The sequence below is a fragment of the Bacillus sp. BPN334 genome, assembly GCF_008368885.1.
GTDB lineage: Bacteria > Bacillota > Bacilli > Bacillales > Bacillaceae_G > Bacillus_A > Bacillus_A wiedmannii.
In genome coordinates this window covers 115,344-230,686 of the sequence record NZ_QOZW01000008.1, presented here as the reverse complement: position 1 = coordinate 230,686, position 115,343 = coordinate 115,344, and the positions used below count along the sequence as shown (strand labels likewise).

Genomic DNA, 115,343 nt, shown 5'->3' with positions numbered 1-115,343 from the left:
TTGTGAAAGAAGTTTTTTGTCCATAATTAAGATTGCTAATAGCCTGGGCAAAAACTCTTCGGTTGACCAAAGTTCCATAGCTATTACGTGATCTTTTTTAATGTCCTTCGCGATTTTTCGTAAGTCGCCTAGCTTAGTTTTACTATTGATCTGAGATAGAATGTTTTCTGCTTTTGAAGAGCGTTTTATTTCTGTATCTTTTTTTTCATTCATTTTATACAACTCCTTTATTTAAGCACTGTTTCATAATATATCCTTGACGGGATATATCAAGAACTTAATTTCATCATAAGTCTTATTGCAAACGTTTTTTCATTTTGATGGAAATTCGTCTCCTTAACTTGATTGCGATGTATGGTGACCCCTAATAATTAAGAAAAAGCTGATTTTATACATGGAAATAAATAAAAGTCTATGACCTATTTTCACACGTATCTCGGCTGTACCCCAATTATACTCATCATATCTCGCCCACTTTGTCAACTAAATATTTCAAACACTCTTCCTTTTTATCTTTTTTATATAAATTTCGCCATTTAAATCAATTGTTTTCAATTAACATAACCATCTTATCTGTAGTCAACGATGCATATTTTTATGGGAGTAATTAAAAATATTAGCTTGATGGGTATGTCGTGCTACCCCAAATAAAAAAGATTAGGAGCGAATCCTAATCTTTTTTATTATTCAATTGCGCCCGCAACGTCATAATCGTTTAAATCTAATTCTATTGTTTGGCCAAGTGCTAGTTTAGCTAATTCTGATCCTAAATATGGGCCGGCAGTTAAACCTGAAGCGCCTAATCCGTTCGCAACGAGAATACCTTCGAAGTTAGGTAGTGGCCCAATAACAGGTAAGAATCCTGGTGTAAATGGTCTAAACCCAACTCTCGTTTCAAGCATAGTACTATCTTCTAAACTAGGTGCAACTGCTAATGCTTTATGGAATACTTCATGTAAACCACCTGCCGTTACACGATGATCGAAGCCCGTTTCGTTTTCATGGGTAGCACCAATTACGACATGACCATTGTCAAACGTTAAAATGTATTGATCGTTTGGCGGCATAACAACTGGCATATTTTCTGTTGCTGTATTTTCCGTTTGCAGGTGAACAATTTGTCCTTTTTGGAATGTAACTAAGAAATTGATACCTAATGGATTCAATATTTCATTCGCCCATGCGCCTGCGGTTACAATCACCTTTTCTGCTACCATTGTTTCATCATGTACTTTAACTCCAGTAATATGATTACCTTCACGGACTAATACTGCATCTCCTTTTATAAAAGTTGCACCATGTTTTTTTGCAGCACTTATTAATGCGTTACGTAATGATCTTCCATTTACTCGTGCAGCGCCACTAATATGAACAGAACTATATTCTTCTGATAATGCTGGGAATAATTTTTTTGTTTCTTCAGCTGATAAGCGAGTGATTTCACCAATCTCTGGTGCATCTTCACGTCGTTTATAAGCGCGCTCTTCCATTTTATCTAACTTTTTCTCATCAGTATGTAAACTAATTGCACCTACACGTTTGTATCCTGTATCCGTTTCACCGTCTGCTTCTAATTGCTGAATTAAAGAAGAATAGTAACGTGCACCGCCTTTAGCAATTTTATACCATGCTTTATTACGACGCTGTGAAAGCCATGGACATACAATACCAGCCGCTGCATCAGTTGCTTGACCTAGTTGTTGACGATCCACGATAGTAACATTCGCACCTGCTTTAGCGAGATGATAAGCAGTAGACGCTCCTAAAATACCAGCTCCAACTACAATATACGATTTCATTTCAAACACCTTTTCTCTTTTGCTAATTATTTAAATATAAGAACATACTTTAGTATACTGAAAGTAATCCTTTTTTCAATGTGCTAAGCATAATTAATTGTTGCATCATTGTGACTTTCCTAACCATTATTTTTTCTTCTTACGGAATAATTCAATTGTTTTATAGCCTTGTGATAGGATTTCAATCATTTTCTCAAGACGTTTATCGCGTGTTTTTTCTTGTTTTACAGAAAATAAATTACGTGCCCAGTCTTTTTGATATCCAGGTGTTAAACTTTGATAAAACTTAAGTTCATTCGGATGATTAGCCAATAATGCTTCAACATCTTGAATACGATCTGCATAATCGGCAACACATTGACTCATAGCAGGCGTTTTCTTCTCTTTTTTCTTTTCACGCTTTAAACCTACAACAGTAAAGACATCGTCCATACTTACCATACGAGCAAATTTAATAGCGCTTTGCTCTACATACCCATCTTCGCCAACGTTTAATGCTGGAAACATTTCATCACGGTGAATAAACGTACTATATCGACAATTACCTTTTTTCGGATACGCGAAGAATATATAGCCTTTTTCAATTAATAATTCTTCATTACTAATAATAAAATTCGTTTGTTTCACCATTTCATCAAGTGTTTCTACAAAAATAAAAATGGCATCATGATCTTTGGAAAATACGGTTTCTTTCCCTGCAAAAATGTCATAATCACTTGGTTCATTAATCACGACCATGTTTGTATACTTATTAAGTTTCAATTTATCAATAATTGACATAAAAATCTTCCTTTACATTCAAAATCATTATTTATAATTTTCCATACTGTTCTAGTGTATTATATCTAATTAGAAAATCAAACTTTAATAGTAGTTTTAAAATAAAGTTAATAAAATAGCCGATTCTGTGTAAGAACCGGCTAGCTATTCGTTTCATGACAACTGAATAGCAAATAAAGTATTTAATAGCCCTCTATATTGTTCTTCTGTAATTTCACGTTTCGTTTTTTCCCCATGAATCATTTCAGTTAAACTAGTATTCGTTAAAGAAACATGGCCAAAGTCCGTCAATTTAACTGCAATTGGTCCTTTATTGAAAATAGATTTCTCATCTTCTATTACTCTTCTTTGAACCTCATTTACTACTACCTCATCAATGATACAATTATAAAAAGCATGACAAACTTTCCACTCTCTGTTCGTATCTTTTCTTTCTAGAATGTAATTTCCTTTACTCGTATCTTTTTGTCTCACTCGATACGTACCATTTTTAGAGGAAATAGACTCACCGGTAAAAGGTACAGGGACCAGAGGTACTAAAGAAGCAATACCTACATCAATTAAGTATCGTTCGTTAGCATACTTTAGAATAATCGTTATATGTCCATCCTCAAGTGCCCATGCGTTGATTTCATTTTTATATACGGTTCCAAGTGCAAGTTGTACATCATAACCACAATCTTTTAAAAAGTAGTAAAACAGAGTATTTAATTCATAACAAAGCCCGCCGCGGGATGTAGTTAAAATTTTATTCTGTAAATTTTCCATAGTAATTGTATTCGCATTACGTGCTATAACATCTAAATTCTCAAATGGTATAGTGTGTGCAAATGCAAAGAGAATTTTATTTAATTCTTCAAACTTTACTTCCGCACGTTTTTCAAGGTTCAATCTTGTAAAAAGCTGATCTTGTAATCTTGTCATATTCAGCACCCCTAAATAAGTTATAAGTTAAAATAGTATATGCTGATTGTAATTTTGATGGGGTACTGAAACAATGTACATTTCGTTTAACTGTACCGGTACAAAAAAAATCATAAGATAACTGAATATGAGAATTCAAATAAAAGACATCATACTTTGGGATACGGCAACAAATTCACATACAAAACTAAAAGCTACGAATACAAAGTTAATAGTTTGTCTATAGGTAAATTATTAGGATTGCTTAAATCAACAAAATATTGAAGTTGCCACATTTGGCTCTTTTTCGCTTGATTGCTAACAGGAGTATCCCAAAGCGGATAAATCCTCATAGCCATCTTTCCTTTTTGACTTTGCGTTTTCAATATTTTTTCTTTAAGTAGAATTTCTTTAGGGAAAATAAATTGCCCTAGTTTATTATCATTAATACAAGTGATAACTAATAAGTCAGGAGCAGCGTCATAAGAGAACGCTTGATTTTGCATATTTGCATCTTTTTCCCAAAAAGAAACAAATTGACCAATTTTATTAGGCGTAATTTTTGATACTCTAAAACGGATAGTTTTCTTATTTAAGTGAAATAAACATCCTACATATTCTGCGTTTTGCTTTTCTTCTATTAGATCCGTAATCATTAAATTGTTAGGTTTGTAAACTAAATTGTTTAAATTTCGGATTGTGTCATTAAAATTGTTCAAGAAAATTCCCCCTTTATTCACCTCTTAGTTTATCACAAACATCAGTTCTTATATGCTGTAGATAATATGTGACGTGAAAAAGAGGGATATTTTACTGAGGTATTATTGCTTTAATGTACTTAGTTTTTCAATTGCTTGTTGTTCAGTTGCTAAGTAAAAAATATCTTTACCTTTATTACATTCATAAATAAAATCCTTTAAGCTTTTACTAGTATACATAGAGAAATCTCCAATGATAGCAATCTTTACCTTGTAGTTTATAAACTTTTGAAGAATATCACCCGCAAGCCGTGTTTTTAAGTCAAAGAAGCTTTCGCTTATTAATGATTTGTCGATAATAATATGTTTCGCATCGACCTCATATTGAACTGTTGCCATAAAATCCAATGCCGTTTGAACATCGGATATTAGTACTTTTTCATTTCTTATGACCGCAATGTTTATTCCGTCAATTACTACTTTCTTTATTTCCATAGTATCACTCCTCCATAATTTTCATATCATGCTTTGTTAGTTCATTTGAAAATACTAATATTGGTAGCGGAAAGAGATTTAAGTGTCTGTGTCTGTTTATTTTTATTTTTTATATTACGGTGAATGAAATCCTTTTAATGATCACTCCATAGCATTTTCACTTATTATAAAAATATTGTGGAGTAATGTAACTTAATAAACTATCAAAAGTATCAATCTCAGAATACGGTTTTATTTCAGTCCTATTTGTGATTCTATGAGGATTAAACCATATTCCATTTATATTTGCATTTTGACAACCAGCAATATCCTTTTCTAAGTCATCCCCAACAAATAAAGTATTTTTCGGCTGTACATTTAGCTTATTTAACGCTAGTTCGAATATACGTTTATCAGGTTTACTCAATCCTACTTCTTCAGAAATAATAATCGTATCAAAGTAATTGTTTAAATTCGTGTTAATTATTTTAGCTTTTTGTCTATGCGTTGAGCCGTTTGTTATAATTCCAATTTTAAAGTGACTCTTTATATGATTTAAGAAATGAATAGTATTTTGGTCTATTGAAAAACATGTAGGGAAATTTTCATTCCAAAAATCTTGGATATAATTGTGTGGCAATCTATATATCGGCGCGAATTCATCAAATAATGATTCTAAAACTATCGTTTTATTACTAATGCCGTATTCCCTTTTATCGTATTCTTTGAATTTCTGTAACATATTGTTTTTGACTGTATCACTAACATTCTCATAACACTTTTCTAAAACTAATAAAAACAAGTTATCTACTGCCTTATCCCTATCAAGTAACGTATCATCTAAATCAAACAGCATCGCTTTATAACTCCTCAAATAATTTCACAACCTTTCTCACATGATTTAAATAATCCCTTGTTCGCACCTTGGGCCTTTACTAAATTAGCAAAAAAACTACAAAGTTTGTGGCGTACGCTCTAGAATTTCGCTGGCTTCTTTTATATTTAAATTCATCTCCCTTTCTCCTTCTAGTAAAGTATCGAAAGTATATTTTCAAACAGTTAAAAAACTACATACAATTTACATTATTATACATTAGTTTTTTTGTAAATATTATCGTTCAGCTTTTTATATGATAAGTTTTTTCAAGCACGCAAATATTTCTCCATAAAAAAGGAATATGGGTAATAATACTTTTTTATGGAGAATACAGAATCTTGAAAATGGAGTTAATACGTTAAACGTCCTATGAAGTTTCCTACTGTATCTCCACATAAACTACAGATAGTACGGCTATAATGACTACCAGAGGTGATATTATGAAAAACTATCATATCCTCGTGGTTGAGGACGATCAAGAAATTCAGGAATTAATTAAACAATTTTTAATGACACAACAGTATACAGTGGTAGTTGCTTCAGATGGACTAAAGGGTATGACACAATTTAATAAGCAATCCTTTGATTTAGTTCTTCTAGATGTAATGATGCCCAATCTTAATGGATTTGAAGTTGCTAAAATGATTCGAAGTCAGTCAAACATACCAATTATTATGCTAACTGCGTTAGAAGAAGAGGAAGATCAAATGAAAGGGTTCGATCTTGGGATTGATGATTATATAACAAAACCCTTTTCGTTTCATGTTTTGATTAGACGAGTCGAAGCTGTACTTAGAAGAAGTTATGATAAAAATGTAAATAATCATTTGGTATTTAAAGAAGTGCGCATTGATGTTGATGCATATAGAGTATATGTAACTGATGTTGAAATTTTGTTAACGACAAAAGAGTTCGAAATTCTACAACTACTATTTCAAAATGAAAGAAAAGTACTTACAAGAGAAAATATCGTAGAAAAAGTTTGGGGATACGATTATTTTGGAGAAACACGAATAATAGATACGCATATTAAAAATCTACGTAAAAAACTAGCCATCCCCTATATTAAAACAATAAAGGGTATTGGGTATAAAATTGATGAATAGCATTGTAAAAATCATGAAGATGAAGCAAATTACTTATAAACTCTTTATGACTACATCTCTCATTTTGTTATCCTTTGCAGTGTTGATTTATTTAACTTTATATTTCTTTCTCCCTACGTTTTATGAGCAATACAAAACAGATCAACTTCAAACAGGGATAAAAGAAATAATTGATAAGTCCAAAGATCTTACGTTTCAAGATGCGATACCACTTTTTGATGAATACGCAAAAAAAAATAACGCGATGCTTTCGCTTCAAAATAAAGAAGGAATAATTATTTACTCGCCTTCATTTTCTTTTATTCAAAGTGGTACACAAACAACAGTAGTTACTAAAGCAGCACGATTTGAGAATGCAGGTACCATTAGCAATTCATATAATGTTACGGAACCAATTCAATTCCAAGATGGTAGTTTAACGCTTGTAGTGTTCGCAACATTTCAACCGATTGATGAAGCTTCGCAAGTATTAGTGCGTTTTCTCCCCTATATTAGTATCATTGTGATCGTAATTGGTATAGGGAGTGCTTATTTCTATTCCAGGTTTATTACAAAGCCACTTATTTATATTAATGAGGGTGCACAAAAGATGGCAAATTTAGATTTCTCCGAAAAAATTGAGGTTCGTTCTACAGATGAGTTAGGAGAATTATCTAATAGTTTGAATGACATGTCTATTAACTTACAACAAGCTATGTTTGATTTAAAAAAAGCAAATGAACAATTAAAAAATGATATTGAAAAAGAAAGAGAAATAGAAACAAAACGCAGAGAGTTTTTTGCAATTGTAGCACATGAATTAAAGTCCCCTCTTACTGTAATGAAAGGATACTTAGAAGGGATGATATACAATATTGGCCCTTATCAAAATCGTGATCAATATTTAAAGAAAAATCATCAAATTATTGAAAGTATGGAACAACTAGTTCGTGAAATTTTAAGTATGTCAAAGTTAGAACAACACACTTTTAAACTAAAAATAGAAGAAATTAATCTTTCAAAGTTAATAGGTACAATCACAAAAGATCTCGAATTTTTCGCTTCTCAAAAAAGCATCCAAATAATAAAAGAAATTGACTCTGACCTTTCTGTTTATACAGATCGTGTTCTTTTTGAAAAAGCATGTAAAAATATTATCCATAATGCAGTTATGTATTCACCACATAATGAAAAAGTCTATATAAAGTTAAGTAAGGATTCTAAACAAGGTCAAATTAAAATGCAAATTATAAATACAGGTATTAATATTAAAGATGAAGATATACAACAAATTTTCAAACCATTTTATCGAATTGAAAAATCTCGGAATCGAAATACCGGAGGAAGTGGTTTAGGTCTATATATTGTTAAACAAATTCTTGAAAGACTAGATATAAAGTATTCTATAAAAAATATGGAACATAGTGTGCAATTTAGCATGCGTATTCCATTATCTAAACACAAAAACAAACAAACTCGTCCTATTTAAAGGAGAGTTTGTTTGTTTTTGTAGTAAGTATAAACTTATTAACAGGCTTTTCATTTAATGATATATGCTACTTCTTAAATTGCGATTGTCATAAGTAGTGACAAACTGTATCCAACTTAAATATTCACCTTCTACTATAACAGCAAAAAAACAAAATTCCGCTTAGCAGCAAATTAGATTCTCTTATTTGAGATGCATTTCATCTATGCAACTGAAAAGGAAGATGAAAAATGCATATTTGCCTCCATTTTTCAGATTAATTTGGAATTCTTTTATGATAAGCTATATGTAAAGATTAAATATAAAACATAAAGGATGCTTCGTATGCAAATAAGACCAAAGGTAAGTGAATATAACTCCTATTATGCAACGTATACCAACTTGGTATCAGACGGAAATATCATACATATTCTAGAACAACAAATGAAGGAAACGAATCTTTTATTAAAGAGAATTTCTAATAGTGAGGGACTTTTCCGGTATGCTCCTACTAAATGGAGTATAAAAGAAGTAATCGGTCATATAGCGGACACAGAACGTATTATGGCGTATCGATTGCTATCTATTGCTCGAGGCGAGACAGCAGAACTTCCAGGCTATAACGATGATATGTATGTTCTTAGAGCTGCTTTTGATAAGCAATCTATGCAAGATCTTCTTGAGAATTTAATAGTTGTTCGCCAATCTACCGTGTATTTACTTAGAAGCTTAGATAAAGAAGCTTGGTCACAAAGAGGAAATGCGAATAATTCTGAAGTTACAGTTCGTGCATTAGCATACATCATTGCTGGTCATGAGCTTCATCATCTTCAAATTATAAAAGAACGCTATCTTGGTTCTAATGCATATCCAGCAAGTTAATACTTGAAGAAACATAATCTTATTTATGTAGGGCTCTTTTTCAGTATTTATAAAATTCACCACATAATATTAAGTTATCCCCTTGTATTCTGTACATAATTTTCTTCAGGCTGATATACTATAAACACAATAGTTCTGGAAAGGTTATGATGTTATGTATGAACAATAAAATAATAGAGATAGAGATCAAAAAATGATGTTTTCTATGCAGGGAGTTCCCTCAAATAAAATTAACATGAATCAATTACCTAAATGGATTAGAATTTTTGGCTATTGTGCGTTTGGTTGGATAATAGTATTTAGTTTAATTATGATTGTAGGTTTAATTCTGCAATAACTATACAGATACACAGTTAAACGGGACAGCATTTAGATTATATATCTAGGTAATGTCCCGTTTTTTATGTGTGATTATCCCATGATATAGGTAACCAATTATAAGAAAAAGAACTTGTAGAATATCCTACAAGTTCTTTTTCAAATATTATTAAAAAGGGAACAACAAACTATTTTAACATTCAGTACAGGGAGACCATTTTGATTATGGCTTGATTTTATTATAAATCAAATATAAGCTTTTGAACGGGCTAAATTTTGAAAATTATGTGAATTGAACAGCTACGATGTTTATATTAGATTTCATTTACGACCAACTTCTTCTTACTTAAATACACTGCACGATCTGATTTTTTAGCAACTTCCTGTGAGTGCGTCACAACAATAATGCATTTATTCTCTTTATGTGCAAGTTCTTGAAACAGTTCTATTATATCCATTGTGGTTTCCTCGTCGAGGTTTCCTGTCGGCTCATCTGCAATTAGTAAATCAACATTACAAGATAGTGCTCGAGCAATTGCTACACGCTGTTGTTGCCCACCACTTAGTTGCAGGACATTTCGTTTCGCTTCAGCTTCTGTGAGTCCTACTTTCTCTAATAACTCTAATGCCCTTACCGTCTTATTTTTCACTTTAACACCTGTAATTTCCATTGCTGTTAAGACGTTTTGAAGAGCTGTCATATAGGTAATTAAGTTATAAGATTGGAAAATTACAGATACATTTTGATTACGGTATCGATCCAAACCAATTTTTCTAATATCTTTGCCATTATACAGTACATAACCATTTTTAGGGACATCTAGTCCACAACCTAAACTTAGCGTTGTGGTTTTACCAGATCCAGATGGTCCTAAAATCGTGTAGAAATGCCCTTTTTGAAAAGAAAAGTTAACATTCTCTAGTATCGCTACATTTTTTCCATTACTTTCATAATAATAATCCAAATTTTTAAATTGTAAAATCGTTTCCATATTATGCCTCCTTATTCATCTTTTAAAAGAATTTGTTTTGGATTTAAACGTAGAATTGATAATGCTGGAAGAAGCGTTGCTATTATAGCAATAGCTAGTCCAACCCCCCCCATTTTCCCTACATCTTCTCCTGTTACACTTACATCAATTTTATCAATTGGATCTTCTTTTTGATTTTGTAGCGTACCACCAGGTCCAGACATCATTACAGTACTATTATTTCGCATGGTGTCCGTTTCTTCGCTTGTTGTAGCGATTTCACTCGAAAGTAAATTATCCCCGATATATTGAGAAACCTTAGCTCCTGTTGTTATGGATAATCCAAATGCTAAAATAGCGACACATACTACTTCTACTACGAACTGCGCCATCAGTTTCCATTTTTTCTCTCCAATAGATAACAGTATTCCCATTTCCTTACGACGTCCTTTAATTGATAGCATAATGATTAACCCTAATATAATCGCACCTGCAATTGATACAATATAAATAATCATTTGAGAAGTAGAAGAAATATTTTCGATAGGACCAATCATTTGTTTGTACAATGAATCATGTGCATCTAATTTATAATAATTAAAATCAATATTAGATTTTTTTGCTTCTTTTTTAAATGCATCAATATATTTTGGATCATTCAAGAAATACACGACTTGAACACTACTTATACCTTGGTCTACTTCTAATTTTTTCATAGTTGAATGCGGCATATATAGTTTATTAGCTGGATCCATAATAGGAGGAGCCTGTTGACCCATTGCTTGCTCATTCGTTTCGTAAATACCGATAATTTCAATCTCGAGGGTTTCCTTCTTATCCCCTGATTGCACTTTAACTTTGTCTCCTACTTTCAAATTGTTTAATTCCGCTAATCGTTTTTCCATTAAAGCTACATTCTGATCCTTCATTTGCTCTGTAATTGGTTTTCCATCAATGATTTTACTTTTTCCGTTTTTAAAGCTTTCTTGTAATGCAGTCTTGCGGACCCCCTCAATCATAAAAGAAGCATTCATATCTATTTCTGTACCAGAGCTTGAACCGCCTCGCACAGCCGCCATTCCCACTTTACCTTTTCCTTCTTCTTCTCCTTCTGAAGCTCCTACTAGTTTAAGTCCATCAGAAATACCGAAAGTGTTAGCTATGTAATTATAGTCTTTTACATACTTGGATTTCGCTAATTGATCTGTTTCTTTTGTTTTAAGCTTCGGTGGATTAGGCATCTCTCCAGTTTCTCGAGCTTGTTGACCTAATTTGTCAAAATCAAGACTTAAAGTAACATCTGCACCTAGTTTTTTTCTTGCTGCATCCGCAGCTTTTTTTGATGCATTTTGGATTGTGAACCCTGAAAGAACCAAATTTGTAACAATCAGAAAAACTGCCATCAAAATTAATGATGTTCCTATCCTTTTTTTCATACTGAGAATTGCACGTTTCATAAAATTCATTTTTTCTTACCTCCTTGATAACTTGTATTCTATATAGGTTATCTAGAGTCTATATGGAGCTAATCGGTAGTTTATCTAGAGATATAAGGAGTTTATGTGTAGTTATTCAATGACCTGGTCAAGAAAAACCGGAACACGAATCCAAAAACGTAATCGTTTTTGAATATTGGCAAGGAGGTTTTGGCCTTAGCTAGCATTGAATGAAAGCATACAAATCCATGCTTGAATCTACTCCTTTTTTAGCCAAATAAAAGGATTTTTTTAAAACAGTTATTTTAATTTGTACTGTTCTCCTATATTAATGCCTGCCCATGAGTATTTCCCTGAATTATATATTAAGGAATGAAAATGTATTAATTCATTCCGAGTATGAATTCAAATAGGTATCACTTGCAATATGTCATTAAAATAAAAGGATTATCACTTGGTTTAATTAGAAAACTAAGTGTACATAAATACAACGACATGAAAACACTTTGCTCCTAGATCCACTACTTGTATTATTGGTTACTTGAAACTCCTTCTTGAGAAAGGTTTTAATTTCCGAATATTCTGTTGACTGTTATCACATATCCAATTTACAATTTAATTGTGATGTTCTTTCACAATTAAACTACTTAGAACACACTTCATTTATTTGAAAACAATTACAAATAGAGGTGTTAAAATGAAAACAAGAGTAAATCCAGAGTTATTACAAGGGTTAGAGATGTTTCCAGATCTCGATTTACGCCCGGAAAACTTGCAAGCAATCAGAGAAGGAATAGCTCAAATGAGACCACCTACCGTTGTTGATGACTCCCTTTCGTTAACAGATGAAGTCATTGTTGGACCAGATGCTAATTCGTTACCATTAAGAATTTATCGCCCAAAATCAAATCATGAATCTTTACCTGTCTTATTATGGATACATGGTGGTGGTTATATCTTAGGGTCTATAGATGATAACGATGATACTTGTATGAGGTTTGCAAAAGAAGCTGGCTGTGTGGTCGTATCTGTAGACTACCGCTTAGCTCCTGAACATCCTTACCCAGCACCAATTGAAGATTGTTATTCAGCTTTAAAATGGATTGCTGATAATGCAGAGTCATTAAACATTGATTCGAATCGAATTGGGGTTGCAGGAGTAAGCGCTGGAGGTGGACTAACAGCAGCATTATCATTATTAGCCCGAGATCGAAAATATCCTTCGATTTGTTTACAAATGCCACTCTATCCAATGATTGATGATCGAAATAATACACCTTCAGCCAATGAAATTAAAGAGGGATTTGTTTGGAATCAGAAGGCAAATGAAGCTGGTTGGAAAATGTATTTAGGAGAAATGTATGGAGCGGATCATATCCCTGCCTATGCAGCACCTTCTCGAGCAGAGGATTATAGTGATTTGCCATATACTTATACATTTGTTGGTCAATTAGATCCATTCCGTAGTGAAACATTGACCTATGTAAGCAAACTAGCGCAAGCTGGTGTTGATGTCGAATTTCATTTATATCCAAATTCTTATCACTGGTTTGAAGGATTAAATCCAAATGCCGATGTATCTATTTACGCTGTGAACGAAATGGTACAAGCAGTAAGGACTGGTTTCAAAAGAGTATCTAAGGTTGAGGCCTAATCCCTTTACAAGAAAAACACTCCGTAAATATAATAGCCGATTCTCATTTAGAATCGGCTATTAATATGTAAAATTCACCTAATATATCAAGGTTGAGAAACAGATATAAGATGTTTAGGCGATGTGTTTATTTCCTCTGCCAACGCCTTAATGCTCATCATGATTTGAAGTATTTCTTCTAATGTTGTCCTCGGGTTGATAGAGCAAAGTCGAATTACTACTTTTTCTTTTAATTTAGTCGTACTTAGCATAGCAAATCCTCTTTGATTAATTTCTTCCACCAGTTTTTTGTTTATTTCATGAATTGTTTCTGTAGACGTTCGCTTACAAGGAATATAACGAAAAGTAACAATTCCTAATTGGGCAGGTGTTACTACTTCCCAATCTTTTTCTTTCCTTAAAAACTCTTCAACTTGTTCAGCCAACATAATACCATGATCAATTGCCTCACGAAAAGCTGTGACTCCAAATGCTTTAAAAGAAAGCCATACCTTTAATGCCCTAAATCTACGAGAAAGTTCAATTCCACGCTCCCCAAAATTCACTTTTTCTTCTATATTAGTTTCCGTATCCTTAATATACTCTGGGATCATACGGAACGTTTCACTTAAATATTGGCTATTTCGAATAAGTACACAACCAACATCATAAGGCTGAAAAAGCCATTTATGCGGGTCTAATGTCAAAGAATCAGCACGATGAATTCCTCTTAATAACTCCCTTCCTTTTTCACTGAGAATTGCTGCAGCCCCATAAGCACCATCCGCGTGTAGCCATACATCTTCATCACCACATAGATCAGCCAATTCATCGAGGGAGTCCACCGCTCCGCAATTCGTTGTCCCTGCATTAGCAATAACACAAAATGGTTTTTTCCCTTTTAATCGATCTTCTTTTATTTGCTTTCTTAAAGTACTAACTGAAATTCTTAAATCTTCATCTGTTTCAATTCGGCAAATTTGATGATGTTTAAAACCTAATACTTTAAGTGCTCGATCTACAGAAAAATGAGTTTGGTTAGAAAAATACACAATGGCATTTTCTATGTCATTATTCAGCTTGACCTGTCTCGCTACAGTAAGTGCAGTCAAATTAGCCATGGAACCGCCACTGACAAATAGCCCTTCAGCTGAATCAGGGAATCCTAGCATTGATTTTAACCAGTTGATTGTCGTTAATTCAATTTGTTCAGCACCTGCACCTACTATCCAAGCTGTAGGAAATACATTAAACCCACTTGCTAAAAAATCTGCTACTACACCAACATAATTATTAGGACCTGGCACAAAAGCCATAAAATGAGGATGATCCACATGAGTAATTTGATTAAACACATTGTTATTAAGAAAATGAAGTAACTCTTTTGGATTGGATCCGTTTTCTGGAATCGTTTCAATTAGCTTGTCTCTAAAAATATTACTATCAATCGTTTCCGAAACTGGTTTACTTTTTAAATGATTCATATGATCAACAATCAAGTCCACCGCTTGATATCCTAACTGACGCATCTCTTCGGCTGATAACTGCAAGTTTTTTGTCATTTGGTTTACTCCTATTCTATTTAAAAAGGCGAGTTCTTGCTCGCCTTTTCATTTTTTATAATTTGTAATCACCGATTGCCTGTATTGGATTTTGAAGAATCCTATTGATTAACTGATGGATGTGATTCAATATTTCCTGTATTTTCTCCGCTTCATATACGGATTGATCATATCCAAACTTTATTGTAAGTTTCTCTTCAGGGAAGCACATAATTCCATACTTTACATGAGGCTCATCAACAACTTCGTAATCTGTGATGGCAAAATTTCTGTTTTCATTTGAAGAAAAGATAGCTGAGTTAGTCGGATAGTTTTCAAAAACCCAAAGATGGTCAGTCAACTCAGTTTTTAATTCACTTTGTTTTTGTATATCAACATATGAATAGTATGCATACTCATTACATTTCAATGTTTCTAGTTGTACTTTTTGCAGGAAGTCCACAAAAGATTGCGTTTCTGTCCATGCTAGTCGGATAGGCAAAACATTTGTGAACAGACCGAACATATTTTCAATCCCTTCTACTTCGGGAGGTCTGACTGATACTAGATTAGGTAATACTACTTCTCTCATTCCGTTGTATTTGCCAAGCAATATTCCCCATACAGCTAGTAATGCCGAATTCATAGTTATATTGTTTTTAGTTACAAATGTCTGTAACTGATTAGTCAAATCCTTATCTAATATTAAATCCATAAATGTGAAATTTAACCCTTCACTTTGAGTTGATACTTTCTTTTTAGGAATACTAATTTTTCGATTGTATCCTGATAAATAATCCCGCCAAAAATGACGTGCTTTCTCATGATCTCGTGCTACAGTCCAATCTATGAATGTCTCAAAAGGTTTCACCATAGGTAACTCTGCCGTAGTTCCCGCATTTATTAATTCATAGAGCTGGAATAATTCGTCTATCAAAATGCTGACGCTCCAACCATCACATAATAGATGATGGGAACTCCAAACCACCTTATGCTCGTTATTTCCTAGCTGGAATATACAGAGACGGGTCATGAGTTCATCTTTTTTGAATCCTTGACTTGAATTTTCATTCATCCACTGGTCTAGGAATTCTTGCTGTTCTTGTTTCGTCATCTCAATCAAGTTTTTTATCTCTGAAATCATTTGAACATCGTGTAAAACAGCTTGCCAAGGTTGTGCTTGTTCATCTTGCACAATTATCGTCCTTAAAGAATCATGACGATCAACTAATTGTTGGAAACACTGAATAAAGAGATTAATATCCAGCTCCCCCTCAAGCGCCCAAATTGTTTGTTCGAAATATGCATTTGTATCAGGTTCAGTCGCAGCATGTTCATAAATAACTTCCTGGAAAGGTGCCAATGGGTAAATACGTTCTATTTTTATTTCTGGCATTTTTTCTTGTATTTTGATAAGTGTATGTTGATTAAGTTGTTTGTTTTTAACATTTAGTGATGTAATTTTATTATCATTCATTTTGTTTACATCACTTGTTTGCGAATTTGGAAGATGATCAAGCTTTTTAACAAATTGAACCATGTCTCCTAATATAGGAAATGAAAATAAATTTTTTGGCTCTAGCTCAAATCCTTGTCTATACAGTCTGACGGAAACTTGAATCGCTTTTATCGAATCTCCACCTAAGGAAAAGAAATGATCATTTACTCCAATCCGATCTACTTTGAGTACTTCTTGCCAAACACTAGTTAATATTTTTTCCATTTCAGTTTTTGGAGCAATAAATACTTCATTTGTTTGTTTCTCCGGAGTAGGGAGCGCTTTTCTATCTAATTTCCCGTTTGGAGTCAAGGGCAATTGTTCCAAATAAACAAAATAAGAAGGAATCATGTAATCTGGCAAGTGATCTCGCAAATGCTTTCGTAGTTCTGTTGTGCTAATATTTTGCTCAGTTACCACATATGCGACTAAAAATTTTATACCATACTCATCTGTCTGATCAATCACTGCTGCATGTTCGACTTGTTTGTAAGTGAGAAGACAATGTGCGATTTCTTCTAACTCTACTCGATATCCTTGAATTTTAACTTGATAATCTTGGCGGCCTAAAAATTCAATATATCCCTCAGGATGCATTTTTCCACAGTCTCCTGTCTTATAAATAAGACCAAAATCAGAATGTGATACAAATGCTTCATTTGTTTTCTGTTCATCATTTAAATATCCTTTAGCAAGGCCCACTCCCCCAATATATAAATCTCCAATTACACCAACAGGGCACATTTTCTTTTCATAGTTCAACACATAATACGTTTGGTTTGCCAAAGGTATCCCGTATGGAATACTCTTCCAATTCGATTCCACCTGTTTGACCGGATAATAAATTGACCAAATCGATGCTTCTGTTGCTCCTCCGAGTGAAACTACTTCCGCAATCGGAAAATGTCGTTTTATTTTTTCTGGTAAAGAAAGTGGAATCCAATCTCCACTATGTAAAACTAAACGCAAGGAAGAATGTTCAAAATGAGAACCTACTTGATCTAATGCCAAATCCATAATTGCAGGTACTGTATTCCAAATTGTAATTCCTCTACGTTCGACAGTACGGATTAATTCTTGCATGTCTCTTGGGTCACGAATCATTACCAACATTGCACCTGTGCTTAACGTTCCGAAAATATCGTATACAGATAAGTCAAAACACATAGAAGAAATACCAATAATACGATCATCTTCATTTACCTGATATTTTTGATTAATATCTTGAATGGTATTTGTAACCGCTTGGTGAGTAATAATTACTCCTTTCGGTTTTCCTGTACTTCCTGAAGTGTAGATAATATAGGCAAGATCTTCCGGACCAGCAATAGCAGGCATATCTTCTGTTGTATATAATGACAAGCGGTTTTCTGCATAAAGACTAGATTCTAATAAAAGTTTGCATGAGCTATTTTCTAAAATATATGTTTGGCGATCTGAAGGATGGTCGGGATCAATTGGAACATAAGCGGCACCTGCTTTTAAAATACCTATCATATTAGCAATTGTGTCAACTCGTCTTAGTGCTAAAAGACCAACTTTGTCACCTAGACCAATTCCTTGTTCTTTTAAAAAGTGCGCAACTTGATTGGAGCGCTTATGAAGCTCGGAGTATGTTAAGTAGTCCTGTTCAAAAACTACTGCTACTTCATCCGGTGTACGTTTTACTTGGTCTGTAAATAATTGATATAAAGTAGTCGACGGTATTTTTTCTGTTGTCTCATTGTATTGCTCAATTAAAGCATGGTCTGACTCTTTCATCTGCAAAGATGTTACGTCACTTTGTTTCACTAATTGTTCCAATAAGTCAACAAATTGGTGAAACATCGCTTCTATCACATCAACATCAAACAATTCTTCAACATAGTTCCAGCTAATTAATAACTCTCCATTTTTTTCAATTACCACATTATCCAAATACACTTGTGGAGTCCGAGCATGAATATGGCGAAGTGAACCAAGCTGTTCCCAAGCAAAAGCCCCCGCACCTGCTAACATCGAGGTGAAAACAATTGGCATAACTGCTTTTGGCGTCATTTGATGATATCGAGTAAAATCTCGAATGAAATTAACTCCATCGTAATGGCGATGTTCGAGACCATTTAATAAAGTAGATTGCGTTTCTTTTACTCTAGTAAAGAAAGATTGATCTGGATTCACATCAACATCCAACAAGATGAGTGAAGTGAAATCTCCCACAATTTGCTCTACTTCTTCATGAACAGGATAACGGTTAAATACAGTCAAATTAATTGCCAATCGACGTTGATTACTCCAATATGCCAATACATCACCATATATTGTACAAAGCAGAGCCGAAGGAGTTACTTCTTTCTCTTGTGCTAACTTTCGTAGCTTTTTCCATATTTCATTGTCCAGGATCTTAGTAAGTGATTGGAACTTAGGAGTAGCAATCTCTGCCGGATCCTTTTTTAACAGCAAAGAAGGCGCAAACGGAAAGGCAGGAAGCTTACTTGTCCAATAATCTTTTGCTGTTTTATATTCTGTACTTTGTTCCAGTTCATCATAGATAAACATGTAATCTTGAAAATCAAAAGATAGAGGTTCTAACCTTTGCTCTGGTTTATAATAATAATGAAACAAATCCTGTCCAACAATGTTCATACTAGCTCCATCCATTAATAAAGCATCGTATCGAAAACATAATAAATACGTGTCTTCTTTTACAAGAAAGGCTTTTAATTCAAACAAAGGCCATTGCCCCAAAGGGAATACATGGTTAGTCATTCGAGAACGTTCTTCTCGCAAGCGAGCATTTTGTTTCCCATCATCTAAATCTATGAGGCTCACTATTTCAATCTCGTAATCAGGAATATTTTCTAATATTTGCTGTTTTCCCTCTGGTAAAATTACAGCTCGCAACATTGGATGACGATAAATTACCTTTTGAAGACTTTTTGAAAGACGATTGATATCCAATTCTGTTTCATATTCAAAATATGTTTGAGGTGAAATACCACTTAATTCAAACTGTGAATTCCTTCCTAACATATACGCTGTCTGAACTTCTGTTAAGGGAAATGGCTTAGACAAATTTTTAACATGAGTTGGTCTATTTTCAAACCTTTCCTCTTTATGCTCTACCTCTATACAAGAACTAAGTTGAGCAATCGTAGGGTGCTTAAAAAAATCTGTTGTACTTATTTTCAAACAGTCTTTTCTTAATAAATTTATTACCTGTAATGCTTTAATCGATTCTCCTTTTAGTGCGAAAAAATTATCATGAATACCAATTCCCTCAATCTCCATAACTTTTTCCCATGCATGCACCAATTTTTGTTCAATTTCATTGCGCGGGGCAACGTATGGAATTGATACATAATCTGTTTGTGTTATATCTAATAACCTTTTCCTATCTACTTTCCCATTTGGATTCAACGGAATCTCTTCCACCTGAATCATTTTTTCAGGAATCATAAACTCAGGTAATTTATCACTTAAATATTTTCTGATTTCATCAAAAGAGACCTTATTATCCGATACATAGTACGCAGCTAATAATTTCCTATTTCCATATACTTGATCAACAACGATAGCTTGGTTTATTTCTGGATATTCCCTTAACTGGCTTTCGATTTCTCTTAATTCAATCCGATATCCCCGAATTTTTACTTGATGATCCATTCGACCTAGATATTCAAGTTCTCCATTAGGCAACCAACGAACGAGATCACCCGTATGATACATCATTTCTCCTGCTGTAAAAGGACTCGGTACAAACTTTTCATCTGTCAGTTTAGATTTCCCAAGATACCCTCGTGCTACCGCCACGCCACCAATGCAGAGTTCACCCGGAATTCCAAATGGTTTTAATTGACCATACTTATTCAATATATAGGAATGATAATTCGGGTTGGGACTTCCAATCGTAACTTCTTTGGCAGAGCTCAAATCCTTTACTGTTGCACAAATGGTTGTTTCTGTAGGACCATAAATATTTAAAATTGTCGCTTCACTGATGCATCGGATTTTTTCAACCAAATCAATGGAAAATGCTTCTCCTGCTAACAAAATAGATTTTAAATCTTTTAGAAAACTTGCCCCTTCTGGATCACTCAAAATCACTTCCATTCGCGATGGCGTTGATTCCCATAAATCCACCTTATGTTCTTTGACCAAATAAGCTAATTCTTTTGTTGCGAACTGATCCTCTGTAGCAATAACTACTTTCGAACCTTGTGTTAAAGGCAGACATATTTCTAACAAGGAGATATCAAAAGATACACTAGCAAGAAACAAGAATGACTGATTATCTTTTACTTTTTCTCTCATTACACTTAAAAAATGGACAAGCGATTTCTGTTCCACCATTACTCCTTTTGGATTTCCTGTCGATCCTGATGTGTAAATAACATAAGCCAAATCATTAGGATGACTTTCTCGAACTAAATTACTTTCTTCACCTTGGAAGAAATGCCCCTCATCAAGATACAGCACTTCACCCGCAAATTGTGGCAATTCTACTTCTGTTCGCTTGCTCAGTAAACATTTTGCTTGACTATCTTGTAACATATATTCAATTCGTTCAGTTGGATAGTTAGGATCGATAGGTAAGTAAGCTGCTCCTGCTTTTAAAATCCCCACCATGCCAATGATCATTTCCAATGAACGATCTACCATAACCCCAATAATACTTTCTTTCGAAACACCTTTACTTTGAAGAATAGAAGCCAATTGATTTGCTTTCTTATTCAATTCTCTATATGTCAAAGATTGATTATTACAAACAACAGCAATTTGATCTGGGGTTTTTAACACTTGCTCCTCAAACAAATCTTGAAATGATTGAGACAATTCTATGTCCGCCTGACCTTGATTCAATTCTTCTAGCAATTCTTTCTCTTCTTCTGAAATGATACAAATATCTTTCACAGCCAAATTCGAATTTGTTGACACTTGCTTTAAAACATAAAGATATGAATTTGCAAACTGTTGCAAAGAAGAAAATGAATGAGACTTGAAAGAAATTTGAATTTCAAATTCATTATGTATTTCATTCCATTTTCTTTGTATCCAGATGGCTAAATTATTCTCTGCATATTCTTCTAGCAAATTTTCGTTATGTAATCCTTCCATCCCAATAACAATTTGAAAAGGAGTTAAATTGTGTTTAATTAATAATTCAGAGAGCGGATACTCCTGATTTTCATACCCGAATAAAGTCTTTTGTTCAATCTGATTTACTACTTGTTTAAAGCTGTGATGCGGATGGATTTCATTTCCTAAAGGAATCAATTTATTAAGATTCTCGCTTTGTTCAATATTCTTTTCAATTACAGGAATACCAATAGTAATCCTTTCTTGATCTGTATAGTGTGCCAAACAAATCCTTAACGCGGCCTGTAACCAGCTAAATAATAATAAATCTTGAGACTTAATTATTTTTTGTATACTTTTACTAAACTCTACATTCATTATGACTTGAACGTGCTCGCAAGGATTTTCTTTATTTAGTTGGTAACCGCTATTAAATACAGAAAAATCGAGAACCTCGGAAGATAACTGCTCCTTCCAAAACGCCTCTACCCCTTTATTTTCATGAATCGAACTTCGATCTTTAATGTGCATTTTTATCTTTATCCCCCTAATATTCATTTCATCTATTCGTTAATCTTCAGACCAATTTCAAGCCCATGGAGAAATACTTGATGATTATCCAAACATAAAAACTGCTGAATCTCTTCAAATTTCATATGACCAACTGAACAAACGCCTAAATTCAATGTCTCAGCCACCATATTTAAGGTAGCAGTGATAATACCAGACTCAATACAAGCAAATAAATATCCATCTGAACCGTATTTCGGGATGGAAGCGTTCGCATTATAGACCAAATAAACTGAAAAGGCAGACTGAGTAAATAAATCTTGGTTAATTAACTCATGATCACTTTTGATTACTTGATCAATATTATTTACAATCACAAGACAGTTTTTTGATGGGTTATAATAATAAAACCCAGCTTTCATACCTTCTATACGTTTGGGTTTTATATAAACAAAGATATCAATAGGGTAGAGTCCGCCTGCACTTGCGTAATGATAGTATATATTTTCTTTCCTAACCTGTTTTAGAGTTGATATGAATTGGGAAAATTCTAAAAAACTAATATGTTTTTTCATATCAAATTGGCGACAAGACCTACGTTCCTTGATTATAGTGGGTAGATCATTTGTTGTTTCAAGTTGAATTTCGGTTGACCGCACAGCATGGTGCGTTCGATTCAATTGTTCACTCATATACTTATCTAAATCTTCTTTAGAAAAGCGAATCTGGTTGCTATATGGATTTGGAAAAATCTTTTCTTGTGTGGAAAATACTTCTCTTGGCGGTAATATGTTACTTACTAACACACGATTTTTTATCATAAGCTCTATTGTTTTTTGTGTCTCTTCTACATTTCCTAAAGAAAAGCGTTCTACTAGTTCACTAATTTTCACACCTTTTTGAGTCAAAAAATAAAACTCAGGAAACCACTCAGACAGAACGCCTGTAAATCTCATTTCCCCTATCAAAACTTCATTATGCAACTTCTCCCAATGTTTAATAGGAGACCAATAATAAATTTTCTCGCTCATATAACCCTCCATAAACTTTTAACTTAATTTTTAAATACACTTTTCTAATCTACAAAAATAATTTTTAGATTCTTCCTCTTGTCTCGAAGTGATTATAAATACATGTACTTCAATAAAGCTTGAGAATAATAAAATAACTTTTTCTTCATTAAAATTTTTTATTTCATCATAAAAAATATTTTTTTATTAGACATTTCACATCCTTTCCCATAGTAATCCTATAAGGTATAAACCATTTAGAACATTGGGAATATTCGTGTATTTCCAATGTGAAATTATTGTAATGGATTGGAAAGCAGATGGATATAGTTATTAAACACAATAATATTGAGAAAGTTTTATTTGTTATAGCGATAAAATTTTCTAATGAGATTTATTACATATAGATTAAGAAAAGAATTTAATATTTTTCTTTTGAAGTTAGTGTGAAAATGCAACTTACTTTTACATACAAGTTAATTACTAACATATCGTATTTAAAATAGAGAAAAGACACCTTAAATGGTGTCTTTTCTCTATTTTAATTCCATATACTTTTTCATCTTTGCTATTTTTTAAACGATTTGTAGGAATTAATACAAAGATATCTTCTCCTCCTACTGTTACAATAGAAATAATTTCTTGTCTATTTCCTTTATTAAATTGTAATATAATTACAGTATGTGAAATTATATTAATTTAATTTTAAAAGCGAAGTGAAAATAACCGTCACTTCGCTTTTTGCATGTACAATCCTTATTACATGTACTCAATTCAGTATATACTTCCACATGACTTGCTTTTATTTAATCGGTTTCGCTGTTTTTAAAACGAATGAACTTAATGCAGGAACTTTAATTTTATTATTATGGACAACATAAAGTGTTTTACTATCTGCCTGCTTACCATCTACTAGTACTTTCCAAGGACCTTTCGATGGCAAAGTTATGTCAACGGATTCTCTATTTGCATTGTGAGCCACCATAAAGTTTTCATTTTTATTCCCATTCCCCTTTCCATCTATTGAATAAGCTATAACATTTTTGGGAGCATCTATAAATGATATATGCTTTTTAATTTGCTCAGTAGATGTCATTCGAAAAGCTGAGTACTTTGTGCGTAAATCTATTAAGCCCTTCATATATTCTACCTCATTATTAAATGCTGCACGGCGTAACCAGTCCATCTGGTTAATTGAATCAGGAGATTTGTAACTATTATGATCACCATACTTTGTGCGCATAAACTCTTGTCCTGCATGTAAGAATGGAATACCTTGTGATGTTAGTAAAATCGAAGAAGACAATTTGTGCATTTGTTTTCGCACTTCTTCGCTGTCACCTGGATTAGTCAACTCAAGTTTGTCCCACAATGTATGATTATCATGTGCTTCCACATAAGTTAGCACCTGCTCCGGATCTTTATAAGTAGACGAATTTGTATCGTAGTAAATGCCTGCCGTAATCCCTTTTTTAATGCGGTCTTCCATGTTGTCCTTTCCATTTACAAATCCATTTTCCTTCTCCTCAAATACACTACCTTTCAATCCATCACGTATATTATCGTTAAAATGAGCAATCCCTTTCATTTTCTCCGCATTTTTTTGACTTGCTTTCAACTCAGCTGCAAGAGGTGTATTTAAATCCCAACCTTCTCCATGCAGCATAATAGAAGGATCAATTTGATTAACAGCATTACGTATTTCATTCATTGTTTCATAATCATGGATACCCATTAAATCAAAACGGAATCCGTCTAAATTATATTCTTTTGCCCAGTATGTGACCGAATCCACCATAAATTTTCTCATCATTTTTCGTTCTGAAGCTGTATCATTTCCTACTCCGGTTCCATTTGCAAATGTTCCATCTTCATTGTAACGGTAATAATAACCTGGAACTAACTTATGAAAATTAGATTCAGCAGCATTATACATGTGGTTATATACTACATCCATTACAACACGAAGATTATTATCATGCAGTGTTTGAATCATTTGCTTTAATTCAGTTATTCGAACAGTTGGCTCATATGGATTTGTAGAATAGGATCCTTCTGGAACGTTGAAATTTTTCGGATCATATCCCCAGTTATATTGTGGTTCATTTAAATTCTCTTCATTTACTGATGCATAATCAAATATCGGTAAAAGCTGCACGTGCGTAACACCAAGATCTTTCATATGATCAAGGCCTGTTTTCACACCTTCAGGCCCTTTTGTTCCTTTTTCTGTTACCCCTAAATATTTTCCTTTCTGTTTAATACCGCTTTCGGGCTGAATAGAAAGATCACGTACATGCAATTCATAAATAATAGCATCTTCCGGATTTTTAAATTTTGGTTTTTTGTTTGCTTTCCATTTTTTCGGATTTGTTTCTTCTAAATCAACAACTGCACCTTTATCTCCATTTACTGCAGCAGCACGTGCATACGGATCAACTGCTTCAGTCCACTTATTACCAATTTTCACCTTATACGTATAATAGAGCCCTTTTTGGTTCCCTTTAAGTTCTGCTTTCCAAGTTCCTTTTTCACCTTGTTTCATGTTTATTTCAGTACCTATTTTATCGTTCCATTTTTTATATGTAACTAACTTCGCTTCACTCGCAGTAGGAGCCCATACACGGAACTTAGTGTGTTGCGGTGTATATATATTACCTAAATCGTTACCAGCATAATAAAATGAATGATCAAATTCCTCACTACGAATGACTTTACCGATTTCAGTATTCGTATCAGCTACGTTTTCGATTTTAACTTTGTATGATTGTTTTAAATCAATTTTCTGCTCCGTAATTATTTTAACCTTATTAGTAACATTTCCACTGTTTATATCATAAGGACTAATATCCTTAATTTTGATGCCTTCAATTTCAATATTCCGTTCCTTAATATGAAACGGCACATTAGTCGTTACAGTAATTTCATTGAAACTATCAATAGTTGCTTTTTGAATGGATAGATCCGAAGAAGGCTTAGAGTTATATATTTTTTCATCACCAGAAAGAATCCATACTTCAGCACGACCGTCCTTTATATTTTCAATCCAACGATCGCCACCATCTTTTTCCCACTCATTCGTACGAATGATAAATCCTACACGTTCATAGTCATCATCCATATTAATCTTAGCGTACTTTCCAAATTCATCTTCACCAGTAAATTCATATGATTTACCATTCGCATTTTCTCCCCATAACCAAAGGTTCCAATCCTTTGTATTTCCAGACTGTTCTTTGTAATGAATGATAACTTCAGTTGTTTTCGAATTTGAAACTGCCTTTACACTTTGAAAAGAGAAAACAGAGGATAACATAACGATTATAGTAAGTAATAAAACTGATTTGTTAATTAATTTTTTTAACATTTGCACCACATACACCCTTTCTTTAAATAGTACACACGATTTAATATGTTCGTACTAAATTACACTACTTAAATTAATCTAGAAATCTCTTTTATTTCACCCCCCATATTGGCAATTTTCACATATGGATTTCCATGATCTTTTTAATACGAAAACGTTTGCATTAATGTTCAAAAAAATAGATTTATTTATGTCTGCATATATGTATAAATACTAAAAGATCAGAGAAATCATTTTAAAGCAATCGTTTGTTATCGCTTTCATTCTATAGTACTTCCTATCAAGAGGTCAATATATTATTAATTTTCAGTTTTTATATATTTTAAACCTTTTATATTTGTCGTAACTATTGAAGATATACAGTGTAATTATTGCTTTATAAGTTTATTTTCACTCATACATTGCTGTATAAAAAACAGCTACTATCTTTAAAATGACAGTAGCTGTTTTTTCATAATGTAATAATATATGAATGAAAACTATATTTCTAACTTACTTAATTTTCGCTGCATCAAATGCCTTTTGAACTGCTTGAACTTCAGCAGTATTTGCTCCATATTTATTAGTTGCCACTCGAATACATGCTGATCTCAATTCTTTGAAATTAGAAGTCATGTTTAACTCATCTGTATTTGCATAATAGAAGATATCAAACATTTTATCTTCACCAATTCCTTTAACGGTTACACCGTTATGAGTTCCACCTTTTGCAATGAGATACGCCACTTTATTAATAATACTTGAATTAAAATGAACGCCACCTTGATCCCATCCATTAAAATCGTTAAATTCACTGTAATCATCTGGATAAGGTACTCCAAGTGAAAATGGAACAGAAGCCGGGTTTTCCATATCACGGAAAACAGATCCAGTTTGTTCTCCCATCGTCCAGTTAAAGCTTCCATTATTTACGTATTTCTCAATAGATGTTCCCATAATATCAGAAAGCGCCTCATTAATCGCACCAGATTCACCGTAATATTCAAGATTAGATTCGCTAGAAGTAACTGCATGTGTAAATTCATGGCCAGCTACGTCGTATGCCTTGACGATAGGATCTCCGTATACAAGCATACTTCCATTATTCGCACTTAATGCATTCTGCCAATTTTTCGGATCATTCGTATCTCCAGAATCCCAAGCATGTACAACTGAAACTACCTTTTGTCCCTTATTATCAAAGCTATTACGCTTGTATTTATCTTTATAAAAATCAAATACTTTTGTTGCTAAGTAATGAGCACTTACTGCTTTTGGATCGTTAAATGTTGTTGAAGTACTAGTTGCTAATGTACCAGGATAATAGCTTTCTTCTTTAGTAATGTCTCTATAATTCACATCATATGTTTCAATTCCTTGCCCTCTTGTATAATCAGCAAGAGCATATTTTCCATTACCTTGTTGAGAGATTCCAAATGTACGTGATATACCTAAATCATCTTTTCCTGTTCCAGTTAATGATGTAAGATTGCTTTTTTTACTCTTCTTTAATGCTCCAACTAGTTTTTCACTTGCTTTTAAGTTAGATTCTTGTACCATATTTTTTAACATATCACCATTTTGTGCATTTACTAAATAAGTTCCAGAAACATATTTTGGTGTTGCAGCTTCAAATGTAACCTGGTATGCATTGCTAGCTTGTCCATTATTTTCATCAACAAAAATAACTTCTTTAACTTCTGGCTCAGAAATAAAATTGATATCGTTCCCGTACTTCGTATAAATATATTGTTTTGCTTCATCTTTTGATAGATTAATAGTTTTTTTCAATTCTTCTTGTTTTAAATTTTGCGCACTATCGCCTGAAATACTTTTAATAACACCGTTATTATCTACGTGTGCAGTTAATTGATGGCCATATACTTCTTTTCCTTCGTATGTTTGCTGAATACGTACAAGTGTAGTCCCATCATATGAACCACGTTTTTGAAGAACTTTATAATCTACTCCAGTTTCTCCATTTACTTGCTTTGGAGAAAGAGCTTGTTCTGTTTTCTCCTTAAGAGCATCTTTTACTACATTTTCGGGTGCCTTTTGTGACGGTTGTGTAAGTTCACCCGAACGGAACGATTCTTCCTGAATTTGAACTTGTAGTTGGTCTGTTTCCTCTGCATAACCTACTCCGTATGGTGCTACAGCTGTTAAAGCTAAGCCTGTTGTTAATGCTACCTTAGTTAATGTCTTTTTGTTTTTCATTTTTTTCACCTCGTATAATTTTTGAAATAGAAAGCTTGTACAAAGTATACTGTCTATTTCTGTCGGAAAAAAGAGAAAATACAAAATTCATGTAACATTATGCAAAATTACATATATGTGGTCGATGATATAAATAAAGAACGACACATATATGTATATTAATTTCAATAAAAAAGAGCTCTTTTAGGCGCTCATCCAATTGATTAGTTGTCAATTATCTATATTCATTCTAATCAAAGTACCCTTACATCTAAATAACAACATAAAAACCCACTCTTTACTATTTTAAGAGTAGGTTTAATGCTATTAAAATAACAATTATTATAGGACATCTTATAATTTATATTACTTATTTAAACTTATATTTCGGACATGAAGTTGATTTAGGATAAAGATGGATCAAATGAATACTAATGACCTTGATAAACAAGAAGAAGAAAGTGCGTGTTTTGTTTTATGATATATATAGTATATAAATACTTTAGTGAGGCAGCGCATCTACAATTTAGATTTTTTAATATAATGTTGTTATGTATGTCTATAGCTGCATGGATTGTAACATTATGAGATAGCTGAAGTCTCATATGAGTTTCAGGCTTTTTTATTTTGTCAAAAATATCTTTAATTTGTCTCCCATTAAAATATAGTAAAGGACACATCTATTGCATGTTATTAGCTCAAGGTATGTTCTTTTAAAGCATATTATAAATATGCATAGTAAGAAATAAAACCAAAATTATTCAAATAAAAAATCCCCCGGATTTGTTTAATAATCCAGAGGATTTTTTATCGTTGATTCTTTATATTTCCATACCAATCACAAACTTTTTTTAGGATAATGGTATGTCCAAGTTTAATAGTTTTTTGCACGAAAGCTATCTATTTTATATTTATTTAATTATCCTACTAAGTTTTTTGTAAAATTCTCCTTTTCTTTTTACATGATTAAACTGATTTGGATTAATATTAGCTTTTTGTGAGAGTGCTACAATCTCTTCTTTTGTAATTGAATCTTTAGTATTTATAGATGCTATATTTGTATATTTTCCATCTTCAGTTTTTGGAATTTCTAAAATCCCTTTATTTACAAGATCCACTACAGCCCTATGCTCTGAAGAATGTGTATTCACACCAGTAATTTTCCAATTATGCATAACTTTTGGTGTGTATACACCATTCTTTACCTCTTTTAAATATGTAATAGCAAGGTTACGAATGGTTCCACCAGTTTCTCCGAATGCATTCTCTTGTTTAGATGACCAAGTTTGTTCAAATTTCCGTCCCTCTAAAGCTCCCCCTTTTGCCTGAAGAGCCTCCATTCTATACGCATTCATTCCTAGCGTCATAACATCACTCATTTTGATTGGTTTATTTGTACGAATAGAACGTAAATTTGTAATTCTACTTCCATATGGTTTTGTTAAGTCAATTTCATATTTTACGCCTCCAAAGAAATCATTCGTACTGTATTTAGAAGCACGACGGGTTTTATCAAAACTAACTGTTACATCTCCGGCACGAGATGAGTTAAAGTACCCTGCCGCCCATTCCATATAGTCTTTTAAGTCTTTCCCAGTTACCTTATAGACCGTAATTTCTCCCAAAGCATATTGATAATTATACGCAATATCTTTTTTCTTAATAGGACCTACATCCAAACGAGCATTATCGTTATCAATTTGATGGGCTACTACATCTGCTTTGCTGTAGTAGAGCATGACTTCATGAAAGAAATCTGATAAAGGTGTCTCTTGAATCTGCACACTTGGAATACCCTTTATTTCATTTTCAGGAACAAGGTTTCTACCCTTTAATTGAGCGACAACAACATTTGCATCTCCTCTCGCATACTCGTGAAAAGGTGTCAGTGTGTCTTCAAGTGTGGGATCAGATACTATTGTTGTTCCATCAGTATTTTTTACAGGTATAGCGGTAGCATTTTTATTTTTTAGAACCATCTTTCCATCTTGCTTTGTAAAAGTAAGATCAATACGTGAAATATGTGTTCCATATTTATCTGGTTCTGTAATAATAACGCCATTTACAACTTCTTTTTTAACAAGTTTATGCATATGAGCTGCAAAAATAGCACTTAGTTCCGGACAAGCATTCGCAATATCTTGAACACCAGTACCTGGGATTCCATTCTCATTTTCTAGTCCCATATGCATAACCCCTACCATTACATCTACTTTACCTTCTAATTCTTTAATTGCCTTTTTTGTCTCTTCTACTGGATTTTTCACTACCAATCCATCCAAATGATCTGTCCCTTTTTCGAAATCACTAATCATTGGTGTATTCATACCAATTATCCCGACTTTAATTCCACCTTTTTCAACAATCGTATATGCAGGAAGAAAACGCTCTCCATTTTCCTTATAAATATTTCCTGCTAACGTCTTTCCCTTATATTGCTCACTAACTTTTTTCAATGTATCTAATCCAAAGTTGAATTCATGATTTCCAAATGCCCAGGCGTCATATCCCATTGTATTCATCGCTACCATCATTGGCGATTGTGGCTTATCATTGAATAATTCTACTGAGTTTCCTTGAATTGTATCCCCAGCATCTACTAATATGGTATTTGGATTTTCTTGACGTACCTTCTTTATAACCGTATAAAGCTGTGTTAAACTTCCGCTCGTATTTGCTCCATCAAGTGCATAATCCCAAGGCATAAATCTACCATGAATATCTGCAGTACCTAACAATGTAATATTAACATCAGATTCCTCAGCTTTTGAGATAGATGGCTTGACTATTACTGCTGTTCCAAGAAGTATAAAAATAACAAAATAACATAAATAGGTCTTCCATTTCATTTTTTGCATAATAACAATATTTCTCCCCTTTTTGTACTGCTATAAAGTTGCTTGAACTTTAAAAATGTAACTTATTATTCGGAAAAATTCAACTGCAAAAGATAATTTTGGAGGTGGTTCTGCTGTGAAAATATAGAGAATAAAATACATATCCCCCCTAGCAGAATCGTATTTTCTTCTTCCTCTAACGTGTGAAGAGCGCTAAACCAACGGTAGATGTATATGTACGGTCAAAATTATGGACATATAACTCATTTCCGGAAATCATTATAACTTAAAGATATAGTGTGTAATGCTGGTTACATTTTCGGATTTCATTGCTAATTTATTTCCTTCTAAATAAAAATGCTGAGATCACTTCCAAAAATAATAACCCCGTTCTTCATTTAAGACGGGGTTACACTTATACAGCAATTCGGATTCAGTTTTTTTGAATGTTCGTTTCCTATTCAAGAGAAAGATCTGCTAGTTTCGTATTTTCTTCTGCTTATTGGTTGCTTTCAACTAAATTCATCATAATTTTAATCAAGACTTGTATTTTATCACTCAAACCCTTGATGCTATCCTAAATCGCTCAATAAATAGATAATAATTTTTACTTTTCAACTTCACAAAGCAATTTGACCTCTTTGATTTGTTCTATATGACGCTGTTCATGCAAATAGATTAATTCTATCCACTGATCAAGAAATAATTCTCCAAGAGCTGGATGCATCACTGATTTTTTTACCAATTTAGATTCATCTTCTATTGTACTCAGAAAACGCATCAATTCTTTTCTAGAGTCGTTTAACAAATCAACCATTTGCAGCACTTCAAATGGTTCTATACTTGGTTCAATCATTTCTGGTGCTATAAATTTTATCGATCTATCTAATACAATAGTATGAATTTCTTTACGCTCATTTTGGAAACTATCCATCTTTTTTAATCCTGACGAAATAACCGTTATAACTCTCTCATCTAATAAAACTAAGTGATGACAAATTTGTGCTATACTCCATTTATCCTTATCTGATTTTCTATTAAATTGAGCATCACTTAACAAAGTAATTTCCTCAAATAATTGATTTCTCGTTTCATAAAACTTGTCCTTTACAAATGTATTCATGTGAATTCTCCTTTCATTAGAACCTATATACTTAGATTCCTGCGTTAGAAATATTCTCTATAGAAGAAAGATTTTCCTTCACTACTATTTCATTCAAATCTTTTCTTGCTTTAATAGTTTCTCTAATTCACGACTAAATATATGAGTTTTCTCAATATCCTTGAAGATTTCCTTGAGATTATCATGTGCTACAGCTACACCATAATACTTTCCACGGAATCCTTTCAATACAACTACATAAAACGTTCCTAATTATCAATCTAGCATTACATAAATGTAAAAAATGCCCCTATTCATTCATTTTTCATGCGTATGTATGTACATTTGTTAATTTATTCGATATATTATGTGTATTGAATGATTACGAAAAGCTTATTGGTCGCTAAAAAACACCTTATATTTTTATATCCGAGAAAACTACAAAATGTATAAAATTCCATTTGTCAAATGAATTTAATGCGGAAGGAGGTTTGTGGTTACTTCATCGGGATATAATAATCAGTTTTGAACTGATAAAAATATAGGAGGCGACATAATGTTTCGTACGATTTCAAATTTCATGAGAGTAGCTGAGATAAGAAACAAAATTCTTTTTACACTAGCGATGCTAATTGTTTTTCGAATTGGCACGTTTATTCCAGTTCCTCATACTAACGCAGAGGTATTAAAAGTACAAGATCAAGCTAACGTTTTAGGTATGCTAAACGTATTTGGCGGAGGAGCATTGCAACACTTCTCAATCTTTGCTGTAGGTATTACACCATATATTACAGCTTCCATCATAGTACAATTACTACAAATGGACGTTATACCTAAATTTTCGGAATGGGCAAAGCAAGGAGAAATGGGCCGTAAGAAATCAGCTCAATTCACTCGATACTTTACAATCATTCTCGCATTCATACAAGCCATTGGGATGTCTTATGGTTTTAATAATATAGCAGGTGGACAATTAATTACAGATCAAAGCTGGACTACATACTTATTTATTGCGACAGTTTTAACTGCAGGTACTGCATTTTTACTTTGGTTAGGTGAACAAATTACCGCTAATGGCGTTGGTAATGGTATTTCGATGATTATCTTCGCAGGACTTGTTGCGGCAATTCCAAATGTTGCGAACCAAATTTATTTGCAACAATTTCAAAATGCAGGCGATCAATTATTCATGCACATCATAAAGATGATCTTAATTGGTCTCGTAATTTTAGCGATAGTTGTTGGCGTTATTTACATTCAACAAGCTGTACGTAAAATACCGATTCAATATGCAAAAGCTGTTTCAGGAAACAATCAATACCAAGGAGCAAAAAACACTCATTTACCTCTTAAAGTAAATAGTGCTGGTGTAATTCCAGTTATCTTTGCTTCCGCATTTTTAATGACGCCGCGTACAATCGCGCAGCTCTTCCCTGATTCAAGCGTATCGCAATGGTTAGTTGCAAATCTTGATTTCGCACATCCAATTGGAATGACGCTTTATGTCGGTCTGATCGTTACTTTCACATACTTCTACGCATTTATTCAAGTAAACCCTGAACAAATGGCTGAGAATTTGAAAAAGCAAAATGGCTATGTGCCTGGTATTCGTCCTGGTAAATCAACAGAACAATATGTAACTAAAATTTTATACCGTTTAACATTTATCGGGGCAATTTTCTTAGGGGCGATTTCAATTTTACCGCTCTTATTCACGAAAATTGCTACATTACCACCTTCTGCACAAATCGGTGGTACAAGCTTACTTATCATCGTCGGTGTAGCGCTTGAAACAATGAAGACTTTAGAAAGTCAGCTTGTAAAACGTCATTATAAAGGGTTTATCAATAAAGCGAATTAAGTAAAAAACACAGTTGGTTATTTTTCCAACTGTGTTTTTAATTCTACTACCTCTAATTTTCCCACTAATGTATCTATTACATTTTCCAACTTCACTATTTTTCCTTCTAAAGCTTGAATACGTTTATCGCTATCTTCTATATCATTACTTTTTAAATTATCAGTAGTGACTTTGAGGTGCTTCTCTAATTTGGAAATAATATTATCAATAGTTGATTTTGATTTTTCACCATTATTGCTTGCAATTGTATTTGATTTTAATTCAAATTGAAGCTCATATGTATTTTCAGTTAACTCTTTTGCTATATGCAAAATTAAATCTTTATAAGACTTTTCAACCCACTCTTGTTGGAATTCGTTTTTAAAATAAATAGTCAATGAATTTTCATTTAAACTGGCTGTAGTTTCTTTGATCCATGTTTCATATGAAGGTCTTGAAATTGTTACTTGTACTTTATCTTTTATTTGATTCCAAATTATTTTTGATTCCTCTTGTCCGTAAGTGAGTTGCTTATTTTGCATATGATGAATTTGTGCTATTGAAGCGGCGTTTGATCCTATTTCGAACCAAATTTGATATTCTTCATTAGTAATTTTCTGTACGGTACTTGAAATTATATTTTTATACTCCCCTTCAAGTAAATCACGATGAAACGCATTTTCACAAAAAATTATTAATTTATTATCTTCTATAGTAGCATTTGTATTTCTAATCCATGTCATAAATGTGTTCTCTGCTAATTTTGGCCTTAACGCTTTCTTTACTTCATCCCAGCTATTACGTTTTTCTTTTTGAACATCTTTCCACTTAGATGGTTCGCCATTACTAGGATGGTTTTGAAATTTGCGGTCGAATTTTTTCCTTTACTTCAGTCCAGTTTATTTTCATAATAACTCCCCCTCTTTTTGTGGTTCTCTTTCATATAGCTTAATAATATTACGACTTTCCAATAAATAAAGTCAATCCGTATCATGAATAAAATTCAAGCATCCCTGTTATATACAGGGCTGCTTCTTTATACAACTACATTTCCTTCTCAAATAATTTCCCTTGTTTGAAATAGCTCCGGAGTGTGGATCGATTAGCTAAAAATACACCAACCAAAATAAAACAAGCACCTATTCCCATTGTAGGGTTTAAAGGTTCTCCTAATATGATATATCCTACAATAATAGCAATTAACGGTGATACATATAACCACGTTGACGGGAATACAGGATTCGTTTTTGATAAGAGCCAGTAATATAATCCGTGCCCACCAATTGATCCGATAAAGATGAGATATAAAATAGGCCACTGTACACTCCATGAAGCTAATACAGTTACATTCGGTTGTTCTACTATGACGGATACGATTAGTAATAAAACTCCTCCGTAAAACATTTGAATACCATTAATGAGAAATGGTGATACACTTTGTAAATCCGAAAGTATTTCTTTTGAGCGGATAGAGCCTATTCCGTAAAATAACTCTCCTATTATTAAAACAAAACAAGCGATACTCCATATGAAACTTACTTCTTGTTGCATTCCTGGTAAAGAAACAAAAACAACACCTATTAGTGCAATAATTAATGCTACGAGTTGCTCTTTTTGTAATTTTGCCTTATTTCTCTTTGCCTGTAATAATAAAATCATCATCGGCCCCGTAGCAGAAAGTACAGCAGCTAACCCTGAAGAAATATATTGTTCCGCCCAGTACAAAGTTGCGAATGTCATAAACGTTAAGCAAAAACCAGCATATATAATACGTTTTGAAAATACATGTGGCATAATTTCTTTTCGCTTTAACTTAAATATAATCATCAGAATTACGCCTGCTAACAAGAAACGAATTCCTGCTGAAAATAATGGGGGCGCTCCTGCTTCAATTCCGATTTTTATCGTTAAAAATGTTGTTCCGAAAATAATACATACTAAAATATAATTGAAAATGACCATTTTTCTTCCTCCTTTTTACTCTTAACATGAGTATAGAAGGTATGGTGTATAACAGTGTATCTATGTATATAACAGTTACTTAAAATTGTAGTTGATTCCCTTTATATTTTTCGCTTTAATAAAATAAAAACGAAAAAGGTGAAACCATGAAAATTGTCCTTCGTAAAGAATCCAACATACCGTATTACCAGCAAATATATATGCAAATCGTTGAAAGAGTACAAAGTGGCATGCTTTCACATGGTGACTCACTTCCATCTTTACGCTCTATGGCCGAAGATTTGCAGATTAGCCTATTAACTGTTCGTAAGGCATATAAGCAATTAGAAAAGAAAGAATATATACGCATTGAGCAAGGAAAAGGTGCTTATATACATAAACATGTAAAGAAAGATTTCAAACCAATTCCGTACAAATGGCAACAAACGAAAACGATTAATGTTATGCGATCTCAATATGCAATGAATCAGCACCGAAAATATTACGATTTTTCACAAGCGATTTTGTATCCACGTTTATTGCCAAATCCATTCTTAGCAGACGAAATGCATAAAATACTCAATAAAGACCAGATGATCCTAGCAACTTATGGGCCAGTACAGGGTGATTATGAACTGCGAGTTGAAATAGCAAATTACTTAAGTGAACACCAGAATTTAGTGACCGATCCATCTCAATTATTAATTACAAGCGGCGCACAACAAGGAATTGATTTAATTGCTCAAACATTATTAAAGCCTGGTGATATTGTATTAGTGGAAAGTCCTTGTTATAGTGCTGCGCTTGATATTTTCATCAATAAAGGTGCTCAAATTATACCTATTTCTCTTGATAATCATGGAGTTCGCTCCGACTTAATCGATGATATTTGTCAAAGTAAAAATCCTGTTTTATTGTATACGAATCCAACTTTCCAGAATCCAACAGGTACAGTAATGAGTAAAGAACGGAGAATGGAACTTATAGAACTAGCAGAGTTATATGAGTTTTTTATAATTGAAGATGATTCTTTCGGAGAAATATATTTTGAGGGTGCGACTGTTCCCCCTCCTATCAAAAATTTTGATATAAACGGCCACGTAATATATATAAAAGGATTTAGTAAAACGTTAGCACCAGGATTGCGTATCGCATCTCTTATTGCCGATGGGCCTATTTTTGAATGGTTATATGCTGTAAAAGGTTCAATGGATATCGGTAGTCCTTTATTAACGCAAAAAGCACTCCTTCCTTTTTTACGTGCAGAACGTATGAAAAACCATTTAGAAAAATTACGTACTGCTTTACAAATTAGACGTGATATAACGATTGACTTGTTATCACCACTTAAAGAATTACGATTTGAAATACCAAATGGTGGCTTTAATTTATGGATTACACTTCCGGATTCGATAGATCCCTTTACCTTATTACAAAAAGCAAATGAAGTAGATGTCTCTTTTTTACCAGGAACAGCTTGTCTATTAAATACCGATATAAATAATAACAAATTACGGATTAGCTATTCAATGTTAAATGAAAAAGATATGTTGATTGGTTTAGAGAAATTACATGATACAATACGAAACTGTATATTATAGAGATAACATTACATGTCCAATAATAAATACTATCCCAAAATGAAAATGTGAATTTTGGGATAGTATTTATTTCTAAGTTTTTTTCTGGTTCAAATTCACTTTCTCTACAAGCCACTATCTTCATTATCATCCGACTTTCATTACAATCTTACCTCTAACATGTTGACCTTCACTCAAAATATGAGCTTCTCTAGCCCCCTCTTCATTAAATGGCACAACTTTACTTATAATTGGTTTTATTTTTCCGTGTACAATTAAACCTGATAATTGTTCTAGTTGTTTTCCGTTTGGTTTTAGCCATAGAAATCCTGATTTTATCCCTTTTACTTTTTGAATTGGCTCATGAACAATCGAAACTAAAACACCACCAGATTTTATAATTTGAAAGCTTTTTTCTTGTACTTCGCCACCTATTGTATCTAATACAATATCGAAATCTGATAGTAATTCTTCAAATTTATCTTTTTTATAATCAATAACGAGATCTGCTCCTAAAGACTTTAAAAACTCTTCATTCTTACTACTTGCAGTTGTCGCAACAAAAGCTCCAAATGATTTTGCGATTTGGATTGCCAAACTTCCAACTCCACCAGCTCCAGCATGAATGAGTACTCGGTCATGTTCTTTTATTTTTGCGTAATCTACAAGACTTTGCCACGCTGTAAGTCCTGCCAGAGGAATAGAAGCTGCCTCTTCATAACTTAGACTAGTAGGCATATAGGATACTAAATCCGATTTTACTGTAATGAATTCAGCATAAGAGCCCTTCCCTATATTTTCAGGTTTCGTAAATACTTTATCTCCTACTTTGAAGCACTCTACCTCTTCCCCAACTTCTTCAATAACACCAGCTACATCTAACCCTAAAATAATTGGAAATGAAAATCGTAACTGTTCTTGTAAGTCTCCTTTTCTTATTTTCCAATCAACAGGATTAATAGATGTTGCGAGAATGCGTATTAATACCTCGTTATCTTTAACAACCGGTTTTAAAACTTGTCTTTCTTTTAATTCTTCAACATTACCATATTGATCTATAACAATTGCTTTCATTTCCATTCCTCCTTGCTATTTATTTTAATAACATACAAATATTTCTCAAAATTTTTTGCCTTGAATGGCTATATACTTATTTTTAGGGGTTATTGCACTATTAATTCCAAAACGAAACTTACATACACCTTAGAATCACTCAACATTGTATTTTTAATGAAATTCAAAAGAAATGGGGAGAACTCTATGACTGAAAAGATATTTAAAATAAACGGGATTGATATATGTACAGAAAGCTTTGGGAACCCTAAAAACCCAGCTATTTTATTAATTATGGGTGCTACGTGTTCAATGGTGTATTGGGATGAAGAGTTTTGTGAACAGTTGGCTAACACAGGGAAATTTGTTATTCGTTTTGATAACCGGGATGTGGGACGCTCTGTTACATATGAACCTGGAACTTCCAATTATACAGTTACAAATATGGCTGAAGATGCAATTGGGGTACTAGATGCTTATCAAATTGATAAAGCACATCTATTTGGTATGTCTTTAGGTGGTATGATAGCTCAAATTGCTGCTGTAAAATATCCTGAAAGAATATCGTCGTTAACATTACTAGCTACAAGTGTAATAGGCTCTGACGATAACACGCGCGATTTACCCCCGATGGATGAAAGGATTTTAACACATCACGCAAATGGCACGCATTTAGATTGGACAAATGATAAAGTTGTAGCAGAATATTTAGTTTCCGGATCTCGCCTATTATGTGGATCCAAACGAACATTTGATAAAAAAAGAGTCTATACTCAAGTAAAACAAGAAATAGAACGCGCAAACAATCTATTAAGTATGTTTAATCACGCTTTACTTCAAGGTGATGATGCTTATGAAGGTGTGCTTCACTCCATACAAGCACCTACATTAGTTATTCACGGAACAGACGATACAGCGCTCCCTTTTGAACATGGTCTCGCACTTATTGATGAAATTCCTAACTCAGTCCTACTAACCCTTGATGGCGCAGGACATGAAAATCATCCTGATGACTGGGCAGACATCATTCATGCAGTTACTGAACATACATCTAAAATATAGATAAATAACGAATAGAAGGGGCACACCACAATTTGTGCCCCTTCTATTCGTTACATGTAAAAAAGCCCATCACTGTATCAGTATGTATAGTGATGGGCAATACTTATTTTTTCTATGTTTAAAAAAACGGACAATCTAATTGATCAACAGATTCCCATGATTTTTTTTTTATATTATCGGTGGATTTATTAGCTTCTAGTGGCACGTTTTTAAAGGGATTTACTTCGACCTTTAATAAAGATGATGGCTCCACGTATAATGAGAAAACATGGCTACTAGGTATAGCTTTTGACACATCAATATCTCCTACTTGTTTAAAGAGTTGCTGCGCTGCAAAGAAAAAGAAATTGGTTGGGTTTGATTGTTTATTCAGCCATGCAATCATTTCAGGTGATACTGATTTATGAATATTGATTTTTACTCGATCACCATGTTTATATCGCCTAGATCGCATACTTCCACCAACTAACTTATCGTTAAGTTTGTAAATCCTAACTCTTTTTGCTTATGCTCTCTATATTTTGGCGAACAAGTGTAGACTAATAATCCACGTGCATTTGTAAATAACGGATTATCTACAAAGATTACATTTGTTAGTCGTCCTTTTTGTTTTAAAATCATTTTTAAACTGTTTTTAATAATTACTGCGCCCCCACCATAAATAAATACGTATGGATCGTCTTTCATATCATCAATTTTGTTTATGATATCCGTTGCGACACGCGCTGCTAAACCTAATAATGCTGGCTGTGATTCTTCAACTAGTAACGCATTTCTTGGGTGCTTTTCATTTAAATAAATTTGGTTAAATTCTGTAATACTATCAATCGTCTTTGTTGGATACTTCCGGTTCCATCTTGTAATAATTTGTAGTAACGTTTCTTTCACACCGTATGATAAGCCCTTACTTAGTTGTGGTCTAAAGTTCACACCTAGTGAAACTACTTCTTCTGTCGTCCCTGCACCAATATCAAAAGACAATAAAGTTTTATCAACAAAATCAATTTCTGAAACTTGATTTTGTTCACATTCTATTTTATGTTTCACAACATTTCCTTCTTCATCATATACAATGCCCCACGTCCCAGAAGCGCCCTCAGGTAGGCATTTACAATATTCGATTGAAATATTAATTGTCACATCACGTCCGTTTGGATAATGGAACACAACTTTATGATTGCCCATATAACGTTTCGCATTTTCCGCAGCTATTTCTTGTGTAATAAGTTGCATAGGAAGAGCCACAGATAAATCATAACGAATATTAATATGACTAGAAGTTGGGCTTTGACGCATAGCACTTACCGCTAAACCAGATAGAATTGTAATAACCATTAACTCATCAGTTGACTTATTTGATTTCTTCTCAACCTCAGTACCTTTTAATTGATCTTGAATGACTTTTTCCCCAACGATATACCGCACGTTATTTAACATTAGCGATGGAGAACTAATGGTCACATCAATGTGATTTTCTAATTCAGATAATGAAACATCACTCTCATCTAACAATCCTGTAGGCTCTCCTATATATAAAGAATATATACTCGGAATAAAAATAGGGTCTTGCCCTTTCACCATTAACTTCAAACCGTTATTTCCTGCATCAGCACCAGCTTTTAATAGAATAGACATAACTACCCCCTAAATTAATCTGACATCCCTTCCAAATATATGCGAGCCCATTCTTTTACATTCAAATGTAATGTAATTTTTTATAAATCGTAAAAACAAAATACCATATTATTGCACCATTTATGTAAAAAGTATTTGACATTAAACTTTTCCAATTTTATACTATGGATGTAAAGAGTTTTTTACATCACTGGAGGTGTCATTTCTAAATTGAATCATAAAAAATTTATTTTCATAATTATCGTTTTATCATTAATTGGAGTCCTCATACATGGCGCATATAAATATGTAACGGAAGGTTCGATTTTTGGAGGGACAATATTCGCTTTTTCGTTAATACTTGGTAATTTAATTAATCAAATTACTTGGGGAGATCCAAACGGAGTATCGGAAGAAAGCAAAGATGAAATGGGACAACAAATTAAATATAAAAGCTTTAAAATTGCTTATTTTGCACTTATATGCCTTATGTTTTTTATTGTAATATTATCAGAAGGATTTTCATTCCTATTACTCGATGAAATAAAGAATCTTCCTCTTTTTATCGCACTTTGTTCTTCGTTCTTTATTTATCCTATCGTCGAACTTATAGTCGCAAAACAATATAAATAAAAAGATGAGATTTTGTAAAGTGATAATAATGTTATTTAATTTTGATTAAAAAATATAAGAGCCTCGCTACAAATCATATTGTAGTAAGGCTCTTTAAAGTTGTTTAATTTCTAACCTTTTAAATGAGTTTGTAGACAAATTATTGGGATTCTTCTTCTAGAAAATTAAAATCACCATTAATAAGATTCTGTAAATACTCATCAAAGCTGTTTGCAATCACTTCATATTCATCAGGGTCGTGCAAAAAACGAATGATTTGACCACATACACCTTCATCAGAAGGGTTAAAATCAATATAGAGTCTTGATGTTCCACCATTGTTCATACAGTCTGAAAAATGAATATAAGTGCCAGGGAGAAGTCCTTTTGGATTTATCTTAGAATCAACAGCATCCTCGTCATCTTGGTATTCTAAAAGATAGGATACGTCTTCTTCTTCTTTTGAACTTTCGAGCATCTGCTGTGTAGAAAGCAAATAATATGGATACTCTTCAACATCTGAGCCTAAAATACATACCGCAACTTTGTTTTCTCCATATTTCCGCCAATATGTACCATCAATATTTTCAAGAAAAGAGATTAGTGATTCTGGACAATTTGGATATTCTAGCCTTAATGTATCAATATCCTCTTTTGTAGCACCGCACGCTTTATTTAGTGTTTCGAGATCATCTGTTGATAATGCTGCTCTCAAGCCGTTTAAAAATTTGTTTACCAAATCCATTACTTCGTCCTCCCAATAATAAAATATAAAAATTTTTTATTAATCTATATACCTAACATAAATAAGATTTGACTTTTAACTGTTTTCACATCTAATTTAATTTGTACCATTACACTCTATTCCTTCTCGATTAAAGTATTGTTCTAGTAATTCTTTACCTGTTTTGATTGTAGTATAGTACTCTCCACCATACAGTTTCCCTTCTGATGGATTGTGAAAATCTTCGTATTTCTTGAAGTCTTCATTTTCTTCAAATGATTTCTTTGCAAGTTCCATGTCTGTTGTTTCAATCGCACCAAAAACTCTACCAATATCAAAAACCCCTTCTTCATCAAAACTCTCTTCTAAAAAATAGTGTTTATCCTCTTCCATAGACGTTATCTTACCTTTTGTAACTGAGTATAGGTGCTTCGTTTCTTCTACTTGTACCATGATAAAAATCCAACCAACTCTTATAACTGTACATGGTGCTACCCCCTCTAATGTAAATGCAACTACCTTTTGGTCTTTCACAAATTTCCCCATCTTACCTACCTCTTAATTCGTTTTATTTTATACTATAACCATTGTCTCTTAAACATTTATCTACCCTAAGTAATACGTCTCTAAGAGTTTTCTTTTCTGTAGATGTTAATCTATTGTCAATCGTATTCCAATATACTTTACCGTATTTCTTTACATCCCCTCAACTATCGCTTTTAATTTATTCACAGTCCGCCAATTTCTTACTGTAGCTGGTGTCTGTAACTTCTGAAACTGGTTCATTAATTTAGAATTTCGAATGCTATTTTTGAAAAATAAATACACAAATTTTTCATGAATATAGCAATCTTCAGTCTCATTTTTTTGCATAAGCAGCTGATCTTTTTCTTTTTCAGAAAGTTCATTTGCTAAGAAAGTAACATGTATACTCTCACCTTCTAGCAATGAATCAGCTTCATAGGGGCATCTTTTTATCATATTTATAAATTCATCATGTGTACTTAACATGACAGAAACATCAAAATCAAAAACGTTTTTAATTTCAAATTGTATTCGTTCCTTTAGAAATATTATATCTTCCTCAGATTGGAACACAATATTACCGCTTTGAATATATGTTTTTACTTGTTTTAACCCTATGGATTCAAACATTTCTTTTAAATCTGCCATTTTCATTACCTTATGCCCGCCTACATTGATTCCTCTTAGTAATGCAATATAAATTGTCATATCATTTCTCCTCGTTTAAATGTGTTTCAAAGTTGATGTAAAGATATTTAAATAAAAAGTGCTTTTGTTATAGAGCCATTGACTTTTTAAACAAAGGTATGTACCCTCCACTAGGCCCATAAGCAACTCCAATTTTTTCCCATCCATATTTTTCATAATAGTCTTTAAGATCTGAAGTAAGATAAAGAAATTGGTACCCTCTCTTCGCAGCTTCTAGCAGTCCATGATTCAACAATTTTGCTCCTACAGAATTACCCCTAAATTTTTCGTTTACAAACAAACATGCTAGCCAAGGGCTCAAATCTTGACGACTATTTAAATCATTACGAATTAATGCATACGTTCCGATGATCTCATCATCTACTTTTGCAATGTAAAAACTCGGTATGCCATTTGGATCAGTTAAAGCATTAATCATACAATCTTCATAGAATTCACGCCCACCTTCCTCACCCCATTCTTTCCAAAAAACATCTATGGCCTTATTAAATAAGTCATCCTTCTTTAGCAATTGAATGATTTCCATAAAGCTACGCCTCCCAAAAGTATGAATTAATGATTGTATAACTATAAAGAATAAATGTACTTCAAGTATCTATATTTTTTATGTAACTATCTATAATTTCTTTACTCTTAAATTTAGCCTATTAATATGTATTCTTTGATTGTCTACATAAAAAAACTTACTACTTTGTTATGCAAGAGTAAGTTTTTTTCTCGTTATTTCATGATAGGTAAATGCATAATAATTTGTTGACCAATTGGTCCCATTTTTCTAAAGCCTTTATTTTGGAAGCCGACTTTTTCATATAAATTTTGTGCCGGAATATTTTTTTCATTCACTGCAAGTACAACTTCATTTTTTATCGGAAAATAACGTTTTACAAACTCTTGTAATAAAGCCAATGACTTTTTAGCATATCCTTTTTTTTGTCTATCTTGATTTATAGAAAACGAAGTTAAAAGTAAAGCGTTTTCATTATTTGTGAATTCCTGTACTCTATCTCCCGTTTGCAATGCGAAAAGACCAACAGGTACCCCATTGTAATCTAAAATAACAATGACATTTTTTGTTCGATCACTTTTTGCTTTCTCCAGTAATTCACCTGGGTCTGATGTGAATTGAACTTGTTCACTTGGTAAAGTAAATGTTTGTATAATTTCTTTATATTTCTCTTTATACGGAACTAATTGAATTTCCCCTGTATGTATGTTCATGCGAAACTCTCCCATTTTTCAACATATTAACTTAAACCTTGCTGCGCTTTTGAATGCACTTTTCCATCTAAAAAGGTAATTTCAACTAATGAAGTTGGATCGCTTCCCTTCCAAGAAAAAATTTGTTTAATTTGTGTAGAATCTTCTACACCTTCTTCTATAAGTAAATTACCATCAAAACCAATTACATCTTTCACTTCTGTATAAGTCATTCCTTCATTTATGTTCGAGAAATGATTTAAATTGATAGAATCTTTCTTCTCACTTTCCAACACAGTAGAAGAAGTCGCTGTTTGTTTTTTCATTTCCTTCTTCTGTTCACACGCTGTCATACTGAAACCTAAGCATAAACTACATACTATTAATGCGCTTTTTTTCATCATAACAGTTGTCCCTCCCATCATAATTAAACCATATATTCCCTTAAAAATAAACTGAATATTAAATATTATATTGAAAATCCCCGTACATTTTAGTACGGGGTTCGTTTTATTTATTCAAATGATTATTTGATTGGTCATTCTGTTCTTTTCTTAGTTCTTGTTCTTCATCGTTTGGTAATTGTTTATCATTATCTTTAATTGGATTCGTTTCTCGATTTTCAATCATGTCATTTGGAACTTGTGGCATTACTCGGCCAACAATTGCTGCTAACTCATCAAGTATACCTTCACCTGTTTTTCCTTTTTTAATTTGCTTTCCAATTTGTTTGAGTCGTTCATACGTATCAACATCCGCTACAACGACTGCATTTGCACCATCCGGATCGTTTTTTAAACTTTCTGCTACAGAGTATTTAATGGACTCCACGCGAGTTCGATCGAGTTTCGCTTTTACATCAATACCTACAATAGCATATTTGCCGACTACTACGGCTGTTGCATCATTCACACCTGGCACACTTGCGGCTAAAGATGCTAAATGGTCCGCCGCTTTTTCATTTGGCTTATTTGATTTGTTCGTATAATTAACATTTTTCGTCGAAACATTTTTTTGCTCTGGTTTTTCGTTTGGATTGTCCTTTTTTCCAATACTGCATCCAGTTATAAACAAGCAAAGCATTAACATATATATTAGGATTTTCATTATTCTCACCACTTTACTATTAAAGTTTAATCATAAATTTTTTCAACAGCTTGCATTTTCTTCACTTTTTCCTCTGCTCCACTATTTGCATTAATGAAAATTTGGTACGTATCTTTCCCTAAAGTACCTACAAATTCATAGCAAAGTACTTCATTATGCAAATCATTTACTACGACAGCTTTGCGCTCTTCCATAACTTTAACATCTGGATTGATTTTCTTTCTTGCTTCTGCTGCAGTTAGCTTTGCTGATGGAACTGTTCGTTTTTGGTGTGATGCTAAATATTCTTTTGCGGAAAATCCAACGATGGAACCGTCATCTAAAGCGATTTTCATTTGGATTGCCTCTGGGTAAATTCGTACGCCGTTCTCATTTACTACATACGTAAATATTCCAACGTTATCATATTGTGAGCTATCATAAAGCTCCATATTATTAAACTTATGGTCCTTTAAGAATGTCAAACCTTTATTTCCTGCATCGTTTAAACTAATTTTCTGTTCCTTGATTTCTCGATTATTCATAACCCAAATTGGATATCCGCCTTTTCCGGTAATATCCATATAAAACTCATTATTCGTTGCGGAATCTTTAATTTTCACACTATAGAAAGATTCTTTTGCACCTTTTCCGCTTTTCTCAACATCTACTTTTTCATTTCCTTTTAAATTTAAAAATGATTTTGCAATTTTTGCCGCTTCATCTTTAGAAATTGCTTTTCCTTCTGCTTCAAATCCGCCTTTTTTATTTTTTTGCGCACTTGTAAAGGTCGGTCCGAAGTTTGTAGACGAATACGATGTTACGTTTTTCTCCACTGTTTTTAATCCGTCAATAATTGTATTGTCTGCAGGATCACGATTTGATGCAAGTGCCATCTCAACATCCATCCAGCGTAAATTATTTTTCAAAACAAGATGTTGTACTTTTCGTAGTTCATCTTGAATGTTACCTGCGTTTGAATATAACGTTTGCAATGTTTTATATTCTTGATCATTTAGCGGCTCTTTTTCTAAATCACGAATGGCCGCACGGTAACTAAAATCACCGATATTTGCTAAGAATTCTTCCGTTTTATTAAATGGCATCAACGTTAATGGTAATTGCCCTACATCCGATCGCGCTTCTGATGTTAATCGCCATACATCTGCTAATGCTGGTGATAAAGATGCACGTGAATTCATCGCCAGCGTTGTTCCAATTTTATCGTGCAATAAATCAACTTCGTATGCTAAATCATGAAACGCACGTTGATAACTATTTTCCGCTCGAATTAATACAGCATTCTTCTCTTGGTGCTCTTTATAGCCCCAGTATCCAGTTCCAACTACACCGACTGTTAATAATACGATTATAATACCTCGTAACATAGTTCCACCTCCGCTCTATTTACAGAAAATATGTTTCCCAATCTTTTTAATTTGTGGACGAGTCCAAATCCATTTACTCGTTGCAGTATCTGGATTGAAATAATACAATGCATTTCCTGTTGGATCCCATCCATTAATTGCATCTAATACAGCTTTTTTCGCTGTTTCATTTGGCGTTAAATATATTTGTCCGTCTGCTACCGCTGTAAATGCTCTTGGCTCAAAGATGACACCCGAAACGGTATTTGGGAACGATGCACTTGTAACCCGATTTAAAATAACTGCAGCTACTGCAACTTGCCCTAAGTACGGTTCACCACGAGATTCTCCATATACTGCGTTTGCCATAAGCTGAATGTCATTTTGAGAATAACCGTTTGGAACATTTGTCCCTTTATTTTGAGATGGTTTATTTCCTTGTGCAGTACCACCACTATTTCCTTTATTAGCAGTTGACTTGTCATACTTCGTTGCCTTTACGAGCATTTGCTTCGTTTTAGCTCCCGCTAAACCATCAACAGGTAGTCCGAATTTCTCTTGAAAATTTCGAAGTGCCCAGTATGTACCCCATCCGAAAACACCATCCACTTTTCCCGTATAAAATCCGTTATATTTCAAACGAGATTGTAGTTCAATGACATCTTCACCAGATGCTCCTCTTTGAATGACTTGATTAGAAAAAGCTTCTACATTCTTTAGTTGTATACTACTGACCATCAAAGATAGTCCTATGAACACAAGTAAAACTGCTATTTTAAAAATAGCTTTTTGACGCATAATTTTCCCTCCTTAATTACGGAAATGATTTCTTGGTTATGTTTTGTAAAAGCCTCGCTTTTATGTAAAGAAGACAAAAAAATCCAAACTCATATCGTTGAAAAAATATGTAAACAATATGAAAAAAGATAAAAGGAGTTCATCATGAAGAAATTGTTAAAGCGTATCGTACTCGTCATTCTGTTCATAACAACATGTTCAAATGTATATACTGGCCCATCAATTGTTCATGCGCAGCCACCGTATGCCAAATGGGGGAAACTTGCTGTAGAAAAGACGAAAGAACAATACCCAAAAGCGGAAATTATTGATTACCTTCATATAGGTAGAAAACCGAAAACCGTTCAAATAACAGTTGAAAAATTTAAATTGTGGCTACGTGAAAATGGAAAAGAATATGGTGTTTTTGTTGATGTAGAATTTGAAACGAAGACAGATAAATTTATAAAAATGTCGTTTCAGAAGACGAGTAGATAAAATGAAAACCCCACTGTTAAAATGTTAACAGTGGGGTTTTCATTTCTAAAATTCTTTCCTAAAATCTCGGTTCCCTAAAAATCTTACCAATATACAAATAGCACCAATTACAACTGCTATCCCTATACTGTATATAAGTACTCTACCATATCCACCTATTCTCGGATCTAAAAACGGATATGGATACCAATTTACGATTGGACCACGAATTAAGCTGTACACAACGTAAAAAAACGGGAATAAGAGCCAACTTGCAGCTTGTTTCCAAGTGATTTTCTTACTAGGTGGATTTAAAATCCAATCTAAAAGCATGGCAATTGGCATGATATAATGTAGCACCGTATTCACCCATGGTATTGCGGTTTGAAGTGATTCTTCTAATCCTCTTAATAGCAAAAAATAAATGAGTCCTGTCGTAAGTATATATACAGTTGCGGCACCACGAAGTATACTAAACTGCTCTGATCGACCGAATGTAGCTGTTCCAATGCTACTTAAAAGGAGAATACATGCAACTAAGATGTTACTTTCAATCGTAAAGAAACTAAAAAAGTTAACTGGATTGAACGGTTTCACTTGTGCCCTTATTATAAATTGCGTAATAATGGCGCTACATGCTAGAAGACTTAAACATAGTCTAAATAAAGCTAATGTTTTTACACCTCTCATACATTCTCTCCTCTTCTTATATCAACTTATCATTCTCTTGTACATGCTCAATAAATAATTTCAATGGAACGAGTCCGCGTTTTGGCATATGGCTACTAATAACTGCTACCAGTTCTAACTGTGGAATGATAACGATGTATTGTCCGCCGTATCCCATAGCAAAATACATACAATACGGTATGTGAAATCTTTCGTTATTCAATACCCACCAGTGATATCCATATGCCCCGACATGTTCATACGTTTCAAATAGAGGTGTACTTGATTCTTCTAACCATTTCGAGGATACAATTTCATTACCCTGCCAATATCCATTCTGCAAACATAATATTCCGATTTTTAATAAATCTTTAGATTTCATTTTCATACCAAATCCACCAACATATATGCTTTGAGGATCTTGCCGCCACTCATATTCGGTAATTTCTAACGGATCAAATAAATATCTTTTTGCAAATTGTTCTGTCGACATTCCAGTAGCTTCTTGAATAATATAACTAAGCAAATGCGAAGACCCTGAGTTATAATTCATTTTTGTAACGGGTTCTTCAATTATTGGTTTTTCTAATATGTATTGCACCCAGTTTTCTGATTCTACAAAATCATTTGGGAACACTACTCCATTTCCGAACTCTTTCCAATCTTCACCTGTAGTCATCGTTAATAGATGATAAATTGTTAATTCGTTTTTTTCTTCTGGTATATTTGGAATCCATTTTGTAATCGGTGTATGTATATCATTTATATAGCCTTTATCGATTGCAATACCAATTAATATAGATACAATGCTTTTTGTAATCGAATTTATTTTAAATAGATTATTTTCACACTCTAACGTTTTATAATACTCACTTGTTAACTCACCTTTTTGATAAACGAGAAATGTATTTACTTTTTTCTTTTCAAATTTATTTTCTAGTGGCTTGAAATCCAAAACTTTACCTCCAATTAATTCATTACCTAATTTATTATATCTTGTAACTTTCATTAAAACATAATTGCGTTCAAATAAAAAACAAACCTGCCAGTAATGAACTGACAGGTTTGTTTTTTATAATTTCGTGCGAACATTCCAAAGCTCTGGGAAGAAACATTGATCAAGTACCCTTTTCAAATAAGATACGCCAGAAGATCCACCTGTTCCCATTTTATGACCAATAATTCGTTCTACCGTTTTCATATGACGGAAACGCCATTGTTGTAGCCAGTCTTCAATATCGATTAATTTCTCTGCAAGCTGATATAAATCCCAATATTTCTGCACGTCCGCATATACTTCTATCCAAGCCGCTTCTACAGTTGCATCCTCTTCGTAAGGCTGCGTAATATCACGATTTAACACATCTTTATGAATTGGGAATCCTTCTTTAACAAGCGCTTGTATCGCCACATCATATAAACTTGGTGTATGAAGTGCTTTATGAAGACGAGCATGTAATTCTGGGTCCTTTTCATAAATCTTTAATGCATGTGGTGTTTTATAACCAAGTGCATATTCAATCATTCGATATTGATACGATTGAAAACCTGAAGCCTGACCAAGTGAATCACGAAACTCAATATATTCTGATGGTGTTAATGTCGCAAGAATATCCCAAGATTGAATAATTTGCGACTGAATTTTTGATACACGTGCTAACATTTTAAAAGCTGGTGGTAATTTACCTTGTTTAATAGATTCAATTGCAGCATTCAATTCATGTAAAATTAGTTTCATCCAAAGCTCACTCGCTTGGTGGATAACGATAAATAACATTTCATCATGATGATCTGATAATCTTTGTTGACTAGATAATAAGCTATCTAGCTGTAAATACTCTCCATACGTCATATTCTCCTTAAAATCCGTATGAATCCCTTTTTCCATAATTACCTTTTCATTTTCTTTCATATTAGCCAAACGCCCCTTTGTGTTCATTTCTACTTATATTGGTCTAATAACAGCTCGAACTGGACTTCCATCTGCATCTGTTAAGGCAAGTGGTAATGCTATTAATTCATAATCACCGTCTGCTACATGATCTAGTACGACATTTTCTAAAATGTGTATGCCATGTTTAAACAATTGATGGTGCGCCGCTAATTCTTTATCATCTAATGGATCAACTGATGGTACATCCACGCCAATTAAACGAATTCCCTTTTCAGAAAGAAAGGCTGCAATATCTGCGCGTAAATGCGGGATTACATCTGGGAATTCATTTGCTTTACCATGTGAAGATGTACGTAATAACAATCGTTCTACACCTTCTAAATGAAAGTTTTCTAATTCCTTTTTCCCGATGCTTTCAAGATTAGAAACGTCAATGATTCGCGCTGGGCCAACATAAACTTGAATATCTAAATCCAACACCTTCTTACCGTCATTATCAAAATGAAAAGGTGCATCAATATGAGTACCTGTATGGATACTCATCGTTAACTTTCCGACATTTACTGAACCACTGTTTTCTTTTGACCATGAAACTTCATACGAGAACGGTGTATCCCCTGGCCATGTCGCGATATCATTATTTAGCGGTTGTGAAATATCAATCCACTGCGATGTTTTCATGCTTACGCCACAACCTCTCGCTTATTTTCAAAGTTTTTATATTCTTCATTTTTCATAATTTTCTTTAAAATTTGTACAGAGTTCCATACTTCCTCATACGTATTGTATAAAGCAACAGGCGCAAGTCTAACTCCATTAGGTGCACGGAAATCAGGGATAACTCCATTTGCTTTTAGCGCTTTACATATGCGTGCTGCTTCTGCATGTTCTAAATAAATGTGCCCGCCTCGTTTTTCATCCTCTAATGGATTTCCAATTATAAATCCGAAATCTTTTAATTCATGATCAATTAAATCCAGCATGTATCTTGTAATATGTAGCGATTTTTCACGTAAACGTTCTATACCAGCATCTTTAAATATTTCAAGAGAACCAATTAAAGGTGCAGTACTTAATACGTGCGGTGTACCAATTTGATAAGCACCTGCATGATCAGCAGCTGTTAATATATGTTCCATATCGAACTGCTTATCTTTTCTAGAACTAAACCAACCTGATAATCCTGGAATTCTATTAAAATGCTTTTTATTTATATAAAGACCCCCAACTCCACCTGGTCCTGCATTTAAATATTTATAATTACACCAAATAGCGAAATCAACATCCCATTCTTTGAAATGATGCGGAATAGAACCGATTGAATGACATGAATCGAATCCGATATGAATACCACGCTTATGTGCTTCGGCTGTTAAACGTTTCATATCAAGAATTTGGCCACTTCTATATAGTACAGAAGGTAATAAAATTAACGCGATATCATCTGTCATTTCCCGAATAATATCATCTTCAAAAAGTGTTCTACCATCTCGGCTCTTCACTCGTACTAAATGCTCATCTGGATCTAATCCTTTTAAACGAATTTGACTTTGAAGTGCATATATATCTGACGGGAATGTTAATTCATCCGCAAGAATTTTTGTACGTATTCCTTTCGGCTCATAAAATGTCGCAATCACTTGGTGTATATTAGTCGTTGTAGAACCGGTTACAATAACTTCTTCCGGTAAAGCTCCAATAAGAGGTGCTGTCAATTCACCTAATTTCTCCGAAAGGAAAAACCACGGATGCTCTCCTTCAGTCCAGCCGTCAATTCCATACTCCTTCCATGAATCGAGCAACGTAAGTAACGATTTCTCTGCTCTTTTTGAAAGTAGTCCTAATGAGTTTCCATCTAAATATATTGTTCCTTCTTTTTTATAGAATTCAGTTTGAAAATCTTTCAGTTCATCATGTTTATCACATTCAAGCGCATATTCATAAGTTGATTGAAATGGTTCTTTATGCATGGTGTCACCTTCTTTTAATTTTCTTTTTATTCTAACTAATTGAAATATATCACCATAGTTGATATAACGTCAATGATATTATGTCAGTTGACTTTATATATGAATTTCTTTTACAATACAGTTATATTTTCAGATATTTCAGTATAAAGAGGTGATTCTTTGAAAAACAATACTCTTTCATCAAGAAAACACCGCTCCATAGAGACAAAGAAGAAACTATTACATGCTGGTTACACTATTTTTATACAGAACGGATTTCAAAAAACGACAATTACACAAATTATTAAACATGCAGAAACCGGTTATGGAACGGCATATGTATACTTTAAAAACAAAGATGATCTCCTCATCGTTTTAATGGAAGATGTTATGAATCAATTTTATGATATTGCTGAGCGCTCCTTTTCGCCTCAAACGAAAGAAGAAGCACATAAAATGATTCAAAATCAAGTTAGAGCATTCCTACAACTAGCAGAAAAAGAACGAGCTATATTGCAAGTTGTTCAAGAAGCTATAGGATTATCAAAAGAGATACGTCAAAAATGGGACGAGATACGGGAACGCTTTATAAACAGTATTGCGCAGGATATTACATACTCTCAAGAAGGTGGCTTAGCACAGCCTGAATTAAATAAAGAAATTGTAGCTAGTGCTTGGTTCGCGATGAATGAGATGTTTCTTTGGACAATTGTGAAAAATGATAAAAAATTAGAATTAGAAGTGATAGTACATACATTGACGGAAATGTATACGACTGGGCTATATAAATAGCACACTCATTTATATAAGTGTGCTATTATATGGTCTATATGTGGGTATGGTTATGCTAAAAGTGTTGTTTTAAATAACAGGAATGTTTTAGTAATATTTCCAAGGTAAGAAAAAAGAATGTATTCTCACCTCTTTTGAACTTACTTATTGGATAACAGAAAGATTTTGTATTGTTAAAAAAATGTGCAAAACAGCTACTAGAATTTTAATGAGAAAACTTAAAAAAATAAACTGTTACTCGATATGTTGAGTAACAGTTTATTTTAAATATTTTATTAAAGATACAATGATACAAAATAACGATGTAAGTAAAAGCAACAGTCCCATATTCTTATTCTTTTTTTCATCCTTCTTAACATTTTGTATCCCCATACTAGCAAGCATAAAACCTAATAATAATTGCAAAATAAGCATGCTTTGCTTCGAATCATCATTCCAACTGTAAATAGAATAGCCCATTACAATAAAAGCGAGTATGAATGTGGTAATTCTAATCATAAAAACACCCCTATTTAATTCTATTGTTTTAACCTACTTACGATTCCAACAATAAACTTATATTCAGCTCTACTTTTTCTTGCGTTCTTAAACCCTTCTTTCGTATCAAAGATAAAACACGTTTTCCGAAACCAAATTCGTACATATAAAGACTCAAAATAAATAGGTTTTATAATTCCTTGTTCCTCAAATTCAGTTCCATCTTTATTTTCAGTTTCCGTTCGAACGAACCACCTATTTCCGATGCCAATTTCAATATACTTCACATATTCCACCTTCCGAAAATTATTTTCTAACTATTCTATTATTTCCCCGGCAAGCGCACATTCCGACAGAACATGAGCCCACAAAGAAAAAGTAGATTACAAAAATCTACTTTATAGCTTATATTTTTGCATTCGCTTATAAAATGTACTTCGAGGTACATCTAACAATTTTGCAGCTAATGAAACATTTCCGTTCGTCTTTTCTAGCGCTTCAATCATGCTATCACGCTGTATTTTTTCACGGAAATTTAATGTATGCTCCGTTTTATTTTCTACTTGCAATGCAAGTTGATGTTGATTTCCCATCATGGTTTGTAATAAAAAAGAAATTTGTTTTTCGCATATTTCCTGACCTTGCGACAAAATGTAAATACGTTCTAATACATTTAATAACTCTCGAATATTTCCGGGCCATGTATGCTGAGAAAATTGATTACAAATACTTTTTGGAAATACAACCTTCCAATCTTTTTGTTCACAAAAATGTTGTATGAAGTATGGAATATCCTCTTTTCTTTCCATTAACGATGGAACATATAGCGGATATACATGTAAACGATAATATAAATCTTGACGGAATTTCCCTTCTTCTACTAATCTCAGTAAATCTTTATGTGTCGCAGTAATAATACGAATATTTACTGGTACCTCTTTTGAACTACCAATTGGGGTTACTGTTCGTTCTTGTAAAACACGCAATAATGCGACTTGCATCTCTGGCGGTACTTCACCAATTTCGTCTAAAAATATTGTCCCTCCGTCTGCTTGTTCGAATTTCCCTTTATATCCTTGGCGCCGTGCACCTGTAAACGCTCCTTCAACATAACCGAACAATTCACTTTCCATTAATTCTTTCGGCAATGAACCACAGTTAACAGCTATAAAAGGACCATTTTTTCTTGGACTATTTTCATGAATCGCTCTCGCTACATATTCTTTCCCTACACCTGTTTCACCACAAACATATACACTAGCGTCAGTTGGAGATACAAGCTTAATTTCTTCTAAAGTATGTTGAAATGCATTGCTTGTCCCAATAACTCCAGGGAAAGTAATTCCGTTTATAAATGGAGAAGTTGAAAATACATTTCCTTGTTTATTTTCCTTTACATAAATACATTTCCCGATCATTCTTTCATTACTATATACTGGTACTTCTAATTTAGATTTCAATCCATATTGCATTAAAACTTCAAGTTTCATTCGTGACCAATTAGAAACACGTTCCCGAATCCTCTTACTAGCAGAAACGATAACATCACGATGATTACATATAACAACCTGTTCATCACTGTCAATTACATCTAAAAAACGATGGATTAAGTGTAGTTCGTTTTGATGCACTCGAATACTACATTCACGTTCAATCGCATGTGCAATCGAAGTTACCATCCCTAGCATATATGGATGTGAAAATTCAATTGGACAGGAGAAATCTAGAACTCCAATTAATTTCCCATCATCATTATGAATGGGAGCGGCCGCACAGCTCCAGCTATGAGATGCGATAGAATAATGCTCTGTACCACTTATCATAATAGCCTCTTCAATCTGTAACGCGGTTCCTATCGCATTTGTACCAACAGCTGCTTCCGTCCATTTCACACCTTCAATGAAATTAATATGTTTCGCTCGTTTTAACGTTTGTTGATTTCCACTTAACGATAGAACGTAACCGTTTGGATCAATTAATAATGCCATCATTTGCAGCTCATCAATGGTTTTCCTCATATTTTGTAATTGAGGTATTGCTATATCAAGGAAGATTTCACTCTTTTTCTTTTGATCTTGAAAAACATTAGAAGACAAAATTTTCTGACCTTTATTCATATGAGGATTCACATTTGCTTGTTTACATCGATGCCATGACTCTGAAATTCTTTCGTTCATACGGTTCGAATCAAGGATTCCTTCATCAACAAACTTTTTCCATGTATGTAAGTAAAACGGTGAAGCTAACATTGTATCATCTCCCTATTCATTATTTTGGAGATTTGTAAAAACATACTTTTATTATAAAACTGAATAAAAGCGTTTTCAATAAAACTAGAAAGACGACACAAATATGTTAATAATTTGAATATCTTAATGCACTTCTTTATTCTTTTTTAGTAAAACTATATTTTGTATAATAGACGCAAAGAAAATACATAACCAAAACCACTTTTGTGGAGTATCATTTATAAAGAAAACTATGACCGTTATTGCAAATAAAATGGTAGAAGCTAAACTAAAATATAATTTTGTTTTAATTCTCATAATCTCTCACTCCTCTATCACTTTACAGTACATACTAACTCTTCATTTTTTAACTCTAATATGTACTTCTGAAAAACATATTCTCTTCCGCCATGTTTTTCATACCAATCATGTATTCTTTTAATATGCATCTCGTCGCTTCTAATTTTCGATTCAATTTCTTTATACTGTTTATAACTATCATATTCCCATATGGCGAATATTTCAGTTGTACCATCATTATTATCTTTCATCCAGCGTCCTATTAGCCTGGAACCATGCTTTAACTGGTTAGGTAAGTTTGTGTTAGTAAAATGCTCATTAAATATTTCTACAAATTCATTTTTTACTATATAGTACTTTCTTCTGTAAAACATCCCACTACACCTCTTTTATGAATCTTCCCATTACAACCGTATTATAATACTTCCCATCCGACAGCTTTTTGTCATTTTTCAAAATACCTTCTACTTCAAAACCTAATTTTTTATAAAGTTGAATAGCTTTTTCATTTGTCTCTAGCACTTGTAATGATATCTTTTTCACTTCATTTTCATCAGCCCACTGAATAGATTGTTGCAAGAGACTTTTACCAATTCTATATCCCCAAAACTCTCTTAAAATACAAACACCAAATTCTACTTTATGAGTTAATCTCTTCAAATTTGATCCTTCACATCTTGAAAATCCCACGATTCGCTTGTCCACTTCTGCAACTAAAAAGAGATTTTTCGTCTCTTCACTATCTGTTTTTATTATTTTTTGAAAACCTATCTTATCTATAAATCCCTCTCCAGCTTCTCTATCCATATTTTCAGTTTCGCCATCGATCTGAGCTCTAATTTCCGATAACTGCTCAGCATCCGTTTCAGCTGTAGAACGAATTGTAAAAGTTAATCCATTTATATGAAACTCTTGTCCTTTTATAATCATTTCAAACTCCTTTTAAATGGGGGTTATTGACGCTATTATAATTTCTTTACCTTGTTTCTCAAATTGTTGAATCGTTTCTTTACTAGCCTCTTCATCTGTTATTATAAGGTCAATTTCTATTAGTGACTCTCCTTTAATAAAGCAGTCTATTCCGAGTTTATTATGAGGAGCTAAACAAATGTTTCTTCTAGCAATTTTACTTACTGTTTTTCCAAAATAAGCAACTTCCGGCGTTGCAGTACTTATACCATTCAATGAAATGCCCCCACCTGTAGAGAAATAAAGATCAATAGATAATCTACTTATCATTTCAGAGGCAATTGTATCTGTCATATTCCCTGATGGTTTCACCTTTCCACCAATTAAGTATGTATCAATGTTCTTATATTCCCGTAAGGTACTAGCAATTTCTAAAGAATTCGTAATCACTGTAAATGACATTTCAGGTAAGTATTTTAACATAGCATAATGAGTAGAAGCCCCGCCAATAAAAACGGAATCGCCTTCTTGTATGTAGGATACAGCAACTTTCGCAATCGCATCTTCCTCTATTGAACTATCACGATAACGTTTCGTTGGTTCGGCAGCTAAGTTTCTCACTCGCGTAAGTTCGATTGCACCTCCATGTGTTCTTTTTAACAAGCCATCCTTCTCCATAATAGACAAATCTCTTCTTATAGAATCAATAGACATATCGAAACTTTCCGCAAGATCTTTAGCAATTACCCTTCCACCTTTCTTAAGTAACTCCAAAATTTTCTCTCTACGCTCTTCAGTAAACATATACCCACCGCCGTTATTGAAGATTCTGAAATCTCATCCTTATTTTAATTATATGCATGTCTCTTCCGTTTTACAATATTTTCAATTCTTATTCACTCCGTTTTATTCAGCTTTTTCCCTCTTTCTATACCATTAACTTTATAACGAAATAAATGTATATTTGTATATTTCACAAACATACTTCCATTTAACTTCCTATTGATGTAAAATTATTCCTATGTTTTACTTTTTAACACAGAAAGGAATTATTATGAAATCTATAATTAAAGTAACTTGTACAGCATTATTATTTACAGGAATAATGGTAGGATGTAATGGTAGTACTACACCAAAACAAGAAAAGAGCGCTCTTGAAAAGGATGCAATGCATTATGGGGAAATATATAAAAATGAATACTATAGAGCAACTGTTGAAAATGCTAAATTCGAAAAAATAGACAAAGAGTGGCGTCTCACAGCTCGTGTTACTATGAATAATGCTCGTGCTGACGGACAAACGATAGATCTTTCAGAAATAAAATATTTCATAAAAGATGAAAAAACAGGTGAAAAACACGAAGGTGAAGTTATACAAAATGAAAATGCTAAAAAGGTTCCTTCTGAGTTTTCTTTAACTACCGACATTGTATTTAATATGAAAGCTTCTCCAAAAGATTTAAATAATATGTATTTATACATAGATAGCAAAGCTGCGCCGTTAACAGATACTTATTGGAAACTTGATAATTTAGCATCTAAATAAAAAACAGTCTTATAAGACTGTTTTTTTGTTTGTAAAGTTATAAAGTTTACTAGTTACCTATCTCAAGCAATACGTCTTTTGCACAAATTGTCACTTCTTCAAATGGGCAATCAAATAAAACACCCAATTCGAACCCTTCATTAGTAAGATCTATTTCATGACATAACCACCAAGCACCTTCAAAATCTTCCGGAATAGAACATTTCGTTACCCCTATAAAAGTTACTTGCAGTTTATCAAATTCACTGAAAGTACCACTGCAATCTAAAGTTATTATTAGCTTATCTTCTGACCTTCTTTCTACTGATTTGACTACACTGTCATGTAGTGAGTATTCATGTAGTTGAACGACATTCTGCGCAAGCTTTTCTTTTATAGTATTATAATTATCTAAATACGCTTGTTCTAAATCACTCATTCTTTTCTCATAATCTACTGTCCACTCAAGCGTAAGTTTCTTTAATTTTTCCGATGGGTATTCTGAATTAATTGTATTTTCATGAATGTATGGATGTAATGACTTAGGTAGACACTTTAATAGATCTTCTTTCTTTTCTTCCACGTCTTCTCTTAAACCTTGCTTGTAATCCATTCCTATCTTTTTGCTCTCTCGCAACAACTCTTCCCATTCTTCTACTGTTTCTGGGAAAATTAAAAATCCAGATACTTGCATTTCTTTATACCAATCTTTATTGAAATACTTCAATCGCTTCCCTCCTAAAACATTTTAACATCCAACAAAAGCAATACATCTATTTATTATATCATTCCAATAACTATTTTTTCTAAAGAAAAAATGCAAAACTGTAAATATTCCGCCTTTTATTTCTAAAACTTCAGAATATTTACAATAGTTAATAATTAGAATACATTTTACTAGTACAAAGTTTCACCTGTACAAAATCTAAACAAAAAGGGATGGTTATATGTTGAAGAAATTAGTAGCAGGTACACTAGTAGCGGGATTTGCATTCACTGGAGGACTAGGAGTAGCAAGTGCTGAAGAAAAAAGTAATGTAATTAAATCATTTGATTATTTAAAAGTTGATGAACAAAATGTTACTTCTTTTGCAAAATTAAGCGAGCAGGAGAAAAAAGACATCCAAATTACTATGGTCCTACCTGAGCAAAATGAAAATGGAGATTGGTTAGCTTACGGGTTTACTAGTAGAGAAACATTGGATGCTTATGTTGAAAAGGATAAAAAAGCGCTTAAAAATAAAATTAATCCTTTAGGTAGCGGTGCTGGTAGTACTGATTTTTATGAACATAAAGATAAAGGTGGCCAATATATTTACTGGAGCAGCGGTTTTAAAAACTTGCCTTCTAGCTGGAATGACAGAATTTCTTCTGTAAGTACAGCATCGCCTTCAGCAAGTTATTCAACGACACTTTGGGAGCATACTTCAACACAAGGATATGGAAAAGGTGTTGTATTCAAACATGCTGATTGGTACGGTAAAACTGCTAATTTAGCTGCTGATTGGAACGATATTACTTCAGCGATTGACGTTAAAAAGTAAAAAGTTATTTAATTTCTTCTATAAAAATCCAAACCACTATTCTCTCATTCATTTAGAGAATAGTGGTTTATTATATTTTCATTTAAGCATGTACAGCATGTCCTATAGCTTGTAATAACGCTTCATGAATCGCTTCAGATAAAGTTGGATGTGCTGCAATATAATCTCTCATAATATCAGCGGTAACTTCTGTATGAATCATTACAGTTCCTTGTCCGATTAGTTCCGTTGCACGAGGACCGATAATAGAAATCCCAACAATTTCTTGATATTTAGGTTCCACAATAACTTTTACTTTACCCGTTTGTTCTCCAATAATAAGCGCTTTTCCGTTCGCTGTAAAAGGAAATTCTCCGATAAGAATATCACCATATTGTTCTCTTGCATCTTTTTCGCTTAAACCAACACTTGCGATTTCTGGGGATGTGTATATACATCGAGGTACTGCATGATAGTTAACTTTTACATCTTCTCCGCTCGCATGTAATGCTGCTGTCATCCCTTCATGGAAGGCAACGTGAGCAAGTTGTATTCCACCAATCACATCACCTGCTGCGTAAATATGTGATCTGTTTGTTTGCATATGTTCATTCACATAAATTCCTTTATTTAAAAATTGAATACCTGCTTTTTCTAAACCTAATTCTTGTACACGTGGTTTTCGGCCGACAGAAACGATAACATATTCCGGATTGGCTTCTTGGATACTTCCTTCATATTCAAATGAAGCTTGCTTCTTATAATTATTTAATCCTTTTAAAGCAGCTCCTGTAAATATTTCTGCGCCATCATTTTCTAGTTTATCTCTTAAAATATGTGCGATATCTTCATCTTCACCAGGTAATAATTGCGATGCCCTTTCAACAATCGTAACTTTTGTTCCAAGACGACTATAAATACTTGCAAACTCGCAACCTATTACACCACCGCCAACGATTAGTAATGATTTTGGTATACTTTCTAGGGACATTGCATGGCTACTATTTAAAATCCACTTCCCATCAAATGGAGCAAAAGGTAATTCAGTCGGTTCTGATCCTGCCGCTATAATGAACTGTTCTCCATCTACTACATCCTCTTTATTATCGTTTGTAACTCGTACTCGGTGATCCGTTTCAAAATTCGCTTTACCTTGTATAACTTTTATTTTATTTTTCTTCATTAAATATTGAATTCCTTGGACGAGCTGCGTTACGATTTGTGATTTCCTCGCCTGTATTTGCTTCCAATCAATTGATATACTTCCATTGTTAAGTGCAATTCCATAATGATTCGCTTTTCTCACAATGTCATGCACTTCTGCACTTTCTAACAATGATTTCGTAGGCATACAACCAACATTTAAACAAGTCCCGCCAAGATCCGCTTCATCAATAAGAGTGACATCTTTCCCATTTTGAGCCGCGGTAATTGCTGCTACATAGCCAGCAGGTCCGCCTCCAATAACGACTAATTTACTCATTCTCTCACCTTCTCTTTATAAAAGAATTGTTACAGATTCTTCTAAATAACGTTTAATTGTGCGTAAAAATGCAGCTGCTGGTGCACCGTCTAGTACACGATGATCGAATGTTAAACTTAAAGGTAACATACTTCCTTTTCTTAATTTTTTCCCTTTATATACAGGGACATGTTCAATTGCACCAACACCTAAAATACCAGTCTCAGGTGTATTTAATACCGGCGTAAAATATTCAATACCGAAGCTACCTAAATTACTAATTGTAAAGGTTGTTCCTTGCATATCATCACTATTTAAACTGCCTGCTCGTGCCTTTTGTGCCACATTTTTAATTTCTTTAGATAACTCTACTAAAGATAAATGATTAGCAAAGCGAATAGCCGGAACGACTAATCCTTTTTCTAACGCGACTGCCATGCCTAAATGAACATGTTCAAATTGATGAATTGCATCATCTATATAAGCGCTGTTCATTTCTTTATGCTCCGCAAGTGCTAATACAACAGCGCGAGAAACGAAATCCGTAATGGTTAGTTTGTTATCGTATCGTTTTTGTACAACTTCCGCTATGTCTTTATGTAAAGCAACTAAATCTGTCACATCTACTTTCATCGTTAATGTTAATTGCGCACTATTTTGTAAGCTTGTATGCATACGGTTTGCGATTGCTTTCCGCATACCAGTAACAGGAATGACTTTACTTCCCTCTTGTTCAAGTATTTCTGGAATTGTAACTCTTTCCTCAAGTGCCTTTAAAACATCTACCTTTGTAATTCTTCCGCCAGGACCTGTACCAATTAATGATCTAATATCAAGATTTTCAGTTTTTGCAATTTTCTTCGCAACAGGAGATATTTTGACTCTTTGCTTCGTCACATCTATCGCATATTGTTCTGCATGTTGTAAAATTTTAGGTTCTGGATTCGGTGTTTTCTCTTCTTCAACATTTGTACTTTCATAGACATCTACTTTTTCGCTCGGTTTACCGATATAGCAAATTACAGTGCCAGGTGGAACTCCCTCATCTTCACTTACAGCTATGTCAAGAACAGTTCCATCAGCTGGTGCTTCTATTTCCGTTTCGATTTTTTCTGAGTTAATACTAGCAATTAGTTCACCTTTTTCTACATTATCACCTGCTTTAATATTCCAGCTCGTAATAATACCTTCTTTCATCGCCATACCTAACTTTGGCATTACAACTTCTACAGCCATAGTTCTCTCTCCCTTCTAATCGTTTCATTACACATGTAATAAAGATTGGTCTCCGATCATTTCTGATACAGTTTCAATTACTTTCTCCGGCGTTGGTAAATATAACTTTTCAAGTGGTGGTGAGAACGGAACTGGTGTATGTGGTGCTGTAATTCGTTTAATTGGTGCATCTAACAAATCGAATCCTTTATCCGCTACAATTGCTGCAATATCTGTTGCGATACTACATCTTGGATTTGCTTCGTCAATAACAATCAGGCGATTCGTTTTTTCAACAGATGCTAAAATCGTATCTTCATCCAGCGGTGATAAAGAACGTGGATCGATTACTTCTACTTCGAGTCCCTTTTTCGATAATTGCTTTGCAGCTGCAAGTGCTGTATGAACTTGTTTTCCAATTGCGACGATTGTTACATCAGAACCTTCACGTTTAATATCTGCTTTTCCTAAAGGAATTGTATAGTACCCTTCTGGCACTTCACCTTTCATATTGTAAAGTGTTTTATCTTCAAAGAAGATTACTGGATCATCATCTTCAATTGCCGCCAATAATAAGCCTTTTGCGTCATACGGAGTAGAAGGAACGACGACTTTTATACCTGGAATGCTCGTAAATAAAGCATATAAACTTTGTGAATGCTGCGCTGCTGCACTAAAACCAGCACCATGCATCGTACGTACTGTAACTGGTACTTTCGCTTTACCACCGAACATATAACGGAATTTTGCACCTTGGTTTAATATTTGATCAAGACAACTACCGATAAAGTCATTAAACATTAATTCAGCAATCGGACGTAATCCTGTTGCCGCAGCTGCCATCGCTGCTCCCATATAACCAGCTTCAGAAATTGGAGTATCTAAAATACGATTTCGGCCAAATTCTTGTACAAGTCCTTTCGTAACACCAAGAACACCGCCCCATGCTTCATCATCTTGCAAGTGATCAACTTGTGCACCTCCTGCAACGTCTTCTCCTATCAAAATTACATTTTCATCACGACGCATTGAAATTTTCATCGCTTCATTAATTGCAGTTGACATACTTACTGTTCTAGTCATTATTTTTCACCCTCCTCTTATTTGTAAGAAACGTATACATCTTTTAATAATTCTTCATCCTCTGGATATGGACTATTTTCACTAAATTCAATCGATCTTTGCACTGCTTCATCTACTGCCTTTTCCATATCCACAAGTTCGGATTCCGTTAATAAAGCTTCATGAATTAAATGCTTGCGGAAATGCACAATCGCATCTTTTTCATTTAAATGTTCTTCTTTTTCTTCCGCTGTTTTATACGTTTGTGCTTCTCCTTCAAAATGACCGTAATTACGATATGTCATGCATTCAATTAAAGTTGGGCCACCGCCATTACGTGCACGCTCAACAGCCTCTTCCGCCGCTTTATATACTGCTAATAGATCTTTTCCATCTACTTGAACACCCGGAATGTTATATGCTTTTGCACGATCAGCAATAGAGTTACAACTAGAAGCATATTCAAATGTCGTTGCTTCACCGTAACCGTTATTTTCTGCGATAAAAATAACTGGTAACTTCCAAATCGCTGCTAAATTAACCCCTTCATGGAATGTTCCTTCATTATTTGCTCCGTCACCGAAGAAGCAAACACTTACATCTTTCGTTCCTTTATATTTAGCTGTTAATGCTGAGCCGCAAGCAAGTGGAAAACCTCCGCCTACAATCCCATTTGCACCAAGCATTCCTTTATTTAAATCGGCAATATGCATGGAACCGCCTTTACCTTTACATAACCCTGTCACTTTCCCGAAAAGTTCAGCCATCATCCCGTTTAAATCACAGCCTTTTGCGATACAATGTCCATGTCCTCTATGCGTACTTGTAATACTGTCACTATCTGTTAAGTGGGCACATACACCAACTGCTACTGCTTCTTCACCAGCGTATAAATGAACGAAACCTGGCAGAACGCCTTGCGCGAACAATTCATGCACCTTGTCTTCAAACTTACGAATCTCTAACATTTTTTCATACATCCAACGAGCTTGTTCTTTCGTAATTTCATTCCCTTTACTTTCAGTTGTTTTTAACATGTCCAGCCCTCCTATTTTCTTGTTCATCTTTTATATTGCAAGTACTGTGCCAAATTCTAATCCTTGATTTCATGGGTTTTCTCATTTCTTTCATAATAAAAAAGTGGACAAAATGAGACATATGTCTCGTTTTGTCCACTTTTGTTCACCTAATTTGAGAATTATTATCTTATTCATTCTCAAAACTCTTCTGTAACTTCCGGATGTAAATAATTTGACCAATATGATAAGCATTATGAGTTGTTACATTCGCCAATATTTCCCACCACTTTGCGGAAACAGAAAATCCAACTACATCACTTTCCACCTTCTCTTCATTTATAAGCTTTTGCCATTGTAACAGTTTCTCTAGTAGTTTTTCTCTCAACTCATCGAAGGTTTGATTATTTGAAAGCATAAAACTTTTGTTATTATCACCAATAGCGGGCACGGCATCCACATTCGATTCTTTGTACCTAGTTTGCCACGTTGAATTCCAATACAGTAAATGTTGTACAATTTCAGCTATACTATTACTCTCTTCATTCGGTTTCCAGAAAGCTTCTCTCTCAGGTAGATCTTTCACTGCATCTGAAAATGGAATATACCAACTAGGATCGTTTGCATTCGCTAATAATTGATCTGCTAATACATCTTTCACATGTACCACTTTACGTCCTCCCTTTAAAAAGATTCATTTCATGACAATACTCACTTCTCTAAATACGCTGAGTTTGTAAGATTTCCTCTTTTTAAACGCAATCCCATACATATACATATAAAGAAACCGAACGCACCTAATCCATAAGCAGCTGTATAACCACTTGTTTCAATAATCCAGCCTGCAAGTCCTGGTCCAATCATTTGACCAACTGCATAAAAAACAGATATAAAACTAATTGCCATCGATACATACTTTTGGGATACTTGCTTTGATGCTGCAACTTGTATTAATAAAAGGATACCACCGAGGCTAGAACCCCAAATTATTGCCGATACGATAAAACCCATTATGTTTTCAAAAAGGATTGGCACCACATCACCTATTACAGCTAATATAAGTGCAATACATAACGTTTTCTTTATGCCAATCCGATCTGAAATCAATCCCCAGATAGGAGCTCCTACTATTGAAAACATACCGGCAATTGCATAAATAGTTCCTGACATCGCTGCCGAAATACCACTATCAATCATAAAACTAGTTTGATATAAATTCGGAATTAAGTAAACAATGCCCACAATAAAATACATCCATGCAATAACATATAGTTCTTTTGTTTTCCATAAAAACGATTTATAATTCCCTTTTTCCTCATCTTCGGTTACATCAGGATTTTTCAAAATAATTGAAGCGATACATACTACGATACATGTAATAACCCCAAACAAAAACCATACACCACGCCAACTGTACGCAGGAAATGTACGTACTACATAAGGAACAATTATTCCACTAAATAACATACCTATGCCAGCACCGCTTAATAACAGCCCCATTACAGTTCCTCTTTTGTCCGGAAACCATCCTACCGTTATTGACATGAGTGGTGTATATACTAAAGCACTACCAGCTCCAGCACATAGCATACAAATAGCGACTAGCCAAAATGAATAAACAAAGGCTAATCCCAATAAGCTTACAACAACAAGCCAACTCCCTATTAATAAAACGGATTTTGCGCCGAAACGGATAGTAAATATTCCAGATGTTCCTACAGTTAATAAATATCCTAAAAAAAGTATTGTTCCTAACATACCTGATTGAGCTGTAGATAAATGAAGTCCCTCTTGCATAAATGGCAATATAATTCCATATGCCATACGTGCAAAACCGGTTGTTGTTATAATAAGAAACATCCCAGTTAATACAAATAGCCAAAAATGACTTTCATTCCGCTCTTTCATTTAAATTCCTCCATAAAAAATTATTTCCAATTGGATGTTGTTTGTAATTATAATGACCATTACAAAAAGCAACTACCAAATAACGGAAGAATTTACGGTATAGCGGATTATTCCTGTTTTACGTTAATAAATACGTAAAAGTTTTGATGGATTCATTCCATACTTTTTACGAAATAACTCTGAAAAATGACTGACATTATTGTACCCAACTGCAAATGCCGTTTCGGTCACATTACTATTTCCCGAACGTAGTAAATCTATCGCATGTTCCATACGTTTTTCTCGTAAATATGCAAATGTGGACATCCCAAATAATTCTTTAAATCCAATTTTTAATTTATAATCATTTAATCCTACTATTTTAGCCAATTCTAATAATGATGGGGGTGATTCCATTCGTTGAAGTAAAATTTCTTCAGCCTGTTTTATTTTATTCAAATCCTTTTTTGATAATTGACTCCTTTTATTTGCGTCACAATCATTAAGCAACACTCTCCCAAAATGTATAGAAAGCAATTCGAGCGCTTTACTTTCTAATTCTAGTTGACTAATACGATCCTTTTGGGGAGGCTCTATCATTTTCTTAATAAGATTAGATGTTATAGAATCAATTGGATTTTGAAACTTTTTAAAAGATTGATTTCCTAATATAGAATGAAAATCAAGACTTTTTTCAATAGCATTATTCATCATGAAATGATTAAATAATTGTACAGGAATCCCAATTGCTAATGAATATAGAGGCCTTTCTTTTTCATATTCAAATAACACATCAAAATCATTCATAAAATATAAATAACTATTTCCAGTCATTAATTCATACGCGGAATGACCAACTTGCACTTCTCCGAACCCTTGTAAACAAAAATTAAGCTCAACCATTGCTGCATCAGATGCAAACTGGATGCGATAATTTTTATGAAATTGATAATTTGATAACACAATTTCCATTCCTGAAAATGAAGTCCATCTTCGTATTTCACCCTTACCTATTGTTTTGGGCATATTCATATGCCTTTCCTCTACAACTTGTAAACCATGAAAGTATTTATGAAAAATATCATGAAAACCGTTAGTCTCCATGAAATCCACACTCCTTTTATGTGAAAACTAAATTTAATTGATAACCATTTTCAATTATAACAAATATCTTTATACAATAAATAGATTTTATCCCCATAACTCGTTATGATAAAAGAAAAAGAAAGCTGGCGGAAAATGGATAAAAAAATCGCAGTTATAACTGGGGCTTCAAGTGGTTTCGGTCTTTTAACAACACTTGAGCTTGCGAAAAAAGACTATTTAGTCATAGCTACAATGCGAAACCTTAATAAACGAGAAGTTTTAATATCTCAAGCTACTCAACTCAACTTACAACAAAACATAACAGTTCAACAATTAGATGTAACCAATCAAAATTCTATACATAACTTTCAATTATATTTAAAAGAAATAAACAGAGTAGACCTACTGATTAATAATGCAGGATATGCAAATGGGGGCTTTGTAGAAGAAATTCCAGTAGAGGAATACCGTAAACAATTTGAAACGAACCTTTTTGGAGCTGTATCAATTACTCAACTTGTATTACCTTATATGAGAGTACAAAAAAGTGGGAAAATCATTAATATAAGCAGCATTAGTGGTCAAGTTGGATTCCCTGGTCTATCCCCTTACGTTTCTTCAAAATATGCGTTAGAAGGCTGGAGTGAATCACTTCGTTTAGAAGTAAAACCGTTCGGAATAGATGTTGCTTTAATTGAACCTGGTTCTTATAACACAAATATTTGGGAAGTTGGTAAACAACTAGCTACAAACCAATCTGATAGACCTTCTCCTTACAAAGAATATATGGTTAAAATACAAAAACATATTAATAGCGGCAGTGATACATTTGGTAATCCGATAGATGTTGCTAATAAAATTGTAGAGATTGCTGAATCTAAGCGTACGAAATTACGATATCCGATTGGAAAAGGTGTAAAATTTATGATCTTTGCGAAGAAGATTCTTCCTTGGAGATTGTGGGAATACCTTGTTTTGAGAAGCTTTAAGAAAATGTAGTTTACTTTTTTGATAACATTTTGAAAGAGGTGCTAATCAAATGTTAGGTTTACCGTTTGGAAAAATGTTTTTAGTTCCATGGACTGAAGAATGGCAAATTGAGTTTATGAAAGAAAAACAACTCATTGAAGAACAAATTGGCAAACATATTTTAGCGATACACCATATTGGTAGTACCTCTATTCCACATTTAAGTGCAAAGCCAATTATTGATATTGCAATCGAACTAGAAAATTATACGGACGGTTTAACATGTATAAAAAAGTTAGAACTACTAAACTATAAATACAGAAAAGATGTACTGCCTGAACGATATTATTTTAATAAAGGAGAACCACGAACTCATCAAATTCATATGTATGAACAAGGCAATACATATTTAATAGAACAATTACAATTCAGAGCTTACTTAATTGACAATAAAACTTCTCGTATACAGTATGAACAGTTAAAGGTTCAACTTTCACAAGCTAATCCTAATGAAAAACATCAATATGCAGAGGATAAAACAAATTTCGTTACATCCATTTTAGCTAAAATAAATGGTAAATTTAAACAAGAAACCATTTACTACTAAATGGTTTCTTATTTATTAGTTAACTCTTGATTTGTACCATTAATAATCACCTTATTATGCAGCAGGTGGAACGAAATAAACTAGTATTGAGAGCATCAATATAAATGCAACCATTCCCGTTATCGAAAGTATATATTCTTTTGATTCTCTATCATACTTCCATTCCATCCATGCTCTTAAAGCCAATGATATCCCTAAATAAGTGAACATAACATAAGCCATTTTAGAGTTTTCAAATTTAAACATATAATAACAACTACCTATTATATAAATAATCATAAGCCCTATTTCCAATTTTACATGTAAACTATTCACATGCTTATATCCAAATAATCCTCTTTTTTCCGCATTCAACTTTCTTCTTAAAAACTGTTCTAAAAAGTAACCACCTATAGGCAGTCCAATAATAATAATAATAATAATCAAGATTGTAGAGGTACTCATTGTTGTTCCCCTCCTATTACTTTATTTATTTTTAGAAATAAAGTGGACTATATTTCGGTTATTCTCTTCTAAATAACTTACAATCCCTTCAGGATATGTGGGCTTCTCCTTTAATTCATTTATACTTTTCCAAGTTAATATAATATCCTCATATTCTTTATGTCTTATTTCATTTGTTATTCTCTCTTTAACAGATCCCCAATGCATCAATGTGCAATGATGTCCTTTTTCGTTATTCCACTTGAAAATATCCTCATTTACAACGGCTAACTCTTGAACATCAATCTTCAAATCGTATTCTTCTATTAATTCTCGTATTATTGCTTCTTTTGATGTTTCACCAAATTCAATAGAACCGCCTGGAAAACGATAAAATGTTCCCCTTAAATCACATTGAACAAGCACTTTAGAATGGTCTTCATTTAAAATCATTACTTCAGCACATAATTTAGGATTTTTCATTTGTCTCCCCATTCATTCCACATATGATTAAATCCAATAGTTATAAAAGAATAGATTAATCATAATTCCTGTTATTATTAATAATGGAACTGTTCCTAAAGAAATGACATATTCCCTCGACTCTTTATCATATTTCCACTCCATATATGATTGAAAGCAGTATAAAGTTATTAAAAATAATATGGGTAAATTACTAATATAAATAGGATTTAAAGTGGCACATATCATCGTTACTATTATATAAGAAATGATAAGAGCCCTAATGCCCCATTTATGAGCGTTGTTTACATATTTACTATTCCAGTCAGTTTGTTTCGGTATATTTAATTTTTTTCTCACTACTTTTTCCAAAATAACTAATAATATGATCCATAATACTAATAAAATCCCTTTAACTAAAAGCAGTGATGTCTCCTCCTTTACCTTTTATCCGGTTGATCACTCGGATAAGTAGCATTCTCTTTGTTTTCAACGTCCCAACTAATAATTGTCGCACTATCTCGTCCGAATTGATGATGAACTTGCTCTAATACATGATGAACACTTTCTTCAAGTTCTATATTATTTCTATTCATATCATTATACAGATTCAATGGTGTTTCATAATGACGTTCCCCACATTCTAATACCCCATCTGTAACCATTACAATTCGATTCTTTCCAGCACGTAATTCACGAATTCCTGTTGAATAGCAAGGGACTGGTAAATGAAATGTATTTACATTTCCAATCCATTCGTAAAAATGGCGTTGATTTAATGCATATTGTCCTAACTTATGTAACTCTTCATGAAATACATAAACTAAACAATCACCAATAGATAACCACCATATGTAGTTTTCTTTTCTTACACATATTAAGCACGCTGTTTCACCTTTTAATTTTTTGCACTTTTCTTTAAATGAGGGGGATTTAAAGATTGTAAGTAGATGATTTTCAACCGATCGAAATACTGTATCAATCGATTCATTCAACATTGCTTTTATATGTTCATATTCTTTTTGGATTGTATTTACTACTAAATCAACACTTTCCGCACTATTATGTCCATCTAAAATAGCTGCAAATTCCCAATCACCATTCGACCAAACTAACGCACCATCTTCATTCTTTTTTGCTCCAGCACTTATATTCCCGCCATATGCACCGAGTACGATATCACCATATTGTTTTACTGAAACTTCGTCTAAACACATCTTCTTATTTCCAACCCATGAACATTGTCTATTATTTGTTGTATGCATATTCACTCACCATATACTTTCGTATTCTTTCGCATAGTTTTTTGATTTTTTCTGCGTCACCATATGGTGCACCAGTCCATTTCGCTACTTCAGTCGGTGACCAAAACTCTTTGGGTGTATTTAGATAACGCGGTATAATGTGCATATGCGTATGTGGTACACCATTCCCTGAAACAAAAGTGTAAATATGTTCTGCACCTTCACTTTCTTTTAGCGCTTTACTTACTCTACTTGTTATAAGTCCGAACACTTTCGCTTCTTCATCTGTTAGTTCAGCAAGACCAGGTACATGTCTTTTTATATCTATCATTACATAACCAAGGTATGTTTCTTCACTATCCCAGTGGACATGTCCTACGTAAACGAGTTCATCTTCGTAAATAGCTCCACCTAGAACTATTATGTTTCCTCTATGTTTTTCGCAAATAAAGCAGTTTTGTTCTACTTGATTGTTTGTTGACATATCCATCACCATCCTTTTTATTTATAATATCATAAAAAAGGAAAAACAGGATTTATATTCCAAAAATCCATTTAACGGGGTAATTTTTGAAATGACTTTAATACTCACTTTTTCTTCAAAAATGCAACTCCAATTACGATTCCTATCACAATTCCGATTACCAAATTATTAGTAAAAAACCCTTGAAACACACCGATTACAACCCCTATACCGATACCTATTGCCAAGGCTTCATTTCTTTTATTATTTTTAGCCAAAATTGCATCTCCTCCCATCATTTCTCCCTAAATAACATACATTTACTTGAATGTATTAATATATTCACTACCTCACTTGAATATTTCCAAAAAATGCACCTTAACTTCACATAATAATATTTTCCATTTTCTGTACATACTCCTTTTATCATAATAAAATTTCAAGTAACCATTAATTATACATAGGCATTTACTATAAAAAAGCTTCGTAATTTATTGAAGGAGGAAAGGTTTAAATGCATCCTCACTGGAATCCAAATATAAATCAACAATATGTGTATTCCCCACATCCCGTAAGAAATACACTGCATCATGATTCACAATATATGATGCAGCATATCGCAAGTCTTGAAAGTCAATTAGCGAAATTAATCTCATTAATCGAAGAGAATAATCATTTAATTAAATCAATGGAACAACAACAAAACCATGTTTGTGCACCAGCTGGTAGTTCTGTTATCGTTCGTATGTAATTTTTCCGAACAAAAAACACACTTTGTTATAATAAAGTGTGTTTTCCTTTTATCTTCTTTTTTGATGAAACCCTTGTGTAATACGGTCTAGTATAATTGCAATGACAACAATAGCTAGTCCGGCTTCAAATCCCATTCCGATATTAACTTGTGTTACAGAGCGGTATACATCAACTCCAAGACCTGGCGCTCCTACAAGAGATGCTGTTACTACCATCGATAAAGAAAGCATAATACTTTGGTTCACACCAGCCATGATTGTTCCAGTTGCGAGTGGTAATTGTACTTTAAATAATTTTTGTGATGCAGTAGAGCCAAACGCATTCGCTGCTTCAATTAAATCTTCTGGAACTTGTCTAATTCCTAAGTCAGTAAAACGAATTGTCGGTGGCATTGCAAAGATTACGGATGCGATAATCCCAGGCACTACACCTACTCCGAAAAATGTAATTGCAGGAATAAGATATACGAAAGCCGGCATTGTTTGCATAAAGTCTAATGTCGGTTTTAAAAATTTTGAGAAGCGTTCATTTTGAGAAGCTAAAATTCCGATTGGGATTCCTAAAATAATTGAAATAATAACAGACGTAAGTACAAGTGCTAATGTTTGCATCGTCTGTGCCCAGTAGTTAATATTTAAAATAAATAATAAACCGATGAGTGTAAAAATAATTAAAGATACCTTTCTCGTTGTGTACCAAATGAGGAAACAAAGGATAATAATCATCAATATGGCCGGTATTATTGTTAAAAAATTAGTGAGTAAATCAACGAATCCACCGATAATATAAGAGAATCCTCGGAATAAGCCTTCAAGATTCTCATATAAACTTGCAACAAATGAATCGACCCATTCCCCTAATGGAATACGTGGTATACTACTCATCGTCTTTCACCTCTTCCTCAATATTACCTGCAAGAGCTTGAATGACACTTTCGCGTTTAATAATTCCTCTTAGCCTTTTCTTCTCATCAATTACGGGTAACGGATATTTCATCTCCGCCATTTTTGCATATGTTTCTTCCAGTAAAGTATCTAAATACACGTGCGGAATATCGTTTAGTAATAAATCAGCAATTGGCCATTGTTTTTGAACGGCTTTACTCGCATCATCCGCAGTTAATATACCTAAAAACTCATACTTTTTGTTAACAACATATACAGTTGAAACACCTGCATTTCTCATAATCTGTAGTGCTACACGTGGTCCACGATCAATTAATAAAGTCTCTGGTCGTTTTAATATAGATTCCGCCGTAATTACTTTTCCTAAATTTACGTCCGCAACAAACTTCTCAACAAATTCATTCGCTGGACTCATCATAATTTCTTCCGGCGTTCCAATTTGAACAATCTCTCCATCTTTCATTAACGCAATCCGATCGCCAATTCGAAGCGCTTCATCTAAATCATGCGTAATAAATATAATTGTTTTCTCCATTTTATCTTGTAGCTCTAACAATTCATCTTGCATTTCTTTGCGAATCAGTGGATCTAATGCACTAAATGACTCATCCATTAACAATACATCTGGATTATTTGTTAATGCCCTTGCGATTCCAACACGCTGCTGCATACCGCCACTAAGTTGACTCGGATAATTATCTTTATGATGATCGAGTCCTACTAACTGTAGCGATTCTAATGCTTTATTTTCTCGTTCCTCTACTGGAACTCCTTGAATTTCTAACCCGTACGCAACATTTTGTATCACTGTACGGTGAGGGAATAAAGCGAATTTTTGAAACACCATGCTCATCTTCGTTCTTCTCACTCTTCGCAACTCTTCTTTTCCCATCGTTGCGATATCTTCACCATCTATGTATATATGCCCCGCCGTTGGTCTAATTAATTGGTTTAACATACGGACCAACGTAGATTTTCCGCTACCAGACAAACCCATAATTACAAAAATTTCTCCCGTGTATACTTCAAACGTTGCCTTTTTCACACCAACGTTCATTCCTGTCTCTTTTAAAATTTCCGATTTGCTTTTTCCTTCTTTTAATAAAGACAGCGCTCTTTGCGGGTGTTTCCCAAATACTTTTGTTACGTTTTCAACACGCACCTTTGTATTATCCATGTCACTACTCCTTTTCTACCCATCTATTCATATAGTGTTGCGATTTTACAAAGAAATATTACATAAAAATGACATTCATAAGATTTCTTTAAAATTCGCGTTTCCGTTCATAATAAGAATGCTTACTTATACATTTATTTAAAAAGGCAAACGTTTCTTAGGAGGGTTTCGATGAAAAAGAAAATATGGCTTATATGCCTTGCATTATTTATTACTATGATTTTCTCTTCATGTAATGCAACAAATGCAAATTCGAAAGGAAAAATTAAACTTGGTGTAACAAGTTGGAAAGAAAACATTGCAACTGCAAACATGTGGAAAGTTCTATTAGAACAAAAAGGCTATAAAGTTGAACTCATGTATTTAGAAAAAGCTGCGATTTGGACTGGCGTTGCTCGTGGTGATGTGGATGCGAATTTAGAAGTATGGCTACCCGTTACGGATAAACCGCTAAATGCTCGTTATAAAGATGATATTGTCTTAAAATCCAAATGGTATGAGGGTACTGGGCTAGGCTTAGTCGTCCCTTCTTATGTGAAAAACATAAACAGTATCGAAGATTTAAATGCTCATAAAGATGAGCTAGATAACAAAATTGTCGGTATCGAACCCGGTAGTAGTCTTATGAATTTAACAAATAAAGCAATGAAGGAATATGATATAAAACTAAAGCTTGTCCAATCTTCTGAAGCTGCGATGATGAGTGAACTAAAGAAAGCATATAAGAAAAAGAAACCAATCGCTGTTACGCTTTGGAATCCGCATTGGGGCTTTTCAGAATTTGACTTAAAATATTTAAAAGACCCTAAAAAAGTATATGGTGAAAAAGATGACATTTATTACTCTGTTCGTAAAGGTTTCGAAAAAGATCATCCGGATATCGTGAAATACTTTGACAAATGGAAAATGAATGATGAGCAGCTTGGCACATTAATGGTCACGTTAAATAAAACGAAAGATCCCGAAGAAGCTGCACGAAAATGGATTGAAAAAAATCAAGCACTAGTTGATGAATGGGTAAAAGATTAATAAAACAGGCTAGAGGATTAGCATATCCTCTAGCCTGTTTTTATCTTATTTTTTTGTAACAACATCATCTACAATCCCATACTCCTTTGCCTCTTCAGCAGTCATAAAATAATCTCTTTCTGTATCATGTGCTACTCTTTCAATCGATTGCCCCGTTTTTTCTGCAATCATTTTATTAATATCACGCTTTAACTTTAGTATTCTTTTCGCTGTTATTTCAATTTCTGTTGCCTGTCCTTGCGCACCACCAAGTGGCTGATGAATCATAATTTCACTGTTAGGGAGTGCAAATCGTTTTCCTTTTGCACCTGATAATAATAACAATGCACCAAATGATGCTGCAAATCCCATACAAAGTGTTTGCACATCTGGTTTGATTAGATTCATCGTATCTAATATGGCAAAACCTGCTGTCGTTGAACCACCTGGGCTGTTGATGTATAAATAAATATCTTTCTCTGCATCTTCCGCTTCTAAAAATAATAATTGAGCTACGACACTACTCGCTACTTGATCATTAATTTCTGAACCGATAATAATAATGCGGTCTTTTAATAACCTTGAATATATATCATAGGAACGTTCTCCTAATTTCGTTTGTTCTACCACATATGGAATTGCATTCATTTTAAATCCCTCCAATAATTGTTATGCCGCTAAAAGCATACAACTGTAAGAAGAAGGTTTTTTCGCATTAAATAATAAGACTGGCTGTTTAGATGGTAACTTAGTAAAATCTATTGTCGGAAGAAGCTTAGTTAACAATTCCGGCCTTTCTTCCCGAATAGACGTTACTACAACTTCAATATCATCTGTGAATTCGACTATCTCAATCCCTTCTTCACTTACAGTTTTCAGCCTATTTCTACTCCGAAATAAAGAAGCTTTCACTGCACCTTCTGATACGGAACATACTTTAGCAATATCAGCTATACTATATTGAAACACATCTTTTAATAGTAAAATTGCGGATTGCTGTACATTTAATGACGATAATACTTTCCCTACCATTTCATGCAAATCTGCAATGTTCTCTTGTGGGGCATCAAAAATAATTTGTTTCTTTATTTTTTCATGAACTGATTTTGATTTCATCTGGTCTATCCAGCGATTTCTAGCTATTTTATATACAAGCGTCATACAAATATCTTTCTTACTATATTTTTGAAGAACTTTACAAACCGTTTCTTGGGCAAGATCTTCGCCGTCCCATTTATTTTTCGTTAAAAATGTACAATACCTTTTCAACTCTCCGTATTGCTCAATTAAAAAGTTTATATCTGAATGATTTATATCGATATGATTCTTTAAAATATGAGTTACTTTTGTGCACAAAATAACCACTCCTTTTCAGCGCTTACTTAATTAACGATTCAACAAATAAAAAAGTTACGGGGCATATAAAAAAATTATGTTTATGTTCAATAATTCGCGGTCATAAATATGTTATGTACAATTTTACTTGAGGAGGAATAAATTTGCCAAAATTAACAATTGAAGGTGCGGGAACTTTCGATGTGAAAGAAGGCACAAAGTTAGTATTAGCGATCGAAGATAACGGTGTACACATTCTCCATCGCTGCGGCGGGAAAGCCCGCTGTACAACTTGTAGAGTAGAAATTATAGCAGGTGAGTTTTGTGAAGCCAGTTCTAATGAAAAAAATGCGATTACAGAAAAAGGAATTGAAGATCACTTACGTTTATCATGCCAAATGCACGTACATAAAGATATAGTCGTTCGTCCTATACTTACAGTAGAAAATTCAGGTCTTGATGCAGGCCCACGTCCAGCAGAATGATATGCTAAATTTCAAACAGCTCGCTGGTGAATATGCTGCTAACTTTGTAAAAGATGGGATGAAAGTTGGACTTGGTACAGGTTCTACTGTATATTGGACGATACAAAAATTAGGTGAGCGTGTAAAAGAAGGATTATCATTTCAAGCTGTACCAACGTCAAAAGAAACGGAATTATTAGCTAAACAACTAAATATCTCTCTAATTTCGTTAAACGACGTACAAAGTCTTGATCTTACAATTGATGGAGCGGATGAAATTGATGCTAATTTACAGCTTATAAAAGGTGGTGGTGGCGCATTACTTCGCGAGAAAATTGTTGCCACTTCCTCCAAAGAACTAATTATTATTGCTGATGAATCGAAACTTGTAACACATTTAGGTACTTTCCCATTACCTGTTGAAATTATACCTTTTTCATGGAAACAAACCGAAAGGAAAATTCAATCTTTAGGTTGTCAAACAACGTTACGTTTAAAAAATAATGAAACGTTTTTTACCGATAACAATAACATGATTATTGATTGTATATTCCCTCATAACATAACTAATCCTGCCAATTTACACACTCAATTAAAAATGATTACAGGTGTAGTTGAAACAGGGTTGTTTGTTAATATGACTAGTAAGGCGATTATTGGAACAAAAAATGGGATAAAGGAATTATAATGAAAGCTGACTCTTACAGTCAGCTTTTTATATTTTCTCTTTATTGTGTATCATTATGATATACTATGAAAACAAAAGCACATCACACTAGAAAGGGCTGAACAATTTGCACTCCAAACTCATAACAGAACTTACAGATTTAGAAACTGCCTTTCATATTCGAAAAGAAGTATTTGTAAAGGAACAAAATGTACCTCTTGAAGATGAATTCGATACATTCGATGAAATCGGTGAGGAATGTAAACATATTTTAGTTTATTATAACGAGCTTCCTGTAGGTACAGGTCGTATACGATTTGTTGAGGGCGCAGGAAAATTAGAACGTATTTGTATTTTAAAAGACTATCGTAAATACGGATTAGGTAAAGTCATCATTCAAATGTTAGAAGAAATTGCTCGTAATGAACAAGCTACAAAAGTGAAATTACACGGGCAAACACAAGCTGAAGGATTTTATAGGAAATTAGGCTACGAAACTTCTTCTGATATATTTATGGAAGATGGTATTCCACATATACTTATGATGAAAGTGTTATCATAATAGAAAGATGGCTATATTGTTTATTCATATAGTCACCTTTCTGTATCTTATTCACTTGAAAGCAAAGAACCTAGCATACATAGTCTTAAAAGAACCTTAATGAATTGGCGTTCTCTAGTTTTCTATTCGCACTATATTCTGTTTGCTTTCACTTTAAAAAGATTATTTTATTAAACTCACTATGAATTGTTATCTACTATCTCTTGTCTTTCTTCTCTTATTTGACCGATTAATGAAACTACAGAACCAACTGCTTGAATCCAGCTCCCCGTAATTACTATAATCTGTCCATCCTCCTCATTGCCTTCCGAAATCCCCTCCACTTTATCCCGACTAGCTTTCAATTCATCAATTCCACCTATTGCCTGTAATGAATTTCCGGTCGCTTGTAACACATTCCCGGCAATGTTATACGATTCATCTATATCGGAACTATCCTCTAATTCTCCACCTATTGCTGTAATACCACCTAATGCTTGTATCCAATTCCCTGCAATCACTACTTTTTTTTGTGTATTATCTTCAAATTCTATAATGAGTCCTGTTAAAACCGTTACATTACCAATTGATTGGATTTCATTACCGATTTTTTCAAGAGATATTTCCCCTTGTCCATCAGCTTCCAGACCGTTCCCTGTTGCCTGTAATACATTCCCCCATATGTTTAAATCTCTTCTTAATTCGTCGTTCAATTTTTTAAAAGGTGTACTACCAACCGCAGCAATAATTGTCCCTACTGCAACAAACCAAGCACCAACTATCTCCTTAATCGGATCATCCATTTTCAATCTATCCCGTCATTAATTTACTACTTACAGGATATGAATTTATGCATCTCCATGTTAATAGCCTACTTCTCTCCATTTGAATAAAACTCGATATTTCGTTAATACTATAAATACATCAAGTGTGACATCCCTGTTTGGAGCAGTTAGCTTTTGCTAATCGCTCTTTTATTTCGTTCTTGCTTCTCGAAGAATTCTTTAAATACGTTTCCCAATACGTACACATTCTGTATTCCCCCTCGAATACAATACATAACTCAATATAATATCTATGTATCTAGATTACTACCCCTGTATTGATTAGTTAAAGTTGGCTAACCGCTTCATTATTTGCAATGAAATTAAATTTCTGATTTTTTTAAAAATCCATCTCGATATTCATAATTCCAAACATCTAAAATCAAAAAATATAATTGTATCATCACAGGAAAATTTTCCGAATAACTTTTTTGTTAAAAAGTTTTCACCTTAAAATTAGACAAGCATATGTTATTGAATGGAGATTCTCCATTCATAAGATTCTTACCTTTCTTATCTAGAGCACACTTTAATGTGTGCTTATTTTTAGTTAGAAACTACAACATCCTCAAATATATTTCTTTTTTTACAAAAGCGGATATTATTCTTTTGTACAAGCACTCTTTCCTTTTAATTAATAATATATATTGATATTACAAAGAAAGGAGAGCAAAATATTTATGGCTAATTATTTTTATAAAGATGGTAAAAAATATTATAAAAATCAATCGCATTCGAACGATCAAAAAAATAACTGTTTTATTGAAACTCATACGATAACTGGTTCTGCAGAAAATGCAAATGGAAATATACCTTTATCTGTTTTCCTTGAAACCACCGCGCCACAAACTGTATTTGAGGATTTCACAAACAATCATAATAAAACATTAATTCAGTTATTCGTTGTCGGGATGAGTGCACCCGTTCAAGTAACTATTCTAACAAGAAAATCTAGCCGCCCAATTACTGCAACATTACAACCTGTTCAAACAAAAATATTTCAAGTTGAAGATTTTCAAAGTCTTACTTTTACCAAACAGGAGGGTCCTACTAGTATAGTTAGTTTATTTGTGCAAAAAACATTTTGTATTTGCTGTAACGATAATAAGGATTCGTGTGATGAATATTATCAAGATTGTAATTAATAGATTAACGCAGCAAAAGAAACCGTTTTATACAGGGTTCTTTTTATTTCGCTCCATACATTTTCAAAAACATTTTAGAATCATACACTATGATTTTTCTTTAAATCTCTCCTTCCCCGTTATTTTATAAAAATAACACTTTAGTTTAATTACGGGACTTATCATCATTTAATGAAGGAAAGTAAAATTTAGAAAAAAAGACGACGTATTCAACGTCGTCTTTTTTATAAACAGAAAAGTGAATTCTCAAGATTTCCTTTTACGTCAAAGCCCATCATCTCTTAGTTCATACCTAGGTAAAGCTTACACTGTTTTCCATAATGATAAGGCATAAATCCAGTTTGGATCCCCATTTCCTTGATAGCTCTGGACTGCTTCATATACTTTTCCTTCGTGTAGAACTCTATCTCCCTTTTCATATGCTTTCTTTGCATCCCAACCTTCATATGAAGCGCTTTCAGTTTTTGTAGTAATTGTGAATATATCACTCTGTACAGATTCATTTCCAGCTACATCAACAGCTTTCACTACATATTTATAAGTAGTATTAGAGAGTAAATTTTTATCCATATAAGAAGTCGTATTAGATGTTGCAATCTTTTTCATTGATCCTTCTGTTTCTCTATAAATATCGTAATGGTCTACACTAATATTATCGTCAGATGGACTCCACATTAAATCAACACTTGATGCTGTCGTTCCCATACTATGTAATCCTTTTGGCTGTGTTGGTGCTTCTGTATCAGGAGCCTCAACTGTTGTTTTTACTGTAAGCGCTGCACCTTCTTTCGAGACATTTCCAGCTACGTCAATTGCTTTTACAGTATAAGAGTATTCTGTACTTGGTTGTAATTTTTTATCAATAAAATGAGTTCCTGGTACTGTATCAATCATCTCTCCGTTACGGAAGATTTGATACCCTTTTACCCCTACATTATCCGTAGAAGCGTTCCATGCTAGTTCTATACTATTCGCTGTTACTTTTTGTGCCTGAATTCCATTTGGAATACTTGGAGCTTCTGTATCTAGTTTTACGTCATTGATAAGATTAACATCGATTACATTATAGAATGCATTTGCTGTATCAGCTACATCCCATACTGCTAAAATCACATGATATCCACTACGATCAGTAGGTACATTGATTTTGTGAGTTAAATGATTTGAGGCTGCAGAACCATCATGTTGTACAGTTCCAATTGGTTCAAAATCTGCTCTTGTGAGCGCTTTATTTGGATTCCATCCTTTTTTTGTAATATAGTAATGCCATTTGCTCGTTAAGTGAGGCGCTGTATACTTCCAAGTAAATGTATTTTCTCCACCAGTGATTGTATTTTTAAACCAACGATTTGCTGTTTGTTGATCTAAAATACCACCAAATTTACCACCTGCAGAAGCGATTTGTCCATCAAGTGGGCCACCTTGCGGGAATCCTTTTGGTGCTTCTAAGCTTTGCGGTTCATACATAACACTTCCGCAGTTTACATTTAGTGCACCATAAGTTGGACTACATAAAGCAGATCGACTGCCAGGCTTTTCAACAAAACCGTGCGCGTATGCGTTTTGAGGAATAAGTGTCGTGCCAATAATTCCGGCTGTTAATGCAACAGCTCCTAGACTTTTTTTGTTCATTTTCATGTTTTGTAGTTGTTTTAAAAATCGATTATTCATGTTTCTGTCCCCTTCTTGTTATACTTCGTAGTGTAATGTGGGCTTTGATGTAAAAGAATAACAAGAGACAATCTTGTATCGATGTATGTGTTAGTAATTCATACACCATAGCGAGAATATATTTCGTTTCTTGTGAAATATTTCACTTAATGAATATATCATGACATAGAAATTACCAAAACATGTGCAAAAGTTGTGCAGAAACTGTGAAATCATTAGTAACACGTAAAACTATCACCTAAATTTATAATGCAGGATATTCAACCTTTCAAAACAATCGATTCTTCGCTCCATATAACAGAAGAGTGCCTATATCCTTTCATATAGACACTCTTCTCATGTTTAATTTTCTATTTATTACTGACCAGCAAATGTAGTAATTTCATCAACAGCTTGCTTATATCCACCAGACTTCCGGAAAGACTCCTTCAAATTCAAAGCAGATTCTTTATATGAAGGATTATTTAATACAAGTTCTACACTTTCACGTAGTTGTTCCTCAGTCAATTCTTTCATGTGCAACTTAACCCCAGCTCGGAGATTCTCCACTTGCTTCGCGATAACTGGCTGATCTGCACTTTGCGGAATTACAATAAGCGGAATCCCGTTATATAATCCTTCATGTGTACTGTTCATTCCGCCATGTGTAATAAATAACTTTGTATATGTAAGTAGTTTCGTTTGTGGTACATAGTTTTTTACAATGAAGTTTTTAGGAATTTCACCTAAATCACTTATTCTCGTTTTATTACCAATAGACATCACAATTGTATGATTACTATTCTCGAACGCTTTAAAACAAAGTTTATAAAAATCAAGTGCTTCATTAAAAACAGTACCTAGTGAAATGTAAATCGGGCTTTTCCCTTCAATTGTAGTAAAATCAAACTCTTCATTTTTTACTTGTGTAGAGATAGATGGACCTACAAATGTAAATGTTTCATCAAACATGTCTCCAAAAGGTTGGAACTCCTTTATTGTATACACAATAGTAAGTGGCGCTGGATTACAAAAAACTTCATACGGTGAGTTTATTTCAACACCATATTTTTCCGTGATTCCCTTTGTTAATCTTTCAAAATCATTATGTATCCTATTATGAACTTCCACTGGGATATTTTTAGACAAGTGGTCTAACATTTGTTCAAATGATTTTTCATCCTGTGCAAACGATGTGCAGGAATTTATTGCTGGAAGCTTTAAAATTTGAGCAATTATATGTCCACAACCAAACATTGAATCATGAATGATGTAATCAAAATGTTCCCCTTCAATTTGTTCAAGAACATTTGGTATAATAACATCTGCCGTATGTAAAAGACCATTTATTCTCTCTGATAAATAATTTCGACCACCAGAAAGAAAAGCTTTTAAAAACTTTTGCTCGTCAATTGTTCGTACAGTAGCACCCGTTCTCTCAATACGATCTCTAAAAGATTCAATTGAAAAATAAACTACCTCTTCCCCGCGTGAAACCAATTCTTCTACAACTTGCAACGTTGGATTTATATGTCCTTCTGATCCAGTATTAATGAATAAAACACGTGCCACTTTAAACACTCCTTAATTTAAATCTTGTCTATGTTGCCATTAGTATTATAGGTATTTTGTCTTATTCTTCTAAATGGACCTAGCAAGCCTAAACCCAAGGTCATCTATATGAAATGTAGGATGACTACGGCGACGACAAGTCGCACCGCAACCTCTAGCTGCTTCAGCCCAGCTACCGCCGCGGAAAATTCGGTATGATCCGTACACTTGTTCATCATATAAATCATAGCACCATTCCCAAACGTTTCCTAACATATCGTAAAGTCCCCATGCATTCGGTTCTTTTTTTCCGACCTCATGAATATATCCACTTGAATTTTCATTGTACCAAGCAATCTCTTTCAGTTCTCCATATATGTATCCCGTAGTTCCTGCCTTACACGCATATTGCCACTCTGCTTCAAAAGGTAATCGGTAGCCATTTGAATCTAAATTACAACTAACAATTAGACCATCTTCACTAATAGAATAATATTCTTTTAATCCCGCTTTTTTGGAAAGTAAATTACAAAATATAACGGCATCATTCCATGAAATATTTACAACTGGTTTATTTTTATCTTTCAATAAACTTGGTTTGTTATTCGCAATCGCATCATATAATTCCATCGTTACAACATATTTTGCAAGAAGAAATGGTTTTATTTGTACTTGCCATTGTTTTTTTATTCGATCATCTCTTAATTCTACTTTTCCTGCTGGAATTTTCACCATATTAGAATCAACGGAGCCAATGAATCTATTCAATGCTATTCCCCCATTTGACTTCTTTTTATAATCTAACAATTTAAGTGATCGTACTTCTCTAAAAATAGTCTTACTTCATTTGAAGATTTTAAAATAATAACATCTTTATCTTTACTCAATTGATTTAACCTCTTTAAAATTGAAGGTCGTTTCGTTTTAGGATATTCCCATATCCATTTAAAAAATTGCAAATCAAACCTTTCTTCACATCCAGCGCCCATATCCGGTCTTGTTTTATTCCGATATTGTACAACCCTTTTAAAAGCACGATAAGCACATATTGTTCTATGAATATCAAGAAAGATGATTGTATCAGCTGCGTTAATTCTTATGTCCATTGTCCCGCCATAATTCCCATCAATAATCCACTCATCTTCTTTAACTAATTCATTTTGAACCGTTCTTTGCTCCTCTTTGGAAACCCCCTCCCAATTTGGTTTCCAAAATAGTGCATCAAGATGATGCACCTTAATATTTAGTTTGTTTCCTAATTGTCTTGCTAATGTAGATTTTCCTGAACCACCAGAACCTATTAATATTATTTTTTCATAAATACCCCTTCTTACATCTTTTATTTCTTCCGTAACATAAACTCACAAAACATTCCAATCCCAACACCAATTGTATAAGCAACTAAATCACTCCACAAAAATCCGTAACCTAATACGAGTCCACCTAAAGTCATTGCACGAATGCTATCTATCCATCCGGCATGATACAATTGGCTCACTTCAATCCCATAACAAAACAGCAAACTTATAAAAGCCAATTTCATCGTGTTTATTTTAGGAAATAAAAATCCGCATCCAGTAAAAATCATACATGCCCATAAAGCATCACCTAAGTACTCGTTTAATAGATGAGGTAACGCAAAAGCTAACTTTCTTGAGCTAAGACCTAAAATAATTATAACGATAGTAAATAGCGCATATAATAATCTACTTCGTTTCTTATTCATCTCAAAATCTCCTAATATGTAATTTAAAACTGTAAATAGCTAGTAAAATATAATTATTTTACTAGCTATTTTTTAATCGCTTTCATAATAAGAAAATGTGGATTTGTATTTAGATAATGATATGATTTTTCGTTTACTTCTCTCATTTTTTCAACTGGCCTCGGTTCCTCTATTTTATCTAACACAAAATAATTTGTTGTTTCATTAATTATATCTTGGAGTGATCTTCTAAAAAAGCTAACTTCTATTGTAATATTTGGTTTAACCCAAGTATCTACTAATAATTGTTTTTCGAAATAATTTTCACAAGGAAACTTTGTAAAGTCCATAAAAGGATGATGAATGGAGTATATAAATTCGCCATCTGGCTTCAATACGCGATGAAACTCCTGAAATACTTTATTCCAATTTTCTAAGTAATGAAGCGTTAACGAACTTACAATAACATCAAAAGTATTATCTTCAAATGGTAATACTTCTTGCAAATCATGACAAAGAAACGTTGCTTTATTACCCGTACTTTCCTTTGCAGCTTTTACCATTTCAGAACTTACGTCAATTGCAGTAACATTTGCTCCTCTTTCTAAAAATTGAGAAGTATACCATCCAGCTGCACATCCAGCATCTAGTATACTCTTCCCTTCTAAATTCTTTGGAATCATCTCCATCATCGCTGGTCTTTCGTAATAGCTATTATATGGATTTGCCACATCTAGGTTTTCTTTATATGTACTCGCTAATTTATCATATGTACCTTTAATCGTGTCTTTCAATACTGCCACCCCTTATACATATTAATTTAATAACTCTTGCTGCTTTTTCTTTGAAAATGATTGTAGAACTAAATCATATGACCAATCAATCATCTTATTAATTTGCTCTTGCTCTACATCTTTATGTATATACACTGTATTCCAATGCTTTTTATTCATATGATACCCCGGAATGATTGCTTCTGGATACTCTTCTCTTAATCTTAATGCAAGTTCTGGATCACATTTTAAAGTAATCGCAGCTTTTTCTCCTTCTTCATGGTTTACTATCGCAAATATTTTATTATTAAGCCTCATACATGTTGCATTCCAACCATCAGGAGAATCTTCTGTTGCTTTTCTTTTTGATAAACAATATGTTCTTGTTGTATTCATTCTCATTGGCACCTCTTATTCTTTCACTATTTGATTACGATGCATCACAATTTGCTTTGTCGCTTGAAATTTCTGTTCACCATAAAACTTTATTAATTTCTCTCCACAAAATAGACTAACAATATGAACATGAGATATTTCTTGAAGTAATATTGTAAGCATCTTCTCTCCAATACCTTTATTTCTTACATTCTCATGTACGACAACATCTTCTATGTACGCTCGAAAAACGCCATCAGAAACAACTCTAGCAAATCCAATTAATTCATTTTCTTCCCATACCCCAATTGCTATACTATGCTTTAACATTTTTTGAATATCGATTTCTTTTCTTTCTAGCCACCAACCGACAGAGTCATAAAGTTTTTTTATTTTTTCTACGCAAATTGGTTGTTCATTTTGCAATTTATATGTGTACATTTTCCTTCTCCCATCAAATTGCTCATTATATATAATTTGTCTTACTTTACTTCTTTCCATATAAAACTATAGAATCCAACCTGTTACAAAAAACCTTCATAAAATAAATTTATTATATCGATTTTACAATTGCAATCGTTACTCTCATCCTTTCATATTAATTATACCAAATATACAAAATAAGAGAAAATCAATGAATATAACACCAAAAGTATTTCTATTATAATATTTACCTATTAAAACTTGAATTTATTGAAAAAAATGGTAAAGTTAATTAGGTAAAAAATACATAAAGTGAGGCGATCTTTTGAAAAAGTTTAGTTTATTATTAACAGCATTTGTCATAATCTTATCATTATTCATCCCTAATTTTACAAGTGCTAAATCTTTCCCTGATGTCCAATCTAATCATTGGGCAATTAAAGAAATTAACTATTTATCGGATAAAGGTATCATTAAAGGTACGCCAGAAGGAACTTTTAAACCGAGTGATGATGTAACTCGTGGACAAATGGCCTTAATGCTAGATTTATCATTAAAATTAGAAAAACCATCTAGCTATAATCATATTTTTTCCGATGTAGCCAAAGGTATCTATTACTATGATTCTGTACATAAGTTAGCACATAATAACATTGTACAACGTGAAACAAACTATTTCCCTGACCGCTCATTAACTCGTGCAGAAATGGCAGTAGTTTTAGTTAAAACTTTTAATTTGAAGCCTACAGGTGCAGACGTCAATTTCCCTGATGTTCCATCTAATCACTGGGGTTACAATTATGTCAAAATTTTAGCACAAAATAATATTACTACTGGATTGCCTGATGGTACATTTGGTCCAGGTGTAAAAGTAACTCGTGAGCAATTCGCTGCATTTTTGGCTCGTGTATTAGAACCAAATTTCCGTCCAGCTCTTCCTAAGCCAAAAGGTAACTTAGAGGTACATTATATTGATGTCGGACAAGGTGATGCTACTTTTATTAAATCTCCAAGTGGAGAAACGATCCTTATTGACGCTGGTAACAACGGCAAAGGTAAAGTAGTAGCAAATTATTTAAAAGGATTAGGATTCCAAACTATTGATTATATGATTGCCACTCATCCTGATGCTGATCATGTAGGCGGATTAGATGAAGTGCTTTATGCTATGAATGTAAAAAACGTTTATGCCCCTAAAGTAAGTCATACGACACAAACGTTCAAAGACTTCCTAACTGCAGTAGCTAACAAAGGATTAACAATTAAAGAAGCGAAATCTGGAGTAACTTTACCAATCAACGGTTTAAACTCACAATTTTTAGCTCCCGTGAAAGAATACGGTAACGATCTAAATGAGTGGAGTGCGGTATTAAAAGTAACACACGGTAGCAAATCTTTCTTATTTACTGGTGATGCTGAATCTAAAAGCGAAAAAGATATGGTTCTAGCACATGGTTCTAACCTAAAATCTGATGTATTAAAACCTGGTCATCATGGAAGTAAGACATCTTCTTCTCAGCCATTTTTAGATGCAGTGAAACCAAGTATCGCTGTGATCAGTGCCGGTGCAGGTAACCGCTATGGCCATCCTACACAGGAAACTTTGGCAAAGTTAAATGCAATGTCTGTTAATGTATATAGAACAGATTTAAATGGAACTGTAGTTATTAATAGTGATGGTTCAAAAATTTCTGTAAGAACGGAGAGATAATTATGAAAAGAGGTATTATTGACCGTTTTGAAGGCGAACTAGCAGTTATTGAAGTAAATAACGTAACAATTGATGTACCTAAATCAAAACTCCCTTCTACTGCAAAAGAAGGTGATATTCTTATAATCGAGGATGATACGTATACAATTGATAAGAACGAAACAGATAAAAGAAGACGTGAAATCCAGAATTTAATGGATAAATTATTTGAATAGCAAGATTCAATAATAATTTGAGAAGAGCCGTCCTGTTGGATGGCTCTTCTTTTTTCACATATAGGAGCTATTTAACTTCATACCACCAACCTTTTTGATCAAGCCAGCCTTTCATAGCATTTAATTGCGTATCACTGGTAGGTTCAGTAACAAAATACGTTAAACCATCCGATTGTAAAATGAAGGTAGCAGTCATTTTTAAAGAAGTTAATGCTCCCATAACATCTGGAGTTTCATAAGGTGAAAAGGCTCCAGATTGGATAATATTTTGTTTAGAAACTTGTGCCTGTATATTTTCTTGTTTTGGTACTGATTCAGTAAACCAGAAAAGTGGCTTATTTCCTATTAATTGATTTAAATCACATTTGCCAATACCTGGTACATCACCTGTCTCGGTGTATTGCCAAATATCACAAGGATATGCTGGTTTATTACCTCCATATCTAGGAATCCATACAAAATCACTTTTTACGTTCGCCATACCGAATGGTTCATATACATGATGACCAACATATAAGCCAACTTTCTTAGCTCCTAGTCGGCGTAATTCATCGATAAAAGCTTGTGTACCGGCTCTCATATCATCCATTGTTTTTACTTCTACATCAGCCGCCCAAACAGTAGCGCTCTTATCACCGCGATTCCAAAAATCTTGCGCTTCCTTCTTCGCATCAGAAATTGAAATAAATCGGCAAAATGCATAATTACCGAAAGGAATATTTCTTATTTTCATTGCTTGAGCGTAATTTTTATATAAAGGGTCTACGTAATTCGAACCATCTTGTACCCTAGCGATTACGAAATCTAGTTGTGGAGCTGCTACATCCCAGTTAATGTTACCGTTCCATTTCGAAATATCTACAATATAACCCATTGCTTAACACCTCCTTTATCATTATTATATTCAGAGCTCGTCTTATTGCTCTTCCTCTCCTAAAAATTCAATAGTATTTATTAGTACATATAGTAAATACGACAAGTGTCTTTTACAAAGACAGTAACTCATTTACAGTAAAAAAGAAAATCATAGCTATACGAATCGTACTATTTGTCCCCATAATTACATCAGCTTGAGTAGTTGCTATAAATTAAAAATAGCATCACCTTGTTTGGTGATGCTTTTAAAATCCACTTTCCTTCTAGAACACGAATACTATTACTATAACCGCTTCTCTAAAAAGTGTTGACTATGTCCTTTAGGATGATCTTCAACTACACCATATTCTCGGTATCCGTGCTTTTTATAAAATTCTGGTGCTTGAAAACTAAATGAATCTAATAATATTAATCTACAACGTTTTTCCTTCGCAATGTCTTCAATTTTATGTAACAGTTGACTACCATAACCATCATGACGAACTGATTCATCAACCCACAAAAAATCTATATGAAGGTGATAAAAATACATCGTTCCTGTTACCCCGCCAAAGATTTTTCCACCCTCATCTTTCACTACGAAACTTACTTGTTCCATCGGCTGTTTTGCTTCATCTGTTAAAATAGATATGTTATATTGAATTACTTTATTTTTTATGTATTCTCCTTCAGCGCGAGTCCCATTCTCTAAGTGTTTCATATATTTCTTCCTTTCAATTTAGTTAGCTACCTTTAATTTTTCCTTTTCCTTTTTAAAATACTAATAAACACGAATCCACCATAAGTAACAAAACATGAAAAACCAATTATCCCTGGCACAGAGACATAGCCTATTCTTATATAACTTATAACGGCAAAACAAGCGATAGATAATAAAATAGATGGCCAAGCTGTTTTTCTTCGTCTCTGTTTCGATGTACTTTCTTTCTCTTCAGAAACACGTGTGCCAAAAAGCAATACAATACAAATGAGGATTGCTGCAAAGTAAATTGTATCTAATGACAGATTATGATCGTAAATCGCGATTCCAACTTCCATAGCGATAATCGTTAAAATTAATATGATGATTGTTGAAGTTTTTAAGTTTCTTTTCAATCACTCACCCCTAGTATGCCTTTGCTATACTTTTTGTAAATGCATATCCATACCTCTTTTTATATTGTTTTATCATCTTCTCACAATTCGATATAGAATATAAAAAACTTTTTTTATTACATGTTATTTATCCATACAATAAAAAAGATAGCATGAAATTTCCCCATACTATCTTTCTAAAATACATAATTCGCATAACGCAAACATTTACTCTTCCGTAGGCTTTTTAGGACCATTAAGCTCCAATTGATAAAAAGCTAAATCTAACCACCTGTTAAACTTATAACCAGCCTTCTTAATTGTCCCCGCATGAACAAATCCATAGTTTTCATGTAAGGCAATGCTTTTCTCATTTTCTGCATCAATTCCAGCAATTAAGGTCATATATTCCCTTTCTTTTGCAACTGTAATCAATGCTTTCATTAAAGAAGTTCCTATCCCATTTTTTCTATATTCCTTATGAACGTACACAGAATGCTCAATTGAATATTTATAGGCAGGCCAAGCTCTAAACGGGCCAAATGTCGCAAATCCTACGATTTTATTATCTAATTCACATACTAAAATCGGATAGCCGTTAGCCTTTTTTTGTTCATACCAATCTATTCTATTTTCAAGGGTTACAGGTTTATACGTATAGACGGCTGTTGTATTCAATATAGCATCATTATAAATATCTAACATGTATGTTACATCTTGTTTCCTTGCTTCCCTTATCATTGCTTTCTTCCTTTCATAAAGTATATCTTCTTTCCTTTCACTACTACATACGAATACGAGCTTTTCGGAAACCATCAAATATATTTAATACCGCAGATAAAATATAAATGATAATACCTCCACCAATTAACCACTTTTTAAATTCCTCTGGAGAAGTAGTAAACACATTTGCCACATACGTAATAAATCCTTCGTTAAATAAATACGGATTTACTACAATTACAATGAATACTATTGTTCCAGCTATTTGAAGTATAGCATTCCCGATTGCTAATCTTCGCGTCCATTGTCCCTGTACTAACTTATAAAGAGATATACCTATTTCAAATACAATCATAATAGCAACGATTGGCCAATACTGAATTAATACATCTTGATTAAACGTCGGCGCAATAAACTTCAATCCATTTTCCGTACCGTGGTATACGCCAACGAGATGATTCGCATAAAAGTAAAGTGTCGCCCATATTGCCGTCCACATTAGACCTCCAAACACTTCGAACTTTGAGATCGACTTTTTCTTTGGAACATACGAAGTATTTTTCAAATCATCAGGCGTCCATTTTTTTAAACTTGTCGTCAACGGTTGAGTACCTTTGTCTTTATCTGTTCTTTCTAAAATTGCAAATACAAGTGTCAACCAGAAAAATACATGGAGGCCTACTTCGACAATTTCCCCAATTCCTTTACCTATCAAATTTAAAATAACATTTAATACCGCTTGCTCACCATTATATCCTACAAAATTTTCTGCAACCATTGCAATAAGTGCGATTACAGCTGCTATTGGTATGATCATTTTTAACAATGTCGTATATACATCAAAATAACGTGGTCCAATTAAATACATCGGTCTATCCAGATAGCCATTAGCCAATGAAACTGGGCTTCCCAATTTTTCAAGGACACTCTTTACATCTTCCTCATTATACTCATCAGGTAACATATCCTCGATAGTTGACCGTAGTTCAAGAATAATATCTTCACGATTTTTTTCAGGTAATCTCTTCGCTACTTCTTCGACATAAATATCAATCAAATTCATTCTTGTCCTCCTCCTTTAATAAGTTATAAAGTTCTTTCGAATCCTTTATCCATTCCTTTTTTAACTGCAAAAATATCTCTAATCCGTATTCACTTAAAACGTAATACTTACGAGGCCTACTCTCCGTTTTATCCCAACTACTCGTCACTAGCTCTTGCTTTTCTAATCGGCGAAGTAGTGGATATAAAGTACTTTGATCGATTGTGATCCCTGATTGCTCCAATAATTGGACAAGTGAATACCCATACTGCGGTGTTCTTAACTGGCTTAAAACCGCTAATGTTAATGTCCCTCTTCTTAGTTCAGTAATTAACGAATTTAATAAAGCATCCATTCACTCACCTCATTTCCATTACTATATGTCATACAGTATATGTTTTATACTATGTATCGTACAGTATTAGTGTGATAAAAACAATGCGTATTTACAAAAAATAGATAATAAAAAAGCACAAACTATATAATTTGTGCTTTTCTTGTTAATTTAAACAGCTATTACAACCTTAATTTTGTACCTCTTGTAATATAAACTCTCCTTTTTCTTTAGTAAATGGGGTAACACCTACAATTGCCTCAATATTAATTACTCCATATACATGCGGATATTCTTGACCGTTAGAAGCAAGTTCATATTTTATTTCTGCTTTTATTAAGGATGGATCGATTGTCAGTAATAAAACATTTTCTTCATGACTAAAATATTTTTCAACAACTTTTAAAGCTTGCTGTAAAAATGAACAATGAATAAATCCCTCTTCTTTAAGTGAAGCTTCATTAACTTCTCCATCTACCTTTGCGATTTCCCAATTTCTTTTTGTTATTACTTTTGTTATCATAGTTATCCTCTCTCCATGTCTTTATATAGAAAAACAAGAGGTTCTTCTTTTTGTTACTAGAAAATCCTCTTGTATGTAATATTTATTTTAATCCATTAATTAAAGGCGATATTTCTCCGCTATGGAAAATCCATAAATCATGAAGTGACCTTGTACATCCGACATATAGTAACTTTGCATCATGTTTCGTATTTTTATAATGTTCTTCATCAACATCGATTAATAGAACAGCATCAAATTCTAGCCCTTTTGCCAAGTATACAGGTACTACTGAAATACCACCTTCATATTTACTTTGATCTGCTTCAATGACGTTTACGGCCAATCCTGCTTTTGTTAATTTTCCATATATATCGCGGCATTCATCGTCTGTTCTTCCTATTACCGCAATGGTTTTCACATCTTCGTTTTGTAGATGTTTTAACGTCTTCATAATTTCATTAAATTGATCTTCTGCATGGATTACCTTAACATCTTCACCACTGCGAAAAACTGGTGTTGCGAGCCCAACTGGAATCTCTGCATTTTTAATTATTTCGTTCGCAAATTCTATAATTTCTTTTGTAGAACGATAACTTCTCGTCAGTTCATAATAACCTGTTTCTTGGAATACTTCTTTAAAAGCACTCCAATCTTCAATCCCTTGATAATCATAAATTGCTTGAGATAAATCACCTAATATAGTAAAAGAATTACCTAGTGTAATTTCTTTTACTACATAAACTTGGAATGGCGAGAAATCTTGCGCTTCATCAATAACGACGTGATGGAATTTCTGTCCGATTTCAATACCTGTTATGCGGTGATGTATGTAAATTAAAGCTGGTAAATCTTCTACATACACTTCTTTTTTACGACAACTCTTTTCAGTTTCTTTCACAAGTTCTTCAGGCAATACTTCGAGTATTTCTTTACTTTTCAATATTGAACTATATAGTGAAAGTGCACTCATTTTCGGCCAAAACTTCATATATGTGTTCAATCTCTTTGTCGCTTCTTTTTTTAGTAATTTCTTCTCGTTTGTTTCTCCATACTTTTTCAGTTCAATTTCAATCCAGCGCTTCATTCTGCCGACTAATCTTTCTCTTCTTTTCTTTAATGGATAATGTTTATATTCAACTTGCATCCATTTTTTTATGTCTTCTACCGGAATAATAGCTTTGTCCCATGCCTCAAAATCACTTGTTGGTACTAATTCATTTTCAAATTGAATCATTCTCTCTTCAATAAAGGACTTAAATTCTAGTGTACCTTTCAATTTACCGAGCATAACCTTTTCTTCATCACGATTAATAGAAAATGCTTCTTTCAATTTTCCTTCTGTCTGCTTCAGTTTCACCGAATCATCTAACGTACGTAATGCCCAATCTGGAAATGTTGTTTGACTAATATTCCCTACACCTAATTCAGGAAGCACACTCGAAATATAGTCTAAAAACAGACTATTCGGAGCGAATACAATCATTCTCTCAGCTTCTAATTGTTCACGATATTCATAAATTAAAAAAGCAAGGCGATGTAAAGCGATCGTTGTTTTTCCGCTTCCTGCAACCCCTTGAATTAATAATGGTAAGTTTCTTTCCGCACGAATAATATCGTTTTGCTCCGATTGTATCGTTGAAACAATATCCTTTAGTTTATTATCTTTATTCTCACCTAATCGATATAGAAGAAAATCATCGGCATGAGATACATCTTCATTTCCTTTTACATATGTATCAACAACACGTTCTAGTTCTCTTTTTCGGATTGAGATGTTTCGCTTTAAATAAACATCACCTTCTACTAATCCATCTGGCGATTGATAAAACGCTAATTCATCACCGCCGGTAAATGAATAAAACATACTTGCGACAGGTGCCCGCCAATCAATTACAATCGGTTTCATTGTGTCTTTATGTGAAACACCTACTTTACCGATGTAGATCGGCATAACTTCTTCCTTGCCGTCCTCTTGAAAATCTAATCTTCCAAAGTATGGTTCTTGCACTCCAATACGTAAGTTTTGTCTATTAGATTCTCTCATACTTTCTAGAATTTGTTCTTTAAAATCATCTCCATAATAAACCGGAATGCTTTCGAGCTGTTCTAATTGATCATCCATCGTACTTAATGTAGCTTTCATCCTTTGTAACTCTTCTTCAAAAATGTTGTTCATTTGATGATTCCCTCCTGTCCGTTCAATTTTTTAGTCGAAATACAATTGTATTAAAAATCCATTTATAAAGTCAATAGTTTTAGTAAGAATTTTCTAAATCAAAAAAGAGTAGAGATTAATCTCTACTCTTCTTTATTTTAATCCGGTACGCCAAGCATTCATTTAAAGTTGCTAATTCTTTATATTTTCGTTTTTCAAAATCATATGCTCCTCCTGGGAAGAATCCTACAATACTTAAACCAGCTTCAGCACATAGATTGCTAATCTCATCTACCGTATAACAACGTAAAGACTGTGTAACTATATCATTTGGATTATTAGGATGCCACCAATGATCTAACATTCTCTCATTTATAAGATCATATTCGTATTTTCGCATAGCTGCACTTAAGGTCATTTCTTGTCCACTTGCTTTTTTCCAATACAATGGTTGATACATATCAATAAGTGCACATCCATCATCCTTCATCCAGTTTTTAATACGTTTTAATAGAATCAATTGTTCATCATCTGTTCCTACACCAAATCCATCTAAATAACTAACAACATCAAACTTTTCTTCAAAATTAATTTTATAAAAATCAGCGCAATGAATATCTATATCATTAGTAGAATGCTCTTTTGCAAACATAACTAACTCTGGTATAAGCTCAACTGTAGTCATTTTCACTTGTAACTTAGACATCGCCCTTGCGAATCCACCATTTCCTGCTCCTAGTTCCAACATCGAATGGAATGGATATCCAACTTGTTCTTTAACTTCTTTCGCAACTTGCTCTAACCAGCTTTCTGTATTGATATCGTAATTGGATAGTTTAAATTGTTTTTCGTAAAATTCTCTCACATTTAATTCGTTCATTATTATTCTCCTCCTGCAATAGATTTTTCTTCTACAGGTGAAAAACTAAATCTCTAACACCCATGAAAAAAACCATTCAAATTTCCCTATATTTACAATTTATCAAAATAATAAGAATTTTGAAAGTACCAATATAAAAAGCAGATAATGGATGATACCACTATCCGCTCTATGACTGCTATTATTTTTCTTGTTGATACTCTACCCAATCACCAGAAATGATAACTTTCTTTAACATCCCTATATCTTGAGCAACATACACAAATGCACGTATTTCTCTATCACCTAAATAAACCGTTTCGGTGATTCGGTCATATAAATCACTTTCTGCATTACCTGTATATTCTTCAAGTTCATCTAATTTTTGCAGAACAACCTCATTTACTTCATAAACTTCTCCGTATACTTTGTCCTCATTTGAACAAATCATTGCCGGATACCCTTCGTTTGTATCAAATAATTTACCATACGTCCATGCTCCGTCTGCGATGCATATTGCCCCTTGCATAAAATGAGCATTCGTTTGCTCTTTTCTTAATGTGCCATACACGAAAACGTGATGCATATATCCCTATCCCCTTTTTATATATCTACTTTCTAAATTGTAAATATGCACGAATCATAAAGTAACTCACTTCATTTGGAAGTTGTTCCTTAATTGATTTCAGACCACCCTCTGCATTTTGCACGGCAGTTTCAATCAGTGATTCATATTCTGCAGGAACAAAACTGTTCCAGTCTATTTCCATTCCATCCTCAAAAGAGCGAATTAAATGATTTTCAATTGTTTGTCTTGATAAGCCACGTTCTTTCGCAATTTCATCTAGATCAATGCCTTGTTTATACATTTCATACGTTTCTAAATGAGAATTTGCTGAAGCTTTCCCTGACTTTTTCCGCTCTGTCACCACTTCTGTTTTAACTGTTTCAGCATAGTTTGGATTGTCCTTAATAAAGTGCTGAACTGCTTGTAAGAAATGAGAACCATACTTCACAAGTTTATGTTCGCCGATCCCTTTCACAGTTAAAAGTTCAGAGTCACTATGCGGCATTTTTGCACACATATCTTTCAACGTTTGATCAGAGAAAATAACGAATGGAGGTACACCTTCTCCTTGCGCAATTTCTTTACGTACTTCGCGAAGCACTTCAAATAAAGGATGATCTTGAACAATTTGTCTTGTCTCTACTCGTTCTTTACGTAAAACATTCTCTTTACCTAATAATACTTCTTTCCCTTTTTCTGTTACTTTTAATGTTGGATACGTACCATGTTCAACTGCAATTAACTCATCTGAAATTAGAAACTCAATAAATTCACTGACTTCTTTGACGCTTCGATTTGATAGTAATCCGTATGTTGGTAAAGTATGAAAATTAAATTCAATAACTTTCTTATTTTTAGATCCAGTTAGTACTTGTGCAATCATTTGTTTTCCAAATCGCTGGTTCGTCCTAATCATGCAAGATAGAACCATTTGTGATTCTCTCGTCACATCGATACTTTCGCGGTCGTCCGTACAATTACCGCAGCGGCCGCAATCTTCTTTCGGTTCTTCTCCAAAGTATTGCAAAATAAATGATTGTAAACATTGTTCTGTATGACAGTAATCAGTCATATTTTGCAGTTTTTCAAGTTCATTTGAAAAACGAGATTCTCCTGTCGATTGGTCAATTAAAAAGCGCTGTACTTGCACATCTTGAGAAGAATATAACAATATACATGCACTATCTAATCCATCACGGCCAGCACGTCCTGCTTCTTGATAATAACTTTCCATGTTTTTTGGCAGTTGATAATGGATAACGTAACGAATATTCGATTTATCAATTCCCATCCCAAATGCAGATGTCGCTACCATTACACTCACTTCATCACGTAAAAAGAGTTCTTGCTGCTCATTTCGATCTGTATCACTCATACCAGCATGGTATTTTGATACAGAAACTCCTGCTTTCATTAAATCTTCATACAACTGATCAACTACTTTTCTAGTAGCTGCATATATAATCCCAGATTCTTTTTGATTTTGACGAATATAATCCGCTAAATATGCATTACGATCTTGTCCTTTAATAACAGAAAATGATAAGTTCTCGCGCTCAAACGTTGTCATAATCGTATTTTCTTGATTAATTCCAAGCGTGTTGCAAATATCTTCACGAACTTGTGGTGTTGCCGTCGCAGTTAATGCTAGGACAAGCGGTTTTTCTGGAAGATAATCTAATATGCGATGTATATGTAAATAACTCGGACGGAAATCATGTCCCCACTGCGAAATACAGTGCGCCTCATCAATTGCAATCATCGGGATTTTCATATCGATAAGTTGGTCAACAAATTCCATTGAATCAAGACGCTCCGGCGCCACATAAAGTAACTTATAATGTCCTTGTTTTGCTAATTGAATTCGTTGATTCGCTTCCGCAATCGAAATAGAACTATTAATATAAGTAGCTGAAATACCGTTTTGTACTAATGTATCTACTTGGTCTTTCATAAGTGAAATCAAAGGTGAAATAACTAATGTCGTTCCTTCGAATACTAATGCGGGAATTTGATAACAAATTGACTTACCACCGCCCGTAGGCATGATACAGACTGTATCTTTCCCATCTAATACATTTTTAATTGTTTCATCTTGCCCTCTTCGGAATGACGAATAACCGAAATAAGACGCTAAAAGTTCTTGTGCTTTTGTAAACAAAAAAGAGTCACCTGCTTTTCTTTATCTTTCATCTATTACTATTATATCATCACTTATGTGTCATGAAAGTGATGAATACAAGACTAACAGCTTGCTTTTTCATTATTTTATGCTTCTCTACGTTTTAGAGGTTGTTTAGCAACGGTGTTTTAATGGCTATTTATAAATTTTAAAACATAAATAAAGCACATATAAAATGAATTACAAAATAAATATACATTTTATTAATCTTCCTTGAATACTACTAATCTTATACATATGAATTCAGGAGGTTACTATATGAAACAGCAGAATATTAGTTCCACCAAGCAGAAAACAGTACCGAATCAACTCCAATTCTCGAATCATGATGCGTGGAAATATGAATCATATTATAAATACCAGCCATTATTTTCTTATAAAAAGCTTTTTCATTTTCTTTCTCAACTTTTTAAACGTTAATACGTGTGCGAAATATATCCATTCACAAAACTTTTCTCAATATAAACCTTATAGACTTAATACAATACAGTTGATATCATATGACATATTCTGTTGGATAAAACTCCTTAATTTGACCTGCTTATATAAGCAGGTCTTTTTTGACTATTATATATTTCATTACGCTTTTAGATGCTTGCAAGTCTTTTCTCCATTTTATAACCATACTTCACTTACAACAAATGATTATATTAACCAGAAGTAAAATATAAGTTCTTAACATTTAATGAAGTAATTCTTTTTTTCTCAATACACAAAACGATTTTTACTTGTTACTATAAAAGTACTCTAGATGAGTTTTTGCTCATCTACATTATCTAGTTAAAGGGATCTGCTGCGGGAAGCGGATCCCTTTGACTTTATTAAAGATTCACTTTTATTTGGACACATTTACCAGGTTTTTTTAATAGAATTTTATGATAACATTACTTAGTCGAGTCCGACATCTCGGCAATACCCTTTTGAGGCTCTGCAACTTCCCTTGCAGAGCCTTGTTTATTTTTATATTCATTTTATTTATATATACCACAATAAAATCCTTCATCTTTTTCCACATCAATTTCTGAAATTAATCTAGGACACGTAACTAAAAATAAATTCCCATCATACTTTGAGTTATACATGTTCAAAGGAGTGTTACCGTTTATGTATTCTTATTGGCAATCGTATTACTCCCCCTATCATAACCCTTATGTACACTTTGATACATCTGTACGTAATTACCGAATTAGTAAAAATGAAAACTTTTTAAAAGGTTATATGCGTTCTTTATGGGAACAACATGTCGCTTGGACGAGATTAGCTATTATAAGTATTGTCTTTAATTTACCAGACGTTAACGTTACAGTTGGACGTCTTCTTCAAAATGCAACACATATGGGATTATCACTTGAACCATTCTATGGTGAGGATGCTGTAAAAAAATATAGTGCATTAATTAAAGACCACTTAGTCATTGCTGCGGATCTAGTTAAAGCCGCAAAAGCTGGTGATCAAAATGCAGCTGCCGCTATAGAGAAAAAATGGTACGCTAATGGTGATGAAATTGTGGCGTTTCTTGCTAGCATCAACCCTTATATAGAAAAAGAAGAATTCAGAAAAATGTTTTATGAACATTTAGCACTTACGAAAGCAGAAGTGCTTGCCTTCCTAAATAAAGATTTTGAAGCAAGCGTAAAACTATATGATAAAATTGAAAAAGAAGCATTAGAAATGGCTGATATGATAACAAACGCAATCGTAAAACAATTCCCGCAAGTGTTTCAATAATAATAAGCCGATTTGAAAACACAAATCGGCTTATTAAACTTTCTATCAATGAAATTTCACCTCTCCTCTTTACATTTAACGTATATCGATATATTTTATTAATATCCGTTTTTTATAGGAGGAAATAGTTTGATTAACGCCATTGGTCTCGTATTTATCCTCACAAATAAACACGAGAAAAAGAAGAAAGTTTATCTAAATGAAAAATTCGCATTAATAGACATTATTGATTCTAAAGAAGTAATTGATGAAGAAGGGAACTCACTAGTAGAACTAACATGTAAATACAGTATTTATCTAGATGAAAAATATTACTGTAAATCTCTCGATGATTATACTGGACAAGTATTTCCGTTCTTGAGCGCTAAAATAGGAAAAGGTCTTCTTAGAAACTTAAATTACTATTTCTCTTACGTTGATGCCTATGATAAAAAACCACCCGTTAAAGAAATTAGACCACTTATGAAACAAGTAACGAACAGATAGCGAAATATACGCAAAAAAGAAAGCATCTAACTTCGGATGCTTTCTTTTTTGAATCAAGCACTCGTTAACTTCTATCTTTCTTCTAAAAATATGTATCTAGGCATACTTTAAATTAAAAACATTGGAGGATTAAACTGGATGAAATACTCAGAAACAATTGTTAGTAAACGGCTTCGAACACTTAAAATATTTACTATGTTTATCATGCTAGTTTTAATCGCATGGCTTGGATATACAAAATTAATTTTTGAAAACGGATTTCTTCAAGAAAAGAAACTTTCAGTTGAAGTAATGAATACTAGTATTACAGGTGAAATCGAACAAAGTTTCCATGTGAATTTACAAGGTTACCGTAAAATAGACGTTGATACTATTATAGATGCAAGTAAAACCGATCCGAGCGAACTATCATTAATCGAGCTAATTAATACATCTTGTTCGCGAGATTGCATAAGTGAACCATTGACATATGTGGACGAAAACAATGGATATATCTTTTATAAGGAATCTACCGGAACTAATGTAGCTATCAAGATTAAAAAACAAGACACGTGGGAAATTGTAAAAAAATCTGTTCAAGATGGAATATAACCTTAAAAAATTAAAGAGTACTTAGCGTACTCTTTTTTATTATTAATACCCTTCATGTTTACAATGACATTTCGGTTTCTCTTTACAATTGCATTTTTCACAATCACACTTCGATTTCTCCTTGCAGCGACACTCGTCACAATCACATTTCGGTTTCTCTTTGCAACGACATTCGTGACAATCCCTGCATTTACATCCACATCTTCCGAACATTAAATCATCCCAAAATGAACGCCTGCAATTACAATGATTCCCCATAAATATTCCTCCTCCTAAATAGAATTCATCATATTCTATGATGAAAAGTAGAAAGAGGTTTGTTTACTAGTCTACATTCTAGATTTATAAGTATAGTTATAAATGTTATACTTTTCTATTAGTTGTACCTAATATATTTAAAGAGATTACTACAAAGAAAAAAGCCCAATATTTGGGCTTTAAATTAATATGTATTTTCTATTTTTTTGCTCACAATATATATAACTAAAAAGCTCTTACAACAAGTTGGCTATAGTTCCTTTCCTTCCCCCACAGCCCCTTTCAACCTCTGTAACATATATCCAATTCCTTTACATCCTGCTAACGGATACGTAATGTTTTCTTCTGGATATAATTGTGTCACTACTTTCTTATGCTTCTTGCCTGCAAGTAAAACAATTTCATCAAACTGAAGCAAGTCTTTTTCAATCATCTGTTGTTTTAATTGTTCCACGCTAATAATCTCATCGCTTTTTGAATCAAATGCAAGGTCATAGTTTTCTAGAACAATATCATTTGGTCTTAAAAATCCATGCTTCGCCGATAAGATAACCCAATTCTCGAAAAACAGAGTTGCATACGCCTGACATGCTTTTCCGAACGGGCTAATATATACATCTTTTGCCTCCATCGGTCCGAAATCTGGATACTTATCCCAAATCTTCTTTTTTCCGCATGGAATTATGCATAACCTTTTCATCTTTATTTCTTACCTCACTTCTAACTTTTTAAATATAAAAATATAGAATTCTCTTCTTCTTCATACTCAGCTTCTATATCACCAACACCCACTACGTTCCAACCATTATTTGTTACTATCGGCTTTTCATTCATTATAATATGAACTTGTGTCATATTTTTAAAATTTTCTTCAAAAGATGCTAAAACAGGTTGATTTATCATATATGTTTTATTATGTATACATACACTTAAAAAGGTTTTATGTAACGCTTTATTTTTGTTTAATTTTACATTCATTGGATTAAACGAATTTAATTTTATATTCCCTACAATATACAGATGATACCCTTCTTCTTTATAAAATTGCATAAAATCCTTATCCCTTTCGTTTTGTACAAAATGAAGGATTTGCTTCGTTTCTTTACTTATTGCAAATTCATTATTTAAACTTAAAACAACATTAATGTTTTGTTTTAAAAAAGCATATAATGATTTATCACTATTAAAGAAGCTCGTTCTCCATTCAGAATGCATCTCATCTAATAATAAACATAAAAGCATTCCTGAGCTATAGCAACTCTTCCTAATGTTACAATTAGCATCATATATATCTAAAATAAGTCCGCTATATTTTCGTAATGTTTCACTTTCATCATTTTTACATACTGCAATGTGGGCGTTCATTTCAACATACCAAGCAGGCCCCTCTATACTTTCAACCATACACTCATAAGTGATAAACTCTTCTTTCATAAAACTAGTTCTTTGCTCTCTTAGTTCAATAAATTGCTTAATATAATTATATTTCTCAGCTTGTGACTTACAATGCACAGCATCATATAAACACATTCGTTCTTTATTTCGCAATTCTATATTTCCCTCTATTATAGGATATTGAAATCCTAAAGTTTCATTTGGAAATCTACTTTCTTTATTCAAATATTGATAGCAATGAAAAAGTTCGTGCACCACAACTGCAAGTAAACTTTCATAATCTCTATGCCTATTCATATTCACGATGGCAGTCGGATAATCTTTTAATAGGATAAATGTATCAGCCTTAAATTGTTCATCCCGCTTTAAAATGGCATACTCACCATCATCTTTCAAAAATAATGGATGATGAAATACATACACATGCTCATCATTATATAGTGCAAATGCAGCCCTATTAAAACCAGGCCATAGTGTATTCAATAATTCTATACTTACATCTTTCTTTATTCGATTTAATATATTGTTCATTATATGTAACACCCCTATATCATTCTACATACACCTATTCTATTCCACTTAATAACAACCCTTTTATTTACATAAATGTTAGAAAAACATATATCTTTTCTCAAACTATAATGTATTATACAAATATACATGTGATAATTTTATGAAAAGGAGGTGAACAAATGAAAAATATAATCCCTGCACTAGTACTCTATATTATTGTTTGCATAATCGCTATGATTGCTCCAGCATCTGAAGGTTATAATCATATTGGCTGGAAGTTGTTTGTTGGGCAAGCGTATGCCATACCTATTTTCATCATTGCGGCTATTATTACATTTTATATAAACAAGAAAAAATCTACGAACAAACAGTTATAAGGATAGCAAATGCTATCCTTATTTTAATTCATTAATTAGATCAAAAATTACACTTGCAGTACTTTCTATCCTTTCTTCCGAAAAGTCAAACGTGATACCTGTTTTTTCATATATTTCTTGCATGGATAAATTCCAATCTGCACTCGCACCTTCTTTAAAGAAAGCAATCGCTTTTTCTGGGTCTTCTCGATAAATTTGAAACAATTGCATTGCTCCTATTTGTGCAATTGCATATTCAATTTTATAAAAAGGAAACTGAATAAAATGAAATGATTCTAACCAACTTGAACTAATTTCATCTTCTAATCCAGCAATATCGACTGATGAATATTGATACCTTTCGCATAGTTCCATATATTTCTTATCACGTTCTCCTGGAGTATGGTTTGGATTTGAATACAGCCAGTGCTGAAATACATCTCCTGCAATTGACGACATTAACAGTGAGAAAGCACGATATAATTGTACGCGCTGTACTTCTTTATATTCATCCTCTTGCTTATAAAAGATATCCAGCTTATCCATTACTAGCAACTCAAGACTGAGAGAATAAAGCTCAGCCACTTCTTCGCGAAGATATTTTTCTTGCATACTACTATCATTGTTAAATTGTTTATAAAAATGAAAGGCATGCCCTACTTCATGTATAAGTGCATTAATTGCATAAAATGATGGACTAAAATTAGAATACACAAAAACCTCTTTACTATGAGGCAAGGTAAAACAAGCGGCTCCTGGCGCTTTATTTTCACGTTCTTCTACGTCAATGAATCCAGCTTTCCTTATATGAATAAATTTCTCATAAAAATATAAATCAGTCTTCCGAAACACTTCTTCCACCCCATACAATAAATCAACGGTATTTTGAAATGGGACTTTTAGTAAATTACAAGGCGTTAGATCCCACGGGCGATACGTTTTTACACCGAGATTCTTTTTAGAAAGACTTCCCAACTGTTTCCAAATTGGTACAACATACTTTTCTATAGATTCATGAAGTTTATAACACTCTTCAATACTATAATCTCTATTTTTTTGTTTAAAAGCATATTCACTATAATTATTAAATCCTGCATGTAAAGCTGTCTCATTCCGCAATTGTACGAGTTCATTCATAATACAATCTATTTCTATTTTCACTACACTTCTTGCTTCACATAAAGCGTACCAAGCTTTTTCACGAATAGCTCTATTAGGGTTATCTAGCTTTGCTTTTACATATGCATACGTCTTTTGCTCGCCTTCCCAATTAATAGATATGTTAGACATTATTTCTCTATATTTCGTAATAAGCTCTTGCTCTTTAATGGTAAGAGCAATGTTCTTGTCATTAAACATTTTACTTTTTATCAATCTTGCTTTTGTCATAAAACCGTATTTCTGCTCATCTAATAAGTCGGAAAACGGAGACTCTATAAATTTCTGGTCAAATTTTGCATTATATCTTTTTAAAAGTGGTTGAATTGTATTTTGATTATACATATGTAAATTACGTTTATTTCTGTCATTTGTATCTCTATACGTGGCGATTAAACTACTTGTTATCTCCTCTTCTATTTCAGCGGTTACACTCTGTTCATCCAAAAGCCAATTCTCTAATTCTGAAACAGAAGTAATATTTCGCTCTAAAAGTGACTGTAATTTACTCTCCAAATCATTAAGCATACACAATCCTCCTGTTTTAAAATTTTAATTTTCTGTTTTTTAGAGATAGAAAAGGACAAATAGCCAATCCGACTACTTGTCCTTGCTGTTTATCTGTACTTAATAAAATTAAGCTTGGAATGCTTCTGTTAATACTGGTACGATTTGTTTTTTACGAGATACAACACCTTTTAATGTAGCAGTGTTGTTTTCTAGAGATACGTTGTATGCTTTCTCAACAACGTTTGCTGCTTTACCGATCGCAAGACCGACAGAATCGTTAGTTAAGATATCAGTTACAACGAATAAGAATAGGTCTAAACCTTTTTCTTCTACTACTGCAGAGATAACTTTTTCAAGTTCCGCTTGGTGTACAAGAACGTCGTTTGTATCAACAGCGTTTACTTGTGCGATTTCAACTTTCGCATTACCCATTTGGAATTCTTTAGCGTCAAGAGAGATTAATTGCTCCATTGTTTTTCCGCTTAAGTCAGCACCAGCTTTTAACATTTCTAAGCCGTAGCTATCAGCATCTACACCAGCGATTTCCGCTAATTCACGAGCTGCTGCTACGTCTTGCTCTGTGCAAGTTGGAGATTTGAATAGTAAAGAATCTGAAATGATTGCAGATAACATTAAGCCTGCAACTTCTTTACGAATTGTAACGCCATTTTCTTTGTACATTTTGTTTAAGATTGTAGCTGTACAACCAACTGGCTCACAACGGTAGTAAATAGGATCGCTTGTTTCAAAGTTAGCAATACGGTGATGGTCAATAACTTCTAACACACGAACAGATTCGATATCGTTAGCACTTTGTTGACGCTCGTTATGATCAACTAAAATAACGTTGTCCACTTCGCTTGCAACTGTCTCAACAAAACGCGGTCCTTCTACTTTAAAATGATCTAACGCAAATTGAGTTTCACCGCTGATTTCACCTAAACGTACAGGCTCAGCATTCATTCCTAATTCTTTTTTCAATTCTGCATAAGCAATTGCAGAACAAATTGCATCTGTATCTGGGTTTTTATGCCCGAAAACTAGTACTTTTTCCATGTTTTCCACCTCTTCATGAAAAGGATATCTTAAAGAAGCAAATATGACAATATTTAAAGCCCATTTTTTTATAAATAATTGCACTTTCTTCTATATTTTTCATCGTTTTTCGGAAAAAAGATCATCTAAAATGAATTAGATGATCGAAATGTATATTTTATTTAAAATAAGGTAGGAGCCTGCACTACATGATTTAGCGCGAAATTTGATGCTAAACCGTTATTTACAAGGTTAACATCTATAACTTGATAAAATGCATTCCCAGTATCTGCAATTTCCCAAACAGCTAAAATAAGGTGATATCCATTTCTATCAGTAGGTACATTTGCTTCATGTGTTACTGAAGTTCCTGGTCTAGTTCCTCCATCATTTTTCACATAGAATGGCACTAAATCTAAATCAGACCTTGTTAACGGCTTATTTGGATTCCAATCTTTTTTCGTAATATAGTATTTCCATTCTTTCGTACTATGAGGTGCCGTTAGTTTCCACTTGAATGTATTCGTCCCGCCGTTTAACGTAACTTTCTTCCACCTATCAACTGTTTGAACGTCTAAAGCAGGAAAATGGCCAGCTCCGGCAATTTGTCCATCAGAAGGTCCTAATTGCGGGAATCCACCTATTCCTTCTACACTTTGTGGCTCATATTGAATCGGTCCGCAATTCACATTTACCCCTTGCTTACATAAATAAGAACGGCTTGCTGGTGATTCAACATATCCATGAGCTGAAGCTTTCTCTGAAAAACCGAAAGTTAACAATCCCGTAAGTAATATGCTACCACTTAACATAACTTTCTTCACCTTCTGTAAACCTTTCGTTTTCATCCCGACATCCCCTTTCGCATAATAAAGCGAAAACAACTATAGTTGCCTAGTCATCTCCTCTACATTCATTATAAGATGAGAGACTATACAAACATAACCCTCTAAAAACTTTCTCAAATTCAATTAGTACATTAAATTAATTTTATTGATACATTCAAATAACACCGCTAGAGAAATATAGGCGGTGTTAAAAATCGGAGTTTATTATTTTTAGCATAATAGCTTTTTAATCATAACTTATAAAACTTTATAATAAATAACTGTAGCATCTAAATCACCACTCGGAGAAATTGCGTATTCTGGTATTTTTCCAACTTCTTTATAGTCTAATGATTTATACAATCTATTAGAAGGGTCTCCTTCTCTCGTATCTAGTACAATAAGAGACCTTTTTTCTTGCTTTGCTCGCTCCTCTGCTTTTTGCATAAGTAAACGCCCAATGCCATTACGTCTAAAGTTTGGATGAGTCATTAACTTACAAATTTCAGCTCTATGAATCCCATTAAGTTTTGTAACTAAATGTAATTGAATACTCCCGGCCACTTCATTATTTATTTTAGCGACATATAAGATTACTTCTGGTGCTAATACAGTTTCCCAATACTTCGCTGATTCTTTCCGTTCCAGTGGAGGTAAAAAACCAATTGACGCCCCATCATTTACAACCGTTTTCAAAAGTTTAGAAAGCTCTTCCACATCATCTTTTATTTGCTTAATTTCTTCAATTACTACATTTTGCATTACTAATCCCCCTTTTATGTCATTGTACCAAGTTTTAAGGAAGGAAAAATGAATTACTAAGATGAAATTATTTAAAGTACAATTTTTTAGAGAAAGGATACCTATATGAAGTATATATTAGATAGGACATATGCAAGAGAATTACTCGAGTGGGCATATAAACAAAGCCCAGGTCCGTGGTTCGAACATTCATGTAATGTTGCCCTTGCAACTGAAAAGATAGTTGTAGAACTTATTAATAATGGGTATGACCTAAATGCTGACATAGCATATAATGCTGCTCTGCTACATGATATAGGAAGGTATAAAGGTTTTACTAAATCTGTTATTCATTCCTATGATGGTTATATGTATATGAATGATTTAGGGTATACAGGAAACGCAATTATTTGCGTGACACACTCTTTCCCGTGCAAAAATGAGCATTTAAATATCGCAGCGGAGTGGAGCCTTGTTCCTGATTATATGAAAAGCCAATTAATTGAAATATTAAATGAAAATAGTGACTACGACTTATACAGTAAGGTCATTACCCTTTGTGACGCACTTGCTGATGCGGAAGGCTTTACTACTCTTGAAAAAAGATTGATTTCAGTTGGTTTACGACATGGAACAACCCCTCATTCCTCTTTACATTGGAAAGGTTTCTACACAATTAAAAACGAATTAGAATCTTTAATCAGTAAGAGTATATACAGAGTTCTTCCTGACGTAGAGAAATCGATTTATAAAAATATGGAATATTAAATTACATACAACTTAATAACGATAGAATTTGTATGTAAACAAAAGAACAAAACAAAAGCTATTGATTATATGAAACAATTAAAACTTTTTAGAAAATCTTAAAACTAAATAAATAATTGTGCTTTCACATTCCCACAAATTTAAAAACCTTACTTTATTACATCACATACCAGATAATTTTTATACTCAAATTTAATCTCACGTAAAAGAACGTTTTAAACATAAAGTTTAAAACGTTCTTTTACGTGAGATTAAATTTGATTTTTCAGTTCACTTAAACACTCTTGTACTAATGTTACTGCTTGACTCATTGCAGCTCCGCCAGCAAATGCTGCTGAAACACCGCATGCTTCCAGAATTTCTTTATCTGAACACCCTTGATCAAGACAACCTTTTGTATGATAAATGGTACAGTACTCATCTTGCGTTGCTAGACTAATTCCTAATGCAATAAGTTGTTTTTCTCTTTTTGTTAAAGAACCCTCTTGAAAACAAGCTTGCGTGAATGCATTATATGTTTCAGCAATTTCAGGGATTTGGTTAGTAAAACTACCGATACCTTCTTTATAATGATGTAGAACATCATTTACTGAACTATGTTGTTCGTGTTCCATCTTATTATTACCCCCATTCAAATTATGTGTACCTATTGTAGTATGTGATGAAAAGAAGGCAATATACCTCATTTAAAAGAATGAATATTCAGTTTATTAAGGTTACAATTTCAGACTATCATCCACTACAGATTGTTCCTTATAGTTTTTCCTTTCAATCTCTTTACTTCTCTCTTCCCAAAAAACTAATCCTTCAATCCCAACATTTTTAGGATTAAATACTGGATCTTTCCCTTCTTTTTTCTGTGCTTCATAATCTTTTAACACTTTTAATGCGATTTAACTTAATAGTAGAATCGCAATTAAGTTTAACCATGCCATACTACCGATTCCTAAATCTCCAAGATTCCATAAAAGCGACGCTGATTCAACGCTACCGATGTAAACCATAATTAAAAATCCAATTTTTAAAACTGGTTTTAACCAGCTATGTTTAAGATCACGATCTAAATAAGTAAGCGTCGTTTCAGCAATATAGTAGTATGCGAGTAATGTTGTAAATGCGAAGAAGAAAATTGCGATTGAAATAAATAATGGACCAAACCCTGTCATAACAGTTTCAACTGCTTGTTGTGTATAGATCGGACCTGCATCAACATTCCCTATGTTCTTTACAATAGCGCTTTTCCCTTCCGGTATAACATTATACATACCTGTTATTAAAATCATAAGAGCTGTCGCTGTACATACAACAATAGTATCGATATATACAGAAAATGCTTGAACTAATCCTTGTTTTGCAGGATGGGATACTTCAGCAGCAGCGGAGCTATACGTTGCTTCTCCAACACCTGCAACATTTGAAAATACAGCGCGCTTTACGCCCCATGCAATTGCTGCACCGACGATTCCGCCAAACATTTCATTTACACCAAAAGCACTAGAGAAAATTAAAGCGAACATACTTGGAATTTCTGTTACATTCGCAATTAATACGATACATGTAACAATTACATAACCAATTGCCATAAATGGAACAAGCATTTGCGAAACGCCCGCAATTCTCCTTACGCCACCAAAAATGATTGATGCTAATAAAATAACTAATAATATTCCAGTTATATATTTGCTAATGCCATTAGAGTTTTCAAATCCAACTGCGATACTACTAGACTGAATACCTGGTAATAAAACGCCATATGAAAGTGTTACAACAACCGCTACAATGACTGCAAACCATTTCATTTTCAGGCCTTTTTCAATGAAATATGGTGTACCACCGCGGTATTCATTTCCGACTTTACTTTTATATACTTGAGATAATGTTGATTCAACAAATGCACTCGCTGCTCCTAAAAGAGCCATTACCCACATCCAAAACACGGCTCCCGGTCCGCCAAAAGCGATAGCTGTCGCGACCCCTGCGATATTACCTATTCCAACCCTACCTGATAAGGCTAAACAAAATGCTTGAAAGGATGAAATTCCCGTCTCCGAGCTCTTCCCTTCAAATAATAGTTTAATCATCTCTTTAAAATAACGAATTTGCAGAAAACGAGTGGCAATTGTAAAATACACACCTGCCCCTAATGCAAAAACAACTAACCCAATACTCCATACTTGCCCTACTAACCACTCTACTAATTGCTCCATCCAAATCCCCCTTAACATTCTTTTGAAAACTATTTTATATATAAGAAAACGGACAACTATTATTAAACCTTCCAGTTGTCCGCAGCTCTTATTATTGCACCCCTCTATTTATTAACAGTTAGATTCTCTATTACTTTATATTTACCCAAACGCTTTTCACTTCTGTATAGTTATCAAGCGCATATGAACCTAACTCACGACCGATACCAGATTGTTTAAAGCCACCAAATGGTGCAGCTGCATTTTCTAAATTATAATCATTAATCCATACTGTTCCTGCTTTTAATTTATTAGCAACTTGATGTCCTGTTTTAATATTTTGTGTCCATACGCCCGCAGCGAGTCCGTATGAAGAGCGATTTGCTCTTTCGATTACCTCTTCTGTTGAATCAAATGGAAGTACAACGACAACTGGTCCAAAAATTTCTTCTTTCACAATTGTCATATCATCAGTAACATTTGTGAATACTGTCGGCTGTACAAAATATCCTTTTTCAAATGCCCGTTCACCACCAGCAGCAACAGTAGCACCTTCTGCCTTTCCTTGTTCAATGTAATGTAGCACACGCTCTTGTTGCTTTTTAGATACAAGTGGACCCATTTCCGTTTCCTTCTCCATACCTGCTCCAAGCTTCACGTTATTCGCCATTTTCACTAGTTCATTTACGACTGTTTCGTAATGTTTTCGGTGAACGAATACGCGAGATCCGGCACTACAATTTTGGCCGTGATTATACATAATGCCGTGGAATGCACCGTTAATCGCTTCTTCTAAATCAGCATCTTCTAAAATGATATTTGGTGATTTACCACCAAGTTCTAACGTTACATGTTTAATTGTTTCTGCAGATTGACGCATAATATATTTTCCTGTAACTGTTGAACCTGTGAAGGCTACTTTATCAATATCATGATGGTTTACGATTGCAGCTCCTGCTTCTGGGCCAAAACCTGGAACAAAGTTTACAACACCGTTTGGAAAACCTGCTTCTTTAAAGAGCTTCGCTGTATATAATAACGATAAAGGCGTTTGCTCTGCTGGTTTTAATACGATTGTACAACCTGTTGCTAGTGCAGCTCCCATTTTCCAAGAAGACATAACGAGTGGAAAATTCCAAGGAATAATTTGACCTACAACGCCAACAGGTTCATGGCGTGTGTAATTTAAGTAATCTTTTGAAATCGGAATCGTTTGCCCGATAATTTTTGTAGCCCATCCTGCATAATAGCGATAATTTTCTACAGTCGCTGCAATATCATCATCCAGTGCTACTTGATATGGTTTCCCATTATCTAAAGCTTCTAACTGCGCTAATTCTTCTCCATGCTCTTCAATTAAGTCTGCTAATTTATAAATAAGGTGTGCTCTTTCAGCGGTAGTCATTTCTGCCCAAGGTCCTGATTCAAATGCAGATCTTGCCGCTTTTACAGCGACATCAATATCATCTTCTTGCGCTTCACATACGACAGCCAGAACATCTTCTGTTGCTGGATTGTATGTCTCAAATGTCTTCCGACTAATGGAAGGAACAAATTCACCATTAATAAACATTTTAATTTCTTCATTTAAAAACGCTTTCACTTTTGGTCTCAGCTCAATGTTTGTCGCTAACATATATGATCTCCTCCTTATTTAAACAGCTGCATGAGCTGCAATTTTTGAAATAATCGTTTGAAGTTTTTGATCTTCTTCTTCAGTTAATCCGAGTCTCGGATAACGAGAAGGCCCCCCCGCTTGTCCGTGTAATTCCATTGAGCGTTTAACGATTTGTACATATTTTCCTGATCCTTCAAGAAACTCGCAAAGAGGTAAAATAGCATCGTTTATTTCCCAGGCTTTTTCTAATTCACCATTTTGGAAATGCTCATGCATTTTCGTAACAAGTCCCGGTACAATATTTCCTGCTACTGAAACCCATCCCGTTGCACCTACTAAATAAGATTCCATAACTAAATCTTCAGATCCACAGAATACTTGAAAAGCACCTTCGCCTTGTCTTACTAAATCTCTTGCTTTACGAATATCTCCGCTAGATTCTTTAATATGTGTAACATTTTCACATTCTTTTCCAATACGTAGCAT

General features: G+C 33.5%; 116 protein-coding genes and 2 pseudogenes (2 of these 118 cut by a window edge). 28 read left to right on the top strand and 90 right to left on the bottom strand.

Annotation, left to right across the window (positions count from 1 at the left end; genetic code table 11):
- From DN393_RS13190 to DN393_RS13160, 7 genes are all read right to left on the bottom strand, one after another.
- Positions 1 to 213, bottom strand: partial view of a DNA alkylation repair protein gene (locus DN393_RS13190; protein ID WP_064475423.1) — the start only. The gene continues 465 nt to the left of window position 1, outside the view; only the first 213 of its 678 coding nucleotides appear in the window; it begins with the start codon at positions 211 to 213; the stop codon falls past the left edge of the window.
- A gap of 470 nt (positions 214 to 683) precedes the next feature.
- The gene (locus tag DN393_RS13185) at positions 684 to 1,799 is read right to left on the bottom strand and encodes an NAD(P)/FAD-dependent oxidoreductase (RefSeq protein WP_064475424.1); all 1,116 of its coding nucleotides are present in this window, start codon (positions 1,797 to 1,799) and stop codon (positions 684 to 686) included.
- A 126-nt stretch (positions 1,800 to 1,925) separates the two neighbouring features.
- Positions 1,926 to 2,579: a YdeI/OmpD-associated family protein gene (locus DN393_RS13180; RefSeq protein WP_064475425.1), complete on the bottom strand. Its 654-nt coding sequence runs from the start codon at positions 2,577 to 2,579 to the stop codon at positions 1,926 to 1,928.
- Positions 2,580 to 2,732: 153 nt separating this feature from the next.
- A complete protein-coding gene (locus DN393_RS13175; RefSeq protein ID WP_064475426.1) occupies positions 2,733 to 3,503 on the bottom strand; it encodes an arylamine N-acetyltransferase family protein in 771 nt (256 codons plus the stop codon).
- Positions 3,504 to 3,697: 194 nt separating this feature from the next.
- A complete protein-coding gene (locus tag DN393_RS13170; RefSeq protein ID WP_064475427.1) occupies positions 3,698 to 4,201 on the bottom strand; it encodes a MepB family protein in 504 nt (167 codons plus the stop codon).
- Between the two features lie 102 nt (positions 4,202 to 4,303).
- Complete coding sequence (locus DN393_RS13165) at positions 4,304 to 4,675, bottom strand: DUF4180 domain-containing protein (protein WP_064475428.1); 372 nt, start codon at positions 4,673 to 4,675, stop codon at positions 4,304 to 4,306.
- A 157-nt stretch (positions 4,676 to 4,832) separates the two neighbouring features.
- The gene (locus tag DN393_RS13160; RefSeq protein ID WP_064475429.1) at positions 4,833 to 5,510 is read right to left on the bottom strand and encodes an HAD family hydrolase; all 678 of its coding nucleotides are present in this window, start codon (positions 5,508 to 5,510) and stop codon (positions 4,833 to 4,835) included.
- A gap of 461 nt (positions 5,511 to 5,971) precedes the next feature.
- Here DN393_RS13160 and DN393_RS13155 point away from each other — a divergent pair, with 461 nt between their 5' ends.
- From DN393_RS13155 to DN393_RS13145, 3 genes are all read left to right on the top strand, one after another.
- On the top strand, positions 5,972 to 6,637 hold the full coding sequence (locus DN393_RS13155; protein WP_064475430.1) for a response regulator transcription factor: 666 nt from the start codon (positions 5,972 to 5,974) through the stop codon (positions 6,635 to 6,637).
- A complete protein-coding gene (locus DN393_RS13150; RefSeq protein ID WP_064475431.1) occupies positions 6,630 to 8,105 on the top strand; it encodes a sensor histidine kinase in 1,476 nt (491 codons plus the stop codon). Before DN393_RS13155 ends, DN393_RS13150 begins: the two co-directional genes overlap by 8 nt.
- Positions 8,106 to 8,429: 324 nt before the next feature.
- Positions 8,430 to 8,966: a DinB family protein gene (locus DN393_RS13145; RefSeq protein ID WP_064475432.1), complete on the top strand. Its 537-nt coding sequence runs from the start codon at positions 8,430 to 8,432 to the stop codon at positions 8,964 to 8,966.
- 632 nt (positions 8,967 to 9,598) lie between these two features.
- Here DN393_RS13145 and DN393_RS13135 read toward each other — a convergent pair.
- Entirely contained in the window at positions 9,599 to 10,276 is a 678-nt protein-coding gene (locus tag DN393_RS13135) for an ABC transporter ATP-binding protein (protein ID WP_064475433.1), read from the bottom strand.
- A gap of 11 nt (positions 10,277 to 10,287) precedes the next feature.
- Complete coding sequence (locus DN393_RS13130) at positions 10,288 to 11,721, bottom strand: ABC transporter permease (protein WP_064475434.1); 1,434 nt, start codon at positions 11,719 to 11,721, stop codon at positions 10,288 to 10,290.
- A gap of 667 nt (positions 11,722 to 12,388) precedes the next feature.
- Between DN393_RS13130 and DN393_RS13120 the strand changes: the two genes are divergently transcribed.
- Positions 12,389 to 13,345, top strand: coding sequence for an alpha/beta hydrolase (locus DN393_RS13120; RefSeq protein ID WP_064475435.1), 957 nt, complete (start codon positions 12,389 to 12,391; stop codon positions 13,343 to 13,345).
- A gap of 86 nt (positions 13,346 to 13,431) precedes the next feature.
- Here the strand turns inward: DN393_RS13120 and DN393_RS13115 are convergent, their stop codons facing one another.
- The 7 genes from DN393_RS13115 to DN393_RS13080 form a co-directional block, all read right to left on the bottom strand.
- The gene (locus tag DN393_RS13115) at positions 13,432 to 14,886 is read right to left on the bottom strand and encodes a pyridoxal phosphate-dependent decarboxylase family protein (protein WP_064475436.1); all 1,455 of its coding nucleotides are present in this window, start codon (positions 14,884 to 14,886) and stop codon (positions 13,432 to 13,434) included.
- 55 nt (positions 14,887 to 14,941) lie between these two features.
- A complete protein-coding gene (locus DN393_RS13110; protein ID WP_149173570.1) occupies positions 14,942 to 21,952 on the bottom strand; it encodes a non-ribosomal peptide synthetase in 7,011 nt (2,336 codons plus the stop codon).
- 32 nt (positions 21,953 to 21,984) lie between these two features.
- Positions 21,985 to 22,962: a SagB/ThcOx family dehydrogenase gene (locus DN393_RS13105; RefSeq protein ID WP_064475438.1), complete on the bottom strand. Its 978-nt coding sequence runs from the start codon at positions 22,960 to 22,962 to the stop codon at positions 21,985 to 21,987.
- Between the two features lie 781 nt (positions 22,963 to 23,743).
- Complete coding sequence (gene pulA / locus DN393_RS13095; RefSeq protein ID WP_370458088.1) at positions 23,744 to 26,308, bottom strand: type I pullulanase; 2,565 nt, start codon at positions 26,306 to 26,308, stop codon at positions 23,744 to 23,746.
- Positions 26,309 to 26,800: 492 nt separating this feature from the next.
- Entirely contained in the window at positions 26,801 to 28,504 is a 1,704-nt protein-coding gene (locus tag DN393_RS13090) for a M4 family metallopeptidase (protein ID WP_149173568.1), read from the bottom strand.
- 890 nt (positions 28,505 to 29,394) lie between these two features.
- Positions 29,395 to 31,341, bottom strand: a complete 1,947-nt coding sequence (locus DN393_RS13085) for a bifunctional metallophosphatase/5'-nucleotidase (RefSeq protein ID WP_064475441.1) — start codon at positions 31,339 to 31,341, stop codon at positions 29,395 to 29,397.
- A gap of 586 nt (positions 31,342 to 31,927) precedes the next feature.
- Positions 31,928 to 32,443, bottom strand: coding sequence for a DinB family protein (locus DN393_RS13080; RefSeq protein WP_064475442.1), 516 nt, complete (start codon positions 32,441 to 32,443; stop codon positions 31,928 to 31,930).
- Positions 32,444 to 32,978: 535 nt separating this feature from the next.
- Between DN393_RS13080 and secY the strand changes: the two genes are divergently transcribed.
- Positions 32,979 to 34,283 carry a preprotein translocase subunit SecY gene (secY, locus tag DN393_RS13075; RefSeq protein WP_064475443.1) on the top strand — a complete coding sequence of 435 codons (1,305 nt, stop codon included), beginning with the start codon at positions 32,979 to 32,981 and terminating at the stop codon, positions 34,281 to 34,283.
- A gap of 17 nt (positions 34,284 to 34,300) precedes the next feature.
- Here secY and DN393_RS13070 read toward each other — a convergent pair.
- Together DN393_RS13070 and DN393_RS13065 are read right to left on the bottom strand one after the other, a co-directional pair.
- A pseudogene (locus tag DN393_RS13070) lies at positions 34,301 to 35,171 on the bottom strand (DnaA N-terminal domain-containing protein).
- Between the two features lie 135 nt (positions 35,172 to 35,306).
- A complete protein-coding gene (locus DN393_RS13065) occupies positions 35,307 to 36,224 on the bottom strand; it encodes a DMT family transporter (protein WP_064475444.1) in 918 nt (305 codons plus the stop codon).
- A 146-nt stretch (positions 36,225 to 36,370) separates the two neighbouring features.
- Between DN393_RS13065 and pdxR the strand changes: the two genes are divergently transcribed.
- On the top strand, positions 36,371 to 37,804 hold the full coding sequence (gene pdxR / locus DN393_RS13060; RefSeq protein WP_064475445.1) for a MocR-like pyridoxine biosynthesis transcription factor PdxR: 1,434 nt from the start codon (positions 36,371 to 36,373) through the stop codon (positions 37,802 to 37,804).
- 126 nt (positions 37,805 to 37,930) lie between these two features.
- Here the strand turns inward: pdxR and DN393_RS13050 are convergent, their stop codons facing one another.
- Complete coding sequence (locus DN393_RS13050) at positions 37,931 to 38,857, bottom strand: NADP-dependent oxidoreductase (RefSeq protein WP_098102865.1); 927 nt, start codon at positions 38,855 to 38,857, stop codon at positions 37,931 to 37,933.
- Between the two features lie 186 nt (positions 38,858 to 39,043).
- Between DN393_RS13050 and mle the strand changes: the two genes are divergently transcribed.
- Positions 39,044 to 39,898, top strand: coding sequence for a BCA family alpha/beta fold macrolide esterase (mle, locus tag DN393_RS13045; protein ID WP_064475447.1), 855 nt, complete (start codon positions 39,044 to 39,046; stop codon positions 39,896 to 39,898).
- 118 nt (positions 39,899 to 40,016) lie between these two features.
- On the opposite strand, the gene DN393_RS13040 is transcribed toward mle, so the two are convergent.
- The gene (locus tag DN393_RS13040) at positions 40,017 to 40,352 is read right to left on the bottom strand and encodes a hypothetical protein (protein ID WP_064475448.1); all 336 of its coding nucleotides are present in this window, start codon (positions 40,350 to 40,352) and stop codon (positions 40,017 to 40,019) included.
- Positions 40,353 to 40,363: 11 nt separating this feature from the next.
- Positions 40,364 to 41,533, bottom strand: coding sequence for a ParM/StbA family protein (locus DN393_RS13035; RefSeq protein WP_000025617.1), 1,170 nt, complete (start codon positions 41,531 to 41,533; stop codon positions 40,364 to 40,366).
- 210 nt (positions 41,534 to 41,743) lie between these two features.
- Here DN393_RS13035 and DN393_RS13030 point away from each other — a divergent pair, with 210 nt between their 5' ends.
- Positions 41,744 to 42,145: a hypothetical protein gene (locus DN393_RS13030; RefSeq protein ID WP_064475449.1), complete on the top strand. Its 402-nt coding sequence runs from the start codon at positions 41,744 to 41,746 to the stop codon at positions 42,143 to 42,145.
- 139 nt (positions 42,146 to 42,284) lie between these two features.
- On the opposite strand, the gene DN393_RS13025 is transcribed toward DN393_RS13030, so the two are convergent.
- The 9 genes from DN393_RS13025 to sleB all read right to left on the bottom strand — a co-directional run bounded on the left by DN393_RS13025 (position 42,285) and on the right by sleB (position 48,529).
- Complete coding sequence (locus DN393_RS13025) at positions 42,285 to 42,869, bottom strand: SMI1/KNR4 family protein (protein ID WP_064475450.1); 585 nt, start codon at positions 42,867 to 42,869, stop codon at positions 42,285 to 42,287.
- Positions 42,870 to 42,965: 96 nt separating this feature from the next.
- Entirely contained in the window at positions 42,966 to 43,394 is a 429-nt protein-coding gene (locus tag DN393_RS13020; protein ID WP_098102863.1) for a hypothetical protein, read from the bottom strand.
- 150 nt (positions 43,395 to 43,544) lie between these two features.
- Positions 43,545 to 44,081 carry a DUF1697 domain-containing protein gene (locus tag DN393_RS13015; RefSeq protein ID WP_098102862.1) on the bottom strand — a complete coding sequence of 179 codons (537 nt, stop codon included), beginning with the start codon at positions 44,079 to 44,081 and terminating at the stop codon, positions 43,545 to 43,547.
- A gap of 67 nt (positions 44,082 to 44,148) precedes the next feature.
- Positions 44,149 to 44,607, bottom strand: a complete 459-nt coding sequence (locus DN393_RS13010; protein WP_098102861.1) for a GNAT family N-acetyltransferase — start codon at positions 44,605 to 44,607, stop codon at positions 44,149 to 44,151.
- Between the two features lie 194 nt (positions 44,608 to 44,801).
- On the bottom strand, positions 44,802 to 45,299 hold the full coding sequence (locus tag DN393_RS13005; protein WP_064475454.1) for a GNAT family N-acetyltransferase: 498 nt from the start codon (positions 45,297 to 45,299) through the stop codon (positions 44,802 to 44,804).
- A gap of 26 nt (positions 45,300 to 45,325) precedes the next feature.
- Entirely contained in the window at positions 45,326 to 45,682 is a 357-nt protein-coding gene (locus DN393_RS13000) for a hypothetical protein (RefSeq protein ID WP_064475455.1), read from the bottom strand.
- 106 nt (positions 45,683 to 45,788) lie between these two features.
- On the bottom strand, positions 45,789 to 46,385 hold the full coding sequence (locus DN393_RS12995) for a YhcN/YlaJ family sporulation lipoprotein (RefSeq protein ID WP_064475456.1): 597 nt from the start codon (positions 46,383 to 46,385) through the stop codon (positions 45,789 to 45,791).
- A 26-nt stretch (positions 46,386 to 46,411) separates the two neighbouring features.
- A complete protein-coding gene (ypeB, locus tag DN393_RS12990; RefSeq protein WP_064475457.1) occupies positions 46,412 to 47,752 on the bottom strand; it encodes a germination protein YpeB in 1,341 nt (446 codons plus the stop codon).
- Between the two features lie 15 nt (positions 47,753 to 47,767).
- Positions 47,768 to 48,529: a spore cortex-lytic enzyme gene (gene sleB / locus DN393_RS12985; protein ID WP_064475458.1), complete on the bottom strand. Its 762-nt coding sequence runs from the start codon at positions 48,527 to 48,529 to the stop codon at positions 47,768 to 47,770.
- A 144-nt stretch (positions 48,530 to 48,673) separates the two neighbouring features.
- On the opposite strand from sleB, the gene DN393_RS12980 reads away from it, so the two are divergent.
- Entirely contained in the window at positions 48,674 to 49,006 is a 333-nt protein-coding gene (locus DN393_RS12980) for a DUF3889 domain-containing protein (protein ID WP_064475459.1), read from the top strand.
- Positions 49,007 to 49,051: 45 nt separating this feature from the next.
- On the opposite strand, the gene DN393_RS12975 is transcribed toward DN393_RS12980, so the two are convergent.
- From DN393_RS12975 to kynU, 5 genes are all read right to left on the bottom strand, one after another.
- Entirely contained in the window at positions 49,052 to 49,675 is a 624-nt protein-coding gene (locus DN393_RS12975) for a Pr6Pr family membrane protein (RefSeq protein WP_064475460.1), read from the bottom strand.
- Between the two features lie 16 nt (positions 49,676 to 49,691).
- Positions 49,692 to 50,609, bottom strand: coding sequence for a serine hydrolase domain-containing protein (locus tag DN393_RS12970; RefSeq protein ID WP_149173567.1), 918 nt, complete (start codon positions 50,607 to 50,609; stop codon positions 49,692 to 49,694).
- Between the two features lie 117 nt (positions 50,610 to 50,726).
- A complete protein-coding gene (gene kynA, locus DN393_RS12965) occupies positions 50,727 to 51,566 on the bottom strand; it encodes a tryptophan 2,3-dioxygenase (RefSeq protein ID WP_149173566.1) in 840 nt (279 codons plus the stop codon).
- A 33-nt stretch (positions 51,567 to 51,599) separates the two neighbouring features.
- Positions 51,600 to 52,229: an arylformamidase gene (kynB, locus tag DN393_RS12960; RefSeq protein ID WP_064475462.1), complete on the bottom strand. Its 630-nt coding sequence runs from the start codon at positions 52,227 to 52,229 to the stop codon at positions 51,600 to 51,602.
- Between the two features lie 2 nt (positions 52,230 to 52,231).
- The gene (gene kynU / locus DN393_RS12955) at positions 52,232 to 53,518 is read right to left on the bottom strand and encodes a kynureninase (protein ID WP_149173565.1); all 1,287 of its coding nucleotides are present in this window, start codon (positions 53,516 to 53,518) and stop codon (positions 52,232 to 52,234) included.
- A gap of 159 nt (positions 53,519 to 53,677) precedes the next feature.
- Here kynU and DN393_RS12950 point away from each other — a divergent pair, with 159 nt between their 5' ends.
- On the top strand, positions 53,678 to 54,289 hold the full coding sequence (locus tag DN393_RS12950) for a TetR/AcrR family transcriptional regulator (RefSeq protein WP_064475464.1): 612 nt from the start codon (positions 53,678 to 53,680) through the stop codon (positions 54,287 to 54,289).
- A gap of 258 nt (positions 54,290 to 54,547) precedes the next feature.
- Here DN393_RS12950 and DN393_RS12945 read toward each other — a convergent pair whose 3' ends face one another.
- From DN393_RS12945 to DN393_RS12920, 6 genes are all read right to left on the bottom strand, one after another.
- Positions 54,548 to 54,787: a DUF3953 domain-containing protein gene (locus DN393_RS12945; protein WP_064475465.1), complete on the bottom strand. Its 240-nt coding sequence runs from the start codon at positions 54,785 to 54,787 to the stop codon at positions 54,548 to 54,550.
- 20 nt (positions 54,788 to 54,807) lie between these two features.
- Positions 54,808 to 55,053 carry a DUF3977 family protein gene (locus DN393_RS12940; RefSeq protein ID WP_064475466.1) on the bottom strand — a complete coding sequence of 82 codons (246 nt, stop codon included), beginning with the start codon at positions 55,051 to 55,053 and terminating at the stop codon, positions 54,808 to 54,810.
- A gap of 111 nt (positions 55,054 to 55,164) precedes the next feature.
- Positions 55,165 to 57,015, bottom strand: coding sequence for a sigma-54-dependent Fis family transcriptional regulator (locus tag DN393_RS12935; RefSeq protein WP_064475467.1), 1,851 nt, complete (start codon positions 57,013 to 57,015; stop codon positions 55,165 to 55,167).
- 314 nt (positions 57,016 to 57,329) lie between these two features.
- Complete coding sequence (locus tag DN393_RS12930; protein WP_064475468.1) at positions 57,330 to 57,668, bottom strand: NIPSNAP family protein; 339 nt, start codon at positions 57,666 to 57,668, stop codon at positions 57,330 to 57,332.
- A gap of 4 nt (positions 57,669 to 57,672) precedes the next feature.
- Positions 57,673 to 58,224 (bottom strand): GNAT family N-acetyltransferase, encoded by a 552-nt coding sequence (locus DN393_RS12925; RefSeq protein WP_064475469.1) that lies wholly within the window; start codon positions 58,222 to 58,224, stop codon positions 57,673 to 57,675.
- 12 nt (positions 58,225 to 58,236) lie between these two features.
- Positions 58,237 to 59,007 (bottom strand): DeoR/GlpR family DNA-binding transcription regulator, encoded by a 771-nt coding sequence (locus DN393_RS12920; protein ID WP_064475470.1) that lies wholly within the window; start codon positions 59,005 to 59,007, stop codon positions 58,237 to 58,239.
- A gap of 250 nt (positions 59,008 to 59,257) precedes the next feature.
- Here DN393_RS12920 and DN393_RS12915 point away from each other — a divergent pair, with 250 nt between their 5' ends.
- Positions 59,258 to 59,749 (top strand): hypothetical protein, encoded by a 492-nt coding sequence (locus DN393_RS12915; protein ID WP_149173564.1) that lies wholly within the window; start codon positions 59,258 to 59,260, stop codon positions 59,747 to 59,749.
- Between the two features lie 49 nt (positions 59,750 to 59,798).
- Here the strand turns inward: DN393_RS12915 and DN393_RS12910 are convergent, their stop codons facing one another.
- Positions 59,799 to 60,455: a DUF4085 family protein gene (locus DN393_RS12910; RefSeq protein ID WP_064475472.1), complete on the bottom strand. Its 657-nt coding sequence runs from the start codon at positions 60,453 to 60,455 to the stop codon at positions 59,799 to 59,801.
- Positions 60,456 to 60,675: 220 nt separating this feature from the next.
- On the opposite strand from DN393_RS12910, the gene DN393_RS12905 reads away from it, so the two are divergent.
- A complete protein-coding gene (locus DN393_RS12905; protein WP_064475473.1) occupies positions 60,676 to 61,272 on the top strand; it encodes a hypothetical protein in 597 nt (198 codons plus the stop codon).
- Between the two features lie 82 nt (positions 61,273 to 61,354).
- On the opposite strand, the gene lpdA is transcribed toward DN393_RS12905, so the two are convergent.
- The 7 genes from lpdA to DN393_RS12870 form a co-directional block, all read right to left on the bottom strand.
- Positions 61,355 to 62,734 carry a dihydrolipoyl dehydrogenase gene (gene lpdA, locus DN393_RS12900; RefSeq protein ID WP_149173563.1) on the bottom strand — a complete coding sequence of 460 codons (1,380 nt, stop codon included), beginning with the start codon at positions 62,732 to 62,734 and terminating at the stop codon, positions 61,355 to 61,357.
- 15 nt (positions 62,735 to 62,749) lie between these two features.
- Positions 62,750 to 63,949, bottom strand: a complete 1,200-nt coding sequence (locus tag DN393_RS12895) for a dihydrolipoamide acetyltransferase family protein (RefSeq protein ID WP_064475475.1) — start codon at positions 63,947 to 63,949, stop codon at positions 62,750 to 62,752.
- Between the two features lie 27 nt (positions 63,950 to 63,976).
- On the bottom strand, positions 63,977 to 65,011 hold the full coding sequence (acoB, locus tag DN393_RS12890; protein ID WP_064475476.1) for an acetoin:2,6-dichlorophenolindophenol oxidoreductase subunit beta: 1,035 nt from the start codon (positions 65,009 to 65,011) through the stop codon (positions 63,977 to 63,979).
- Positions 65,012 to 65,028: 17 nt separating this feature from the next.
- On the bottom strand, positions 65,029 to 66,027 hold the full coding sequence (gene acoA / locus DN393_RS12885; protein WP_064475477.1) for an acetoin:2,6-dichlorophenolindophenol oxidoreductase subunit alpha: 999 nt from the start codon (positions 66,025 to 66,027) through the stop codon (positions 65,029 to 65,031).
- A 169-nt stretch (positions 66,028 to 66,196) separates the two neighbouring features.
- The gene (locus tag DN393_RS12880) at positions 66,197 to 66,676 is read right to left on the bottom strand and encodes a DinB family protein (RefSeq protein ID WP_048560849.1); all 480 of its coding nucleotides are present in this window, start codon (positions 66,674 to 66,676) and stop codon (positions 66,197 to 66,199) included.
- A 41-nt stretch (positions 66,677 to 66,717) separates the two neighbouring features.
- On the bottom strand, positions 66,718 to 67,914 hold the full coding sequence (locus tag DN393_RS12875) for an MFS transporter (protein ID WP_064475478.1): 1,197 nt from the start codon (positions 67,912 to 67,914) through the stop codon (positions 66,718 to 66,720).
- A gap of 123 nt (positions 67,915 to 68,037) precedes the next feature.
- Complete coding sequence (locus tag DN393_RS12870; protein ID WP_064475479.1) at positions 68,038 to 68,997, bottom strand: helix-turn-helix domain-containing protein; 960 nt, start codon at positions 68,995 to 68,997, stop codon at positions 68,038 to 68,040.
- 135 nt (positions 68,998 to 69,132) lie between these two features.
- Between DN393_RS12870 and DN393_RS12865 the strand changes: the two genes are divergently transcribed.
- Entirely contained in the window at positions 69,133 to 69,978 is an 846-nt protein-coding gene (locus DN393_RS12865) for an oxidoreductase (protein WP_064475480.1), read from the top strand.
- A gap of 40 nt (positions 69,979 to 70,018) precedes the next feature.
- Positions 70,019 to 70,555: a GrpB family protein gene (locus DN393_RS12860; protein WP_149173562.1), complete on the top strand. Its 537-nt coding sequence runs from the start codon at positions 70,019 to 70,021 to the stop codon at positions 70,553 to 70,555.
- A 54-nt stretch (positions 70,556 to 70,609) separates the two neighbouring features.
- Here the strand turns inward: DN393_RS12860 and DN393_RS12855 are convergent, their stop codons facing one another.
- The 6 genes from DN393_RS12855 to DN393_RS12830 form a co-directional block, all read right to left on the bottom strand.
- The gene (locus DN393_RS12855) at positions 70,610 to 70,999 is read right to left on the bottom strand and encodes a DUF4181 domain-containing protein (RefSeq protein ID WP_149173561.1); all 390 of its coding nucleotides are present in this window, start codon (positions 70,997 to 70,999) and stop codon (positions 70,610 to 70,612) included.
- A 21-nt stretch (positions 71,000 to 71,020) separates the two neighbouring features.
- Positions 71,021 to 71,461 carry an NUDIX domain-containing protein gene (locus tag DN393_RS12850; protein ID WP_149173560.1) on the bottom strand — a complete coding sequence of 147 codons (441 nt, stop codon included), beginning with the start codon at positions 71,459 to 71,461 and terminating at the stop codon, positions 71,021 to 71,023.
- 27 nt (positions 71,462 to 71,488) lie between these two features.
- Positions 71,489 to 71,812 carry a DUF4181 domain-containing protein gene (locus DN393_RS12845; protein WP_081257260.1) on the bottom strand — a complete coding sequence of 108 codons (324 nt, stop codon included), beginning with the start codon at positions 71,810 to 71,812 and terminating at the stop codon, positions 71,489 to 71,491.
- 68 nt (positions 71,813 to 71,880) lie between these two features.
- Positions 71,881 to 72,705, bottom strand: coding sequence for a PP2C family serine/threonine-protein phosphatase (locus tag DN393_RS12840; RefSeq protein WP_098102848.1), 825 nt, complete (start codon positions 72,703 to 72,705; stop codon positions 71,881 to 71,883).
- Positions 72,689 to 73,180 carry an HIT family protein gene (locus DN393_RS12835; RefSeq protein WP_149173559.1) on the bottom strand — a complete coding sequence of 164 codons (492 nt, stop codon included), beginning with the start codon at positions 73,178 to 73,180 and terminating at the stop codon, positions 72,689 to 72,691. Before DN393_RS12835 ends, DN393_RS12840 begins: the two co-directional genes overlap by 17 nt.
- Positions 73,181 to 73,272: 92 nt before the next feature.
- Complete coding sequence (locus DN393_RS12830; protein WP_064475484.1) at positions 73,273 to 73,443, bottom strand: glycine zipper domain-containing protein; 171 nt, start codon at positions 73,441 to 73,443, stop codon at positions 73,273 to 73,275.
- 218 nt (positions 73,444 to 73,661) lie between these two features.
- Here DN393_RS12830 and DN393_RS12825 point away from each other — a divergent pair, with 218 nt between their 5' ends.
- Positions 73,662 to 73,898, top strand: a complete 237-nt coding sequence (locus DN393_RS12825) for a hypothetical protein (RefSeq protein WP_149173558.1) — start codon at positions 73,662 to 73,664, stop codon at positions 73,896 to 73,898.
- Between the two features lie 49 nt (positions 73,899 to 73,947).
- On the opposite strand, the gene DN393_RS12820 is transcribed toward DN393_RS12825, so the two are convergent.
- Positions 73,948 to 74,784, bottom strand: coding sequence for an ABC transporter permease (locus tag DN393_RS12820; protein WP_064475486.1), 837 nt, complete (start codon positions 74,782 to 74,784; stop codon positions 73,948 to 73,950).
- Positions 74,777 to 75,982 carry a quaternary amine ABC transporter ATP-binding protein gene (locus DN393_RS12815; RefSeq protein ID WP_064475487.1) on the bottom strand — a complete coding sequence of 402 codons (1,206 nt, stop codon included), beginning with the start codon at positions 75,980 to 75,982 and terminating at the stop codon, positions 74,777 to 74,779. Before DN393_RS12815 ends, DN393_RS12820 begins: the two co-directional genes overlap by 8 nt.
- Before the next feature lie 171 nt (positions 75,983 to 76,153).
- Here DN393_RS12815 and DN393_RS12810 point away from each other — a divergent pair, with 171 nt between their 5' ends.
- A complete protein-coding gene (locus DN393_RS12810) occupies positions 76,154 to 77,011 on the top strand; it encodes a glycine betaine ABC transporter substrate-binding protein (RefSeq protein WP_064475488.1) in 858 nt (285 codons plus the stop codon).
- A 45-nt stretch (positions 77,012 to 77,056) separates the two neighbouring features.
- On the opposite strand, the gene clpP is transcribed toward DN393_RS12810, so the two are convergent.
- On the bottom strand, positions 77,057 to 77,638 hold the full coding sequence (gene clpP / locus DN393_RS12805; RefSeq protein WP_000991621.1) for an ATP-dependent Clp endopeptidase proteolytic subunit ClpP: 582 nt from the start codon (positions 77,636 to 77,638) through the stop codon (positions 77,057 to 77,059).
- 21 nt (positions 77,639 to 77,659) lie between these two features.
- Positions 77,660 to 78,346, bottom strand: a complete 687-nt coding sequence (locus DN393_RS12800; RefSeq protein ID WP_149173557.1) for an RNA polymerase subunit sigma-70 — start codon at positions 78,344 to 78,346, stop codon at positions 77,660 to 77,662.
- A 143-nt stretch (positions 78,347 to 78,489) separates the two neighbouring features.
- Between DN393_RS12800 and DN393_RS12795 the strand changes: the two genes are divergently transcribed.
- The 3 genes from DN393_RS12795 to DN393_RS12785 all read left to right on the top strand — a co-directional run bounded on the left by DN393_RS12795 (position 78,490) and on the right by DN393_RS12785 (position 80,018).
- Positions 78,490 to 78,810, top strand: a complete 321-nt coding sequence (locus tag DN393_RS12795; RefSeq protein ID WP_001125375.1) for a 2Fe-2S iron-sulfur cluster-binding protein — start codon at positions 78,490 to 78,492, stop codon at positions 78,808 to 78,810.
- A gap of 1 nt (position 78,811) precedes the next feature.
- A complete protein-coding gene (rpiA, locus tag DN393_RS12790; protein WP_064475490.1) occupies positions 78,812 to 79,477 on the top strand; it encodes a ribose 5-phosphate isomerase A in 666 nt (221 codons plus the stop codon).
- Positions 79,478 to 79,583: 106 nt separating this feature from the next.
- Positions 79,584 to 80,018, top strand: coding sequence for a GNAT family N-acetyltransferase (locus DN393_RS12785; protein WP_048560834.1), 435 nt, complete (start codon positions 79,584 to 79,586; stop codon positions 80,016 to 80,018).
- A 179-nt stretch (positions 80,019 to 80,197) separates the two neighbouring features.
- Here DN393_RS12785 and DN393_RS12780 read toward each other — a convergent pair whose 3' ends face one another.
- Positions 80,198 to 80,800 carry a DUF6944 family repetitive protein gene (locus DN393_RS12780; protein ID WP_048560833.1) on the bottom strand — a complete coding sequence of 201 codons (603 nt, stop codon included), beginning with the start codon at positions 80,798 to 80,800 and terminating at the stop codon, positions 80,198 to 80,200.
- Positions 80,801 to 81,501: 701 nt separating this feature from the next.
- On the opposite strand from DN393_RS12780, the gene DN393_RS12770 reads away from it, so the two are divergent.
- The gene (locus DN393_RS12770; RefSeq protein WP_064057134.1) at positions 81,502 to 81,966 is read left to right on the top strand and encodes a hypothetical protein; all 465 of its coding nucleotides are present in this window, start codon (positions 81,502 to 81,504) and stop codon (positions 81,964 to 81,966) included.
- A gap of 303 nt (positions 81,967 to 82,269) precedes the next feature.
- Here the strand turns inward: DN393_RS12770 and DN393_RS12765 are convergent, their stop codons facing one another.
- From DN393_RS12765 to DN393_RS12730, 8 genes are all read right to left on the bottom strand, one after another.
- Positions 82,270 to 83,637 (bottom strand): lytic polysaccharide monooxygenase, encoded by a 1,368-nt coding sequence (locus DN393_RS12765; protein ID WP_064475492.1) that lies wholly within the window; start codon positions 83,635 to 83,637, stop codon positions 82,270 to 82,272.
- Between the two features lie 357 nt (positions 83,638 to 83,994).
- Complete coding sequence (locus DN393_RS12760) at positions 83,995 to 85,188, bottom strand: macrolide family glycosyltransferase (protein WP_149173556.1); 1,194 nt, start codon at positions 85,186 to 85,188, stop codon at positions 83,995 to 83,997.
- A gap of 69 nt (positions 85,189 to 85,257) precedes the next feature.
- Complete coding sequence (locus DN393_RS12755) at positions 85,258 to 85,935, bottom strand: formylglycine-generating enzyme family protein (protein WP_098103156.1); 678 nt, start codon at positions 85,933 to 85,935, stop codon at positions 85,258 to 85,260.
- 32 nt (positions 85,936 to 85,967) lie between these two features.
- On the bottom strand, positions 85,968 to 86,489 hold the full coding sequence (locus DN393_RS12750; protein WP_149173555.1) for a DNA topology modulation protein: 522 nt from the start codon (positions 86,487 to 86,489) through the stop codon (positions 85,968 to 85,970).
- 17 nt (positions 86,490 to 86,506) lie between these two features.
- Entirely contained in the window at positions 86,507 to 86,893 is a 387-nt protein-coding gene (locus DN393_RS12745) for a ribosomal maturation YjgA family protein (RefSeq protein ID WP_064475495.1), read from the bottom strand.
- Positions 86,894 to 86,958: 65 nt separating this feature from the next.
- Entirely contained in the window at positions 86,959 to 87,666 is a 708-nt protein-coding gene (locus DN393_RS12740; RefSeq protein WP_064475496.1) for a class I SAM-dependent methyltransferase, read from the bottom strand.
- A 21-nt stretch (positions 87,667 to 87,687) separates the two neighbouring features.
- Positions 87,688 to 88,041 (bottom strand): MmcQ/YjbR family DNA-binding protein, encoded by a 354-nt coding sequence (locus tag DN393_RS12735; protein WP_064475972.1) that lies wholly within the window; start codon positions 88,039 to 88,041, stop codon positions 87,688 to 87,690.
- Between the two features lie 15 nt (positions 88,042 to 88,056).
- The gene (locus DN393_RS12730) at positions 88,057 to 88,461 is read right to left on the bottom strand and encodes a GNAT family N-acetyltransferase (RefSeq protein WP_149173554.1); all 405 of its coding nucleotides are present in this window, start codon (positions 88,459 to 88,461) and stop codon (positions 88,057 to 88,059) included.
- 307 nt (positions 88,462 to 88,768) lie between these two features.
- Between DN393_RS12730 and DN393_RS12725 the strand changes: the two genes are divergently transcribed.
- Both DN393_RS12725 and DN393_RS12720 read left to right on the top strand, forming a co-directional pair.
- Positions 88,769 to 90,154 (top strand): S-layer homology domain-containing protein, encoded by a 1,386-nt coding sequence (locus DN393_RS12725; protein WP_098103154.1) that lies wholly within the window; start codon positions 88,769 to 88,771, stop codon positions 90,152 to 90,154.
- Positions 90,155 to 90,156: 2 nt separating this feature from the next.
- A complete protein-coding gene (locus tag DN393_RS12720) occupies positions 90,157 to 90,369 on the top strand; it encodes a DUF3006 domain-containing protein (RefSeq protein ID WP_064475499.1) in 213 nt (70 codons plus the stop codon).
- Between the two features lie 67 nt (positions 90,370 to 90,436).
- On the opposite strand, the gene DN393_RS12715 is transcribed toward DN393_RS12720, so the two are convergent.
- The 11 genes from DN393_RS12715 to recQ form a co-directional block, all read right to left on the bottom strand.
- The gene (locus tag DN393_RS12715) at positions 90,437 to 91,243 is read right to left on the bottom strand and encodes a GH25 family lysozyme (protein ID WP_098103153.1); all 807 of its coding nucleotides are present in this window, start codon (positions 91,241 to 91,243) and stop codon (positions 90,437 to 90,439) included.
- Positions 91,244 to 91,528: 285 nt separating this feature from the next.
- Positions 91,529 to 91,945 carry a GNAT family N-acetyltransferase gene (locus DN393_RS12705; RefSeq protein WP_149173553.1) on the bottom strand — a complete coding sequence of 139 codons (417 nt, stop codon included), beginning with the start codon at positions 91,943 to 91,945 and terminating at the stop codon, positions 91,529 to 91,531.
- Positions 91,946 to 91,977: 32 nt separating this feature from the next.
- Entirely contained in the window at positions 91,978 to 92,340 is a 363-nt protein-coding gene (locus tag DN393_RS12700; protein WP_098103151.1) for a hypothetical protein, read from the bottom strand.
- Positions 92,341 to 92,547: 207 nt separating this feature from the next.
- Entirely contained in the window at positions 92,548 to 93,060 is a 513-nt protein-coding gene (locus tag DN393_RS12695) for a GNAT family N-acetyltransferase (protein ID WP_033662712.1), read from the bottom strand.
- 43 nt (positions 93,061 to 93,103) lie between these two features.
- A complete protein-coding gene (locus tag DN393_RS12690; RefSeq protein ID WP_149173552.1) occupies positions 93,104 to 94,105 on the bottom strand; it encodes an HAAS signaling domain-containing protein in 1,002 nt (333 codons plus the stop codon).
- Positions 94,092 to 94,439, bottom strand: coding sequence for a PadR family transcriptional regulator (locus tag DN393_RS12685; RefSeq protein ID WP_061679735.1), 348 nt, complete (start codon positions 94,437 to 94,439; stop codon positions 94,092 to 94,094). Before DN393_RS12685 ends, DN393_RS12690 begins: the two co-directional genes overlap by 14 nt.
- A gap of 169 nt (positions 94,440 to 94,608) precedes the next feature.
- Positions 94,609 to 94,941, bottom strand: coding sequence for a DUF952 domain-containing protein (locus tag DN393_RS12680; RefSeq protein WP_098103149.1), 333 nt, complete (start codon positions 94,939 to 94,941; stop codon positions 94,609 to 94,611).
- Positions 94,942 to 95,023: 82 nt separating this feature from the next.
- Positions 95,024 to 97,099, bottom strand: a complete 2,076-nt coding sequence (locus DN393_RS12675) for a HelD family protein (RefSeq protein WP_149173551.1) — start codon at positions 97,097 to 97,099, stop codon at positions 95,024 to 95,026.
- A gap of 115 nt (positions 97,100 to 97,214) precedes the next feature.
- Positions 97,215 to 97,958, bottom strand: a complete 744-nt coding sequence (locus DN393_RS12670; protein WP_064475506.1) for a class I SAM-dependent methyltransferase — start codon at positions 97,956 to 97,958, stop codon at positions 97,215 to 97,217.
- A 181-nt stretch (positions 97,959 to 98,139) separates the two neighbouring features.
- On the bottom strand, positions 98,140 to 98,523 hold the full coding sequence (locus DN393_RS12665) for a gamma-glutamylcyclotransferase family protein (protein ID WP_064475507.1): 384 nt from the start codon (positions 98,521 to 98,523) through the stop codon (positions 98,140 to 98,142).
- A gap of 25 nt (positions 98,524 to 98,548) precedes the next feature.
- Complete coding sequence (gene recQ / locus DN393_RS12660; protein WP_064475508.1) at positions 98,549 to 100,666, bottom strand: DNA helicase RecQ; 2,118 nt, start codon at positions 100,664 to 100,666, stop codon at positions 98,549 to 98,551.
- 279 nt (positions 100,667 to 100,945) lie between these two features.
- On the opposite strand from recQ, the gene DN393_RS31515 reads away from it, so the two are divergent.
- The 4 genes from DN393_RS31515 (at position 100,946) to DN393_RS12645 (ending at position 103,492) form a co-directional block, all read left to right on the top strand.
- Positions 100,946 to 101,107 (top strand): hypothetical protein, encoded by a 162-nt coding sequence (locus tag DN393_RS31515; RefSeq protein WP_170957602.1) that lies wholly within the window; start codon positions 100,946 to 100,948, stop codon positions 101,105 to 101,107.
- A 684-nt stretch (positions 101,108 to 101,791) separates the two neighbouring features.
- A complete protein-coding gene (locus DN393_RS12655; RefSeq protein WP_149173550.1) occupies positions 101,792 to 102,415 on the top strand; it encodes an acetylglutamate kinase in 624 nt (207 codons plus the stop codon).
- 129 nt (positions 102,416 to 102,544) lie between these two features.
- A complete protein-coding gene (locus DN393_RS12650; protein ID WP_064475510.1) occupies positions 102,545 to 102,901 on the top strand; it encodes a hypothetical protein in 357 nt (118 codons plus the stop codon).
- A gap of 138 nt (positions 102,902 to 103,039) precedes the next feature.
- Positions 103,040 to 103,492, top strand: coding sequence for an SET domain-containing protein (locus DN393_RS12645; RefSeq protein ID WP_064475511.1), 453 nt, complete (start codon positions 103,040 to 103,042; stop codon positions 103,490 to 103,492).
- A 2-nt stretch (positions 103,493 to 103,494) separates the two neighbouring features.
- Here DN393_RS12645 and DN393_RS12640 read toward each other — a convergent pair whose 3' ends face one another.
- The 3 genes from DN393_RS12640 to DN393_RS12630 form a co-directional block, all read right to left on the bottom strand.
- Positions 103,495 to 103,692 carry a hypothetical protein gene (locus tag DN393_RS12640; RefSeq protein ID WP_120340933.1) on the bottom strand — a complete coding sequence of 66 codons (198 nt, stop codon included), beginning with the start codon at positions 103,690 to 103,692 and terminating at the stop codon, positions 103,495 to 103,497.
- A 308-nt stretch (positions 103,693 to 104,000) separates the two neighbouring features.
- Positions 104,001 to 104,450: a DUF6884 domain-containing protein gene (locus DN393_RS12635; protein ID WP_064475513.1), complete on the bottom strand. Its 450-nt coding sequence runs from the start codon at positions 104,448 to 104,450 to the stop codon at positions 104,001 to 104,003.
- Positions 104,451 to 104,470: 20 nt separating this feature from the next.
- On the bottom strand, positions 104,471 to 105,676 hold the full coding sequence (locus DN393_RS12630) for a hypothetical protein (RefSeq protein WP_064475514.1): 1,206 nt from the start codon (positions 105,674 to 105,676) through the stop codon (positions 104,471 to 104,473).
- 161 nt (positions 105,677 to 105,837) lie between these two features.
- On the opposite strand from DN393_RS12630, the gene DN393_RS12625 reads away from it, so the two are divergent.
- Positions 105,838 to 106,035, top strand: a complete 198-nt coding sequence (locus DN393_RS12625) for a DUF4017 family protein (protein WP_046954126.1) — start codon at positions 105,838 to 105,840, stop codon at positions 106,033 to 106,035.
- An 18-nt stretch (positions 106,036 to 106,053) separates the two neighbouring features.
- On the opposite strand, the gene DN393_RS12620 is transcribed toward DN393_RS12625, so the two are convergent.
- The 4 genes from DN393_RS12620 to DN393_RS12600 form a co-directional block, all read right to left on the bottom strand.
- Entirely contained in the window at positions 106,054 to 107,700 is a 1,647-nt protein-coding gene (locus DN393_RS12620; RefSeq protein ID WP_098103145.1) for a M3 family oligoendopeptidase, read from the bottom strand.
- Between the two features lie 108 nt (positions 107,701 to 107,808).
- Complete coding sequence (ppaC, locus tag DN393_RS12610; protein ID WP_000416841.1) at positions 107,809 to 108,738, bottom strand: manganese-dependent inorganic pyrophosphatase; 930 nt, start codon at positions 108,736 to 108,738, stop codon at positions 107,809 to 107,811.
- Positions 108,739 to 108,899: 161 nt separating this feature from the next.
- Positions 108,900 to 109,565, bottom strand: a complete 666-nt coding sequence (locus DN393_RS12605; protein WP_064475516.1) for a lytic polysaccharide monooxygenase — start codon at positions 109,563 to 109,565, stop codon at positions 108,900 to 108,902.
- A 237-nt stretch (positions 109,566 to 109,802) separates the two neighbouring features.
- Positions 109,803 to 110,306 (bottom strand): GNAT family N-acetyltransferase, encoded by a 504-nt coding sequence (locus DN393_RS12600; RefSeq protein ID WP_064475517.1) that lies wholly within the window; start codon positions 110,304 to 110,306, stop codon positions 109,803 to 109,805.
- Between the two features lie 105 nt (positions 110,307 to 110,411).
- Here DN393_RS12600 and DN393_RS12595 point away from each other — a divergent pair, with 105 nt between their 5' ends.
- A complete protein-coding gene (locus DN393_RS12595) occupies positions 110,412 to 111,053 on the top strand; it encodes an HD domain-containing protein (protein ID WP_064475518.1) in 642 nt (213 codons plus the stop codon).
- 251 nt (positions 111,054 to 111,304) lie between these two features.
- On the opposite strand, the gene DN393_RS12590 is transcribed toward DN393_RS12595, so the two are convergent.
- From DN393_RS12590 to dapA, 4 genes and pseudogenes are all read right to left on the bottom strand, one after another.
- The gene (locus DN393_RS12590) at positions 111,305 to 111,739 is read right to left on the bottom strand and encodes a carboxymuconolactone decarboxylase (RefSeq protein ID WP_149173549.1); all 435 of its coding nucleotides are present in this window, start codon (positions 111,737 to 111,739) and stop codon (positions 111,305 to 111,307) included.
- A 30-nt stretch (positions 111,740 to 111,769) separates the two neighbouring features.
- Positions 111,770 to 113,260 (bottom strand): annotated as a pseudogene (locus DN393_RS12585) (alanine/glycine:cation symporter family protein).
- Between the two features lie 130 nt (positions 113,261 to 113,390).
- Positions 113,391 to 114,875, bottom strand: coding sequence for an aldehyde dehydrogenase family protein (locus DN393_RS12580; protein WP_149173548.1), 1,485 nt, complete (start codon positions 114,873 to 114,875; stop codon positions 113,391 to 113,393).
- Between the two features lie 18 nt (positions 114,876 to 114,893).
- Positions 114,894 to 115,343 carry the 3' portion of a 4-hydroxy-tetrahydrodipicolinate synthase gene (gene dapA, locus DN393_RS12575; RefSeq protein WP_064475521.1) on the bottom strand. The gene runs 447 nt beyond the window's last position, so the window shows 450 of its 897 coding nt (coding positions 448-897); its start codon lies beyond the right edge, outside the window; its stop codon occupies positions 114,894 to 114,896.

Bases quoted from the DNA above. Each gene is read 5' to 3' on its own strand.
- DN393_RS12665 (WP_064475507.1), bottom strand. From the start codon at position 98,523: ATGCATCACGTTTTCGTGTATGGCACATTAAGAAAAGAGCAAACGAAT.
- DN393_RS12980 (WP_064475459.1), top strand. From the start codon at position 48,674: ATGAAGAAATTGTTAAAGCGTATCGTACTCGTCATTCTGTTCATAACA.
- DN393_RS13150 (WP_064475431.1), top strand. From the start codon at position 6,630: ATGAATAGCATTGTAAAAATCATGAAGATGAAGCAAATTACTTATAAA.
- DN393_RS12820 (WP_064475486.1), bottom strand. From the start codon at position 74,784: ATGAGTAGTATACCACGTATTCCATTAGGGGAATGGGTCGATTCATTT.
- DN393_RS12730 (WP_149173554.1), bottom strand. From the start codon at position 88,461: ATGTACACATATAAATTGCAAAATGAACAACCAATTTGCGTAGAAAAA.
- DN393_RS13005 (WP_064475454.1), bottom strand. From the start codon at position 45,299: ATGAACATACATACAGGGGAAATTCAATTAGTTCCGTATAAAGAGAAA.
- pulA (WP_370458088.1), bottom strand. From the start codon at position 26,308: ATGTTAAAAAAATTAATTAACAAATCAGTTTTATTACTTACTATAATC.
- DN393_RS13050 (WP_098102865.1), bottom strand. From the start codon at position 38,857: ATGAAAGCAATTGTTATAGATCAATATGGTAATGTTGAAGAATTAAAA.
- DN393_RS12810 (WP_064475488.1), top strand. From the start codon at position 76,154: ATGAAAAAGAAAATATGGCTTATATGCCTTGCATTATTTATTACTATG.
- DN393_RS12930 (WP_064475468.1), bottom strand. From the start codon at position 57,668: ATGTTTTACAGAAGAAAGTACTATATAGTAAAAAATGAATTTGTAGAA.
- DN393_RS12695 (WP_033662712.1), bottom strand. From the start codon at position 93,060: ATGATAAGGGAAGCAAGGAAACAAGATGTAACATACATGTTAGATATT.
- DN393_RS12920 (WP_064475470.1), bottom strand. From the start codon at position 59,007: ATGTTTACTGAAGAGCGTAGAGAGAAAATTTTGGAGTTACTTAAGAAA.
- DN393_RS13120 (WP_064475435.1), top strand. From the start codon at position 12,389: ATGAAAACAAGAGTAAATCCAGAGTTATTACAAGGGTTAGAGATGTTT.
- DN393_RS12625 (WP_046954126.1), top strand. From the start codon at position 105,838: ATGAAAAATATAATCCCTGCACTAGTACTCTATATTATTGTTTGCATA.
- DN393_RS13180 (WP_064475425.1), bottom strand. From the start codon at position 2,579: ATGTCAATTATTGATAAATTGAAACTTAATAAGTATACAAACATGGTC.
- DN393_RS13010 (WP_098102861.1), bottom strand. From the start codon at position 44,607: ATGGAAATCATTCAATTGCTAAAGAAGGATGACTTATTTAATAAGGCC.
- DN393_RS12620 (WP_098103145.1), bottom strand. From the start codon at position 107,700: ATGCTTAATGATTTGGAGAGTAAATTACAGTCACTTTTAGAGCGAAAT.
- DN393_RS13155 (WP_064475430.1), top strand. From the start codon at position 5,972: ATGAAAAACTATCATATCCTCGTGGTTGAGGACGATCAAGAAATTCAG.
- secY (WP_064475443.1), top strand. From the start codon at position 32,979: ATGTTTCGTACGATTTCAAATTTCATGAGAGTAGCTGAGATAAGAAAC.
- DN393_RS13130 (WP_064475434.1), bottom strand. From the start codon at position 11,721: ATGAATTTTATGAAACGTGCAATTCTCAGTATGAAAAAAAGGATAGGA.
- DN393_RS12830 (WP_064475484.1), bottom strand. From the start codon at position 73,443: ATGGGAGGAGATGCAATTTTGGCTAAAAATAATAAAAGAAATGAAGCC.
- ppaC (WP_000416841.1), bottom strand. From the start codon at position 108,738: ATGGAAAAAGTACTAGTTTTCGGGCATAAAAACCCAGATACAGATGCA.
- clpP (WP_000991621.1), bottom strand. From the start codon at position 77,638: ATGAATGCAATTCCATATGTGGTAGAACAAACGAAATTAGGAGAACGT.
- DN393_RS12645 (WP_064475511.1), top strand. From the start codon at position 103,040: ATGAAATACTCAGAAACAATTGTTAGTAAACGGCTTCGAACACTTAAA.
- DN393_RS13080 (WP_064475442.1), bottom strand. From the start codon at position 32,443: ATGAATACATTTGTAAAGGACAAGTTTTATGAAACGAGAAATCAATTA.
- DN393_RS13185 (WP_064475424.1), bottom strand. From the start codon at position 1,799: ATGAAATCGTATATTGTAGTTGGAGCTGGTATTTTAGGAGCGTCTACT.
- DN393_RS13105 (WP_064475438.1), bottom strand. From the start codon at position 22,962: ATGAGCGAGAAAATTTATTATTGGTCTCCTATTAAACATTGGGAGAAG.
- rpiA (WP_064475490.1), top strand. From the start codon at position 78,812: ATGCTAAATTTCAAACAGCTCGCTGGTGAATATGCTGCTAACTTTGTA.
- DN393_RS12655 (WP_149173550.1), top strand. From the start codon at position 101,792: ATGTATTCTTATTGGCAATCGTATTACTCCCCCTATCATAACCCTTAT.
- DN393_RS12865 (WP_064475480.1), top strand. From the start codon at position 69,133: ATGGATAAAAAAATCGCAGTTATAACTGGGGCTTCAAGTGGTTTCGGT.
- DN393_RS12835 (WP_149173559.1), bottom strand. From the start codon at position 73,180: ATGGTGATGGATATGTCAACAAACAATCAAGTAGAACAAAACTGCTTT.
- DN393_RS12780 (WP_048560833.1), bottom strand. From the start codon at position 80,800: ATGGATGATCCGATTAAGGAGATAGTTGGTGCTTGGTTTGTTGCAGTA.
- kynB (WP_064475462.1), bottom strand. From the start codon at position 52,229: ATGAAAACATCGCAGTGGATTGATATTTCACAACCGCTAAATAATGAT.
- DN393_RS12630 (WP_064475514.1), bottom strand. From the start codon at position 105,676: ATGAACAATATATTAAATCGAATAAAGAAAGATGTAAGTATAGAATTA.
- DN393_RS12675 (WP_149173551.1), bottom strand. From the start codon at position 97,099: ATGAACAACATTTTTGAAGAAGAGTTACAAAGGATGAAAGCTACATTA.
- DN393_RS13040 (WP_064475448.1), bottom strand. From the start codon at position 40,352: ATGCGATCTAGGCGATATAAACATGGTGATCGAGTAAAAATCAATATT.
- DN393_RS12770 (WP_064057134.1), top strand. From the start codon at position 81,502: ATGGCTAATTATTTTTATAAAGATGGTAAAAAATATTATAAAAATCAA.
- acoB (WP_064475476.1), bottom strand. From the start codon at position 65,011: ATGACTAGAACAGTAAGTATGTCAACTGCAATTAATGAAGCGATGAAA.
- DN393_RS12595 (WP_064475518.1), top strand. From the start codon at position 110,412: ATGAAGTATATATTAGATAGGACATATGCAAGAGAATTACTCGAGTGG.
- DN393_RS31515 (WP_170957602.1), top strand. From the start codon at position 100,946: ATGAAACAGCAGAATATTAGTTCCACCAAGCAGAAAACAGTACCGAAT.
- DN393_RS13135 (WP_064475433.1), bottom strand. From the start codon at position 10,276: ATGGAAACGATTTTACAATTTAAAAATTTGGATTATTATTATGAAAGT.
- DN393_RS12715 (WP_098103153.1), bottom strand. From the start codon at position 91,243: ATGGGTTATATTGTAGATATTTCGAAATGGAACGGTAACATTAACTGG.
- DN393_RS13015 (WP_098102862.1), bottom strand. From the start codon at position 44,081: ATGACAATTTATATTGCATTACTAAGAGGAATCAATGTAGGCGGGCAT.
- DN393_RS13145 (WP_064475432.1), top strand. From the start codon at position 8,430: ATGCAAATAAGACCAAAGGTAAGTGAATATAACTCCTATTATGCAACG.
- DN393_RS13115 (WP_064475436.1), bottom strand. From the start codon at position 14,886: ATGACAAAAAACTTGCAGTTATCAGCCGAAGAGATGCGTCAGTTAGGA.
- DN393_RS12600 (WP_064475517.1), bottom strand. From the start codon at position 110,306: ATGCAAAATGTAGTAATTGAAGAAATTAAGCAAATAAAAGATGATGTG.
- ypeB (WP_064475457.1), bottom strand. From the start codon at position 47,752: ATGTTACGAGGTATTATAATCGTATTATTAACAGTCGGTGTAGTTGGA.
- DN393_RS12850 (WP_149173560.1), bottom strand. From the start codon at position 71,461: ATGAAAAATCCTAAATTATGTGCTGAAGTAATGATTTTAAATGAAGAC.
- DN393_RS12765 (WP_064475492.1), bottom strand. From the start codon at position 83,637: ATGAATAATCGATTTTTAAAACAACTACAAAACATGAAAATGAACAAA.
- kynA (WP_149173566.1), bottom strand. From the start codon at position 51,566: ATGAAAGAAAATGAAAAGGTAATTATGGAAAAAGGGATTCATACGGAT.
- DN393_RS13065 (WP_064475444.1), bottom strand. From the start codon at position 36,224: ATGGTCATTTTCAATTATATTTTAGTATGTATTATTTTCGGAACAACA.
- DN393_RS12925 (WP_064475469.1), bottom strand. From the start codon at position 58,224: ATGATTATAAAAGGACAAGAGTTTCATATAAATGGATTAACTTTTACA.
- pdxR (WP_064475445.1), top strand. From the start codon at position 36,371: ATGAAAATTGTCCTTCGTAAAGAATCCAACATACCGTATTACCAGCAA.
- DN393_RS13110 (WP_149173570.1), bottom strand. From the start codon at position 21,952: ATGCACATTAAAGATCGAAGTTCGATTCATGAAAATAAAGGGGTAGAG.
- DN393_RS12935 (WP_064475467.1), bottom strand. From the start codon at position 57,015: ATGTTAGCTTCACCGTTTTACTTACATACATGGAAAAAGTTTGTTGAT.
- DN393_RS12745 (WP_064475495.1), bottom strand. From the start codon at position 86,893: ATGAATAAGAAACGAAGTAGATTATTATATGCGCTATTTACTATCGTT.
- DN393_RS12855 (WP_149173561.1), bottom strand. From the start codon at position 70,999: ATGAGTACCTCTACAATCTTGATTATTATTATTATTATTATTGGACTG.
- DN393_RS12605 (WP_064475516.1), bottom strand. From the start codon at position 109,565: ATGAAAACGAAAGGTTTACAGAAGGTGAAGAAAGTTATGTTAAGTGGT.
- DN393_RS13035 (WP_000025617.1), bottom strand. From the start codon at position 41,533: ATGTCTATTCTATTAAAAGCTGGTGCTGATGCAGGAAATAACGGTTTG.
- DN393_RS12895 (WP_064475475.1), bottom strand. From the start codon at position 63,949: ATGGCTGTAGAAGTTGTAATGCCAAAGTTAGGTATGGCGATGAAAGAA.
- DN393_RS13020 (WP_098102863.1), bottom strand. From the start codon at position 43,394: ATGGGGAAATTTGTGAAAGACCAAAAGGTAGTTGCATTTACATTAGAG.
- DN393_RS12685 (WP_061679735.1), bottom strand. From the start codon at position 94,439: ATGGATGCTTTATTAAATTCGTTAATTACTGAACTAAGAAGAGGGACA.
- DN393_RS13175 (WP_064475426.1), bottom strand. From the start codon at position 3,503: ATGACAAGATTACAAGATCAGCTTTTTACAAGATTGAACCTTGAAAAA.
- mle (WP_064475447.1), top strand. From the start codon at position 39,044: ATGACTGAAAAGATATTTAAAATAAACGGGATTGATATATGTACAGAA.
- DN393_RS12635 (WP_064475513.1), bottom strand. From the start codon at position 104,450: ATGAAAAGGTTATGCATAATTCCATGCGGAAAAAAGAAGATTTGGGAT.
- kynU (WP_149173565.1), bottom strand. From the start codon at position 53,518: ATGCATAAAGAACCATTTCAATCAACTTATGAATATGCGCTTGAATGT.
- DN393_RS13025 (WP_064475450.1), bottom strand. From the start codon at position 42,869: ATGGATTTGGTAAACAAATTTTTAAACGGCTTGAGAGCAGCATTATCA.
- DN393_RS12975 (WP_064475460.1), bottom strand. From the start codon at position 49,675: ATGAGAGGTGTAAAAACATTAGCTTTATTTAGACTATGTTTAAGTCTT.
- lpdA (WP_149173563.1), bottom strand. From the start codon at position 62,734: ATGAGTAAATTAGTCGTTATTGGAGGCGGACCTGCTGGCTATGTAGCA.
- DN393_RS12680 (WP_098103149.1), bottom strand. From the start codon at position 94,941: ATGATAACAAAAGTAATAACAAAAAGAAATTGGGAAATCGCAAAGGTA.
- DN393_RS12905 (WP_064475473.1), top strand. From the start codon at position 60,676: ATGTTGAAGAAATTAGTAGCAGGTACACTAGTAGCGGGATTTGCATTC.
- DN393_RS12875 (WP_064475478.1), bottom strand. From the start codon at position 67,914: ATGAAAGAGCGGAATGAAAGTCATTTTTGGCTATTTGTATTAACTGGG.
- DN393_RS12720 (WP_064475499.1), top strand. From the start codon at position 90,157: ATGAAAAGAGGTATTATTGACCGTTTTGAAGGCGAACTAGCAGTTATT.
- DN393_RS12580 (WP_149173548.1), bottom strand. From the start codon at position 114,875: ATGTTAGCGACAAACATTGAGCTGAGACCAAAAGTGAAAGCGTTTTTA.
- DN393_RS12590 (WP_149173549.1), bottom strand. From the start codon at position 111,739: ATGAGGTATATTGCCTTCTTTTCATCACATACTACAATAGGTACACAT.
- DN393_RS12705 (WP_149173553.1), bottom strand. From the start codon at position 91,945: ATGAAACACTTAGAGAATGGGACTCGCGCTGAAGGAGAATACATAAAA.
- DN393_RS12825 (WP_149173558.1), top strand. From the start codon at position 73,662: ATGCATCCTCACTGGAATCCAAATATAAATCAACAATATGTGTATTCC.
- DN393_RS12815 (WP_064475487.1), bottom strand. From the start codon at position 75,982: ATGGATAATACAAAGGTGCGTGTTGAAAACGTAACAAAAGTATTTGGG.
- DN393_RS13160 (WP_064475429.1), bottom strand. From the start codon at position 5,510: ATGCTGTTTGATTTAGATGATACGTTACTTGATAGGGATAAGGCAGTA.
- DN393_RS12945 (WP_064475465.1), bottom strand. From the start codon at position 54,787: ATGATTAGAATTACCACATTCATACTCGCTTTTATTGTAATGGGCTAT.
- DN393_RS12690 (WP_149173552.1), bottom strand. From the start codon at position 94,105: ATGAATTTGATTGATATTTATGTCGAAGAAGTAGCGAAGAGATTACCT.
- DN393_RS12915 (WP_149173564.1), top strand. From the start codon at position 59,258: ATGAAATCTATAATTAAAGTAACTTGTACAGCATTATTATTTACAGGA.
- acoA (WP_064475477.1), bottom strand. From the start codon at position 66,027: ATGTTAAAAACAACTGAAAGTAAAGGGAATGAAATTACGAAAGAACAA.
- sleB (WP_064475458.1), bottom strand. From the start codon at position 48,529: ATGCGTCAAAAAGCTATTTTTAAAATAGCAGTTTTACTTGTGTTCATA.
- DN393_RS12840 (WP_098102848.1), bottom strand. From the start codon at position 72,705: ATGCATACAACAAATAATAGACAATGTTCATGGGTTGGAAATAAGAAG.
- DN393_RS13000 (WP_064475455.1), bottom strand. From the start codon at position 45,682: ATGATGAAAAAAAGCGCATTAATAGTATGTAGTTTATGCTTAGGTTTC.
- DN393_RS12870 (WP_064475479.1), bottom strand. From the start codon at position 68,997: ATGGAGACTAACGGTTTTCATGATATTTTTCATAAATACTTTCATGGT.
- DN393_RS13090 (WP_149173568.1), bottom strand. From the start codon at position 28,504: ATGAAAAACAAAAAGACATTAACTAAGGTAGCATTAACAACAGGCTTA.
- DN393_RS12860 (WP_149173562.1), top strand. From the start codon at position 70,019: ATGTTAGGTTTACCGTTTGGAAAAATGTTTTTAGTTCCATGGACTGAA.
- DN393_RS13165 (WP_064475428.1), bottom strand. From the start codon at position 4,675: ATGGAAATAAAGAAAGTAGTAATTGACGGAATAAACATTGCGGTCATA.
- DN393_RS12995 (WP_064475456.1), bottom strand. From the start codon at position 46,385: ATGAAAATCCTAATATATATGTTAATGCTTTGCTTGTTTATAACTGGA.
- DN393_RS12735 (WP_064475972.1), bottom strand. From the start codon at position 88,041: ATGAATACAACAAGAACATATTGTTTATCAAAAAGAAAAGCAACAGAA.
- DN393_RS13085 (WP_064475441.1), bottom strand. From the start codon at position 31,341: ATGCAAAAAATGAAATGGAAGACCTATTTATGTTATTTTGTTATTTTT.
- DN393_RS12670 (WP_064475506.1), bottom strand. From the start codon at position 97,958: ATGAACGAATTAAATGTGAGAGAATTTTACGAAAAACAATTTAAACTA.